Annotated in this window: 105 protein-coding genes, 5 tRNA genes and 1 pseudogene (1 of these 111 only partly in view); 65 read left to right on the forward strand and 46 right to left on the reverse strand. The window is 69.8% G+C overall.

Annotated features, from left to right (window positions below; translation table 11 throughout):
- The 3 genes from ACFQVC_RS13715 to ACFQVC_RS13725 form a co-directional block, all read right to left on the reverse strand.
- Positions 1-470, reverse strand: a 470-nt coding sequence (locus ACFQVC_RS13715) for a DUF7916 family protein (protein WP_381830587.1), incomplete at its 3' end; no start/stop codon positions are given.
- 81 nt (positions 471-551) lie between these two features.
- A complete protein-coding gene (locus ACFQVC_RS13720; RefSeq protein WP_381831036.1) occupies positions 552-1,775 on the reverse strand; it encodes a PTS transporter subunit EIIC in 1,224 nt (407 codons plus the stop codon).
- Positions 1,776-2,143: 368 nt separating this feature from the next.
- Positions 2,144-3,385, reverse strand: a complete 1,242-nt coding sequence (locus ACFQVC_RS13725; RefSeq protein WP_381830589.1) for a PTS transporter subunit EIIC — start codon at positions 3,383-3,385, stop codon at positions 2,144-2,146.
- A gap of 192 nt (positions 3,386-3,577) precedes the next feature.
- Between ACFQVC_RS13725 and ACFQVC_RS13730 the strand changes: the two genes are divergently transcribed.
- From ACFQVC_RS13730 to rdgB, 4 genes are all read left to right on the forward strand, one after another.
- Complete coding sequence (locus ACFQVC_RS13730) at positions 3,578-3,832, forward strand: PTS sugar transporter subunit IIB (RefSeq protein ID WP_381830591.1); 255 nt, start codon at positions 3,578-3,580, stop codon at positions 3,830-3,832.
- 124 nt (positions 3,833-3,956) lie between these two features.
- Positions 3,957-4,709: a ribonuclease PH gene (rph, locus tag ACFQVC_RS13735; protein WP_381830592.1), complete on the forward strand. Its 753-nt coding sequence runs from the start codon at positions 3,957-3,959 to the stop codon at positions 4,707-4,709.
- Between the two features lie 92 nt (positions 4,710-4,801).
- Positions 4,802-5,197, forward strand: coding sequence for a hypothetical protein (locus ACFQVC_RS13740; RefSeq protein ID WP_381830593.1), 396 nt, complete (start codon positions 4,802-4,804; stop codon positions 5,195-5,197).
- Positions 5,198-5,321: 124 nt separating this feature from the next.
- Complete coding sequence (gene rdgB / locus ACFQVC_RS13745; protein ID WP_381830595.1) at positions 5,322-5,930, forward strand: RdgB/HAM1 family non-canonical purine NTP pyrophosphatase; 609 nt, start codon at positions 5,322-5,324, stop codon at positions 5,928-5,930.
- A gap of 129 nt (positions 5,931-6,059) precedes the next feature.
- Here the strand turns inward: rdgB and ACFQVC_RS13750 are convergent.
- A tRNA-Leu gene (locus ACFQVC_RS13750) sits at positions 6,060-6,143 on the reverse strand.
- A gap of 68 nt (positions 6,144-6,211) precedes the next feature.
- Entirely contained in the window at positions 6,212-6,679 is a 468-nt protein-coding gene (gene bcp, locus ACFQVC_RS13755; RefSeq protein ID WP_381830597.1) for a thioredoxin-dependent thiol peroxidase, read from the reverse strand.
- A gap of 134 nt (positions 6,680-6,813) precedes the next feature.
- On the opposite strand from bcp, the gene ACFQVC_RS13760 reads away from it, so the two are divergent.
- Both ACFQVC_RS13760 and ACFQVC_RS13765 read left to right on the forward strand, forming a co-directional pair.
- Entirely contained in the window at positions 6,814-7,140 is a 327-nt protein-coding gene (locus tag ACFQVC_RS13760; RefSeq protein ID WP_381830599.1) for a DUF3618 domain-containing protein, read from the forward strand.
- Between the two features lie 43 nt (positions 7,141-7,183).
- Entirely contained in the window at positions 7,184-7,531 is a 348-nt protein-coding gene (locus ACFQVC_RS13765) for a GroES family chaperonin (RefSeq protein ID WP_381830601.1), read from the forward strand.
- A 193-nt stretch (positions 7,532-7,724) separates the two neighbouring features.
- On the opposite strand, the gene ACFQVC_RS13770 is transcribed toward ACFQVC_RS13765, so the two are convergent.
- The gene (locus tag ACFQVC_RS13770) at positions 7,725-10,145 is read right to left on the reverse strand and encodes a transglycosylase domain-containing protein (protein WP_381830603.1); all 2,421 of its coding nucleotides are present in this window, start codon (positions 10,143-10,145) and stop codon (positions 7,725-7,727) included.
- Between the two features lie 201 nt (positions 10,146-10,346).
- Here ACFQVC_RS13770 and ACFQVC_RS13775 point away from each other — a divergent pair, with 201 nt between their 5' ends.
- The 4 genes from ACFQVC_RS13775 to ACFQVC_RS13790 are packed head-to-tail and all read left to right on the forward strand — an operon-like array spanning position 10,347 to position 13,697.
- Positions 10,347-11,147, forward strand: coding sequence for an ABC transporter permease (locus ACFQVC_RS13775; RefSeq protein ID WP_381830605.1), 801 nt, complete (start codon positions 10,347-10,349; stop codon positions 11,145-11,147).
- Positions 11,148-11,163: 16 nt separating this feature from the next.
- Entirely contained in the window at positions 11,164-12,048 is an 885-nt protein-coding gene (locus ACFQVC_RS13780; RefSeq protein ID WP_381831037.1) for an ABC transporter permease, read from the forward strand.
- A 12-nt stretch (positions 12,049-12,060) separates the two neighbouring features.
- Positions 12,061-13,035, forward strand: a complete 975-nt coding sequence (locus ACFQVC_RS13785; protein WP_381830607.1) for an ABC transporter ATP-binding protein — start codon at positions 12,061-12,063, stop codon at positions 13,033-13,035.
- 5 nt (positions 13,036-13,040) lie between these two features.
- Entirely contained in the window at positions 13,041-13,697 is a 657-nt protein-coding gene (locus tag ACFQVC_RS13790; protein WP_381830609.1) for a DUF1707 SHOCT-like domain-containing protein, read from the forward strand.
- A 109-nt stretch (positions 13,698-13,806) separates the two neighbouring features.
- On the opposite strand, the gene ACFQVC_RS13795 is transcribed toward ACFQVC_RS13790, so the two are convergent.
- Positions 13,807-15,123, reverse strand: a complete 1,317-nt coding sequence (locus ACFQVC_RS13795; protein ID WP_381830611.1) for an SGNH/GDSL hydrolase family protein — start codon at positions 15,121-15,123, stop codon at positions 13,807-13,809.
- Positions 15,124-15,347: 224 nt separating this feature from the next.
- On the opposite strand from ACFQVC_RS13795, the gene ACFQVC_RS13800 reads away from it, so the two are divergent.
- The 4 genes from ACFQVC_RS13800 to ACFQVC_RS13815 all read left to right on the forward strand — a co-directional run bounded on the left by ACFQVC_RS13800 (position 15,348) and on the right by ACFQVC_RS13815 (position 19,066).
- Positions 15,348-16,667, forward strand: coding sequence for a DUF445 domain-containing protein (locus tag ACFQVC_RS13800; RefSeq protein WP_381830613.1), 1,320 nt, complete (start codon positions 15,348-15,350; stop codon positions 16,665-16,667).
- An 88-nt stretch (positions 16,668-16,755) separates the two neighbouring features.
- Positions 16,756-17,733, forward strand: a complete 978-nt coding sequence (locus ACFQVC_RS13805; RefSeq protein WP_381830615.1) for a GlxA family transcriptional regulator — start codon at positions 16,756-16,758, stop codon at positions 17,731-17,733.
- A 119-nt stretch (positions 17,734-17,852) separates the two neighbouring features.
- A complete protein-coding gene (locus ACFQVC_RS13810) occupies positions 17,853-18,308 on the forward strand; it encodes a hypothetical protein (RefSeq protein ID WP_381830617.1) in 456 nt (151 codons plus the stop codon).
- Positions 18,309-18,526: 218 nt separating this feature from the next.
- On the forward strand, positions 18,527-19,066 hold the full coding sequence (locus ACFQVC_RS13815) for a GNAT family N-acetyltransferase (protein WP_381830619.1): 540 nt from the start codon (positions 18,527-18,529) through the stop codon (positions 19,064-19,066).
- 47 nt (positions 19,067-19,113) lie between these two features.
- Here the strand turns inward: ACFQVC_RS13815 and ACFQVC_RS13820 are convergent, their stop codons facing one another.
- Positions 19,114-19,416: a hypothetical protein gene (locus tag ACFQVC_RS13820; RefSeq protein WP_381830621.1), complete on the reverse strand. Its 303-nt coding sequence runs from the start codon at positions 19,414-19,416 to the stop codon at positions 19,114-19,116.
- 110 nt (positions 19,417-19,526) lie between these two features.
- Between ACFQVC_RS13820 and ACFQVC_RS13825 the strand changes: the two genes are divergently transcribed.
- Entirely contained in the window at positions 19,527-20,507 is a 981-nt protein-coding gene (locus ACFQVC_RS13825; protein WP_381830623.1) for a phosphotransferase enzyme family protein, read from the forward strand.
- 10 nt (positions 20,508-20,517) lie between these two features.
- Here the strand turns inward: ACFQVC_RS13825 and ACFQVC_RS13830 are convergent, their stop codons facing one another.
- A complete protein-coding gene (locus ACFQVC_RS13830) occupies positions 20,518-20,946 on the reverse strand; it encodes an ATP-binding protein (RefSeq protein WP_381830625.1) in 429 nt (142 codons plus the stop codon).
- Positions 20,947-21,162: 216 nt separating this feature from the next.
- Between ACFQVC_RS13830 and ACFQVC_RS13835 the strand changes: the two genes are divergently transcribed.
- The 4 genes from ACFQVC_RS13835 to ACFQVC_RS13850 all read left to right on the forward strand — a co-directional run bounded on the left by ACFQVC_RS13835 (position 21,163) and on the right by ACFQVC_RS13850 (position 23,206).
- The gene (locus tag ACFQVC_RS13835) at positions 21,163-22,014 is read left to right on the forward strand and encodes a helix-turn-helix domain-containing protein (RefSeq protein WP_381830627.1); all 852 of its coding nucleotides are present in this window, start codon (positions 21,163-21,165) and stop codon (positions 22,012-22,014) included.
- 4 nt (positions 22,015-22,018) lie between these two features.
- Positions 22,019-22,381 carry a DUF397 domain-containing protein gene (locus ACFQVC_RS13840; RefSeq protein WP_381830629.1) on the forward strand — a complete coding sequence of 121 codons (363 nt, stop codon included), beginning with the start codon at positions 22,019-22,021 and terminating at the stop codon, positions 22,379-22,381.
- 92 nt (positions 22,382-22,473) lie between these two features.
- Positions 22,474-22,701: a hypothetical protein gene (locus tag ACFQVC_RS13845; RefSeq protein ID WP_381830631.1), complete on the forward strand. Its 228-nt coding sequence runs from the start codon at positions 22,474-22,476 to the stop codon at positions 22,699-22,701.
- Positions 22,702-22,744: 43 nt separating this feature from the next.
- Positions 22,745-23,206: a DUF6879 family protein gene (locus ACFQVC_RS13850; protein WP_381831038.1), complete on the forward strand. Its 462-nt coding sequence runs from the start codon at positions 22,745-22,747 to the stop codon at positions 23,204-23,206.
- A gap of 334 nt (positions 23,207-23,540) precedes the next feature.
- Here the strand turns inward: ACFQVC_RS13850 and ACFQVC_RS13855 are convergent, their stop codons facing one another.
- On the reverse strand, positions 23,541-24,005 hold the full coding sequence (locus ACFQVC_RS13855) for a hypothetical protein (protein ID WP_381830632.1): 465 nt from the start codon (positions 24,003-24,005) through the stop codon (positions 23,541-23,543).
- Positions 24,006-24,641: 636 nt separating this feature from the next.
- Here ACFQVC_RS13855 and ACFQVC_RS13860 point away from each other — a divergent pair.
- The 4 genes from ACFQVC_RS13860 to ACFQVC_RS13875 all read left to right on the forward strand — a co-directional run bounded on the left by ACFQVC_RS13860 (position 24,642) and on the right by ACFQVC_RS13875 (position 30,107).
- Entirely contained in the window at positions 24,642-25,325 is a 684-nt protein-coding gene (locus tag ACFQVC_RS13860) for a hypothetical protein (RefSeq protein ID WP_381830634.1), read from the forward strand.
- A gap of 68 nt (positions 25,326-25,393) precedes the next feature.
- Positions 25,394-26,836, forward strand: coding sequence for a transcriptional regulator (locus ACFQVC_RS13865; protein ID WP_465270592.1), 1,443 nt, complete (start codon positions 25,394-25,396; stop codon positions 26,834-26,836).
- A 5-nt stretch (positions 26,837-26,841) separates the two neighbouring features.
- Positions 26,842-28,662 (forward strand): DEAD/DEAH box helicase, encoded by a 1,821-nt coding sequence (locus tag ACFQVC_RS13870; protein ID WP_381830636.1) that lies wholly within the window; start codon positions 26,842-26,844, stop codon positions 28,660-28,662.
- 251 nt (positions 28,663-28,913) lie between these two features.
- On the forward strand, positions 28,914-30,107 hold the full coding sequence (locus tag ACFQVC_RS13875; protein ID WP_381830638.1) for a DNA cytosine methyltransferase: 1,194 nt from the start codon (positions 28,914-28,916) through the stop codon (positions 30,105-30,107).
- Here ACFQVC_RS13875 and ACFQVC_RS13880 read toward each other — a convergent pair.
- The 3 genes from ACFQVC_RS13880 to ACFQVC_RS13890 form a co-directional block, all read right to left on the reverse strand.
- Positions 30,099-30,599: a very short patch repair endonuclease gene (locus ACFQVC_RS13880; RefSeq protein ID WP_381830640.1), complete on the reverse strand. Its 501-nt coding sequence runs from the start codon at positions 30,597-30,599 to the stop codon at positions 30,099-30,101. The genes ACFQVC_RS13875 and ACFQVC_RS13880 overlap by 9 nt on opposite strands.
- An 89-nt stretch (positions 30,600-30,688) precedes the next feature.
- On the reverse strand, positions 30,689-30,910 hold the full coding sequence (locus ACFQVC_RS13885) for a DUF397 domain-containing protein (protein ID WP_381830642.1): 222 nt from the start codon (positions 30,908-30,910) through the stop codon (positions 30,689-30,691).
- Positions 30,903-31,697 carry a helix-turn-helix domain-containing protein gene (locus tag ACFQVC_RS13890; protein ID WP_381830644.1) on the reverse strand — a complete coding sequence of 265 codons (795 nt, stop codon included), beginning with the start codon at positions 31,695-31,697 and terminating at the stop codon, positions 30,903-30,905. The genes ACFQVC_RS13885 and ACFQVC_RS13890 overlap by 8 nt, the downstream gene beginning before the upstream one ends.
- 537 nt (positions 31,698-32,234) lie before the next feature.
- On the opposite strand from ACFQVC_RS13890, the gene ACFQVC_RS13895 reads away from it, so the two are divergent.
- Entirely contained in the window at positions 32,235-32,528 is a 294-nt protein-coding gene (locus ACFQVC_RS13895; RefSeq protein ID WP_381831040.1) for a hypothetical protein, read from the forward strand.
- Between the two features lie 51 nt (positions 32,529-32,579).
- Here ACFQVC_RS13895 and ACFQVC_RS13900 read toward each other — a convergent pair whose 3' ends face one another.
- Positions 32,580-33,572 (reverse strand): SEC-C metal-binding domain-containing protein, encoded by a 993-nt coding sequence (locus ACFQVC_RS13900; protein WP_381830646.1) that lies wholly within the window; start codon positions 33,570-33,572, stop codon positions 32,580-32,582.
- A 199-nt stretch (positions 33,573-33,771) separates the two neighbouring features.
- On the opposite strand from ACFQVC_RS13900, the gene ACFQVC_RS13905 reads away from it, so the two are divergent.
- From ACFQVC_RS13905 to ACFQVC_RS13935, 7 genes are all read left to right on the forward strand, one after another.
- Positions 33,772-34,551: a class E sortase gene (locus tag ACFQVC_RS13905; RefSeq protein ID WP_381830648.1), complete on the forward strand. Its 780-nt coding sequence runs from the start codon at positions 33,772-33,774 to the stop codon at positions 34,549-34,551.
- A gap of 11 nt (positions 34,552-34,562) precedes the next feature.
- Positions 34,563-34,796, forward strand: coding sequence for a DUF3311 domain-containing protein (locus tag ACFQVC_RS13910; RefSeq protein ID WP_381830650.1), 234 nt, complete (start codon positions 34,563-34,565; stop codon positions 34,794-34,796).
- The gene (locus ACFQVC_RS13915; protein WP_381830652.1) at positions 34,793-36,304 is read left to right on the forward strand and encodes a sodium:solute symporter family protein; all 1,512 of its coding nucleotides are present in this window, start codon (positions 34,793-34,795) and stop codon (positions 36,302-36,304) included. Before ACFQVC_RS13910 ends, ACFQVC_RS13915 begins: the two co-directional genes overlap by 4 nt.
- A gap of 167 nt (positions 36,305-36,471) precedes the next feature.
- Positions 36,472-36,780 carry a DUF6412 domain-containing protein gene (locus tag ACFQVC_RS13920; protein WP_381830654.1) on the forward strand — a complete coding sequence of 103 codons (309 nt, stop codon included), beginning with the start codon at positions 36,472-36,474 and terminating at the stop codon, positions 36,778-36,780.
- Positions 36,781-36,990: 210 nt separating this feature from the next.
- Entirely contained in the window at positions 36,991-37,755 is a 765-nt protein-coding gene (locus ACFQVC_RS13925) for a YidC/Oxa1 family membrane protein insertase (protein WP_381830656.1), read from the forward strand.
- Between the two features lie 116 nt (positions 37,756-37,871).
- On the forward strand, positions 37,872-38,729 hold the full coding sequence (locus tag ACFQVC_RS13930) for a fumarylacetoacetate hydrolase family protein (RefSeq protein WP_381830658.1): 858 nt from the start codon (positions 37,872-37,874) through the stop codon (positions 38,727-38,729).
- Positions 38,730-38,752: 23 nt separating this feature from the next.
- Positions 38,753-39,310 (forward strand): Uma2 family endonuclease, encoded by a 558-nt coding sequence (locus tag ACFQVC_RS13935; protein ID WP_381830660.1) that lies wholly within the window; start codon positions 38,753-38,755, stop codon positions 39,308-39,310.
- Positions 39,311-39,313: 3 nt separating this feature from the next.
- On the opposite strand, the gene ACFQVC_RS13940 is transcribed toward ACFQVC_RS13935, so the two are convergent.
- Complete coding sequence (locus ACFQVC_RS13940; protein WP_381830662.1) at positions 39,314-40,456, reverse strand: Gfo/Idh/MocA family oxidoreductase; 1,143 nt, start codon at positions 40,454-40,456, stop codon at positions 39,314-39,316.
- Between the two features lie 65 nt (positions 40,457-40,521).
- Here ACFQVC_RS13940 and ACFQVC_RS13945 point away from each other — a divergent pair, with 65 nt between their 5' ends.
- The 13 genes from ACFQVC_RS13945 (at position 40,522) to ACFQVC_RS14005 (ending at position 54,031) form a co-directional block, all read left to right on the forward strand.
- Entirely contained in the window at positions 40,522-41,688 is a 1,167-nt protein-coding gene (locus ACFQVC_RS13945; protein ID WP_381830664.1) for an ROK family transcriptional regulator, read from the forward strand.
- Positions 41,689-41,900: 212 nt separating this feature from the next.
- Positions 41,901-43,328, forward strand: a complete 1,428-nt coding sequence (locus ACFQVC_RS13950) for a hypothetical protein (protein ID WP_381830666.1) — start codon at positions 41,901-41,903, stop codon at positions 43,326-43,328.
- 167 nt (positions 43,329-43,495) lie between these two features.
- Positions 43,496-44,260, forward strand: a complete 765-nt coding sequence (locus ACFQVC_RS13955) for a GntR family transcriptional regulator (RefSeq protein ID WP_381830668.1) — start codon at positions 43,496-43,498, stop codon at positions 44,258-44,260.
- Between the two features lie 151 nt (positions 44,261-44,411).
- Positions 44,412-45,533, forward strand: coding sequence for a TIGR03364 family FAD-dependent oxidoreductase (locus tag ACFQVC_RS13960; protein WP_381830670.1), 1,122 nt, complete (start codon positions 44,412-44,414; stop codon positions 45,531-45,533).
- Between the two features lie 113 nt (positions 45,534-45,646).
- Entirely contained in the window at positions 45,647-46,303 is a 657-nt protein-coding gene (locus tag ACFQVC_RS13965) for a phosphonatase-like hydrolase (protein WP_381831041.1), read from the forward strand.
- Positions 46,303-47,382 (forward strand): ABC transporter ATP-binding protein, encoded by a 1,080-nt coding sequence (locus ACFQVC_RS13970; protein ID WP_381830672.1) that lies wholly within the window; start codon positions 46,303-46,305, stop codon positions 47,380-47,382. The genes ACFQVC_RS13965 and ACFQVC_RS13970 overlap by 1 nt, the downstream gene beginning before the upstream one ends.
- The gene (locus ACFQVC_RS13975) at positions 47,375-48,247 is read left to right on the forward strand and encodes a 2-aminoethylphosphonate ABC transporter permease subunit (RefSeq protein WP_381830673.1); all 873 of its coding nucleotides are present in this window, start codon (positions 47,375-47,377) and stop codon (positions 48,245-48,247) included. Before ACFQVC_RS13970 ends, ACFQVC_RS13975 begins: the two co-directional genes overlap by 8 nt.
- A complete protein-coding gene (locus ACFQVC_RS13980) occupies positions 48,234-49,031 on the forward strand; it encodes an ABC transporter permease (RefSeq protein WP_381830675.1) in 798 nt (265 codons plus the stop codon). The genes ACFQVC_RS13975 and ACFQVC_RS13980 overlap by 14 nt, the downstream gene beginning before the upstream one ends.
- Positions 49,032-49,184: 153 nt before the next feature.
- A complete protein-coding gene (locus ACFQVC_RS13985; RefSeq protein ID WP_381830677.1) occupies positions 49,185-50,237 on the forward strand; it encodes a 2-aminoethylphosphonate ABC transporter substrate-binding protein in 1,053 nt (350 codons plus the stop codon).
- A 37-nt stretch (positions 50,238-50,274) separates the two neighbouring features.
- Positions 50,275-51,804, forward strand: coding sequence for an alkaline phosphatase family protein (locus tag ACFQVC_RS13990; RefSeq protein ID WP_381830679.1), 1,530 nt, complete (start codon positions 50,275-50,277; stop codon positions 51,802-51,804).
- Between the two features lie 107 nt (positions 51,805-51,911).
- Positions 51,912-52,691, forward strand: coding sequence for an HAD-IIA family hydrolase (locus ACFQVC_RS13995; protein ID WP_381830681.1), 780 nt, complete (start codon positions 51,912-51,914; stop codon positions 52,689-52,691).
- A gap of 155 nt (positions 52,692-52,846) precedes the next feature.
- Positions 52,847-53,362, forward strand: coding sequence for a hypothetical protein (locus ACFQVC_RS14000; RefSeq protein WP_381830683.1), 516 nt, complete (start codon positions 52,847-52,849; stop codon positions 53,360-53,362).
- Between the two features lie 9 nt (positions 53,363-53,371).
- Complete coding sequence (locus ACFQVC_RS14005) at positions 53,372-54,031, forward strand: class F sortase (RefSeq protein WP_381830685.1); 660 nt, start codon at positions 53,372-53,374, stop codon at positions 54,029-54,031.
- Positions 54,032-54,399: 368 nt separating this feature from the next.
- Here the strand turns inward: ACFQVC_RS14005 and ACFQVC_RS14010 are convergent, their stop codons facing one another.
- The gene (locus ACFQVC_RS14010; RefSeq protein ID WP_381830687.1) at positions 54,400-55,215 is read right to left on the reverse strand and encodes an ANTAR domain-containing protein; all 816 of its coding nucleotides are present in this window, start codon (positions 55,213-55,215) and stop codon (positions 54,400-54,402) included.
- A 259-nt stretch (positions 55,216-55,474) separates the two neighbouring features.
- Here ACFQVC_RS14010 and ACFQVC_RS14015 point away from each other — a divergent pair, with 259 nt between their 5' ends.
- Positions 55,475-56,515, forward strand: a complete 1,041-nt coding sequence (locus tag ACFQVC_RS14015) for a glycoside hydrolase family 6 protein (protein ID WP_381830689.1) — start codon at positions 55,475-55,477, stop codon at positions 56,513-56,515.
- 78 nt (positions 56,516-56,593) lie between these two features.
- Here ACFQVC_RS14015 and glxA read toward each other — a convergent pair whose 3' ends face one another.
- The 4 genes from glxA to ACFQVC_RS14035 all read right to left on the reverse strand — a co-directional run bounded on the left by glxA (position 56,594) and on the right by ACFQVC_RS14035 (position 61,971).
- Positions 56,594-58,540 (reverse strand): radical copper oxidase GlxA, encoded by a 1,947-nt coding sequence (gene glxA / locus ACFQVC_RS14020; protein WP_381830691.1) that lies wholly within the window; start codon positions 58,538-58,540, stop codon positions 56,594-56,596.
- Entirely contained in the window at positions 58,537-60,555 is a 2,019-nt protein-coding gene (locus ACFQVC_RS14025) for a glycosyltransferase family 2 protein (RefSeq protein ID WP_381830693.1), read from the reverse strand. The genes glxA and ACFQVC_RS14025 overlap by 4 nt, the downstream gene beginning before the upstream one ends.
- Positions 60,556-60,904: 349 nt before the next feature.
- The gene (locus ACFQVC_RS14030; protein ID WP_381830695.1) at positions 60,905-61,639 is read right to left on the reverse strand and encodes a FadR/GntR family transcriptional regulator; all 735 of its coding nucleotides are present in this window, start codon (positions 61,637-61,639) and stop codon (positions 60,905-60,907) included.
- A gap of 258 nt (positions 61,640-61,897) precedes the next feature.
- Positions 61,898-61,971, reverse strand: a tRNA-Lys gene (locus ACFQVC_RS14035).
- 189 nt (positions 61,972-62,160) lie between these two features.
- On the opposite strand from ACFQVC_RS14035, the gene ACFQVC_RS14040 reads away from it, so the two are divergent.
- The 5 genes from ACFQVC_RS14040 (at position 62,161) to ACFQVC_RS14060 (ending at position 68,163) form a co-directional block, all read left to right on the forward strand.
- Positions 62,161-63,609 carry a peptidoglycan-binding protein gene (locus tag ACFQVC_RS14040; protein ID WP_417851981.1) on the forward strand — a complete coding sequence of 483 codons (1,449 nt, stop codon included), beginning with the start codon at positions 62,161-62,163 and terminating at the stop codon, positions 63,607-63,609.
- A 160-nt stretch (positions 63,610-63,769) separates the two neighbouring features.
- Positions 63,770-64,993, forward strand: coding sequence for an SPFH domain-containing protein (locus tag ACFQVC_RS14045; protein ID WP_381830699.1), 1,224 nt, complete (start codon positions 63,770-63,772; stop codon positions 64,991-64,993).
- Between the two features lie 165 nt (positions 64,994-65,158).
- A complete protein-coding gene (locus ACFQVC_RS14050; RefSeq protein ID WP_381830701.1) occupies positions 65,159-65,758 on the forward strand; it encodes a lytic polysaccharide monooxygenase auxiliary activity family 9 protein in 600 nt (199 codons plus the stop codon).
- A 154-nt stretch (positions 65,759-65,912) separates the two neighbouring features.
- Positions 65,913-66,425: a DUF3592 domain-containing protein gene (locus ACFQVC_RS14055; RefSeq protein WP_381830703.1), complete on the forward strand. Its 513-nt coding sequence runs from the start codon at positions 65,913-65,915 to the stop codon at positions 66,423-66,425.
- A gap of 85 nt (positions 66,426-66,510) precedes the next feature.
- Positions 66,511-68,163 carry an AMP-binding protein gene (locus tag ACFQVC_RS14060; RefSeq protein ID WP_381830705.1) on the forward strand — a complete coding sequence of 551 codons (1,653 nt, stop codon included), beginning with the start codon at positions 66,511-66,513 and terminating at the stop codon, positions 68,161-68,163.
- Positions 68,164-68,466: 303 nt separating this feature from the next.
- Here ACFQVC_RS14060 and ACFQVC_RS14065 read toward each other — a convergent pair.
- From ACFQVC_RS14065 to ehuB, 6 genes are all read right to left on the reverse strand, one after another.
- Positions 68,467-68,540: transfer RNA gene (locus tag ACFQVC_RS14065), tRNA-Lys, on the reverse strand.
- Between the two features lie 71 nt (positions 68,541-68,611).
- Positions 68,612-69,370, reverse strand: a complete 759-nt coding sequence (locus tag ACFQVC_RS14070) for an IclR family transcriptional regulator domain-containing protein (RefSeq protein WP_381830707.1) — start codon at positions 69,368-69,370, stop codon at positions 68,612-68,614.
- 200 nt (positions 69,371-69,570) lie between these two features.
- Positions 69,571-70,395 carry an ectoine/hydroxyectoine ABC transporter ATP-binding protein EhuA gene (gene ehuA, locus ACFQVC_RS14075; protein WP_381830709.1) on the reverse strand — a complete coding sequence of 275 codons (825 nt, stop codon included), beginning with the start codon at positions 70,393-70,395 and terminating at the stop codon, positions 69,571-69,573.
- Positions 70,385-71,035: an ectoine/hydroxyectoine ABC transporter permease subunit EhuD gene (ehuD, locus tag ACFQVC_RS14080; RefSeq protein ID WP_381830711.1), complete on the reverse strand. Its 651-nt coding sequence runs from the start codon at positions 71,033-71,035 to the stop codon at positions 70,385-70,387. The genes ehuA and ehuD overlap by 11 nt, the downstream gene beginning before the upstream one ends.
- Positions 71,035-71,775: an ectoine/hydroxyectoine ABC transporter permease subunit EhuC gene (gene ehuC / locus ACFQVC_RS14085; RefSeq protein ID WP_381830713.1), complete on the reverse strand. Its 741-nt coding sequence runs from the start codon at positions 71,773-71,775 to the stop codon at positions 71,035-71,037. The genes ehuD and ehuC overlap by 1 nt, the downstream gene beginning before the upstream one ends.
- The gene (gene ehuB, locus ACFQVC_RS14090; RefSeq protein ID WP_381830715.1) at positions 71,772-72,698 is read right to left on the reverse strand and encodes an ectoine/hydroxyectoine ABC transporter substrate-binding protein EhuB; all 927 of its coding nucleotides are present in this window, start codon (positions 72,696-72,698) and stop codon (positions 71,772-71,774) included. Before ehuB ends, ehuC begins: the two co-directional genes overlap by 4 nt.
- A 163-nt stretch (positions 72,699-72,861) precedes the next feature.
- Between ehuB and ACFQVC_RS14095 the strand changes: the two genes are divergently transcribed.
- Entirely contained in the window at positions 72,862-73,350 is a 489-nt protein-coding gene (locus ACFQVC_RS14095; RefSeq protein ID WP_381830717.1) for a DUF3830 family protein, read from the forward strand.
- 38 nt (positions 73,351-73,388) lie between these two features.
- Here ACFQVC_RS14095 and ACFQVC_RS14100 read toward each other — a convergent pair whose 3' ends face one another.
- Both ACFQVC_RS14100 and ACFQVC_RS14105 read right to left on the reverse strand, forming a co-directional pair.
- Positions 73,389-74,807 (reverse strand): amidase, encoded by a 1,419-nt coding sequence (locus ACFQVC_RS14100; protein ID WP_381830719.1) that lies wholly within the window; start codon positions 74,805-74,807, stop codon positions 73,389-73,391.
- Between the two features lie 30 nt (positions 74,808-74,837).
- Positions 74,838-75,785 carry a D-2-hydroxyacid dehydrogenase gene (locus tag ACFQVC_RS14105; RefSeq protein WP_381830721.1) on the reverse strand — a complete coding sequence of 316 codons (948 nt, stop codon included), beginning with the start codon at positions 75,783-75,785 and terminating at the stop codon, positions 74,838-74,840.
- Between the two features lie 299 nt (positions 75,786-76,084).
- Between ACFQVC_RS14105 and ACFQVC_RS14110 the strand changes: the two genes are divergently transcribed.
- The 3 genes from ACFQVC_RS14110 (at position 76,085) to ACFQVC_RS14120 (ending at position 79,163) form a co-directional block, all read left to right on the forward strand.
- Entirely contained in the window at positions 76,085-76,972 is an 888-nt protein-coding gene (locus ACFQVC_RS14110) for a maleate cis-trans isomerase family protein (RefSeq protein WP_381830722.1), read from the forward strand.
- 32 nt (positions 76,973-77,004) lie between these two features.
- Positions 77,005-77,742 carry a maleate cis-trans isomerase family protein gene (locus ACFQVC_RS14115; RefSeq protein WP_381830723.1) on the forward strand — a complete coding sequence of 246 codons (738 nt, stop codon included), beginning with the start codon at positions 77,005-77,007 and terminating at the stop codon, positions 77,740-77,742.
- A 365-nt stretch (positions 77,743-78,107) separates the two neighbouring features.
- Positions 78,108-79,163 carry an LLM class flavin-dependent oxidoreductase gene (locus ACFQVC_RS14120; protein WP_381831042.1) on the forward strand — a complete coding sequence of 352 codons (1,056 nt, stop codon included), beginning with the start codon at positions 78,108-78,110 and terminating at the stop codon, positions 79,161-79,163.
- A 95-nt stretch (positions 79,164-79,258) separates the two neighbouring features.
- Here the strand turns inward: ACFQVC_RS14120 and ACFQVC_RS14125 are convergent, their stop codons facing one another.
- Positions 79,259-81,160 carry a putative bifunctional diguanylate cyclase/phosphodiesterase gene (locus tag ACFQVC_RS14125; RefSeq protein WP_381830724.1) on the reverse strand — a complete coding sequence of 634 codons (1,902 nt, stop codon included), beginning with the start codon at positions 81,158-81,160 and terminating at the stop codon, positions 79,259-79,261.
- 379 nt (positions 81,161-81,539) lie between these two features.
- Between ACFQVC_RS14125 and ACFQVC_RS14130 the strand changes: the two genes are divergently transcribed.
- Positions 81,540-82,793, forward strand: a complete 1,254-nt coding sequence (locus ACFQVC_RS14130; RefSeq protein ID WP_381830725.1) for a M6 family metalloprotease domain-containing protein — start codon at positions 81,540-81,542, stop codon at positions 82,791-82,793.
- 167 nt (positions 82,794-82,960) lie between these two features.
- Here ACFQVC_RS14130 and ACFQVC_RS14135 read toward each other — a convergent pair.
- The 7 genes from ACFQVC_RS14135 to ACFQVC_RS14165 all read right to left on the reverse strand — a co-directional run bounded on the left by ACFQVC_RS14135 (position 82,961) and on the right by ACFQVC_RS14165 (position 89,940).
- Positions 82,961-83,034 (reverse strand) — tRNA-Lys (locus tag ACFQVC_RS14135).
- Positions 83,025-83,666, reverse strand: coding sequence for a bifunctional DNA primase/polymerase (locus tag ACFQVC_RS14140; protein WP_381830726.1), 642 nt, complete (start codon positions 83,664-83,666; stop codon positions 83,025-83,027). Before ACFQVC_RS14140 ends, ACFQVC_RS14135 begins: the two co-directional genes overlap by 10 nt.
- A 199-nt stretch (positions 83,667-83,865) precedes the next feature.
- Positions 83,866-84,207 (reverse strand): hypothetical protein, encoded by a 342-nt coding sequence (locus ACFQVC_RS14145; protein ID WP_381830727.1) that lies wholly within the window; start codon positions 84,205-84,207, stop codon positions 83,866-83,868.
- Positions 84,208-84,470: 263 nt separating this feature from the next.
- Complete coding sequence (locus ACFQVC_RS14150) at positions 84,471-85,832, reverse strand: AAA domain-containing protein (RefSeq protein ID WP_381830728.1); 1,362 nt, start codon at positions 85,830-85,832, stop codon at positions 84,471-84,473.
- A gap of 137 nt (positions 85,833-85,969) precedes the next feature.
- Entirely contained in the window at positions 85,970-87,556 is a 1,587-nt protein-coding gene (locus ACFQVC_RS14155) for a hypothetical protein (protein ID WP_381830729.1), read from the reverse strand.
- Between the two features lie 334 nt (positions 87,557-87,890).
- The gene (locus ACFQVC_RS14160; RefSeq protein ID WP_381831043.1) at positions 87,891-89,084 is read right to left on the reverse strand and encodes a hypothetical protein; all 1,194 of its coding nucleotides are present in this window, start codon (positions 89,082-89,084) and stop codon (positions 87,891-87,893) included.
- The gene (locus ACFQVC_RS14165; RefSeq protein ID WP_381830730.1) at positions 88,996-89,940 is read right to left on the reverse strand and encodes a phosphatase PAP2 family protein; all 945 of its coding nucleotides are present in this window, start codon (positions 89,938-89,940) and stop codon (positions 88,996-88,998) included. Before ACFQVC_RS14165 ends, ACFQVC_RS14160 begins: the two co-directional genes overlap by 89 nt.
- A 287-nt stretch (positions 89,941-90,227) precedes the next feature.
- On the opposite strand from ACFQVC_RS14165, the gene ACFQVC_RS14170 reads away from it, so the two are divergent.
- Entirely contained in the window at positions 90,228-90,824 is a 597-nt protein-coding gene (locus tag ACFQVC_RS14170) for a histidine phosphatase family protein (RefSeq protein WP_381830731.1), read from the forward strand.
- 53 nt (positions 90,825-90,877) lie between these two features.
- Here ACFQVC_RS14170 and ACFQVC_RS14175 read toward each other — a convergent pair whose 3' ends face one another.
- A complete protein-coding gene (locus tag ACFQVC_RS14175; RefSeq protein ID WP_381830732.1) occupies positions 90,878-92,326 on the reverse strand; it encodes a hypothetical protein in 1,449 nt (482 codons plus the stop codon).
- Positions 92,327-92,575: 249 nt separating this feature from the next.
- Here ACFQVC_RS14175 and ACFQVC_RS14180 point away from each other — a divergent pair, with 249 nt between their 5' ends.
- Together ACFQVC_RS14180 and ACFQVC_RS14185 are read left to right on the forward strand one after the other, a co-directional pair.
- A complete protein-coding gene (locus ACFQVC_RS14180; protein WP_381830733.1) occupies positions 92,576-93,100 on the forward strand; it encodes a hypothetical protein in 525 nt (174 codons plus the stop codon).
- Positions 93,101-93,178: 78 nt separating this feature from the next.
- Positions 93,179-94,030, forward strand: coding sequence for a spermidine synthase (locus ACFQVC_RS14185; protein WP_381830734.1), 852 nt, complete (start codon positions 93,179-93,181; stop codon positions 94,028-94,030).
- Positions 94,031-94,148: 118 nt separating this feature from the next.
- Here ACFQVC_RS14185 and ACFQVC_RS14190 read toward each other — a convergent pair whose 3' ends face one another.
- A complete protein-coding gene (locus ACFQVC_RS14190; RefSeq protein ID WP_381830735.1) occupies positions 94,149-94,742 on the reverse strand; it encodes a hypothetical protein in 594 nt (197 codons plus the stop codon).
- Positions 94,743-94,875: 133 nt separating this feature from the next.
- Between ACFQVC_RS14190 and ACFQVC_RS14195 the strand changes: the two genes are divergently transcribed.
- The 3 genes and pseudogenes from ACFQVC_RS14195 to ACFQVC_RS14205 all read left to right on the forward strand — a co-directional run.
- Positions 94,876-95,568 carry a response regulator transcription factor gene (locus tag ACFQVC_RS14195; RefSeq protein ID WP_381830736.1) on the forward strand — a complete coding sequence of 231 codons (693 nt, stop codon included), beginning with the start codon at positions 94,876-94,878 and terminating at the stop codon, positions 95,566-95,568.
- Positions 95,565-96,962 carry a HAMP domain-containing sensor histidine kinase gene (locus ACFQVC_RS14200; RefSeq protein ID WP_381830737.1) on the forward strand — a complete coding sequence of 466 codons (1,398 nt, stop codon included), beginning with the start codon at positions 95,565-95,567 and terminating at the stop codon, positions 96,960-96,962. Before ACFQVC_RS14195 ends, ACFQVC_RS14200 begins: the two co-directional genes overlap by 4 nt.
- A gap of 367 nt (positions 96,963-97,329) precedes the next feature.
- Positions 97,330-98,259, forward strand: a pseudogene (locus ACFQVC_RS14205) (chitinase); the annotation flags it as partial.
- A 239-nt stretch (positions 98,260-98,498) separates the two neighbouring features.
- Here the strand turns inward: ACFQVC_RS14205 and ACFQVC_RS14210 are convergent.
- The 4 genes from ACFQVC_RS14210 to ACFQVC_RS14225 all read right to left on the reverse strand — a co-directional run bounded on the left by ACFQVC_RS14210 (position 98,499) and on the right by ACFQVC_RS14225 (position 103,868).
- Positions 98,499-100,013 carry a GH1 family beta-glucosidase gene (locus ACFQVC_RS14210; protein ID WP_381831044.1) on the reverse strand — a complete coding sequence of 505 codons (1,515 nt, stop codon included), beginning with the start codon at positions 100,011-100,013 and terminating at the stop codon, positions 98,499-98,501.
- Between the two features lie 542 nt (positions 100,014-100,555).
- Positions 100,556-101,488, reverse strand: a complete 933-nt coding sequence (locus ACFQVC_RS14215; protein ID WP_381830738.1) for a carbohydrate ABC transporter permease — start codon at positions 101,486-101,488, stop codon at positions 100,556-100,558.
- On the reverse strand, positions 101,485-102,540 hold the full coding sequence (locus ACFQVC_RS14220) for a carbohydrate ABC transporter permease (protein ID WP_381830739.1): 1,056 nt from the start codon (positions 102,538-102,540) through the stop codon (positions 101,485-101,487). The genes ACFQVC_RS14215 and ACFQVC_RS14220 overlap by 4 nt, the downstream gene beginning before the upstream one ends.
- 5 nt (positions 102,541-102,545) lie before the next feature.
- Complete coding sequence (locus ACFQVC_RS14225) at positions 102,546-103,868, reverse strand: ABC transporter substrate-binding protein (RefSeq protein ID WP_381830740.1); 1,323 nt, start codon at positions 103,866-103,868, stop codon at positions 102,546-102,548.
- Between the two features lie 303 nt (positions 103,869-104,171).
- On the opposite strand from ACFQVC_RS14225, the gene ACFQVC_RS14230 reads away from it, so the two are divergent.
- The gene (locus ACFQVC_RS14230; RefSeq protein WP_381830741.1) at positions 104,172-105,236 is read left to right on the forward strand and encodes a LacI family DNA-binding transcriptional regulator; all 1,065 of its coding nucleotides are present in this window, start codon (positions 104,172-104,174) and stop codon (positions 105,234-105,236) included.
- Positions 105,237-105,517: 281 nt separating this feature from the next.
- On the opposite strand, the gene ACFQVC_RS14235 is transcribed toward ACFQVC_RS14230, so the two are convergent.
- The 3 genes from ACFQVC_RS14235 to ACFQVC_RS14245 form a co-directional block, all read right to left on the reverse strand.
- Positions 105,518-105,590: transfer RNA gene (locus ACFQVC_RS14235), tRNA-His, on the reverse strand.
- Positions 105,591-105,753: 163 nt separating this feature from the next.
- Positions 105,754-106,362 carry an oligoribonuclease gene (gene orn, locus ACFQVC_RS14240; RefSeq protein ID WP_381830742.1) on the reverse strand — a complete coding sequence of 203 codons (609 nt, stop codon included), beginning with the start codon at positions 106,360-106,362 and terminating at the stop codon, positions 105,754-105,756.
- Positions 106,363-106,367: 5 nt separating this feature from the next.
- A complete protein-coding gene (locus ACFQVC_RS14245; RefSeq protein WP_381830743.1) occupies positions 106,368-107,576 on the reverse strand; it encodes a helix-turn-helix domain-containing protein in 1,209 nt (402 codons plus the stop codon).
- A gap of 466 nt (positions 107,577-108,042) precedes the next feature.
- Here ACFQVC_RS14245 and ACFQVC_RS42550 point away from each other — a divergent pair, with 466 nt between their 5' ends.
- The 3 genes from ACFQVC_RS42550 (at position 108,043) to ACFQVC_RS14260 (ending at position 110,113) form a co-directional block, all read left to right on the forward strand.
- Positions 108,043-108,177 carry a hypothetical protein gene (locus tag ACFQVC_RS42550; protein WP_417851980.1) on the forward strand — a complete coding sequence of 45 codons (135 nt, stop codon included), beginning with the start codon at positions 108,043-108,045 and terminating at the stop codon, positions 108,175-108,177.
- Between the two features lie 599 nt (positions 108,178-108,776).
- Positions 108,777-109,301, forward strand: a complete 525-nt coding sequence (locus tag ACFQVC_RS14255; protein ID WP_381830744.1) for a universal stress protein — start codon at positions 108,777-108,779, stop codon at positions 109,299-109,301.
- 236 nt (positions 109,302-109,537) lie between these two features.
- A complete protein-coding gene (locus tag ACFQVC_RS14260) occupies positions 109,538-110,113 on the forward strand; it encodes a GPR1/FUN34/YaaH family transporter (protein WP_381830745.1) in 576 nt (191 codons plus the stop codon).
- A 97-nt stretch (positions 110,114-110,210) separates the two neighbouring features.
- On the opposite strand, the gene glmS is transcribed toward ACFQVC_RS14260, so the two are convergent.
- Positions 110,211-111,270, reverse strand: the 3' portion of a protein-coding gene (gene glmS / locus ACFQVC_RS14265; RefSeq protein ID WP_381830746.1) for a glutamine--fructose-6-phosphate transaminase (isomerizing). It continues 758 nt past the right edge of the window; only the last 1,060 of its 1,818 coding nucleotides appear in the window; the start codon falls outside the window, past its right edge; the stop codon is at positions 110,211-110,213.

The following is a 111,270-nucleotide window of genomic DNA, read 5'->3' on the forward strand; positions in this document are numbered from 1 at the left end:
GGGTTGGCGGTGATGCAGAGCATCGCGGCGCCCATGTCGATCAGGCGCTTGGCGTGCTCGGGCTTGGCGCGGCGGATCTCGGGGACGTCGCCGGGCTCCAGGTTGATGCCGATGGGCCGGCCGATGAAGGCGGCCAGATCGGAGATCGAGGTGAAGGTGCCGAGCCCTGGCAGCTCCAGCTTCTCGCCGTCCCAGGCCCGCTCGATGAGATTCAGTACGACGATATCGGCGCCGAAGGCCGAGACGAGCTCCATGTTGTGCACCCCGCGCCCGTTCGGCTCGGGGATCAGCGCGGCACGCTCGGCGAACACCTCGCCGATCATGGTGCGGCCCTCGGCTGCGGCGACGGCGGCGGTCAGCTCACGCCCGCGCAGGGCGGCGAGGGCTTCACGGTCGAGGTCGAGGATGCGGGTGGCCATGGCGGGCTCCAGATCGTGGACGTACATGTCCATCTCGACGCTATCCGCCATCAATACGGCAAGGGCCCGGCCGTAGGTCGACTACGGCCGGGCCCTTGGTCCCGAACAGTCCCCATCAGGGGTGGCTGAGCCTTACTTGGACTCGGCCTTCTGCAGTTCGGCCAGCTCCTCGTCGGACTCGCGGCCCGGCGTCGGCAGGTTGAACTTGGTGATCGCGAAGCGGAAGACCACGTAGTAGACCGCCGCGAAGCAGAGGCCGACCAGGGCCAGGCCCCACGGGTTGGACGCGATGCCCAGGTTGAGGAAGAAGTCCACCGCACCGGCCGAGAAGCCGAAGCCGTCCTTCATGCCCAGGGCCCAGGTCAGCGCCATGGAGACACCGGTGAAGACCGCGTGGATCGCGTACAGGACCGGCGCGATGAACATGAAGGTGAACTCGATCGGCTCCGTGATGCCGGTGACGAACGCGGTGAGCGCGAGCGAGAACATCATGCCGCCGACGACCTTGCGGCGCTCCGGACGAGCGGCGTGGGTGATCGCGAGGCAGGCCGCCGGAAGGGCGAACATCATGATCGGGAAGAAGCCGGTCATGAACTGGCCGGCGTTCGGGTCGCCGGCGAGGAAGCGGGCGATGTCGCCGTGCACGGTGCCGTTCGGGCCGTCGAAGGAGCCGGCCTGGTACCAGGGGAAGGAGTTGAGCAGGTGGTGCATGCCGACCGGGATCAGCGCACGGTTGGCGACACCGAAGATGCCCGCGCCGACGGCGCCGGAGCCGACCAGCCACTCACCGAAGCCGTGGATGCCCGCGCCGAGCACCGGCCAGATGAGACCGACGACGACACCGAGGACCAGACCCGCGAAGGCCGACAGGATCGGGACGAGGCGGCGGCCGCCGAAGAAGCCGGCCCAGTCGGGCAGCTTGGTCCGGTAGAACTTCTGGTACAGCAGGGCGACGACGACACCCATGATCACGCCGCCGAGCACACCGGCGTCGACCGGCTTGTCGACCATGGCTATCTTGCCGTCGACGATCTCCTGCACCTGCGGCAGGTTGGCGTCGCCGAAGGTGCCGAGCACGGCCTTGAAGACCAGGTAACCGGCGACGGCCGCGAGGCCCGTGGAGCCGTCCGACTTCTTCGCGAAGCCGACGGCGATACCGACGGCGAACAGCAGCGGCAGGTTGTCGAAGATCGCGCCACCGCCGGCCGCCATATAACCGGCGATCTTGGTGATGACGGTCGGGAAGGACTCCTTGCCCAGCATGTCGGGCTGGCCGAAGCGCACGAGGAGCGCGGCGGCCGGCATGACGGCGATCGGCAGCATGAGGCTGCGGCCGAGGCGCTGGGCCACGGCCATCGCGCCGGAGCCCTTCTTCTTCTTGTCGGCCGCAGGTGCGGCAGCCGTGGACACAACTTCCTCCAGTGGGCATGGCGCCGCCAGAGGTCAAAGTGGGGGACGGCGGCGTCGCTCAGGGGACGCGGCCACAGGCCGCGTGGTCTACACCAATTAGTGGTGTAGACCTGTTGTAGCACGGTGAGGACGAGATAAGGAACCCTCGCTTCCTGTGGTGCAGGCAACAATCGGACATACATGACGAAGAGCCCGAACCGTGGGTCACGGTTCGGGCTCTTCGGGCTGTCGGCGGAGGGGTGGTTGCCCGCAGTGCCCCCGGGGTCTGCGGTGCCCCCGGGGTCTGCGGTGCCCCCGGGGTCTGCGGGTCCCCGCTACTTGAGGTTCTCCCGCTCCATCTCCGCGATCTCCTCGTCCGACTCCCGGCCCGGTGTCTTCAGGTCGAACTTGGTGATCACGACCCGGAAGAGCACGTAGTAGACCGCCGCGAAGCAGAGCCCGACCGGGATGAGCAGCGCGGGTTTGGTCGCCAGATTCCAGTTGAGTACGTAGTCGAAGAGGCCGGCGGAGAAGGTGAAGCCCTCGCGGATGCCGAGCGCCCAGGTGATCGCCATCGAGACGCCGGTGAGTACCGCGTGGATCGCGTAGAGCGCGGGCGCCAGATAGACGAAGGAGAACTCGATGGGCTCGGTGACGCCGGTGACGAACGACGTGAGCGCGAGTGAGCCCATCATGCCCATCGTGGCCTTGCGGCGCTCGGGCCGTGCGCAGTGCGCGATGGCGATACAGGCGGCGGGCAGCGCGAACATCATGATCGGGTAGAAGCCGGTGGTGAACATGCCCGCGTCCGGGTCGCCCGCGAGGAAGCGGAAGACATCGCCGTGCACCTCTTCGCCGTCCGGCTTGGAGTAGCTGCCGAACTGGTACCAGGCGAAGGTGTTCAGGAGCATATGCATACCGAACGGGATCAGTGCACGGTTGATCACGCCGTAGATGCCCGAGCCCCAGGCGCCCCAGTTGGAGAGCGTCTCCGCGAAGCTGTTGAGGGCGTCACCGATGGGCTGCCAGCAGTAGCCGAAGACCACCGCGAGTACGACACAGATGAACGACATCAGGACCGGGATGAAGCGCCGGCCGCTGAAGAAGCCCAGCCAGTCCGGCAGTCGGGTGCGGTGGTACTTCTCCCAGATCTTCGCGGTGATCAGGCCGACCACGACACCGCCGAGCACTCCCGGGTTCACGGGCTTTCCGGTGACGTCGTCCTGGAAGGCCTTGATCAGGATGGTGTTGAAGACCATGTACGCGACCACCGCCGCGAAAGCGGTCGAGCCGTCGGCCTTCTTGGCGAAGCCGATGGCGACGCCCACGCAGAACAGCAGCGCCATGTTGTCGATGATGCCGCCGCCGGCGCCCGCGAAGATCGCCGCGACCTTGTTCCAGCCGAGGCCGTCCTTGCCGAAGACATCGTCCTGGCCGAGGCGGAGCAGGACGCCCGCGGCGGGCAGCGCGGCGACCGGGAGCTGCAGGCTCCGGCCCAGCTTCTGCATCCCGCCGATGACGGTCTGCTTCCAGCTCTTGGCGGGTTTGGCCCTTGCCGTGGAGGCGTCCGAGCTCATGGTGTCCCTCCGGAACAAGCCGCGTTTGGCGGTCGTTGGAAACTGGTGTAGACCAGTGCGGGGTATCGAAGCGCTGCCGGGACGACGGTGTCGATGATCGTCATCTTTCGGCACGGGGCGGCCCCACGCTCGCGAAGGTGCGCCAAACGTGCGTTACGGTGACAAACCGGACCATGGTGGGCCGAAAAGCTCGTGGAAAACAGGGAGAAGGACATGGCCACTAAGGCTGAGAAGATCGTTGCCGGGCTCGGCGGCATCGACAACATCGAAGAGGTCGAGGGCTGCATCACCCGTCTCCGTACCGAGGTCGTCGACCCGGACAAGGTCGACGAGGCCGCCCTCAAGGCCGCCGGCGCGCACGGCGTCGTCAAGATGGGCACCGCGATCCAGGTCGTCATCGGCACCGACGCCGACCCCGTCGCCGCGGACATCGAAGACATGATGTGAGCTGACCCGGCTCACCTGCGAGGCCCCGGCCGCCGGACTTCCGGCAGCCGGGGCCTTCGTGTGTCACGGGCCGTCACCCGCCACGCGGAACGGCCCCTTCGGGCCGGGCGATAGGGTCGGGGGCATGTCTCGATTCGACGGCCGTACGCCGCAGCAGCTCCGCCCCGTCACCATCGAACGCGGATGGAGCAAGCACGCCGAAGGATCCGTCCTCGTCTCCTTCGGCGACACCAAGGTCTTCTGCACCGCCTCCGTCACCGAGGGCGTACCGCGCTGGCGCAAGGGCAGCGGCGAGGGCTGGGTCACCGCCGAGTACGCGATGCTGCCCCGCTCCACCAACACCCGGGGCGACCGTGAGTCGGTGCGCGGCAAGATCGGTGGCCGTACGCACGAGATCTCCCGGCTCATCGGCCGTTCGCTGCGCGCCGTCATCGACTACAAAGCCCTCGGCGAGAACACCATCGTCCTGGACTGCGACGTCCTGCAGGCCGACGGCGGCACCCGCACGGCCGCCATCACCGGCGCGTATGTCGCCCTCGCCGACGCCGTCGCCTGGGGCCAGGCCAAGAAGCTGATCAAGCCCAAGGCCACCCCGCTGACCGGCACCGTCTCCGCCGTCAGCGTCGGCATCGTCGACGGCGAGCCCCTCCTCGACCTCTGCTACGAGGAGGACGTGAAGGCCGACACCGATATGAACGTCGTCTGCACCGGCGACGGCCGCTTCGTCGAGGTCCAGGGCACCGCGGAGGCCGAGCCGTTCGCCCGCGAGGAGCTGAACGCGCTGCTCGACCTGGCCGTCGCGGGCTGCGACGAGCTGGCCGCGCTGCAGCGCAAGACCCTGGAAGCGGCCGCACAGGCCGGCCAGGCAACCAACTGACCCTCTCCTGGCGTTCCTACAGATACGAACAGAGGCACGGGCGTACGGCACAGCGCCGTACGCCCGTGCATCGCCAGGGGAGGAACCGTTCCATGCCTTCGCGTCGCCGACGTACCGCACGCATCTTCATAGCCACCGCCGCCGTCGCCCTCGTGACGCCGCTCGCCATCGGCTGCAGCGCCGTCGACAAGGCACTCGACTGCGTGCAGACCGCCGACGCCATCGCCCGTAGCGCCGCCGAGCTCCAGCAGGCGGTGGAGAGCGCGGCGGACAACCCGCTAGAAGCGGACAAGGCGCTCGACAAGATCGACAAGAATCTGAACGAGATCGGCGACAAGACCGACGACGCGGACGTCGGCAAGGCGGTCGACGACCTCACCCAGGCCGTGGACAACGTCCGCCAGGCCATCAAGGACGGCGACCCGGCACCGGACATCTCCCCGGTGACCCGGGCGACGGGCGAACTGACCAAGGCCTGCAAGCCGTAGCCGGGCCGCAAGCCGTTGCCGGGCCGCACGCCGTAGCCGGGCTGCCGTAAGCCGTGGCCGGGCCGGCGAGCGGCGGCCGTCGGTGCCGGTGCCCGGGCCGTTCCGGGGCGTCGATAATCGACTCATGACGCGTCTGATCCTCGCCACCCGTAACGCCGGAAAGATCACCGAGCTGAAGGCCATCCTGGCCGACGCCGGGCTGCCCCACGATCTCGTCGGCGCCGATGCCTACCCCGATATCCCCGACGTCAAGGAAACCGGCGTCACCTTCGCCGAGAACGCGCTGCTCAAGGCGCACGCCCTGGCCAAGGCCACCGGTCTGCCCGCTGTCGCCGACGACTCGGGCCTGTGCGTGGACGTGCTCGGCGGCGCACCCGGCATCTTCTCCGCGCGCTGGGCGGGCCGGCACGGCGACGACGCCGCCAACCTGGAGCTGCTGCTCGCCCAGCTGGCCGATATCGACGAGCCGCACCGGGGCGCCCACTTCGCCTGCGCCGCCGCCCTCGCCCTGCCGGACGGCACGGAGCGGGTGGTCGAGGGGCAGCTGCGGGGCACACTGCGGTACGAGCCGGTGGGCTCGGGGGGCTTCGGGTACGACCCGGTCCTGCAGCCCGAGGGGGACACCAGGACCTGCGCCGAGCTGACCGCCGACGAGAAGAACGCCATCAGCCACCGGGGCAAGGCATTTCGAGCGCTCGTCCCGGTCCTGCGGGAGTTGGTCAGTGCCAACTGAGCCCGTCCGGGGGCACCGCTGGGGGTACCCCCAGCGGTAGCTGGGGGAGATTGAGGACGAGCCCGAAGGGCGATGGCGGTGCGCCGGGCGGGGGGTGCGATTACCGCCCGGAACCGCCGGGGGCACAAGTGCGGCCGGAGGGACTCGAACCCTCACGGGTGTTAACCCACTGGGACCTAAACCCAGCGTGACTGCCAATTCCACCACGGCCGCCGGTGCTGCCCGGCCATGCTACTGGCCGGGCAGCGGAGTCAGGAATCGGATTCCTGGACAGGCGCCGCTCAGATGCCCAGGTCCTTGATGATCTTCGCGACATGGCCGGTGGCCTTCACGTTGTAGAGCGCCCGCTCGACCTTGCCGTCCTCGTCCACGACGACCGTGGAGCGGATCACCCCGGTGACGACCTTGCCGTACAGCTTCTTCTCGCCGAAGGCGCCGTAGGCCTCGAGGACCTTCTTGTCCGGGTCGCCGACCAGCGTGACCTTCAGGCTCTCCTTCTCGCGGAACTTGGCGAGCTTCTCCGGCTTGTCGGGGGAGATGCCGATGACGTCGTAACCGGCCTCGGCGAGCACGTCGAGGTTGTCGGTGAAGTCGCAGGCCTGCTTGGTGCAGCCAGGGGTGAGGGCGGCGGGGTAGAAGTACACGATGACCTTGCGGCCCTTGTGGTCCGCGAGCGAGATCTCGTTGCCGTCCGCGTCGGGCAGGGTGAAGGCGGGGGCGGTGTCGCCGGGCTGAAGGCGCTCGCTCATGTGCGGTCTCTCCTCGGGGTCGGTGCATCCGTGCGTACGGGAAGAGCGTAATGGGGGTGCTGTGCGGTGGGCCGGGCCCGGAGCTGACAGACTGTCCATCACGACGACGGATACGACGACACGGAGGCAGCGCGGTGTCGGATGCTGATGCCAGGACTCCCGCTGAGATCGAGGCGGACATCAAGCGGCGGCGCACGCAGCTGGCCGAGACGCTCGACGAAATAGGAGTACGCGTACACCCGAAGACGATCGTCGGGGACGCCAAGGCCAAGTTCGTCGGGACCGTCGATCACACACTCGGCCGCGCCTATGTGTCCGCCAACCGGGCCGTGAGCGATATGAAGTCCCAGTTCGTGGACGGCGACGGCGCTCCGCGCATGGAGCGGCTCGTTCCGGTGGCGCTGCTCGCGGTCGGCGTCGTGGGTCTGCTCGCGATGTCCGCCCGCCGCAGAAGAGGCTGACCCGGCGGCGTACGCGCGGCCCGGGGACCGGTAAGTTCGCACTGTGAGCGCCAACAGTCATGAACACCACGACAAGTTGCCCATCCGGATGCTGCACGACCGGGTGTTGGTGAGGACCGACATCGCGGAAGGCGAGCGACGTTCCACCGGCGGCATCGTCATTCCGGCGACCGCCGCGGTGGGCAGGCGCCTGGCCTGGGCCGAGGTCGTCGCGGTCGGACAGAACGTCCGCACGGTGGAGCCCGGTGACCGGGTGCTCTACGACCCGGAGGACCGCGCGGAGGTCGAGGTGCGGGGCGTGGCCTACGTCCTGATGCGCGAGCGCGATCTGCACGCGGTGGCGGCCGACCGGTTCGAGGGCTCGGAAGACTCCACGGGGCTCTATCTGTAGCTTCGCCGGCTTTGCCGTCATAGCCCGACAGACATGGAGCGAGGGCCCGGCGACCGAACGGTCGCCGGGCCCTCGCATGTCCGGGTGCGGACGGGAGCTTCGGGCGGGTGTCGGTCCGCCCGGGAGATCGGCCCGCCCGGGAGATCGGTGCGGCCAGGAGATCGGTCCGTCCGGGAGACCGGTGCGCGGGGGATCAGTCCGCGCGGGCCCCGGACCTCGTGGGCAGCCCGTCCGTGAGGCCGGAGTCGGCGCCCGCCCCGTCGGTGGTGCCGCCGTCGGTGGTCCCGCCGCCGTCCGCGGTCCCGCCATCAGTGGTCCCGCCATCGGTGGTGCCGCCGTCCGTGGTCCCGCCGTCGGTCGTGGTGCCGCCCTGCGTCTGGCCCTGGTTCTGGCCCTGTGTCTGGCCTTGGTTCTGGCCTTCCGTCCGGCCCTGGTTCTGGCCCTGCGTCTGGCCCTGGTTCTGCCCCTGCGTCTGCCCTTGGTTCTGGCCCTCGGTCTGCCCCTGGTTCTGGCCCTCCGTGGTGCCGCCGTTCTCTTCCTCGCCCGTGGCCGGCGGCTCCTGCGACGGCAGCGACGGGGGTTCGGCCGCGCCCGGCTCCAGGGTGAGGTCGAAGTCCTGCACCGGCTTGCCCTGCAGCGCCGCCTTGGTGAACTGGGCCCAGATGCGCGCCGGGTAGGCCCCGCCGTTGATCCGGGGCTGGCCGAGCGCGCCGTACAGCGGGGTCTGCACCGCCGTGTCCGGGTCCTGGCCCATCACCGCGACCACGGTCGCGAGATCCGGTGTGTACCCGGCGAACCAGGCCGCCTTGTCCTCCTCGGCGGTGCCGGTCTTGCCCGCCGCGGGGCGGCCCGCGGCCTGTGCGGCGGTGCCGGTGCCGCCGTCGACGACGCTCTGCAGGATCGACGTCGTGGTGTCGGCCGCCTCACGGGTCACCGCCTGCTTGGTGTCACGCCCTGGCAGCGAGAGCTTCTCGCCGTCCTTGGAGATCTCCTCGACCAGGCTGTACGTGCCGTGCTCGCCGTGGTTCGCGAGCGTCGCGTACGCCTGCGTCATGTCCAGGACGCTGGCCGTGGACGGGCCGAGCGCGATCGACGGCGAGGCGGTCAGATCGGGTGTGGTCGCGGGGATGCCGAGGCTCACCGCGGTGTCCTTGACCTTGTCCGAGCCGACGTCCACGGCCATCTGCGCGTACACCGCGTTCACGGACTTGTCGGTGGCCTCGCGGACGGTGATGTTGCCGTACGAGCGCTGGTCCTCGTTCTCCGGCGCGTAGGCGCCGCCGTCCCAGCCCCGCACCGGGCGCTTGTTGGTGCCGTCGTAGATGGTGTTCGGGGTGATCGTGCGGCCGTCCTGGGTGGTCGAGCCGTTCTGCACGGCCGAGGTGAAGACGAACGGCTTGAAGGTGGAGCCCACTTGGTAGTCGCGCCGGGTGGCGTTGTTCACGTACTGCTTCGTGTAGTCGATACCGCCGTACATCGCGATCACCTTGCCGGTGGCCGGGTCGATCGCGGCTCCGCCCGCGCGCACGTTGCGGTCGGCCTTGCGGGCGTCCTTGTCGACCTTCGACATCAGCTGGTCCTCGACCGCCTTCACAAAGCCGTCCTGCTTCGGCTTCTGGATCGTCGTGGTGATCCGGTAGCCGCCCTTGGCCAGGGTGTCAGCGTCCACGACCTTGTGCTCGGCGAGATAGTCCTCGACGGCCTTCACCAGATAGCCGCGCTGCCCCGACATCCCCGAGGGCGCCTTGGCGGGCTTGGGGTCGACGAACTTCATCGCGGCCCGGTCGGAAGCGCTCAGCCACTTCTCCTTGACCATGCCGTCGAGTACGTAGTTCCAGCGGCCGAGCGCACGGGACTTGTTCTCCGGGTGGGCCGCCACGTCGTACGCGTTGGGGGAGTTGAGCAGCGTCGCCAGATACGCGCCCTCCGCCGTGGTCAGCTCCTCGGCGTCCTTGTCGTAGTACGAGTGCGCCGCGGCCTGGATGCCGTAGGCGTTGCGCCCGAAGTAGCTGGTGTTGAGATAGCCCGACAGGATGTCGCTCTTGCTGACCTGGCGGTCCAGTTTGATGGCGATGAAGAATTCCTTCACCTTGCGGGTCACCGTCTGTTCCTGGCCCAGGTAGTAGTTCTTCACGAACTGCTGGGTGATCGTCGACCCGGACTGTTTGCCCTTGCCGGTGACGGTGTTCCAGGCGGCGCGGAGCATCGCCTTCGGGTCGATCGCGGACTCCGAGTAGAAGTCCCGGTCCTCGGCGGCGAGCACTGCCTCCTGCACCTGCTTGGGCACCTGGCTGAGCGGGATGTTCTCGCGGTTGACCTCGCCGTCGCGGGCGAGCTGCGAGCCGTCCGCGTACAGATAGACATTGCTCTGCTTGGTGGCCGCGGCGTTGGCGGGCGGGATGTCGACGAGCAGATAACCGGCGACCAGGCCGCCGCCGACGAGCAGACAGAGCAGCAGGAACGCACCGAGCACCATCCGCCAGGTGGGGAAGATCCGGCGCCACCCGGTGCGCTTGCGCTTCTTCTTGCCGCCGGGCTTGCCGCCCTGCGGCTCGGGTGCACCGGCGCCGTCGGGGTCACGGGGCGCCCACCCCTGCTGAGGCTCGTCGCTCATGTCTTCCCGAACTCCCGATTCGCCGTGAACGCCCTTAGTACGACCTATTGGACACTGTTCCACCGTCGTCGCAGGCCGCTGGTGCGTGGCGCGCGCCCGTGACGGCACTGTGATCCGCCGGCCGGGTGAAATTGCCTGGCGGGGCCTTGCGCCCGGCCGCTAGGGTCGTGCGCTTTGGCCGGTGACGCTGAGGAGGGACCCGTGCGGCTGTACGCGGCCGTCGCCGTGGGCGGCTTCCGTCGCTACGCGACCTATCGGACGGCCACCGTGGCGGGAGCGTTCACCAACTCGGTCTTCGGCCTCATCGTGGCGTACACGTATATCGCCCTGTGGGACGAGCGGCCGGGGCTCGGCGGCTACGACCAGTCCGAGGCGCTGACCTACGTCTGGCTCGGGCAGGCGCTGCTCGCGGCCTGTGCGCTGCTCGGCGGCGGCTTCGAGAACGAGTTCATCGAGCGGATCCGCAGCGGTGACATCGCGATCGACCTCTACCGCCCCGCCGACCTCCAACTGTGGTGGCTGGCGCAGGACGTGGGCCGGGCGCTCTTCCATCTCCTGGGACGCGGGATCGTGCCGATGGTGTGCGGCGCGCTGCTCTTCGAACTCGCGCTGCCGACCGCCCCCGGCACCTGGCTGGCCTTCCTCGTGGCGGTGCTGCTCGCCATCGTGGTGAGCTTCGCGCTGCGCTATGTGGTGGGGCTCTGCGCGTTCTGGCTGCTCGACGGGGCCGGGGCGGCGCAGATGGCCTCGCTGGCCGCGATGTTCTTCTCCGGGATGCTGCTTCCGCTCACCGTCTTCCCTGGCGCCCTGGGTGAGTTGGCGCGGGCACTGCCCTGGTCGGCGCTCCTGCAGGTGCCCGCGGATGTACTGCTCGGCAAGCACGCGGGGTGGGGGCTCATGGAGGCGTACGCGTTCCAGGGCGGCTGGGCCGTGGCGCTGCTCGGCGCCGGGCGGCTGCTGCAGTCCGCGGCGACCAGGAGGGTGGTGGTCCAGGGTGGCTGAGACGAGGGCCGGCGAGATGCCTGGCAGGGGCAGGGGCAGGGGCAGGGGCAGGGGCAGCGACAGTGGCAGTGGCAGTGGCAGCGGCCGGAACGGGCGGATCGGCTCCGGTCTGCGGACGTACGGGCTGATCGCGGGGATGTGGATGCGCTCCACCATGGCGTACCGGGCGTCGTTCGCGCTGACCGCGTTCGGCAATCTGGCTGTCACGGCCTTCGACTTCATCGCGATCCTGCTGATGTTCTCGCACGTCGACGCGCTCGGCGGCTTCAGCCTCGGCGAGATCGCCTTCCTGTACGGCACCGCGGCCACCGCGTTCGGCCTCGCCGACCTCCTGATGGGCTCCATGGACCGGCTCGGGGCGCGGGTGCGGGACGGCACGCTCGACACCCTGCTGGTGCGGCCCGCGCCCGTGCTCGTCCAGGTCGCCGCCGACCGCTTCGCCCTTCGCCGGCTCGGCCGGATCGTCCAGGGCCTGCTCGTCCTCGGCTACGGATTCGCGGTCGTCGACATCGACTGGACGGTCGTGAAGGTGCTGCTCCTGCCCGTCATGCTGGTCAGCGGTACGGCGATCTTCGCCGCGGTGTTCATCGCGGGCGCCGCCTTCCAGTTCGTGGCGCAGGACGCGTCCGAAGTGCAGAACGCCTTCACGTACGGCGGCAATACGCTGCTCCAGTACCCGCCGTCGATCTTCGCCAAGGACCTGGTGCGGGGTGTCACCTTCGTCCTGCCGCTCGCCTTCGTGAACTGGTTCCCGGCGCTCTACATCCTCGACCGCGGCAATCCGCTCGGCCTGCCGTCCTGGCTCGCGTTCCTGCCGCCCCTCGTGGCCGCCGGCTGCCTGGGGCTCGCGGGGCTCGCCTGGCGCGCGGGCCTTCGTTCGTACCGCAGTACCGGAAGCTGAGGAGCTGAACTCGTGGACCCCAGCGGGGACTTCATCGTGCTCGACGGCGTCGAGAAGGTCTTCGACGTACGCAAGAAGACGGGCTTCATGCGCCGGGAGCGGCACGAGGTGCGGGCCGTCGACGGCATCTCCTTCACCGTGTCGCGCGGCGAGATGGTCGGGTACATCGGGCCGAACGGCGCGGGCAAGTCCACCACCATCAAGATGCTCACCGGCATCCTCACGCCCAGCGGCGGGCGGCTGCGGGTCGCGGGCATCGAGCCGGCCCGCGAGCGCACCCGCCTCGCCCGGCGCATCGGCGTCGTCTTCGGCCAGCGCACCACCCTGTGGTGGGATCTGCCGCTGATCGACTCGTACCGCCTCATGCACCGTATGTACCGCATCCCCGACGCCCGCTACCGCGAGAACCTGGACCGCTGCGTCGAACTCCTCGACCTGGGCGACCTGTTGGACGTGCCCGTACGGCAGCTCTCCCTCGGCCAGCGGATGCGCGGCGATATCGCCGCCGCGCTCCTGCACGACCCCGACGTCCTCTATCTGGACGAGCCGACCATCGGCCTCGACGTCATCTCCAAGGCCAAGGTCCGCGGGTTCCTGCGCGATCTGAACGCCGACGCGGGCACCACGGTCCTGCTCACCACGCACGATCTGCAGGACATCGAGCAGCTCTGCAAGCGCGTCATGGTCATCGACCACGGGCGCCTGATGTACGACGGCGCGCTCGGCGGACTGCACGAGGTCGGCGAGAGCGAGCGGACCCTGGTGGTCGACCTCGAACGCGAACTGCCGGCCGTGACCGTCGACGGCGCCCGCGTGGTCAGGGTGGAGGGGCCCCGGCAGTGGCTGGCGTTCCCGGCCGCCGCGTCGGCCGCGCCCCTGGTCACGGCGCTGGCCTCGGCGTATCCCGTGGTCGATCTGTCCATCAGGGAACCCGATATCGAAGCCGTGATCGCCAAGATGTACGCGGACCGGGCCGCGCTAGGCTGACTTGTATGACCGACGACCTTCCGGAGCTGCGGGCTTCGGACGCCGACCGTGATCGTGTGGCCGAGCGGCTGCGGGACGCCCTGGCCGAAGGCCGCCTGGACATGGACGAGTTCGAGGAACGCCTCGATACGGCCTACAAGGCGCGTACGTACGGGGAGTTGGAGCCGCTCACCCGCGATCTGCCCGCGGTGTCCGGCAGTTCGGCGCCTGCTGCGGCGGCCCCCGGGAACGGGAACGGAAGCGCGCTCTGGGCCGCCCGCATCGGCGGCCAGGGCACCTCGTCCGGCGGCGTCGCCATCATGTCCGGCTTCACCCGCAAGGGACAGTGGACCGCGCCCCGCCGCTTCAACTGCTTCGCCTTCTGGGGCGGCGGTACGATCGACCTGCGCGAGGCGAACTTCGAGGCGCCCGAGGTCGTCATCAACTGCGTGGCCATCATGGGCGGCATGGACGTGATCGTGCCGCCGGGCGTGGAGGTAGTGGTCCGCGGCATCGGCGTCATGGGCGGCTTCGACGACCGCGAGAGCGGGGTCCCGGGCGAGCCGGGCGCCCCGCGCGTCATCGTCACGGGCTTCGCGTTCTGGGGCGGGGTGGGGATCCAGCGGAAGCTGACCCGCGCGCAGAAGCTGGAGCGGAAGAAGAACAAGAGGCTGGACAAGTAACCGAGCCTGTCTGGGGGCACCTCCCAGCGGTAGCTGGGGGAGATTGAGGACGAGCCCGAAGGGCGACTGCGGTGCGGTGGACGACGGCACCCTCAACAGGTGAGAGAACCTACAGCTCCGCCGGCACCGACCCCTTCAGCTGGGCCAGATTGAAGCTGTAGGCCATCTTCTTGAAGCCCTCGTCGCTCGGGTGCAGATGATCCCCCGAGTCATACGGCGCCCGCAGCTTCTCCGGCGCGTACGGATCCCGCAGCGCACGGTCGAAGTCGACCACCGCGTCGAAGACCTTGCCGCTGCGGATCTCCTGGTTGACCTGCTTGCGCACGGCCTCCAGCTGCGGGGTGTAGCCGCGGTGGCCGCCGAACGGCATCAGGGTCGCGCCGATGACGCGCAGGCCGCGGGCGTGCGCCTGGCGGGTGAGTTCGCGCAGACCGTCCACGATCTTCTCGGACGAGACCTGCTGCGGGGTGCGCAGGATGTCGTTGACGCCGAGGGCGATGACCACGGCCTTGACTCCCGTACGGGACAGCGCGTCGCGCTCGAAGCGGGACAGGCCGCTGGGGTTGTCGGCGGGGCGGCCGAGACCGTCGGACAGTATCCGGTTCCCGCTGATGCCCTGGTTCAGAACGCTGTAGCGGGGCGCACCCGACTCGTCGCGCATCCGGTCGGAAAGGACGTCCGTCCAGCGCGCGTTGGCGCCCATCGTGGCGCTCACGCCGTCGGTGAGGGAGTCACCCATGACAACGACGGCGCCCTCGGCCTCACGGCTGAGCACATCCACCGCCGACAGATAGCGCCAGAACGGGCTCTGCTCGGTGTACGCGTCGCCGCGCAGGTCCTCCACGCGGTCGCCGTTCGCCACGTACGAGATCTGCCGGGCGTGCGGGTGGTAGGTGACCGGGCCCGACGGGGTCGGCGAGAACGTCGTCACGAGCAGGTCGGCGTCGTGCGGCACCCGCAGCCTGACCGGGTCGCTGACCGCCTGGCCGCCCGGCTGGATGATGACCGAGTGGTTGCCGCCGAAGGAAAGCCGGCGCAGCGTCCCGGCCGCCGCCGTCGGGTTGCTGGGCGCGGCCGCGAGGGCGATGGAGGCGTGCGTGATGGACAGCGGCGTACGGCCGTAGAGGTTGGACAGGGTGATCCTGGCGCCCGTACCGCCGACGCTGGTGTGCACGACGTTGCGGATGGAGCGGCCCGCGAAGCCGTCCTCGGTGCGCGGCTCGGCCGCCGCCGGTGAGCTGGACCAGGTGCCGACCCAGGAGCCCGAGGAGGCGGGCGCCGCGGAGCCCTGCGGGGTGCGCGACCCGGCGCGCAGTGTGTCGTCCCCCGAACCGTCGCCGGAGAACCCGACGTATATAGCCGTGGAAATCAGCACCACGACGGCCGCGAGCGCGGCCAAGAGGGCATAACCGTTGCGCCTGGTCATGCGGGCTGTGTCTCCTCGGGCAGGGGAGCCCGAGGCTCCAGTTGGACAATCCCATTTTGCGGCATGGGCCCGAAGCTCGCGCACGGCACCCCCCGCCCGAACAGACGCTGGGAACTCGTGGTTCGTTCCAGGAGTCGGTCACGTTAGGGACACTGCATCGGGGGACGGTCGATCGGGTGGAGTGGATGGAAAGCGCAAAAGGGAAAGAAGCGGGTGAACCTGTCATGGGTCAGCATTCCCCGCTGAACAAGGACTCATCCGGCACCCCTTCGGGGGGCGGCGGCTTCTCGTACAGCGCCGCCGACGAGGAGAAACGCCGCGGTGTGCGTCGGATGAAGGCCACCGCCACCGGACTTCTGCTGTTCGTCGCGGTCGTCTACGTCCTCGCCAAGTGGGCGCAGAACTCCGGCGCCGGCGCCTGGACCGGCTATGTCGCCGCGGCCGCCGAAGCGGGCATGGTGGGCGCGCTCGCCGACTGGTTCGCGGTCACGGCGCTCTTCCGGCGGCCCCTCGGCCTGCCCATCCCGCACACCGCCATCATTCCGACGAAAAAGGACCAGCTGGGCGTCTCCCTGGGCGAGTTCGTCGGTGAGAACTTTCTCTCGGAAGCGGTCGTACGCCAGCGCCTGCGCGCCGTCGGCCTCGGCTCCCGGCTCGGCGCCTGGCTGGCCGAGCCCGCGCACGCCGACCGCGTGACGGCCGAACTCTCCACCGCCCTGCGCGGCGCCCTGACCGTGCTCCGGGACTCCGATGTACAGGCCGTCGTGGGTGAGGCCATCACCCGCCGCGCCGACGCCGCCGAGATCGCCCCCGGCCTCGGCAAGACCCTGGACAAGGTCGTCGCCGACGGCGGCCACCACCGCGTCGTGGACCTGGTCTGTGTCCGCGCCCACGACTGGCTGGTGGAGCACGCCGACTCCGTGATGGACGCGGTGCAGGGCGGCGCGCCCGGCTGGACGCCCCGTTTCGTGGACAAAAGGGTCGGCGAGCGCGTCTACAAGGAACTGCTGCGCTTCGTCACCGAGATGCGGGACATGCCCGAGCATCCGGCCCGTGGCGCCATCGACCGCTTCCTCACCGACTTCGCCGCCGATCTGCAGTCCGACAGCGACACCCGGGCCCGTGTGGAACGCCTCAAGCGCGAGGTGCTCGGCCGCGGCGAGGTGCAGGACGTGATCGCCTCCGCCTGGTCGTCGGTCCGCGCGATGATCGTCTCCGCCGCCGAGGACGAGCGCAGCGAACTGCGCCTGCGCGTACGGTCGGCGCTGCTCTCCCTCGGCCGGCGCCTGGCCACCGATCCGAAGCTGCAGCTCAAGGTGGACGGCTGGGTCGAGGACGCCGCGGTGTACGTGGTCACGACGTACCGCAACGAGATCACCTCCCTCATCACGGACACCGTGGCGGGCTGGGACGCCGAGCACACCTCGAAGAAGATCGAGGCCCATATCGGCCGTGACCTGCAGTTCATCCGTATCAACGGCACGGTGGTGGGCTCGCTGGCGGGCCTTGCGATCTATGCGGTCTCGCATGCGCTCGGGGGGTGAGGGTGCCGAGAGGTCCGTACGGGCTTACAGGGGTGCGCCGACCGGGCCGCACACGGTCGCCGTCCTCGTTCGCCACGGCGTACTCCCCATGGAACTCGGCCTGGTGCACCAGCTGTTCGGCTCGGCGCGGTCGTCCTCGTCCGGCGGTTCGGGGCGGTCGTCCGGCGGTGAGCCGCTGTACTCCGTGGTGACCTGCGCGGTGGAGCCCGGCATGATCCGCACGGACGCCGACTTCCCGATCCACGCGGCCCACGGCCCTGAGGTGCTCGCCCGCGCCGACACGGTCGTGGTGCCGGCCTCGCACGAGGAGGACGAGTCGTACGTGGCGGCGGGCACCCTGCCGCCCGCCCTCGCCGAGGCCCTCGACCGCGTCCCGCGGTCGGCGCGCACCGCCTCGATCTGCACGGGCGCCTTCGTGCTCGCCGCCCACGGTCTGCTCGACGGCCTGCGCGCCACCACGCACTGGCTGTCGGCCGACCTGTTCGCCCGCAGCTTTCCGCGGGTCGCGGTGGAACCCGAGGTGCTGTACGTGGACGAGGGCCGCGTCCTCACCTCGGCGGGCGAGGCCGCGGGCATCGATCTCTGTCTGCATCTGATCCGCCGCGACTTCGGCGCGGCGGTCGCCGCCGACGTGGCCCGGCGCACGGTGGTGCCGCCGCACCGCGAGGGCGGCCAGGCCCAGTACATCCCGCGCCCGGTCGCCGAACCCGCGGTCTCCTCCACGGGCGCCGCCCGCGCCTGGGCCCTCGCGCACCTGGCCGAGCCCCTGACCCTGGCCGGCCTTGCGGCACAGGAGTCGATGAGCGTACGCACCTTCAGCCGCCGCTTCAGGGAGGAGGCGGGCCTCACGCCGATGCAGTGGCTGGCCCAGCAACGCCTGGAACGCGCCCGCCAGTTGCTGGAGGAAACGGACCACACGATCGACCGCGTCGCGGCGGAGTCGGGCTTCGGCACGGGCACGTCGCTGCGCCAGAACTTCCAGGCCGCACTTGGGGTGTCGCCGCGGGCGTACCGGGTGACGTTCAGGGGCTTCGCGGGTCCGGACGGCGCCGATTCGGGGGTCTGAGGGGGCTGACGGGGAACGGGGGAACTGGGGGGAACTGGGGGAGGGCTGACGGGGATCTGAGTACGGGTACTCAGGTCTTGCCCGCGCGGCACGCGCACCCTGGGGGTATGACTGGAACCATGACGGGAGCAACCGGAGGGAACAGGGCGCCGTTCCTCAAGCCGCTGGCGGACGGACCGGCCGTCGAGCGCTGGACCCTGCGCCTGGCCACGGCGGCGGCATCGGCGGCGGCGTACCTCCTCTGCCTTCCCTGGGACCTGCGTAACCGGCCGGAGCACCCGGGAGACCTGCAGGAGACAACTCCGGTGACGGGTTCGGGCGTTGCGGCCCTCGCCATGGTGTTGCTGGCGCTGGGCGGCTATCTCGGCGCCCGCGACGGCGTCGCCCGCACGCTGGCGCTGGTGGCAGCTCCCCCGATCATCCTGATGCTGATCTCCCTCGCGACGCACGAGGGCAAGGACGCGTCGCCGTGGCCCGTGGCGTGGGTCTTCTTCTCCGCGCTCATCGCGGGCGGAGTGCTGGCGGCGGCCGTGGCGGGACGAGTGTTTCTGCGCCGCGACACGCCCGGGAGTTGAGCGAAGTCGGAGCGGGCTCGGCGGCTCGGACGAGAGGGGCGCGCGCCCGGATGTCCAAGCTCATCTCGCCTTTCGCGCACGCCAGTTGAAGATCGCTGAGGGGTTGGTCCGTAATCTCACAACTCTCCCGCAGCGCCGTAGATCTCCGAAACGGCCTAGATTGACACCCGTCGGACCCGCCGTAAGGCAGAGCAGGCAGAGCAGTAGGAGCAGCACAGGTGATCTGTTACGGAGCTACGGTCCTCGACCTCGTGGAAGACCTGGTGGACGCCTACGCAGAGGTGTTCTCCGAGCCGCCCTGGAACGAGGATGAGGAAACCATTCAGCGATTCCACTACCGGCTCTGCAATGACGCCGAACGCCCGGGTTTCCGCACGGTGTTGGCCCAGTCGCGCCTGGGCGTGGACGGCTTCGCCATCGCCTGGCTGACCCCGAAGTCCCTTCCGGACACGCGCACTTACGCGAAGGTGGCGTCGCAACTGGGCCCCGAACGGGTCGAGGAGCTGCTCGCCGGCGCCCTGCAACTGGACGAGCTGGCGGTACGCCGCCACGCCCGCCCCCAGGGCCTCGGCCGCAGCCTGCTCTCCGAACTGGCCGATGACGCTCCCTCGGGCCGCGCCTGGGTGGCGATGTCACGCCGCGCGAAGAACGCGGTGGCGAGCTACCGCCGCCTGGGCTGGCGCGAGGTGCGGCCGCTGCCGGACGCGGAGAACGAGGTTCTGGTGTTTCTGTCACCGGGGCACCCGGCGGCGGCGTAGGCCTGCCGGCGGGGATTTCTGTCGGTGGGCACCCGGCGGCGTAGGCGTTACGCCTTCCTGTCCGCCACGACCCAGGAGGCGAGGGCCACGCCGGTCGCCACTGCGGCGACGGCAGGCCAGGCCCCGGCCTTCTTGGCCAGCGGGTGGGCGGCGCCGAACCCGGCGACGTACGCCCCCGTGAGGGCGACCGCCGTCTTCGTATCGGTCCGCTGCTGCCACTGCCGCGCGGCCACGGCTCCCGCGGCGGCCAGCGCGACCCCACCCAGCGGTCGCTTCTTCGTCCACCGGGCGACGGCGTACCCGCCGATCAGGCCGGTGGCGGCGGTGGCGGCTGAGGGTATCTGGGGCATGGGGGCCTCCGTGGCGGTCGTTGGCTGCTTGTTTCTGTTGGTTCCTGCCTGAGGCTAACGCGGGCGGAATTTCATGGCTTGTCCGGGTCGGGGCCTGGCAGGCTGCGCCCATGAACACTCAGGCATGGGTAGAGGAGGACTTCGGCATCACGCTCACCTCCCTGACGGAGGTACACCACGGCGCCGACGAACTGGCCCGCCTGTGGGAGGCAACGGCGGTGGACGGCTCGCGCTACGCGGTGAAGCTGTCGGCGGGCGGCACGTCGGCGGGTGTGGGGGTAGCGGCGTGGCTGTCCTCGCGGGGCGTACGAGGGGTGCCGCCGCCGGTCCGCACCCGCACGGGCGAGCTGTTCTCCGTACGGGACGGCCGCCGTCTGTCGATGGTCCCGTGGATCGCGGACACCCACGCGATGTCCGTGGGCCTGTCCAGGCCCCAGTGGCAGGCTTTCGGTCACCTCCTGTCCAGGGTCCACGCGACGCCCCCACCCCCCGACCTGCCGCGCGAGTCGTACGATCCGTCCGAACTCCTGGCGTACGTAGGGGAAATGGACGCTTTGGCGCGGAGCACGCAGCCCCAGGACGACGACCTGACGAGGGAGGCGGTGGCCCTGTGGCTGTCGTCCTGGGACCGCCTGTCCTTCCTCGCGGCTCAGGCGGCCGGCCTGGCCGGCACGCTGCGTACAGCCGAGCCCTCTTCCCCGTACGTCCTGTGCCACGCGGACCCACACCTGGGCAACGTCCTCCTCGGCGTGGAGGGTTTGTGGCTCATCGACTGGGACGACGCGGTGGTGGCCCCCCGGGAGCGGGACTTGATGTTCGTGGTGGGCGGCGGGGTACTGCCCTGGGCCCTGGCCACGGGGGAGGAGCAGGGGTGGTTCGCGGAGGGCTACGGCCCGGCGGCGCCGGACCCGTCACGGATGGCGTACTACCTGAGCACACGGGCGCTGGAGGATGTGGCGTATCCGGTACGCGAGGTGCTGGGGACGGGCGAACGGGGCTCGCGGGAGGGTGCGTTGGAGATCGTGCGGGCGGTTCTGTCGCCCACGGGTCTCGTGGGGACCGCGCTCAGCTGGGCCTCCGGGCAGGGCTAGGCGCTAGGTGCTAGGTCGCGCACTCGGCCCAGAGCAGCTTGCCGGGGTATCCGCCCATGCCGTCCCCGAGCTGGTACCCACCCCACCGGTCCGCACAGTGCTGCACGAGAAACAGGCCACGCCCGCTCTCGTCGGTGTCCGGCACGGGGCGCGGCGCGTGCCAGTGTCGGAACGGCGCGGGAATCTCGGGATTCGTATCCCACACGCTCACGCGCAGACGCTCGGGAGCCATGGGACGCAGTCGCAGGGTGTACGTCCCTTGGGAGTGCCGGTGCGCGTTGGTGACCAGCTCACTGGCCAACAGCTCGGCAGCGTCGAGGAGTTCAGACATCTCGTGTGCGTCGAGGACAGCGCGGAGGGTGATGCGGGCGATCCCCGGTGCGCGTGGATCGTGCGGGAGTTGGAGGGTGTAGGCCCAGGGTGGGGTTACGGTTTCCATCGGAAGTCTCCGGATGTGGAGGGAAGTTGGAGGGTGAGGTCTCTTCGGGTTCCCGGTGGCTGTGCCGCCGTCGTCACGGGGTGCGCTTCCGGGGTGGGCGCCTGATGAACAAGATAGAGTCTCGGCAAATAACTTTTGCGAGAATCTAGAAAACTTCAGCAGAATGCCCTCGTGTGGGTGACAGCCTCAACTTGGGGTGACGTAAGAGGAGTTCACGTGACGACCAGGCCTGCCCCAACCGCCCGACGCCTTCGGCTTGCGGCGGAGCTGCGCAAGATGCGGGAGCGGGCGGGTATGACCGCCACGGAGGCGGCTCGTGCGCTTGGAATCAGCCAAGGGCAGCTCAGCAACATGGAGTCGGCTCGGTTCGGCGTAAGTCAGGACCGCCTACGATCCATGGCGTACGCGTACTCCTGCTCGGATCAAACCTTCATCGACGCGTTGGTCGGCATGGCAACGGACAAGACGCGCGGCTGGTGGGAGGCGTCCCGCGAGGTGCTGCCGTCGGGCCTGATCGACCTGGCAGAACTGGAGCACCACGCGACGGCCATTCGTACCGCCTACACCTCCCACATCGGCGGCTTGCTCCAGACCGCCGATCACGCCCGCGAGATCATTCGTCACGTCATCCCCGCGCCCACGCCGCCTGAGGTCGAGCACCGTGTCTCGCACCGCGTGCGGCGGCAGGACGTGATCTACCGATCGAATCCGCTCCCGTACCGGACGGTCATCCATGAAGCCGCTCTGCGTATGCGAGTGGGCGGCAGGAGCGTGGCTCGCGCGCAACACCAGCACCTGCTCGATATGAGCGAACGCGACCACATCACCATCCGCGTACTGCCCTTCGACGTCGGGGCGTTCCCGGGCTCGGGCCAGTCCATCAACTTTCTGTACGGGCCAGTCCCGCAGCTCGACACGGCCCAACTGGACCAGTTCCACGGCCCTGTACTCCTCGATTCCGAAGCTCATCTGGCGAAGTACCGCAGCCTGCTGGACGTCGTGGAGTCCATCGCCCTCGGGCCCGAGAAGTCACGAGACCTGATCCACTCCATCGCTCAGGAACTGTGAAGGGATGTACATGCACACGTACGACTGGCAGAAGTCCTCGTACTGCCAGGAGGGCGACGCCTGCGTCCATGTGGCCGCCACTCACGAAGCAACCATCCTGCTGACCGAAAGCGCCGACCCCGCCAGGGGCACGCTCACCACCACTCCTGAGACTTTCGCCGCCCTCCTGCGCGCCCTCAAGGACGGCCGGAGCCCCGCCCCACGCTCCGGCCTGATACTCGACCACACCGGAGAAACGGTCCGCCTAAGCACCCCCACCGCGCCGGAGGCGATCCTCACGACGACCCGCACGAAGTGGGAGACCTTCGTACGGGGCGTACGGGCGGGGGAGTTCGACCACTTCGGCGAGTTCCCGCAGCAACCTTAAATCCCTGCAAGCGTCCGCAAGTTGCGTGCGTCACGGGAGAGTTGCCTGCAAGCTCAGAGGTAGAGATCGCCGGCCAGAGTATGGAGGACACCGTGGCTCTGCATCTGCTGGGCAAGGACCCTGATTCGCCGGAGGGCAAGTCCCCGACCGTCTACTACGACGATGCGACGGACAACTACCTGGTTCAGGGCTGGAAGGTCTTGGACGGCGAGCGGCTGTCGAAGCTTGACCTGCCGGACCATGAGACCGTCGTCGAAATTCCCAAGCGCATGATGCAGTTCTTCCCGGAGGTGAACGGCGGTGGAGGAGCCCACGTTTGAAGGGTTGTTCCGGCTGGCCAAGCGATCTGCCGTGCATCTGGAGATGCGGGACGGCTATATGCAGTCCGACCCGGAGTACCTCGCGTGGCGGGATGGTACGCGTGACCAGTCCCGCTACCTGGACCAGGAGAAGAGTCCCTGGCTCGCGCTGATGCGGGAGATCACCGGCCGGGGCGTCACGGTACGTCGGGCGCGGATCGTGTCCGAGCCCGTCTCGGACTACATCCGCTTCGAGCACCATGTGACGGCCGGGAACGTCGAGGCCGGAGAGCAGGTGCGTTGGTTGCCTCGGCGCAGAGCTTCGGATCTCGCGCTGCCCGGGAATGATTTCTGGCTGTTCGACGAGAGCCTCGTCGTATTCCTGCACTTCACCGGGGAAGGGGAGCTGTCGCCCGAAGGAGATGAGGAGCGTACGGCAGATCCGGCACTGGTACGTCTGTGCTCAACGGCCTTTGAGTCGGTGTGGGAACGCGCTGTCCCGCACGAGGAATACCGGTTGTCCTGACACGGCTCAGCGGCGGTACACGGGTACACGGGTACACGGGTACACGGGTGCATCAAGTGACTGCTTCACCTTCCTCGGCTGTATAGGAAGCGCGCAAAACCCTGGGCAGAAGCCTTCGGAGATCCGTCAGGCAGCGGGATTCATAACGCCACGGGCGTTCGCCGCCCGTGCCGGCTGGACAGCCCTTTCCGGGGGACGGCCTCGTGGCCGGCAGGCCTGGTGGGGAAATGAGCCCGACGGCGTGCCGTTGAGGGGCTGCCGGCGCGGGTCTCGGGCCCTGCTGGTCGCGATGGACGAGATGCAGGGCGTGCTGAGCATGTCCGCGCAGAGTGGATCAGTAAGCGTTGTGACGATAGCCCTGCTCACCTGCGGTCGCGCGCTCCAGTAACTCCTCGGCGGTGGAAGGGTATTGGGCGCCGATCAGGGATCTTGCGATCGCCATGATCTCCCGTGCGTCACGGTATGAAGCGTTCCTCAGGAGGTGCTCGACTGCTTCGTCCAGCCCTCTCGTCCGGCAAGAGATCATCGCTCGGGCGGTCTCGCCGGGATCGGCCATCGTCGCTGCGTGATCCAGGATGACTGCGACGGCCTCGTAGCGGCCAGCCGCAATATGCGAGGCGAGGTCGTCAACAGCTGGCCAGAACGCAGCTTCAGAGTGGCTTTCCTGATGTTGCCGGTCCCCCTCCCCTAGGGGGACCGGCAACACATTCTGTTCGGGTCTGGAGGAAGCGATGCCTGCGCTCGCAGTCCGATCAGCCGGCCCTGCTTCCGGTGAGGCTTGCGGCTCGAGCCGGACCACTGCGCTACACCTCGCGCATCGCAGCTCTCGCGTCGCGGAGAACCGCCCCGCTCTGGTGCTGCGGACCTCCTCTATCTTCTTTTCTATGTCCTCCCAGGACACAGGTAGCGAGTCGCTCTGCCCCGCAGCCGCTTCCGAAGCAAGGTCGTACAGGGTTCGGTACGGGGGCGCCTGAGGGCGGCGCCGCTTCCCGTTGAACATGTCGGAGAGCACGGACCTCGATATGAAACGCCGCCTGTTGCGAGCGTGCCCATGCTTCTGGAGACGGTCACTGAGCTCGGACAACGACATACTGCCGACTGCTGCGCCGAGCCCTCGCGTGATCTCCGCCAGCTCACGCGCAGGGCCAGGCGGCAAGTCGAGATCCTTGTACTGCCCGCGCTTCGGCACTTCTGTGCTCCCCACATGCCTGCTCGTCTACGTGCGCTGCTGCTCCTTGCCTTGGCAGCGATTGTGGCCTGCTTTCTCCCTGCTGCGGGTGGGACTTCTGTCCCAAGTTTTGTTGGGACAGCGAACTGCTTCCGTCCTAGCCGTTCGATGGAGTTGAGTTTTAGGGGATCGGCGAGGGCTCCCGCCGGGCCAGTGCTGGTGGGCATGCGCGTCGTACGGAGCGGATCTAACGGGAGAAGGTGGACTGTGCACACGGATATGCCGTCCTGGCGGGACACGAACCTCGGCACAATGAAGAGGGCCGCGCTGTGGCTCGTACAGGAAGTGGGGGTTGGAGCGACCTTCACCAAGGGCCAGCTGCGGGACGCGTTCCCGGAGGTGGCGCAGATCGACCGGCGCATGAGGGATCTTCGCGACTTCGACTGGCAGATCCATACCAGGCGTGAGGACGTGACGCTTGAGGCGAATGAGCAGCGGTTCGTAGCGCAGGGCGAGCCGGTCTGGGAGCCGGGCAAGGCGACCCGCAGGGCCGGCGCCACGATCTCTGCCGCGCAGCGGCACGAACTTCTGATGCGCGACGGTCACAAGTGCCGCTCGTGCGGCATCGGCCCCGGTGAGTCCTACGTGGGTACTGACGTGGCCTCGCAGCTTGATGTGGCCCGCCGCACGGTCAACCTGCCGGACGGGCAGAGTGAGGTCCAGCTGGTCATCGAATGCAACCGGTGCCGTGTCGGCAACCGCGGACTGACCGTGGACCTTGAAGGACTGCTTGGCCGGCTCAAGGCTCTGTCGGCCTACGAGAAGAAGATCCTCTCCGCCTGGGTGGCCCAGGACGCACGCGGATTCAGCGAGCTCGAGGACCTCTGGGCCGCTTACCGCACCTTGCCGGCGGATTCCCGCGACCGGTTCATTGAGGGCTTGGGCGACTAGGGCCCAGTGCGCCATCTTTGCGGGGCGGCAGGCCGTCGCCCCGCAGCTCTCGATCCTCGGTCAGCCTGATGAAGACCTTGTTGGAGGAACAGGATATGTCCGTCGACTTCGGCGTCCCGCCGCTCGCTCATGAGAACCGAGCGCTGGTCGAACAGCGGCTGAAGGAAGTGCACGAAGGACAGGGTGTGCCAGAGACCCTTACGGTCGAGTTCAGGGGGCAGCGTCGGCATATCGAGGTAATCGACATGCCTGTGTCCCAGCTCTTCTACAACCCTGGCACGCACCGCATCCGTGCCCAGAGCAGCCACGATCCGGAGCATGAGGCCGCCCTGAAGGCGGACCCGTATAGCGAAGAGAGCCAGGACTATCTCCAGAGCCTGCTCACCTCGATGCCCGCTGACCCGACAAAGCGTGATCCGGACTTCGATGCCCTCAAAGCCAGCCTGCGCGATCATGGTCAGACCGAGCCTGGCTTGATCACAAGGGAGGGCATTCTGGTCAATGCCAACACCCGCCGTGCCGCGCTCAAGGAGCTTGGCGCGCTCAATATCAGGGTGGGAGTGCTGCCGGCGTCGTGCACATGGGCGGATATCCACGCGGTGGAACTCTCGCTCCAGCTTCGCAACGACGAGCGTCGCCCCTACTCCTACATCAACCACTTGCTGGCCGTAGGGGAGCAGCTGGAGTTCGGCCGCGAGCTTTCAGAGATTGCCCGAAGCTTCCATACCACGACGCCGGCGGTGGAACGGGACGTGTGGATCCTGGGCCAGCTCCGTGACTTGGTGAAGCGGAGCGAGGCCGGAGGGCTGTCTCTAAGGCTCATGGACTTCGAGGACGCCAAGGAGAAGCTGTTCGAGCTGTACCGGGCCTACTCCAAAGAGCGTGCCAAGAACAAGGAGAGGGCAGATCTCCTGAAGGAAGCGCGGCTGTCGGCCATCGTCCTCGACTTCGCTAAGACGGACGTCCGCTATATCGGACCTGATTTCCAGGCCCGCTACCTCGACCAGCGTCTGCCGGAAACGGTCAGGCCCAAGGCTGAGGCGGCGCCGATGGCGGTGGCGATCCCCGGCCTCAACAGGACTGTCGAGGCCGCTGGAGCGCCGGTCGCTGCCGCAAGGGCTCTGACTGACTCGCTCCTGCAGGCCAAGGCGGTACAGGTTGCCCAGAGCAAGGCTCCCGCGACTCAGCTGGCAGCAGCGTCCGCGGCTTTGAAGGAGCTGGAGGATGTCTTTAACGAGGCCATTGAGTTTGCTGGCAAGGACTTCCGGCTGCGCAAGAAGCGTTTGGCCGCCCCTGACCGCGTAACCGATGCCGCCAAGGACCTTGAGCAGTGCATCACCGATCTGGTCATGTCGCGGGGGAATGGCAGCCTCGACGAGGACGCGTTCGACGATGCCCTCCTGAAGCTGCGTGAGGTGATGCGCAAGCTCGGTGTGGAAGCAGGCAAGAGCATCGCACTCCCGGGTGAGGGCCTCGCCTGGCTCCGCAGCGCGGCTGCCGAAGGGCAGTGACCGCTGTGTACGAGCAGCAGGAACCGTCCCTTCGTATCGGCTTCGACGCGACGCGGACCCGGGTGGTCTTGCGCGCGCGGAGTGGCCTTGAAAGCGAACTCTCGCAGCTGGCCGCCCGAATCGCTGCGGGCGGCCAGCGCGGTCCGCTCACAGCAGAGATCGACCTCGACGATTTTCTCGCTGGCATCAGCGAGCTTGGCGGCTGGACGGATGCGGGCGTTGAATGGGAAAACGCTGTAGCCAACCTCGTCAACGGCGTACTCGACGACGCCGCCACTGCCGAGCGCAACCTTCGCGACGAGGCAGCCCCCCCGTCCGGTATCTCACCAGACGACATTGATTCTCTGCTCGGACCGGTATGGTCCGGTAACCTCACAGATTTTCAGCGCCGCGACATCGCGCGGCTCCTCTCGCTGAGGCACGGGGCCAACTTCAGCGTCCCCGGGGCCGGAAAGACTCGTGTAGCCCTTGCCGTCTTCGCCGCAATGAAGGAACAGGGGCATGTGCAGCGCCTGCTCGTCGTCGGGCCGAAATCCGCTTACGAGGCCTGGGAGTTCGAGGCATTCGCCTGCTTCAAAGAGCCGCTTCGCACGGTAGTGATGGCTGGGGCCCCCGACCCGGGCGCCGAAGTGCTGATCATGAACTACGAGCGCCTCGGCCGCTCTGTTGTCGCCCTAGCAGCGTGGCTCCGTGCGGCTCCGGCCATGATCATCCTTGATGAGGCCCATCGTATGAAGCTCGGCGCGAGCGGCACATATGGCGCTGCATGCCTTGCCCTGGGCCCTCTGGCTGAGCGGCGTTTGATCCTCACCGGGACGCCGGCCCCGAATGGCGCCCGTGATCTGGAGAACCTTCTCTCCTTCGTGTGGCCAGGGCACGGCAAGAGTGTCGTCTCCAACGCTGTCGGTGGTGGCGATCTGGCCTATGCGAGTACGGTCCTGCGGCCGCTGTTCACACGTACTACCAAGCGTGAGCTCGGTCTGCCGCCGTTCGAGCCGAAGGTTCGCTACGTCGACCTTCCGCGTCTGCACCGGGAGGTCTATGACGCGCTGAAGGGCAACCCGTCCAGGCGCTCGGGAGACCTTGAATCACTGGGCAAGGCGATGCTCCGCATGCTCATGGCGGCCACCAGTCCCGCGTTGCTTGCCGCCGGTACGACGCCCTACGAGCCGCTTTCCTACCAGGTCCCGCCGCTCGAAGCGTCCCCCGATGACTCCTTGCATGCACTTATGCAAAACCTGCCGCAGCACGAGCTGTCGCCGAAGTACGAGGAAGCAGTGCGGATCGTTGCCGGCAATGCCGCGGCTGGCCGCAAGACAATCGTGTGGTCGACGTTCGTCCGAAGCATCGCCACACTGCAGCAGCTCCTCGCCCCGCACGACCCGGCTGTCGTTCACGGCGGGACCCAGGACCGGGAGGAGGAGATTCGACGCTTCCGCGAGGACCCCGACTGCATGGTCCTGATCTCGAACCCCGCGACCCTCGGAGAGGGCATCAGCCTGCACCAGGACTGCCATGACGCTGTCTATGTCGACCGCGACTTCATGGCTGGCCGTTACCTGCAGAGCCTTGACCGCATCCACCGTCTAGGCCTGCCCCCAGACACCGAGACAAGGGTGACCGTGCTGGTGGCGCGAGGCACGTTGGACGAGGTTGTCGAGTTGCGGCTGAAGGAAAAGCTGGAGTTCATGGGAAGTATCCTCGACGACCCATCAGTACGACAGCTTGGCGATCTCCAAGAAGAGGGCCCCGCCGTGGCCGGTATGGATGCTGCGGACATCCGAGCGCTTCTGTCCCACTTGGATTCGCCTCCATCCAACCCCTGAGTGCCGAAGTCTTGCTGTCCTGCCGCCCCGTCTGTCGCGTGGGCGGCATGACAGCAACTATGATTCGGGACTCGTGCTCGGAGACGTGCTCCTGGTTCACTCGTGACGTGCGCTAGCCGTGGTGCCGGTGGCCCTCCCCTGGAAACCCCTGGCATGATCGGCGATGCGCATTGGTCGCTCTCGTGTTCGGATGGCTAGTCCCGCGATGGCCGTCCTCGAGCAGACCACGGGTGTTCCTGAGGAGGGCAGTGATGGCAGTAGCGGACCGTCGCCAGTACACGTCGGTTGAGATCTGCGCCGGCGCAGGCGGTCAGGCCATCGGCCTCCATGAAGCGGGTTTCACGCACCGTGCGCTTGTCGAGATTGATCCGGATGCCTGCGCTACGTTGACGAAGAATGTCCACCGGATTGGTGGAGGAAAGTCGATTGTTCACCAGCGGGATCTTAAGCTCTTCACCGGGAAACCGGATGGCGACAAGCCTTCCGATGCGCATTTCACTATCGGCGACTTGGGGCTGGCAAAGGGCGAGATCGATCTCCTTGCGGGGGGTGTTCCCTGTCCTCCGTTTTCTTTTGCGGGCAGGCAGTTGGGCGCCGATGACGAGCGCGACCTATTCCCCGTCATGCTTGAGATGGTTGAGGCGCTAGACCCCAAAGCCGTGATGATCGAGAACGTGCGCGGTTTGCTTGAGCCGAAGGAGAAGTTCGCCCCGTACCGAGCCCAGATCTTGGAACGGCTTTCGGATCTCGGATACGTCTGCCGTGAAAGCGATTGGTCGGTCCTGGAGGCCCAGTACTTCGGTGTTCCGCAGTTGCGCCCCCGCGCCATTCTCGTGGTTATGAAGGAGCCCTATGCCGACCACTTCGCAGGATTGCCGCACGGCAGTGCTGCAGATATCGTTACTGCGCGCAAGGAGCTATCGCGGTCAATGCTAGCCCGCTTCAACAGCCTCAGAAACACGGAGTACAAGGAAGCGGCTGAGGCGGCATGTGCGCGCTGGAAGGACCCCGAAGGGAAAGTCGACGGTGTCGCCCCCACGCTCGTCGGCGGATCTCGTAAGCACGGCGGGGCGGACCTTGGGCCCACCCGTGCCAAGCGGGCATGGGCTGCGATGGGGGTGAACGCCCTCGGAGTGGCCGACGAGGACCCTCTTTCCAATCCGGAAAGGCATCTCCTGCGTAAAGAGGGGCCGATGCTCACAGTCAAACAGGCTGCCCGCATTCAAGGGTTCCCGTCTGATTGGATTTTCACCGGACGTAAGACCGCTGCATACCGGCAGGTAGGAAATGCCTTCCCGCCCCCGGTGGCGAGGGCCGTCGGCGAGCGGATTATGCAGGCTATCGAAGCTTGTGAATCGGGTGCCGTGCCGCTGCCAGAGCGGGCAGCTGCTGGCGTGCTCCCTGCGCAGCAAGATCAGCAGTTGGAGCTTGTACCTTCAGCCTGAACTAGCAGGGGAACCGGCCGAGTCCTGCAGATCGCGCGCACGCTGTCGACGAAGCTGGACTGCATCGCATACAGCTTTGGAACAGGCTCCCGCCGCTTCGTGCTCCCAGAACCGGAGCACTAGCCACCCGGCTTCGCTGAGTCTTTGGTCAGTGTCACGGTCACGCTCCATGTTGCGTACCACTTTCTCTGACCAGTACCCGGAATTGGTTTTCGGCGGTACGTAGTGCTCGGGGCACCCGTGCCAGTAACAGCCATCAATGAAGACGGCTACCTTGGATGGCCGAAACACCATGTCTGCAGTGCGTCGAAGATTCGGCAGAGGGCGCGCGGCAATGCGGTAGCGCAGCCCCTGAGCATGCACGAGTCGACGGATGAGGAGCTCGGGCTTAGTGTCGCGGCTCCGGATCGCTTGCATGTTGCGTCGGCGGGCTGCGGAGGACGCCCAGGATCCTTCCGGCGCCGTCCACTCCCGTTCAGCTTCGGAAGACACATTCCTAGCGTAGTGGAGGTACTCGAAGCGATCAGACGGACCCTGGTGCGCCGACATTCCCGCTCCTGTGCGAAGACAGCTAGCGAAAATCAGAAAGCAGGATCCCCGGCCTTGATCGCCGTGACGAACGAGGACCAGCTGGCCGCCGGGAAGAGGAGTGCAGGACCGTGCGGGGTCTTGGAGTCGCGGACGGGGACGCCTTTTGGATGGTCGTCCAGTATCTCTACGCAGCTGCCGCCCTCGTTGCCGCTGAACGACGACTTGCGCCAGCCGGCCAGTGCGGAGGAGTCCGGGATGGTGTGTTCAGCCATGGTGTCCGTAGTCCTTTGCGGTCGCCTTCATGAGGGCCAGTGACTCCTTGAGCGGCATCGCGTCGCCCAGCGCAAGATCGTAGGCGCCTTGGAGGCGGTCGACCATGGCAGGGGAGTCGTGCACCTTTCCCACCTGGATGCCTTCGGAATATGCGACCGGAGGCTGGTCCTCGAACCGCAGCAGGGTGAGCATGCCCTGCATCAGTGGATGAACGCCAAGACCGAATGGCAGTACGTGGATTCGCACGCGTCGTGTCTCCACCAGCTGAACCAGGTGCAGGACCTGCTCCACCATGACGTCCGGCCCGCCGGCCGTGCGCCGTAGCACTGCTTCGTCGAGAAGGGCCCAAACTACGGGCGAGATCGGGTCATTGAGGATCTTCGCCCGCTCAAGTCGTGTGACAACGAGCCTGTCACATTCCTCTTCGCTCACCGGAGGGAACGACGTGCCCAGAACCGCACGCGCGTACCTTTCGGTCTGCAGGATGCCTGGGATGAACGACAGCGCGAACTCCCGGATCATGACCGCCTGTTGTTCGAGCAGTCGCGCCGGCTCGAAGTAGTCCGCGACCGCGGCGTCCTTGTCCGGGAGGAAGCTGCTCAGTACGTTTCCGGTGTTCAGGGCGGTGTCGAGGCGCCGCGCGTCCTCCTTGGACGGGGTCCGTCGGCCTGCCTCGATGTGTGCGATGTGCGAACGCGTCATGATCGCCGCGTCGGCCAGTTGCTGCTGCGTCAGGCCACGCGCCTCGCGCTGGGTTCTGATCCACTCGCCGTAGGTGTTGTTCATTCGCCCAACTCCTGTGTGACAGGCGCTTTGTAGCCCTGGAGGCACTGGTCAGGCTACGCCGCTCCACTCCACTCTGTGAGCGGATCGCTACGCAGTGATCGCTCGTAGATGGCGGAGACCCCCGCGGCCGCTCGCGACGGCCCGGGGGCGTGGCCATCAACCCACCCAAGCAACGGAGTTGATGACAGTGCTGGACTCTATCGCCCGGTTCTTTGAGCCGCTCCTGCGGCTGCTCTGGCCTGCGCAAGGAAGGCATCGCTGGCCTGAGCCCGATGTCCCGGCCCGGGCCCGCCCAGACGAGGCCCCGCCCCGCACTCCGCGTCCGCGAGGCCCGCAGACTCCCCATGAATCCGTATTGTGCGGCGCGAGCAGTGCGCTTGTCCGGCCCTACCTCGCCGTTCATGAGCGCGAGGAAGCCCGGCGTCAGCGTGCGCGGCGTCGGGCCCTTTGGTTTGCCGTGCATGGCATCGACGTAGGGTCTCGCACCATCCACGGGGTCGAGGTGCCTGCGTGACGCGCGACAGCGGCCAGTCAGCGATGACGTCAGGGAGCGTGGCGCGGTTGCTGCCCTGGGTCAGCCCGGAAGGCAAACCGTGCTATCTCGTGAGCGACGACGGCACCGGGTATCTCTCCCGTTTCGCCGACGAGGTCGAGGCCACGCAGCTCGATATGGCCGACGAACTTATCGATCACGCCGCCGACATGCTCGCCGATCTCACGGCCACCCCCGAGCAACTGCGCTACCTCGTGGCGCGCATGGTGGAGTCGCTGCGGGACGTGAGCCGTGTCGCCGAGAGTCGCGGTGACCGTCTGCCTGGGGCCGGCTCATAGTTCTGAGGAAAGGTCTGACGAGAGCTCTGGCGAGAGTGCTGTTCAGCGAGCTCAGTCGGCTCCGTGACACTCCCCATAAGCCCGCCCCGACCCACACCAACACCCCTCCCCGCCCCTCGGCGGCCACCCCACAGCTCGCCCCCGCGCGGCCAGCGTCGTCGCGTACTGCGGGAGCAGGGATGCGTCCTCCGGGGACGACGCTTCCGAGGCGGCGAAGGCCTCGTACGACGGGACCGTGGCCGTCACGATGCCCAAGTTCGGGGTGCCGGAGGCGGAGAGTTCCCTCAGGGAGGACTCTATGGTCGACAAGTGGGCCTCGTGGGAGGGGTACTCGGAGGTCAACGCCGGGTACGCCGTGAGGAGTTCCGTGAGTTCCGTGGCCGGCCAGTGCAGGACCGCCACCGGGAACGGGCGGGAGAGGGCCTCGCGGTAGGAGCCCAACTCCGCGCGCAGGCGGGCGATTTCGGCGCGGAGTTCGGTGGGGTCCTCCGAGCCGAGGGACCAGACCCGCTTCGGGTCGTGGAGTTCGTCCAGGGGGACCGGGGAGGTCGAAACCTCGTCGGCCAGGATGTCCCACGTGTCGTGGTCGAGGCCGAGCAGTCGGCGGACCCGGTGGCGGGTCAGGAGGAGCGGGTGGGTCTCGGGGGCCGTCTGTTCCGCGGGCGGCACCAGCGCCGTCACCGCCTCGGTCAACAGGTCCTGTGCCTCCTGGAGTTCGTCGTGCGACTCCAGCGCCTCCGCCGCGATCACCCAGGGGGCCGGGTCCCGGGGGGACGCCGTGCGGATGCCGGCGATGATCGCGTGGGCCTCCGCCTCGTGGCCGTACTCCCACAGGTTCGCCGCCTTCAGGGCGCGGATCAGGGTCGGGTGCTGGGGCGAGCGGGCCAGCAGGTCGTCGTAGAGCCCGGTGGCCCGCGCACGGTCGCCGGAGAGTTCCAGATGGGCGGCCGCGTGCAGCAGCAGCTGCTCCGCGTCCTCGGGGTACTGCGCCGCGGTACGCAGCAGACGTTCGGCTTCGGCGGTGTGATCCGTGTCGGGGCGCATGGGGGACACGGTACTGCGGGCCGCGGACATCGGTGCAGGAGCGTTTCGGTTGCGGTGGCCGTTGCGGTGGCCGTTGCGGTGTCCGTTGCGATGGTCCTTGTCCGGCCCGCCCCCCCCGCCGGCGCCCGGCTTGTTCCGTCTCTCTGGTTACCTGCGCTCCCAGCGCCTATCCTCCGGGCCTGCCCAGGGAGGAGGCACCGTGCGGGAACGGGTTCCGGTTGTCGTGCGCAGGCGCGGGCGCTCGCCCCTCGCGCGCGTGCTCTGGAACGGGGCCGAACTCGCCGTCACCCTCGGCGTCCTGCTGCTTCTGCTCGTCGTCCATCAGCTGTGGTGGACCAACCGGCAGGCACGTGACGGTGCCGAGCGGCAGGTGCGGGAACTGGAGCAGCAGTGGGAGGGGGGAGGCGGGGTCGATGTGCCCGCCGGGTCCCGGCCCGAGCCCTCTGCCAGTGGTGAGGAGGACGATGACAGCGACACCGAGCGCCGCGAGCGGTCCGCCTCCGGCACCGGACCCCAACGGCCCCGCTGGGACCAGGCCTACGCCGTGCTCTCCATCCCGCGGATCGGCGTCCGCGTGCCCGTCGCCGAAGGCGTGAGCAAAGGCGGGGTGCTCGACAAGGGGTACGTGGGGCACTATCCGCGGACCGCGCAGCCGGGGCGCCCCGGGAACTTCGCGGTCGCCGGGCACCGGAATACCCACGGCGAGCCGTTCCGGTACATCAACCGGCTGCGGCCCGGGGACCGGCTCGACGTGGCGACCAAGGGCGCCGTCTACACGTACGCCGTGGACAGTTCGCTCGCTCAGACGCTGCCCGGTGACGGCGGCGTCATCGAACCCGTGCCGCGCAGCCGCGTGAAGCCGGGAGCGGGGTACGAAGAGCGCGGCTACTACCTCACCCTCACCACCTGCACGCCTGAATTCACCTCCAAATACCGACTTGTCGTGTGGGCCAAGCTGAAGTCGGTGCGGCCTCGGTAGGGTCCCTGTCCGTGATCTCACGTCAGCCCCGCCGCCAGTCCAGTCACCGGCGCCGCCCCCATCTGCTCTGGCTGCTCGTGCCGTTCGTGCTCTACATCGGTGCGCTGCCCTTCGTGAACCGGGTGGAGCCCGTCGTGCTCGGCCTGCCGTTCTTCTTCGTCTGGCTGCTCGGGGCGACCGTGCTCACCCCGGTCGCGGCCTGGCTCGCCTGGCGGGGCGACCAGAAGGCGAGGGCCGACCGGTGAACGCGGCCGTCGCCACCTCCGTCTTCGGCGTCTTCATGGTCGTCACCGTCGCCCTCGGTCTGCTCGCGGTGCGCGGGCGCGGGCAGCAGGGCGGGCTCGCCGAGTGGTCGGTGGGTGGGCGCAGCCTCGGTGCGGTGTTCATCTGGGTGCTGATGGCGGGGGAGAGCTATACGAGTTTCAGTTATCTGGGGGCCGCGGGCTGGGGGTACAACTTCGGGGCGCCCGTGCTTTACGTCGTCGCCTATATGTCCTGCGGGTACGCGGTCGGATATGTCGTCGGGCCGATGCTGTGGTCGTACGCGCGCAAGCACGGGCTCGTCGGGATCACCGACATGATTTCCCACCGGTACGGAAAGCCCTGGCTCGGCGCCGTCGTCGCCGTACTCGCGACCGTGTTCCTGCTGCCGTACATCCAACTGCAGATCACCGGCATGGGTGTCGTCGTATCGACCATTTCTTACGGGGCGATCAGCCTCAACTGGGCCTATTTCCTGGCCTTCGCGGTGACCACCGGATTCGTGGTGGTGAGCGGGCTGCGGGGGAGCGCCTGGGTGTCCGTGCTCAAGGATGTCCTTGTCATCGCGACGCTTGCCTTTCTCGCGATCTACGTCCCGATGCATTACTTCGACGGGTACGGGGACTTCCTCGACCGGCTCGTGAGCGAGAAGAGCGACTGGCTGACCCTTCCCGGGCACGGCCAGAGCGGATACGGCACGGCCTGGTTCGCCACCACGTCGTTCCTCAACGCGCTGACCGTGGTGATCTTCCCGACGACCGTGGCCGGATATCTGGGCGCGCGCAACGCCGACGCCCTGCGCCGCAACGCCATCTGGCTGCCCGCGTACAACGTGCTGCTGTTCGTGCCGATGCTGCTCGGCATGGCGGCCCTGTTCGTGGTGCCGGGGCTGACCGGCGCGGACTCCAACCTGGCGCTGTTCAAGCTGGTCACCGACTCGCTGCCGGCCTGGGCCGTGGGCGTCATCGGGGTGGCGGCGGCCCTGTCGTCGATCGTGCCGATGGCGGTGTTCATGCTGGTCATCGGGACCATGTGGGGGCGCAGTGTGCTCTCGCTCGTGCCTCGCCTGCACAGCCAGACACGGCAGAAGGCCGCCTCGCAGGTCGTGGTCGTGGTCGCGGGCACGCTCGCACTGATCATGACGTACGCCGCCCCGAACACCCTCGTACGCCTGTCGCTCATCTCCTACGAGGGGATGGCCCAGCTCCTGCCGATGCTGCTGCTCGGCCTGGTGTGGCGGCGGCTGAGCGTGGCGGCGGCGGTCAGCGGGCTCGTGGTGGGGGTCGGAATCGTCTGCGGTCTCGTCTTCAGCGAGAACGATCCGGTGTTCGGCGTCAACGCCGGCATCGTGGCGCTGGCCGCCAACCTCCTGGTCACCCTCGTGGTCGCCTGCGCCCGCCCCGCCACCGCCGACGGCCGCCCCGACGAGGACGTACTCGCGAAGGACCCCGCGTACGAGCGGCCGGAGCCGAGCGAGGCGCCCGCCGGGTGAGTGCCCGCCGGGTGAGTGCCTGCCGGGTGAGTGCCCGCCGGGTGAGTGCCTGCCGGGTGAGCGCTCGCTGGATGAGCACCCTTACGGGCGCCGCGGCCGCACCAGTAGGATCGGGTGTACGAAAGTCGTCGTATCGGCGCCACAGCGAGCGAGTGAGGAGGGTGGGTATGGGCAACGGTCTGAAGCCGCTGCGGCCCGCCGTCACGCTTCTGCTGCTCGTCGCCCAGGTGCTGCTCACCGACGCGGGCAGCCTCTCCGCCGCCGTGGCGCTCGCCGCCACCGCCGCGGCCGGTTCCGCGTTCGCCGTCTGTGCGGTGCTGTCCGCGCGCGTCGCGCCCGCGGTGGCGCCCGCGCGGATCCGTACGGCCATCCGCGACCGCGAGCAACGCACCGCGTTCCTGCCACAGCGCGATCCCGACGCCTCCGGGCGCACCCGTCCCAGGGCTCCGGGACGCCTCGTCCCGACGGCCGCGTAGGGGCACCCACTCACCCGCGCCATCTGGTCCCCTCGCGGGCCGTCATGCCGCCATGTCCCGTTCCGGTGCCGAGCGCCGAGCGCAGAGCCCTGAGTTCTGAACTTAGAGGCCTGACCTCAGAAGCCTGACCTCAGAGGCCTGACCTTAGAGCCCTGACCTCTGAGCGCTCCCGGAACCTCCCGGCACGACGAGACCCCCGGAGGGCTCCCCATGTCCGATTTCTTCAGCGGCTTCGCCGACCTGGTCGCGCGCCTCGCCGATCTGCTGCAGCCCGTCTTCCAGGGCTCCGCCACCGCGGCGGCGATCGTTCTGTTCACCATGGCCGTACGGCTTGCCGTGCACCCCCTGTCGCGGGCCGCCGCACGCGGGCAGAAGGCCCGCGCCAAGCTCGCGCCGCAACTCGCCGAGCTGCGCAAGAAGCACGCCAAGAACCCGGACCGGCTGCAGAAGGCGGTCATGGAGTTGCACGCCAAGGAGCAGGTCTCGCCGTTCTCCGGCTGCCTGCCGAGCCTGCTGCAGCTGCCCGCGTTCTTCCTGATGTACCACCTGTTCTCCAACGCCGAGATCAGCGGCGAGCCCAACTCCCTGCTCGGGCACACCCTCTTCGCCGCCCCGCTCGGCGGGCGCTGGCACGACGCCCTCGGCGACGGCGGGCCCTTCGGTCCCGCCGGGCTCGTCTACCTGGGCCTTTTCGCGCTCGTCGCCGCCGTCGCCACCTTCAACTACCGGCGTACGAAGCGGCAGATGGCGGCCAGTCCGACGCCGGCCGGCGCGGAGGGGCAGACGGTTCCCGGGATGGGCGCCATGATGAAGTTCATGCCGCTGATGTCCTTTATGACGCTCTTCACCGTGGCGGTCGTGCCGCTCGCCGCCGCGCTCTACGTGGTGACGTCCACGACTTGGAGTGCCGTGGAGCGAGCTGTTCTTTACCGGGACATGCCGGGCATGGCGGGCGCTCCCGCTCACGCCCTGTAGCGGTCCGTTATGTGAACGCGGTATTGCGGACTGGACGAAGAACTTGGAGGATCGACCAATCCTCCGATGGCCGCCACCCATCGGCCCGTCTAGTGGTTGACCAGGGGAGTGTGAAGATGAAGCTGCTGCGAGTCGGAACGGCAGGGGCCGAGCGACCGGCGCTGCTCGACAATGACGGCGCCCTGCGTGATCTGGCCGGACTCGTCACCGACATCGACGGCGACCTGCTCGCCGACGAGGCCGCGCTCACCCGGATCCGGGAGGCCGCCGCCGCGGGCACGCTGCCCGTGCTCGCCGCCGAAGGGTCCCGTATCGGGGCGCCGTTGGGGCGGATCGGCAAGGTCGTGTGCATCGGGTTGAACTACCACGACCACGCGCGGGAGACCGGCGCCGCGATACCGGAGGAGCCGATCGTCTTCTTCAAGGCCGCGGACACCGTGGTCGGCCCGGACGACACCGTGCTCGTGCCGCGCAAGTCGGAGAAGACGGACTGGGAGGTGGAGCTCGCCGTCGTCATCGGCCGCACCGCCCGCTACCTCGACACCGCGGAAGAGGGCCTCGCCCACGTCGCGGGCTACGCGGTGGCGAACGACGTCTCCGAGCGCGAGTTCCAGATCGAGCGCGGCGGCACCTGGGACAAGGGCAAGAACTGCGAGACCTTCAACCCGCTCGGGCCCTGGCTGGTCACCGCCGACGAGGTACCGGACCCGCAGGCCCTGTCCCTGAAGCTCTGGGTCAACGGCGAGCTGAAGCAGAACGGCACCACCGCCGAGCAGATCTTCCCGGTGGGGGAGGTCGTCCGTTACGTCAGCCAGTTCATGACGCTCTACCCGGGCGACGTGATCAACACCGGTACGCCGGCGGGGGTCGCGATGGGGCAGCCGGAGCCGAAGCCGTATCTGCGGGCCGGGGACGTGGTGGAGCTGGAGATCGAGGGCCTGGGAAGGCAGCGCCAGGAGCTCGCGGACGCGTAGCCTGGAGCCCTAAGGAGGGCGCGATGACCGTTGCGCAGTCCGAAGTGACGCTTGATGAGTTCGAGGCATTTGACGCCGCGGCGCCGGATGGCTTCCACGTCGAGCTGATCAACGGCAGAGTTCTGGTGACTCCGGCTCCGGATGGGGATCATGACGAGAACGTCATGTACATCGGTGACCAGGTGCGGGAGCGCCAGGCCGGACTGCGCATGTACCAGGAACGAGGCTTGGTCGTGCCCGCCTACCGGGCCGGTCGTGCCCGTGTCGACGGCGCGGTTGCCCCCGTTGGTTACTTTCGGGGGCAACCGTCGTGGTCGGACCCTTCGGGGGTGCTCCTCGTCGTCGAGGTGACCTCAGGCCGCGAGCAGGACGCCGAAGTCGACCGGGTCGACAAGCGCGACGCCTACGCCCAGGCCGGACTCCCGGTCTACCTGCTCGTCGACCGCCACCGCGGTGAGGTCGTCGTGCACTGGGAGCCCGAGGGCGGCCGTTACCTGCACTCGGCGACGGCGCTCTTCGGTGCGAAGCTCCACTTGCCCGAGCCGTTCGACTTCGGCCTGGACACGGCGGAGCTGGCCTGACGCTCAGGCCGGCGACACCGTCACGCCGTCCCGCGCCGAGCGCCGGGCCGCTTCGAGTACGTCGAGGGCGGCCGCGGCCTCGTGCGCGGTGACCGGGTTCGGGGCGCCTTCGCGCAGGGCCGCGGCGATCGCGGCGTAGTACGCGGGGTAGTCGCCCGGCAGCGTCGGCTCCGGGCGGCCGCCGCCCGTCAGCGGGGACTCGCCCGAGCCGACCCGGCCCCACAGGGACTCCGGCTCCAGGCCCCACTCGCCCTCGTCTGCGGGCCGCTTGCCCTCGCGCAGCGCGGCCTCCTGGGGGTCGAGGCCGTACTTCACATACCCGGCGGCGGAGCCCAGGACCCGGAAGCGGGGGCCGAGTTGGGCGGTGGTGGCCGAGACGTACAGATGTGAGCGGACGCCGCTCTCGTGGGTGATCGCGATGAAGGTGTCGTCGTCCGCCTCCGCGCCGGGACGGCGTACATCGGACTCCGCGTAGACCCGCACGGCGGACCCGAACAGGACCAGGGCCTGGTCGACCACATGGCTGCCCAGGTCGTAGAGCAGCCCGCCGATCTCCTCCGGGTTGCCCGACTCCCGCCAGCCGCCCTTCAGTTGGGGCCGCCAGCGCTCGAAGCGGGACTCGAAGCGCTGGACATCGCCGAGTTCGCCCTCGGCGAGCAGCTTCTGCAGGGTGCGGAAGTCATTGTCCCAGCGGCGGTTCTGGAAGACCGAGAGCAGCAGACCGCGCTCGTCCGCGAGGGCGGCGAGCTCACGCGCCTCGGCCGCCGTGCCCGCGAGCGGCTTGTCCACGACGACCGGAAGACCGGCCTTCAGGGCGGCGGTGGCGATCGTCACATGGGTCTTGTTGGGCGAGGCCACCACGATCAGATCCAGCTCGTCGGCCCGGTCCCACAGCTCGTCGGGCGACGCGGCGAAGCGCAGGCCGTCGCCGAACTCCGCGCGCGCCTGCTCCTGGCGCTCGGGGTTCGAGGTGACGACCGTGTCGAGGGTGAGCCCCTCGGTGGCCGCGATCAGCGGGGCATGGAAGACGGAACCCGCGAGTCCGTAGCCGACGAGGCCGACGCGCAGGGGTCCGGCGGCCGCGGAAGCCGAAGAAGCCGAAGAAGCCGGAGAAACCGAAGAAGCCGGAGAAGCCTGGGAGGTCATGCGATCCACTTAAGCAACGGTGTTGCCAAAGTGCAAGCGCAGGGGAGAATGGCGGGGTGAACGGCATGGACGAGGGGGCAGCGGTGTTCGGTACGGGTCTGGGCAGAGGCGGCGGACCAGGGGTCGGCGTGCCGGGCCTGCGCAGCCACAACGCCGCCCTCGTCCTCGACCTGCTGCGTACCGCCGGAGCGGACGGCATCAGCCGCCTGGAGCTGGCCGAGCGCACCGGCCTGACCCCGCAGGCGGTCAGCAAGATCACGGCCCGGCTCCGCTCCGACGGCCTGGCGGCCGAGGCGGGGCAGCGTGCGTCGACCGGCGGCAAACCGCGCACGGTCCTGCGCCTGGTGCCGGGTGCGCGCGGCGCGGTCGGCCTGCATCTGGACCGGGACGCCCTGACCGCCGTGGCCGTGGACCTGGCCGGTACCCCGCTCGCCGAACGCCGGGCGCCGCTGGCCTTCGCGGCCGGCGCCGACGCGGTGGTGGAGACGGCGGTACGCGAAGTGGCGGCGCTGATCGGCGACTTGGGGCCGACGGGGGCCACCGTGCTCGGCGTCGGTGTCGCCCTGCCGGGACCGCTCGACCACACCGAGGGCGTGCTGCACCGGGTCACCGGCTACCCGGAGTGGGACGGGTTCCCGCTGCGTGATGTGCTGGCCCGGCGGCTCGGTCTGCCCGTCGTCGTCGACAAGGACACCAACGCCGCCGCACTCGGGCTCGCGCTGGCCGGCGCCACCGCCTCGCCGCGCGGTTCCTTCGCGTATCTCCATCTCGGTACGGGACTCGGCGCGGGGCTCGTTCTCGACGGCGCCCTCTATCGCGGTGAGCGCACCGGGGCGGGCGAATTCGGCCACCAGGTCGTGCAGTTGGACGGTCCCGCCTGCGGCTGCGGCAACCGCGGCTGCATCGAGGCGCTGTGCCTCGCCGCCGTCGCCGTGGGTGCGCACGCCCGTGCCGCGCGGGTGCTCGGCGAGGGCGCCGCGAATCTCGTCGGGCTGCTCGACATCGACCTCGTCCTGCTCGGCGGCGGCACCGTCGCCGCCGAACCCGAGGCGTACGTACGGGGCGTCGGCGCCGTCGTGACGGAACGCGCCCGGCGGGCCGGTGGCGGGGATCCGGTGCCGGTGCGGCTCGCGGGCGGCGGGGAGCGCGCGGTCGCGGACGGGGCCGCACAACTGCTCCTCGCGCCGCTGTTCGGCCGGGCGAATGTGGCCTTTCCTGCCAATCGGAATTGACTGAAACTGGGCTGATAGAGCGGCATTTGGCGGCCAATCGGCCGTACGGGGTCGTGGCGGGGGCGAAGAGCCGCGCGCGCGTGGCAGGGTCACGGGCACCACGAACGGCTGATTCGGCCGCTCGCCGTGCATGTCCTGTTTGCCCGGGCTCCGGGGTGGCCGCACAAGGCCCCCGCCCTCCGCCGGGTTCCGCGATCAGCAAAGGCTCCTTCATGCGACTGCGCAGTGCCCTCGCTCTCGGTGTCACCGCCGCCGCCCTGTCGCCCGTCGTGGTGGCGACGCCGGCCGTGGCCGACGACGGCCTGCTCGACGGGGTCGGGGTCAGCAGCAACGTCTGCACCCTGACGGGACTGTTGGGAGCCGAAGCCGACGGAACCTGCGCGGCGCCCGCGACGGACGCGACGGTTGCGGGGGACGCCACTGAAGCGACCGACGCGGGGGACGCCACTGACGCGACCGAGGCGACGGATGCGACCGACGCGGGGGACACGTCGGCCCAGGACACGTCGGTTGCGGACACGGCTGCGGACACCTCCGCCGAGGACACGTCGGTTGCGGACACGGCTGCGGACACCTCCGCCCAGGACACGTCGGTTGCGGACACGGCTGCGGACACCTCCGCCCAGGACACGTCGGCTGCGGACACGGCTGCGGACACCTCCGCGCAAGACACCACCGCCCAGGACACGTCGGCCGCGGACACCACCGCCCAGGACACCACCGCCGTGCCGGACGGGCAGATGGAGCCGGCCGACGCCACGGAGCAGACGCCGGCGAACACGGCGGCGGACACGGCCGCCGACACCGCTGCGGACACGTCGGACACCGCCGACACCTCCGCGGACACGGCCGCCGACACGTCCTCGGACACCGCCGACACCTCCGCGGACACGGCCGCCGACACATCCCCGGACACCGCCGCCGACACCTCCACCGGCACCGACACCATCGCCGTAGCGCCCCCGCGGCCCGTCGCCAAGGAGACGCTGACCGATACCGGGGCCGCGCAGAAGCCGACCTGTGATGTCGCGGACGGCGCCGAGTTCCCCATCGACACCCGGATCCACGGCGGGCCCGACACGTACCACCCCGGCGGCGGCTTCAAGACGTGGAAGGTCGATCTGACCAATACGTCCGACGTCACCTGTGGCAACATCCACCCGCTCGTCGTCTTCCTGGACCGCGACCGGGACCTCAAGTCGTCCCAGGCGCAGCTGGAGTTCCAGGACCCGGACGGGCACTGGCACCCCGTTCCCTTCGAGAAGACCGACATGGATGAGCACGTCGGCGTCTTCGACGACGGCTTCACCGGCTTCTCCATCGCACCGGGCCGCACGGTCACCGTGCCGGTACGGCTCGCCTTCACCTCCGACACCGGTGCCAACGAGGTCACCGCCAACATCGCGGTCGTGCAGCGCCGGCAGAGCGACGGCGAGTGGGTCGGCGAGTCCAACGACTACACGTTCAACATCAGCGGCAACTCCAAGAAGGGCGACGCTCGTTCGCCCGAGGAGCTTGCGAAGACTGGCTCGGGCGGCAGCGATGCGCTGCTCGGGTTCGGGGCCACCGCCGGCGCCTTCCTCCTCGGCGGCGGGGCCCTCGTGGTGGGATCTCGGCGCCGCCGTCAGCGGCAGCGCTGAACCAGCCGCTCCCACCCACAAACGGTGCCCACGTCGCCCCAGCCGATCAGTTCCGGCGACGTGGGCACCGTTGTGTCCCGGTACGGGGACCTCGGGAGGGGACCCCGGTGCGGGTCGCCCGTAAGGCCCTGCCCGGCACCCCGTAAGGCCTGATCTAGGGTTCCTCCGTGGACTACCCGAACGACCAGCACCCCGGCGCCCCCGTCAAGGCGGGTATCCCCGAGCACGGGCGGATTCCCAAGTACTACGTCGTGAAGACGCAAATAGCGGCGCTCCTGGACGAGTTGGGGGCCGGCGGGCTGCTGCCCACCGAGCGGGATCTCGCGCTGCGCTACGAGGTCGCGCGGGAGACGGTGCGGCAGGCGCTGCGCGAGCTGCTCCTTGAGGGGCGGGTGCGGCGGGCCGGGCGCGGCACGGTCGTCGCGGGGCCCAAGCTGGAGCAGCCGCTCGCCCTCGCCAGCTACACCGAGGGCGTACGGCGCCAGGGGCGGCAGCCGGGCCGTACGCTCATCTCGCTCGACCGCTTCCCGTGCCCGCCGGAGCTTGCCGCCGAGATCGGGGTCGAGCGCGGGGAGCATGTGTGGCACCTGGAGCGGGTGCTGCTCGCCGACGACGAGCGGGTGGGCCTGGAGAGCACCTATGTGGCCGTGGAGCGGGTGCCGCGGCTCGACGTCGCGTTCGATCCCGACTCGTCCTTCTACGCGTATCTGCGCGACGAGCTGGGAATCGCGTTCGGCGCCGCGGACGAGCGGATCGAGACCGTGCTCGCCACCCCGCGCGAGGCGCTGCTGATCGGCACCCCGCCCGCGCTGCCGATGCTGCTCATCCACCGGATCTCGCGGGACACGGAGGGACGGCCCCTCGAGCGGGTGCGGACGCTGTTCCGCGGGGACCGCTTCAGCTTCACCACGCATCTCTCCGGGCGCGGCTGAATCACCGTCAGGAGCGGGCCCCGTACGGACGGGGTCCGGCACCGAATGGTCACGAGAAGATAACGGGTCTAGTCCAACCTTGGGTGGTCGTTCACCTTCCCGTTGCCGGGCCGTCCGGTTCGGGTCACCGGTTACCCGGAACGTTTCAGCCATGAGAGTCGTCGTCGTAGGAGCCGGCGTGGTGGGAACCATGCACGCCTGGCAGGCAGTGGAGCGCGGCCACGAAGTCGTGCAGATCGAGCGTGAGACCGAGGCCCGCGGGGCCTCGCTGCGCAACTTCGGCCAGATATGGGTGAGCGGCCGCGCGGGCGGCGAGGAGCTCGACACGGCGCTGCGCGCCCGCGAGATGTGGGAGGAGATCGGGGCCCGGGTGCCGGGGCTCGGCTTCCGCGCCATCGGCTCGCTCACCCCCGTACGCAACGAGCGTGAACTCGCCGTCGCGGAGGCCGCCCTGGCCCGGGACGACGCGGCGGCCCGCGGCTACAAGCTGCTCGGCGCCGCCGAGGCCAGGGAGGTCAACCCGGCCCTGCGGGGCACCTTCGAGGCCGCGCTGTTCTGCGAGCGGGACGCGGCCGTCGAGCCGCGCACCGCCCAGCGCGTCCTGAAGGAGGCGCTGCAGGCCTCCGGCCGGTACACCTTCATCGGCGGCAGGGAGGTGCGCGAGGTCGTCGGCCCCGGCGCCGTCCGCGACGACCACGGCGAGGTGCACACCGGGGACGCCGTCGTGCTCTGCACCGGCGCCTGGCTAGGCGGTCTCGTGCGCGAGCTCGCGCCGCAGCTGCCGGTGCGCCGGGTGCGGCTGCAGATGATGCAGACCGACCCGCTCGGCGAGCCGCTCACCACTTCCGTCGCCGACGCCGACAGCTTCCGCTACTACCCGGCGTACAAGTCGCAGGCCCTCGACGCGCTCAATGCCGAGCAGGCGCAGACGCCCACCGCCGCCGCGCACAAGATGCAGCTCCTCATGGTGCAGCGCAAGGACGGCGGCCTGACCATCGGTGACACCCACGAGTACGAGCACCCCTTCGCCTTCGATGTCGTCGAGGAGCCGTACGAGCACCTGAAGGAAGTCGTCGAGGGCTTCCTCGGGCGGCCGCTGCCGCGGATCCGGCACCGCTGGGCCGGGGTGTACGCCCAGTGCACCGACACCTCCCGGGTGGTGCACCGCGAGCAGGTGCGCGACGGGATCTGGCTGGTCACCGGGCCCGGCGGGCGCGGTATGACCTGCTCCCCGGCGATCGCCGAAACGACCGCGAACGAACTTGGCTGGTGAAGAAGTTGACCGATCAGTTGCCCTCCCCGGAAGCCCCGGAAGCCCCGGAAGCCCCGGAAGCCCCGAAAACCCCGGAAGCCCCGAAAACCCCGGTGCGCCTCGTCGTCCTCGACATGGCGGGAACCACCGTCGCCGACGGCGGCCTTGTCGAGCAGGCCTTCTCGCGCGCCGCCGGACAGCTCGGCGTCGAGCCCGGCTCGGCCGACCACGAGAAGAAGCTGCAGTACGTCCGCGACACCATGGGCGAGTCCAAAATCACCGTGTTCCGGGCGCTGTTCGGGGACGAGCAGCTCGCACAGCAGGCCAACACCGCCTTCGAGGCCGCGTACGGGGAGCTGGTGGACGGCGGGCGGATCGCGCCGGTTCCGGGGGCGCGCGAGGCCATCGAGGAACTGCGCGCCACCGGCCGCACCGTCGTGCTCACCACCGGCTTCGCCCGTGTCACCCAGGACGCCATCCTCGACGCGCTCGGCTGGCGTGACCTGGTGGAGCTGACGCTCTGCCCCGCCGACGCCGGTGGCCGCGGGCGGCCCTACCCCGACATGGTGCTCGCCGCCCTGCTGCGCACCCGGGCCGCCGACGACGTACGCGAGATAGCCGTCGCCGGTGACACGGCGTACGACATGAGGAGCGGTGCCCGCGCCGGGGCCGGAATCGTCGCCGGGGTGCTCACCGGGGCACACGACAGCGCAACGCTGCGGGACGCCGGCGCCACCCATGTGCTCGGCTCGGTCGCCGAACTCCCGGGCCTCATCGGCGGGGTGGGCTGATGCACAGCGGCATCCGCTTCGACGGTGTGTCCGTCGCGTACGGGAGGCACGCGGAGAACACCGTGCTCGACCACCTCGACCTGACCGTCGAGCCCGGCGAGGTGATGGCGCTGCTCGGGCCTTCCGGGTCCGGGAAGACCACCGCGCTGCGGGCCGTCGCCGGATTCGTGCGGCCCGTCTCCGGGCGGGTGTTCATCGGTGACCGCGATGTCACGGACCTGCCGCCCTACCGGCGCGGCATCGGCATGGTCGTCCAGCAGTACGCCCTCTTCCCGCACTTGCGCGTCGAGGACAACGTCGCCTTCGGCCTGAAGGCGCAGAAGGCCGACAGGGCCGGGATCCCGGGGCGGGTCGCCGAGGCCCTGGAGATGACCGGGATGGCCGCCTACGCCAAGCGGTATCCGCGGGAGCTCTCCGGCGGGCAGCAGCAGCGCGTGGCCATCGCGCGGGCGCTCGCCATCCGGCCCGGTGTCCTGCTTCTCGACGAGCCGCTGTCCGCGCTCGACGCACAGCTCAGGTCCGGAATGCTGGCCGAACTGGCCCGGCTGCACCGGGAGTTGCCCGATGTGTCGATCCTGTACGTCACCCACGACCAGGTCGAGGCGCTGACCCTGGCCGACCGGATCGCCGTCATGGACAAGGCGCGCCTGCAGGACTGCGGTACGCCGCAGGAGCTGTACCGGCGCCCGCGCACCGAGTTCACCGCGTCGTTCGTGGGCAACGCCAATCTGCTGCCCGTACGGGTGGGTGAGGGGCAAGTCACCCTCGGCGGCGCCGAGTTGAAGGTCGACACCGGGGGAGTGTCGTCCGGTTCCGCCGCCACCCTGTGTGTGCGGCCGCATCTGGTGGGGCTCGGTGAGGGGGCCAACACCATGCGCGGCACCGTGGCGGAGGTGCAGTGGCGGGGGGCCACGCACCGCCTCTACGTCGAGGTGGCGGGGCAGCGGGTAAAGGCGGACGTCAGGGAGCTGCGGGTACCTCCCGCGCTCGGCGACGAGGTCGATCTGCACTTCGCACCCGAGGACGCGGTGCTGCTCGGCGCCGGAGTGGGCGAAGGCACGGGGGTGCGCGATGGCTAGTGTCACGCTCGCGGCCAAGAACGCCCCGAAGGCCAAGAGGCAGGCCGCCGCGCCGCGCTGGATGTGGACGCTGCCGCCGGTCGCCGGGCTCGCCCTGGTCTTTCTCTACCCGCTCGTGCTCGTCGCCCAGCAGTCCTTCACGCCGCTCGAAGGCGGCACCTCGACGCAGCCGTACGCCGATGTGCTCGCCGACCCCGCCTTCCGCGAGGCCCTGGGCACCACCGTGTGGCTGGCCGTCGGGGCCACCGTGGGATGTCTCGTACTCGGCTTCGCCCTCGCCCTGGTCATCGCCTTCGTGCCGTTCCCCGGCGGGAAGGCCGTGGCCAAGTTCATCGATGTGTTCCTGGCCTTCCCGTCCTTCCTGATCACGCTCGCGCTGCTGTTCATCTACGGCTCCGTCGGCATGGCCAACGGGCTGTGGACGGATGCCACCGGCGCGGCCACCGGACCGTTCCAGTTCCTGGGGACGCCCTGGGGTGTACTGCTCGCCGAGATCACCTACTTCACGCCGTTCGTGATGCGGCCGCTGCTCGCCGCGTTCTCACAGATCGACACCGCGCAGATCGAGGCGGCCTCGTCGCTCGGCGCCAAGGCCCCGCGGATCATCCGGCAGGTGATCCTGCCGGAGGCGCTGCCCGCGCTCGCGGCCGGCGGCAGCCTCGTACTGATCATGTGTCTCAACGAGTTCGGGATCGTCCTGTTCACCGGGGCGAAGGGGGTCACCACCCTGCCGATGCTCGTCTACAGCAAGGCGATCCTGGAGTCGGACTACACCGCCGCCTGTGTCGTCGCCGTCGTCAACGTCCTGATCTCCGTGGGCCTCTACGGCCTGTACCGGGTGGTGAGCCGTCGTGCTGGTGCATAGCAGGAAGGGGAAGTGGAGCGTCTGGGCACTGTTCTTCGTGCTCTTCCTCCCGCTGTTCGCGCTGCCGCTCCTCGTGATCGTCACCGCCTCGTTCGCCACCAACTGGTCCGGGGCCTTCCCCTCCGGGCCCACCACCGGGCACTACGCCGCCGCCACCCGCGGCGAGTCCCTGCAGGCGCTCACCACCAGCCTCATCACCGCCGTCAGCGCCAGCCTGCTCGCGCTGACCGCCGGCACCTGGGCCGCGCTCGCCGCGCACGCCCTGGGCAAGCGGGGCAAGCGGGTCATGGACGCGCTGTTCATGCTGCCGGTGGCCGTGCCCTCGGTGGTCGTGGGCCTCGCCGTCCTGGTCGCCTTCTCGCAGCCGCCGTTCCTGCTCAACGGCACCCGCTGGATCGTGATCATCGCGCACACCATCCTGGTCACCGCCTTCGCCTACCAGTCGGTCTCGGCGGCGATCCAGCGGCTCGACCCGGCGTACGAGCAGGCCGCCGCCTCCCTCGGCGCCCGGCCCGGCTACGTCCTGTGGCGGGTGAAGCTGCCGCTTCTCCTGCCCTCCCTGAACGCCGCGGCCGGGCTCTGTTTCGCCCTGTCCATGGGCGAGTTGAGCGCCACGATGATGCTCTACCCGCCGGACTGGATGCCGCTGCCCGTCCAGATCTTCACCGCCACCGACCGAGGCTCCCTGTTCACCGGCTCGGCCGTCGCCGTGGTCCTGATGGGCACGACGCTCCTCGTCCTGCTCGCCGTGTCGCGTATCCGCACCAAGGCCTCGTACCGCTGAAGTCCTCGGTATTTCCCCCGAGTTCCCCCGAGTTCCTCCGAGTTCCCCCGAGTTCCCCCGAGTTATCCAGATTTCTTCTGAATTCCTGTTCCCTTCGCCGAATTCCTCCTGCTGTACCCCCGGCTGAATCCCCGCAAGGAGAGACGAATCGTCATGCGCTCCCAAGCCATAGCCGCCGTCACCGGCAGCCTCGCACTCGCCGCCACCCTCACCGCCTGCGGCGGCAACTCCGCCGCGTCCGACGAGAAGGTCGTCACCGTCTACAGCGCCGACGGCCTCAAGGGCGAGGGCGGCAAGGGCTGGTACGACCAGGTCTTCAAGGACTTCGAGAAGAAGACCGGCATCAAGGTCAAGTACGTCGAGGGCGGCTCCGGCGAAATGGTGCAGCGCGCCCTGCGCGAGAAGGTCAACACCCAGGCCGATGTCATGGTCACCCTGCCGCCGTTCATCCAGCAGGCCGACGGCAAGGGCCTGCTGCAGAAGTACGAGCCCAAGGGGGCCGAGCACGTCGACGGCGCCGACAAGGCCGAGAACGGCAACTGGACCGCCATCGTCAACAACTACTTCTCCTTCGTCTACAACAAGAAGGAGCTCAAGCAGCCCCCGGCCACCTGGGAGGAGCTGCTCGACGCGAAGTACAAGAACAAGCTCCAGTACTCCACGCCGGGCGTCGCGGGCGACGGCACCGCCGTCCTCATCAAGGCGATGCACGACTTCGGCGGCAAGGACGCCGCGATGGAATACCTGAAGAAGCTCCAGGCCAACAACGTGGGCCCGTCCTCGTCCACGTCGAAGCTCGCGCCCAAGACCGACAAGGGTGAACTCCTCGTCGCCAACGGCGATGTGCAGATGAACTTCGCGCAGGCCAAGTCCATGCCGAATCTCGGTATGTGGTTCCCGAAGAAGGGCGGCGGAAAGCCCACCACCTTCGCCCTGCCGTACGCCGCGGGCCTGGTGAAGGGCGCCCCGCACACCGAGAACGGCAAGAAGCTCCTCGACTTCATGCTGAGCGAGCAGGCGCAGAAGCAGGTCTCCTCGGTCGGCGGCGGCTTCTCCGCCCGGAGCGACATCAAGGCCACCGACGCCAACGCCATCGAACTCACCAAGCTCATGGACGGCGTCGAGGTTTTCCAGCCCGACTGGGCCGATATCGACAAGAACCTTTCGGCGTACGTCGACGCCTGGAAATCTGCCACCGGCAGCTGATCATTCCCTCTTTCCCACCCCACAGATGGAGGAGTACGTGCCCACAGTCCCTGTCAGAGCGATAGCCGTGCCCGCGGCGGCCGTCGCCCTGCTCGCAGGCACGATCCAGCTCACCGCGAGCGGCGGCGCGTCCGCCGCTCCGGCGCCCGCCGCCACCAAGGACAAGGTCCTGGTCATCGGTGTCGACGGCGCCGTACTCGACCGCGTGAAGGCGGCGAACGCCCCGAACCTCAAGCGCCTGATGTCCGAGGGGATGACCGCCCCCTCGAAGCTCTACGCCTCGCCGATGGCGAGCACCTCATCGGGCCCCGGCTGGTCCACGATCGCCACCGGTGTCTGGCCCGACAAGCACGGCGTGAAGGACAACTCCTTCGCGGGCAAGCAGTTCGACACCTACCCCGACTTCCTCACCCGCGCCGAGAACGCCGACCCGTCCCTGAACACCTACGCGGCCGCCGACTGGGAGCCCATCGCGTCCGCCGACGCCGGCGGCCCGATCTACTCGCCCAAGGTCGACGAGCGCCTCGGCCTCAAGGGCGACGCCAACGGCTACGACGTAGAGGACCCGAAGATCGCCGCCGCGGCCGCGGACCGGCTGAAGAACGGCGACCCGGACGCCTCTTTCGTCTACTTCGGCGAGATCGATGTCGCCGGACACAGCCACGGCGCGGCCAGCCAGCAGTACCTGGACGCCATCGCCCGCAGCGACCAGCACATCGGCAAGGTCCTGGACGCGGTCACCGCACGTCCGACGTACGCCGAGGAGAACTGGAAGATCCTCGTCACCACCGATCACGGGCACACCGCGGCGGGCGGCCACGGCGGCTCGACCCCCGAGGAGCGCGAGACCTTCGTGATCGCGAAGGGCGCGGGTATCCCGGCCGGTTCGGTCCGCCACGACGTACGCCTCGTCGATGTCGCCGCCACCGCGCTCAAGCACGTCGGGGTGCCCACCACCGGACTCGACGGGGTGCCCCTCGACAGCCCGTCCGGCGACGCCTTCGACACCCTGCGGCCGAAGCTCCAGGCCCGTACCGACGAGACGGGCATCCCGGAGGGCGTCAAGGGCCATACGCACACGCCGCCCGCCGGCTGGTCCGTGGACAACTCCAAGATGGGCACGGGCGGCATCACCGAGTGGCGCGGCTGGTCCTTCGCCACGGACGACTTCTGGACCCGGACCCAGCGCGACCAGGGGCGCGAGCTGAATGTCCGCTCCCGTGACGTGTTCGCGGTCGCCGACTCCGACGAGTGGGCGGACAAGGCGCACACCGGGACGTTCGACTCCACGCTCGTGAGCCCCAAGTGGGCGGTCACCGGCGGCACCACCCGCACCCTGCGCTTCCAGACGCACTACCAGCACGAGGCGGGCCAGACCGCACAGGTCCTGGTCTCCTACGACGGCGGCGCACCCACCGTGGTGAAGTCCTTCACGGCCGACGCCAAGGCGCAGCCGCAGGCGCTTGACCTGAAAGTGCCCTCGGGAGCCAAGGACGTACAGGTCAGGTTCCGGTACGCGGGCGACAACAACTGGTTCTGGACCGTGGACGACGTCCGGCTGAGCTGAGCGTCCGCAGGTCGGGCGGGGCGGGCCGGTCTCGGCCCGCCCCGTTAGGCTGACGGTGTCCGGCCGTCCTCATACCGGTATTCCGGCCAAGAGCGGAGATCAGTCCCGTGGCAGAGCGCAAGCCGATCGAATCCTGGCTCACCGACATGGACGGAGTCCTCATCCACGAGGGCGTCCCGATCCCCGGTGCCGATGCCTTCCTCAAGCGGCTCCAGGAGTCCGGCAAGCCGTTCCTGGTCCTCACGAACAACTCCATTTACACCGCCCGTGACCTGCACGCCCGCCTCAAGCGGATGGGCCTGGAGGTACCGGTGGGCAATATCTGGACCTCCGCCCTCGCCACCGCGAAGTTCCTCGACGACCAGCGCCCCGGCGGCACGGCCTATGTCATCGGCGAGGCCGGCCTGACGACGGCCCTGCACGACATCGGCTACATCCTCACGGACTCCGACCCCGACTACGTGGTCCTGGGCGAGACCCGCACCTACAGCTTCGAGGCGATGACCAAGGCGGTACGCCTGATCAACAACGGCGCCCGCTTCATCTGCACCAACCCGGACGAGACGGGCCCCAGCCTGGAAGGCCCGCTGCCGGCCACCGGCGCGGTGGCGGCCCTGATCACCAAGGCGACCGGCAAGGACCCGTACTTCGCCGGCAAGCCGAATCCGCTGATGATGCGGACCGGCCTGAACGCGATCGGGGCGCACTCCGAGACGAGCGCGATGATCGGGGACCGGATGGACACGGATGTCCTGGCCGGACTCGAGGCCGGGATGGAGACGTATCTGGTGCTCACGGGCCTGACGAAGCCGGACGAGGTGGACCGGTACCCGTTCCGGCCGTCGAAGGTCGTCGACTCGATCGCGGATCTGGTCGAGCGGGTCTGATTTCTTCCCCCGCCCCGCCCCTTCCCGGAAGTCCTCCGCGGACGGCGCTCCTCAAACGCCGGAGGGGCTGAAGAACTCAGGCGGGACCGGGGGAAGAAGACCCGGTTGGCCCACACCCGATGGCGGCGCCCGTACCCCGGGCGGACGCTCGGACTATGCGTCGACTCGCCCTCACTCTCTGTGCCACCGCCCTGCTGGCCACCGCGCCGACGGCCGCCTTCGCCGGGGACCCCGCGGGCGTCAAGATCACCCCGTCCCAGGCCGCGCCCGGCGCTGAGGTGCAGATCGCCGCGACGGGCTGTGACGGCACCACAGGCGCCGCGAAATCCGAGGCCTTCGTGGCCGACGGCTCGCTCACCGGCCGGGACGGCAAGGGCTTCCCGCTGTCCGGTGAGGCGATGATCCGCTCGACGGTCACCCCGGGCACCTATGACGTCTCCGTGACCTGCGACGGCGAGGACGGCAAGGCCAAGGGCACCGTCACCGTGGCCCGCAGCCAGCCCTCGCCCACCGCACCGATCAGGGCGGGCGGCGGCGGTACCGCACAGCTGGCCGCCCAGGCCGAGGACGGCCCCGGCAAGCGGCACGTCCTCATCGGCGGGCTGCTCGCGACGGCCGCGGGACTCGCCGTGGCCGGCCGTCTGATCCGCCGGCGCCGACGCCCCGAGTAGGCGCGCGCCATGGACGGGGAACGTTCGTCCGGCACCGCGCGGCTGCTCACCGGAGTGGCCTGGGCGGTGCTCCTCGTGGGCCTGTGGCTGTGGGGCCGCGAACTGACCGACGTACCGGGCGGCTCCACGCCGGCCACCGGTGACGTGGCCGCGGTCGGGCGCCCCTACCCCGTGGAACTGCCGCCCGCGCACGACCCGTTGCCGGAGGCACGGCCGCACCGGGTGGACATCCCGGCGATAGGGGTGCAGGCCCCCGTGGTCAAGCGCGGCCTCGACCAGGACAAGGCCATCGACCCGCCCTCCTACGACCAGCCAGGCGTCGTCGGCTGGTACGCGGGCGGCACCAAGCCGGGGGCGAAGGGCACCGCGCTGTTCGTCGGGCATGTCGACACCCAGAGCAAGCCCGCGGTCTTCTACCACCTCAGCGCCCTCAAGCCCGGCGAGAAGGTGCGGGTGACCAGGGCCGACGGATCGCTCGCCGAGTTCACCGTCGAGGACGTGCAGGTCTTCCAGCGCGATGGCTTCGACCCGCTGAAGGCGTACGGGGAGCGGGAGGCGGGCCGGGCGGAGCTGCGCCTGATCACCTGCGGGGGCACCTTCGACCGTGCCACCCGCAGCTACTCGTCCAATGTCGTGGTCTCCGCGTACCTGACGGGCAAGGGGCCCTGAGCGCCGCGTGCCTGACGAACAAGGGGCCCCGAGCGCCGCGTATCTGATGGGCAAGGGGCCCTGAGCGGGGCCACCAAGAGGCGGCTTGGCGTCAAAACCCCTCTAGGCCGAGGCGCTCATCCGTTCTAAAGTGAGGTCAACGGCCCCAGCCCCCGGCCTGGTTGAAGACGGTACAGAGCCGTCTCAGACGCCATGGGACGGCACCATCGAAACCTCCCGTGCCGGCGCCGGGTTCCTCCCGCAGCCCGAGCGCGCGCGGTGGAGGACCGGCCCGGCCGGCGGCTCCGGGGGGAGCGGGCCACCGGCCGGGTCAGGTGCACACGAGCGGCCCCCGGCCCGCCACGTACACGGCGCACCCCGCCGCCGGTTCAGGGCCGCTTCGGCCCGCCGCGCGGCAGCTGCGAGTCGTCGAGGGCGCCGGAGAGCAGGGCCTGGGCGACCTTGCCGAGCGGCAGCCGGGCCCGGCGGGCGTAGCTGCGCAGCGCGTGGAAGGCGGCATCGACACTCACCTGCCAGCGCTCGGCGAGCATGCCCTTGGCCTGTTCGATCAGGACCCTGCTGGAGAGCGCGGACTGCAGCTGCTCGGCGATCGTCTGGTAGCCGTGCAGATCGCGCTGGTGCGTCAGACCGATCGCGGCCGCGTCGGCGAGGGCCTGGGCGAGGCGCACCTCCGTGGTGGGGTGCGGGGTGTCGGTGAAGAGGTTGAGGGCGCCGAGCACGAGGTCGTCCCGGCGCAGCGGTACGGCGTAGGTCGTGGTGACGTCGTGGTTGCGGGCGTAGCTGGTGAAGTGCGGCCAGCGTTCCAGGACTTCGGGCCTGGCCAGCTGCAGCGGCGGCACCACGGCGCGGGTGGTGTAGCTCTCCAGACAGGGGCCGCCGTGGCGCTGCACTTCGAGCAGGCCGAGCACCCAGTCCTCGTGCGAGGAGGAGGCGGCCAGGGACACCTGGGCCTCGCCGGTGCCGCGCGAGCCGCCGATGAGGACGGCGCCGGCCGCCCGCGCGCCGAGCAGTTCCACACAGTGGTCCGACAGGCGCCGCAGATAGGTGGCCAGGTCGAAGTCGTCCGCCAGGGTGTCGGCGGCCTCCAGGAACGCGGCGGCGAGCCGCAGTTCGCGGAGCTCGGCCGCGCCGGGGCCGTACGGGACGTCCTCCGGGCCTGATGTATCAACCATGGGGCCGGACATGAGCGCCCTCCTCGAATGTGCTCACCCCGCTCAGTCATCACGCCTTGTGCTACTGCGCCTTGTCTTATCGCGTCTTGTGCGGAGCCGCCTACCCCGCCATTGCCACGAGTAACAGCTCCTCGCGGAATGGCTGGACGGGCCGGTCGCGGGGCCGTCGGCATACTGCACCGATCCGGTGACAGGCCGCAGGCGGGCCTCGTGGGTCAAGGACCGCGTATGTCAGGATTGGGGCCCCGACAGTGCACCCAAGGGGGAGTGGATGTACCGCAGCGAAATCCGCCGTAGGCGCAGGTCTGCGGGGTTGAGGTGGCAGGCGGGAGCGGCAGCCGTGGGGGCGGCGCTGCTGATCGCCGGCTGTTCCTCGGACGGGGGCGACGGCCCCGGCAAGACCGAAGGATCGATCAAGCAGCAGCCCAAGGGGAATGACCCGTACTGGGTCAACCCGGAGGGGAACGCGGCCCAGCAGGTGGCGACGTACCAGAAGGACGGCGACGACAAGAACGCCGAGCTGATCCGGAAGATCGCCGAGCAGCCGGTGGCCGAGTGGATCGTCGACCCGGCCGATCCGGAGGGCGAGGCGCGTGGTTACGCGGACGCCGCCGAAAAGGCCGACCGGGACGCCCTGTTGGTGCTCTACAACATCCCGCACCGCGACTGCGGCCAGTACTCGAAGGGCGGCGCCGCCGACGGCGACGCCTACCGCACCTGGATCGACGGTGTGGCCAAGGGGATCGGCGACCGTCCGGCCACGGTGATCCTGGAGCCGGACGCGCTGCTTCACGTGGTCGACGGCTGTACGCCGGGCGAGTTCCACGGCGAGCGGTTCGATCTGCTCAAGGGGGCCATCGAGAAGCTCAAGTCGCTGAAGAACACCAAGGTGTATCTGGACGGCGGCAACCCGGGCGGCCCCAAGCCCGACGCCCTGTACACCCCGCTGAAGTCGGCCGGTATCGACCAGGCCGACGGCTTCGCGGTCAATGTCTCGAACTTCTACACCACCGAGGAGTCCACCGCCTTCGGCAAGGAGCTCTCGGCGAAGTTCGGCAACAAGCCGTTCGTCATCGACACCAGCCGCAACGGCAACGGCCCCTACACACAGGGCGAACCGGACGAGCGGTGGTGCAATCCGCCGGGCCGTGCGCTCGGTGAGGCGCCGACCACGAAGACGGCCGACAAGAGCGTGGACGCCTATCTGTGGATCAAGCGTCCGGGTGAGTCGGACGGCGAGTGCAAGGGCGGCCCGCCGGCCGGGCAGTGGTGGCCCGAGTACGCACTGGGGCTCGCGAAGGGCGCCAAGTAGCCAAGTAGGTCCCTTGGAACATGAGTTGAGGGCGCCCCCGCCGGTGAGACGGGGGCGCCCTCATCGCCCGGAAGGGGTCTACTCCGGGACCTCCACCCACACCGCTTCGCTCGGTGTGCCCTTGTCGTCCGTCACGAACAGCATGTACCAGCCGGGCTGCACCAGGTTCTTGTTCTTTGGGACGGTGACCGTCACCGAGCCACCGGACTTCTTCAGGCCGAGCTCGATGGAGCGCTGGTCGATGTCGGTGACATGCGTGGACGCGCTCGGCTTGATCAGGCGGGCGTTCTTGATGGACGCCGCGTCCCGGGTCTTGAACGTGGCCGAGCCGCCGCGCTCGATCGAGTCCGTGCCGCCCGTGAGCGCGGGCTTGGCGCCCTTGTAGAGATACGGCGGGGTGTAGATCTCGATGCGCTGCTCGAACTTGCCCGGCTTGGTGTTGGCGTCGTCCGAGAAGAGCGAGTCGGAGCCGAACACCACCACGCGGCCGTCGGGCAGGAGCATGGAGCCCGAGTGATAGTTGCGGCCCACCAACGGGTCGGCCACACGGCGCAGTTGGTTGCTCTGCGAGTCGTACATCCGCGCTTCGAGGATGTTGGAGCCGCCGCGGCCGCGGTAGTCCTCGGAGCCGCCGGTGATCAGGACGCTGTCGTCGGGCAGGATCGAGGACTGCGGGTAGCGGGTGCCCTTGCCGAGCGACGGGCCGTCCTTGAACTCCGGCTTGTCGGCCTTCAGATCGATGATCCGGGTCTTCTCGCTGGACTTCTGGGACTCGCCGACGCCACCGCCGCCGACCACCATGAACTTCTCGTCCTGCGCGGGCGGCAGCATGACGGTGCCCGCGGTCTCCATCAGCTTCGGATCGCTCAGGCCCTTCACCTTGGTGAACCGGTTGGTGTCGAAGTCCCAGATCCCCGGCTCGCGGCCGACGTCGTCAGGGCCGTACCCGGCGTTCGCACCCGAGTAGAAGAGCTTGCCGTTCGGCAGGATGAACACCGCGGGATACGTCGGGAACTGGCGCTTCTGCTTGACGTACTTCCAGGTCTTGGTGTCCGGGTCGTACACCTCGTTGCGGTCGCCGGGGACGAGCTGGCCGATGTCGTCCAGGCCGGACAGGGCGAGGATCTTGCCGTCCGAGAGCGTGGTGAGTGTCGGGTACCAGCGGGCCTCGTTCATCGGGTCGACCTTGATGTACTTCTCGGCGACCGGGTCGAACTCGTAGGCGTCCTTGATGCCTTGGAAGTCCTTCTTGTCCAGGGCGAGCTTCTGGGCGATGCCGTAGGTGTTGCGGGCCTGAGTGCCCTTGAGGCCCTGGACCCGGTAGTTGTCCTCGGTGCCGGTCTCGTGCTTCTTGCCGCTCTTCTCGGCCTCGACATAAACCCGGCCGAGGCCCGGGTCGTTGCGCAGGAACTGGCCCGTGGCCTTGTCGAAGACCTTCTTGGCGCGCTCGACGACGACCGGGTCCTTCGAGACGAAGGTCTTGCCGTTCTTCTTGCCGGTGAACCGGGTGCCAGCGGGCAGCGTGATCGGCTCGTCCGGGTTCTCGTTGTGGACGATCATCAGGCCGCCGGCCTTGGTGACATCGCCCTGGAGCTTCTCGTACCGCTTGGTGCCGCCCGCCACCAGGAGCTTGCCGTCCGGCAGTTGGGTGTGGCCGGTGCAGAACAGGTCGTTGGGCGTGTCGATCTTCTTGAAGGTCTTCTTGACCGGGTCCCACAGGATCGTGTCGAACTTCTTCGCGTCGAAGTTCTTCTGGTTGTTCCCCGAGCCCGCGACGAGCAGCACCTTGCCGGTGTGCAGGACGGCCGCGTGAATGGTGTTGAGCCGGAACTCCTCGGGGACGTCGACTATGTCCCAGTGGCCGTTCTCCGCCTTGTACTCAGGTCTGTTGATCTTGTACTGGTGGTACTGCTCGGAGCCGAACCGCCAGAGCCACGGACCGTTCATCCCCGCGAGCGCTACGACCACCGCCGCGCCTATCGCGAAGCGGCGGGCGCGGCGGCGGCTGGTGGAGCGGTCGTTCATTTCTTACGTCCCCCAAGGGCGATCTGCATGGTCTGGTCGGCGGCCCAACTGGGCTTCTGCTGCGGCGCGTGGGCTCCCGGCACCCGTGGGTCGGGCGGCGGCTGCGGTGCGCCCTGCGGCTGCTCGGGCGAACCGCCCTGCTGCGGCACCGTGGCCTGCGGTGGTGGCGCGGAGGTGCCGGGACCGCCCGCACCGGAGGCGCCATCGGAGGGTGGGCCCGCCTTGCGCTTCTTCTTCTCCTGCCGCCAGGCGTAGCGCCAGGCGAAGATCGGCGCCGCCGTGATCAGGAGCGCGAACGAGGCCCAGGTCAGCATCGCCGGGTGGGCGTTGTCGTAGTAGAACGCCGCGACCATCGAGCCGGCGAAGACCAGGATGAAGAACAGATGGATACGGAAGGTGCCGAACAGCGTGTCCGGGCTCGCCGATTCGCCCTTGGGCGTCACCACGAACTTGCTCTTGCGGCGCAGCACGGCGTCCATCAGGGAGCGCGCGTAGATGGGCGCGGACAGGGCCGACATCACCATGCCCGCGACACCGCCTGAGCCCTCCGGCTCGTGCGGCGAGACGTTGTGGCGGCGGTTCCAGACGTAGAGGCCGATCTGCAGCGCCGACGCGTTGCCGTAGAGCATCAGCCAGATCGTCGGGTCGATGTTCACACCCGAGGCGCCGAGCCCGAGGAACAGGGCACAACTCAGCGCCGCCAGTATCCAGTTCATGGCGGACATCGGGTAGAAGATGATCATCATCGTGTAGTTGAAGAGCTTCCCCGGCGGCAGGGAGTACCAGCCCTTCCAGTACTGCTTGAGAATCGTCTCGTAGGTCCCGCGCGACCAGCGCAGCTGCTGGGTGAAGAAGTCCGTCCAGGCGTTGGGGCCCTCGCCGACCGCGAGCACGTCCGGGGTGTAGACCGAGCGCCACTTCTTGCCGGTGGCCGGGTTCTTGTGCCGGTGGATCTCGAAGCCGGTCGCCATGTCCTCGGTGATCGAGTCGTACAGACCGCCGATCTGCTTGAGCGCCTTGATGCGTACGGCGTTGGAGGTGCCGACGAACATCGGGGCGCCGTAGGCGTTTCCGGCGCGCTGGATCAGGGCGTGGAAGAGGAACTGCTGGGACTCGGCGGCCTTGGTGATGAAGTTGTCGTAGTTGCCGTAGACCTGCGGGCCGATCACGAAGCCCACGTTCTCGTCGCGGAAGAAGCCGAGCATCCGCTCCAGGTAGTTGGGCAGCGGCACGTGGTCGGTGTCGACGGAGGCGAAGAAGTCGTAGTCGTCGCCGTGCGCGTCCAGCCAGGCGTTGTAGTTGCCGTGCTTGGTCTTGGCGCGGTGCGGGCCCTTCTGCTGGTTCCACTTCGCGACTCCCTTACGGGAGAAGTGGTGCACGCCCAGGCGCTCGCAGACCGCCTTCACCGCGGGGTCGTCGCCCTCGTCGAGCAGCCAGATGTGCAGCAGGCCCCGGTGGCGCAGCTTGACCGCGGCCTCCAGGGTTTTGGTGACCATCTCCAGGGGCTCTTTGCCGGGCACGAACGAGGTGAGGAACGCGACCCGGGTGCCGGTCTCGGGCACCACCGGGACCGGGTCCCGGGCGACGAGCGTGGCATGGGCGTTGGAGAGCACGTTCATACAGCGGAAGAACTCGATCAGGCCGATCGAGACGAGCATGACGACGTCGAGGTGCTCCAGATACGCGTTCGGTACGTAGTCCCGCTTGGTCCAGTGCTCCGGCTGCAGCAGCCAGCCGAGCAGGACGAGCGAGAGCAGCGGCGCGGCGCCCAGCATCAGGGCCGCGCGCAGGCGGTGCGGCTCCTGGGAGAGCAGCGAGCGGTACTGCACCTTGTACGGCTTGGTCGCGTCGGGCTGCGTGAGGGGGCCCGCGAGACGGCTGTAGTGCTCGTAGTCGTAGCGCGGCAGTGTTTTCTTGATGCGCCGGAAGCCGCCCGTGCGGTGGGACGGTACGCGCAGCTGGGTGGTCTGGGACGGGTCGGAGCCGGGTTCGGCGCCCGTCGGCGTCGACGTCATGAGAGTCATCCCCCCGCACGCGGTGTGCCCGCGTGGTCGCGTTGGTCAATGTGCCTCCCCCAGCTACCGCTGGGAGGCGCCCCCATGGGTCCCCCTGAGCCCCGCGGACGCATCACTGGCAGGCCACCCCTGCGTAAGACTGCCGGGAGTGACCTTCCGGTTGCATGATGCCCGGCACGGCTTCGCTTCATGAACGGGGCCCCCACCCCGCACTCCCGCGCAACCGTCCGTGCCCCAACCACCCCGTATCGCCTGCCTCGTGGGGGCTCTCCGGTCGCAGCAAGGGTTCTACGTCCCCACCAAGATCGCAAGGGCGACTGTGTCCTGCTGAGCGGAGAATCCCCGGAATTTACTGGCCATATGCACGATTTGGGGCGGGAGTTGAGGCGCCGGGATTCGTCGGCATGGGAATGGAAGGTGACCCAAGTCGCATTCGGATGTTCCCGAAGTGCTCCCGTATGGCACGCTCTGCCCGGATCGCATCGCCCGAGCGCACCGCGTCGAGGATCTCCCGGTGCTGACGGCAGGTCACCTTCGGGTCCTGCGGCAGCCCCACGAGATCCGTGCGCACCCGGTGGAACGCCTGCCAGAAGGCCTCCAGCACCTCGCCGAGCAGGGGATTGCCCAGGCCGCGGTGGAGCGTGGCATGAAAGGCGCGGTCGGTCTCGGCGGCCACCGCGCCGCTCTGGGCCTCGTGTTCCATCCGGTCGACGAGTGCGTCCAGTTCGGCCAGATCCGTCGCGGGCACCCGGCCCGCGAGCCGCCCGATCAGGCCGGTCTCCACGGCCTCGCGCAGCTCCAGGAGTTGGAGCAGGCTGTCCTCGCCGCGGTAGTGCCCCGCGACGGTGCGGAAGGTGAGGCCCTCGATCATCGGCGCCACCGACATCGGCCCCACATAGGTGCCGAAGCCGTGCCGGATCTCGACGATGCCCATCGCCTGCAGCGCCTTGAGTGCTTCGCGCACCGAGTTCCGGCTCACCCCGAGGAGTTCCATCAGCTCGGGCTCGGTGGGCAGCGAGGCCCCGGAGGGCAGCCGCCGGTCGATGATGAGCTTCTTGATCCGCTCCTGAATGTCGCGCGCCATGCGCCAAAGGTATCGGCCGACCGCCACCCTGACTCCGGCCGGGAACGACGAGAGCGTCCGGAGCGATGGGGCCTCCGGGACGACGAGAGCCTCGACGAGAGCGTCCGGGAACGACGAGAGCGTCCGGGGCGATGGGGCCTCCGGGACGACGAGAGCCTCGACGAGAGCGTCCGGGAACGACGAGAGCGTCCGGGGCCGACGAGAGTCTCCGGGAACGACGAAGGCCCCTCGCTTCCGCGAGGGGCCTTCGACCGTCTGTGCGCCGCCAGGGACTCGAACCCCGGACCCGCTGATTAAGAGTCAGCTGCTCTAACCAACTGAGCTAGCGGCGCGCGCTGACCCGGAGAACTCTACCCGATGCCTCCGGGTGCTCCCGACCGACCGGCCATACGTACGAGTGGCGCACGACGGCGGCGTACAGCATTCGGACCGTCAGCATGCGATTCCGGTGGACAGTTGAGAAACTGACCGTCGTGCAGGAGCGCGAGTATTCATGGCCGGGGTGTGAGGGGAATCGCATGATGGCTTACTCGGATCCTTCGGAGCCGCCGCCTTCGGAGCCTCCGGAATTAGCCGACGCGGCCGCGCCGGTGTTCGAGGAATTCGAGGGGGCACCGGACTGCGGCTGTCCCGGCTGCGTTTGCCTCCGCCGTGAAAGGGCGCTGCTGCCGGCCCGGCTCGGCGGGCGCCCGGGGGTCCGTACGGCCCGCCGCGCCATGGCCGTCGCGGCCGCCGCCGGCACCGTCTTCTCTCTCCCGCACACGGCGTCCGCCACCGGTCAGGCCGAGCAGCATCACAGCAGGCCGGAGGGGCCGTCCAGGCCGGAGGCCGGCACGGCGGAGGACCCCGACGGCAGTCCGCAGGGCGGCAGTGCCGCCTTGTACGGCAGCGCGGGCAAGCCCGCGCCGGGTGCCCGCTCGGTCACCCGGGCGGAGATCATCAACCGGGCCAAGCGCTGGGTGGCCGCGAAGGTCCCCTACGACATGGACAAGTTCTTCAAGGACGGCTACCGGCAGGACTGCTCGGGCTTTGTTTCCATGGCCTGGAATCTCGGCCGCAACGAATGGACGGGCAGCCTCGCCAAATACGCGGTACGCATCGGACGCGAGCAGCTGCAGCCCGGCGACATTCTGCTTTTCCACAATCAGGCCGACCCGGAGAAGGGGTCGCACGTGACAATTTTCGGCGGCTGGACCGACTACACGCACACGTACTACATCGCCTATGAACAGGCCCGCCCGCACGCCCGCAAGCAGGCCACCCCGTATGCGTACTGGAGTCAGTCCAAACGCTATGCGGCCTATCGCTACAAGAACCTCCGGGCTGCCGCACCCGGCCCGGCGGCCGGTGCCGCACAGCGCTATCCGGGAGCCGCGGCTTTCGGGCCCGGCGCGCGGAGCCCGTATGTCACCCAGCTGGGACGGCTGCTCGTCCAGCGCGGCGGCGGCCGCTTCTACCGCTCGGGGCCGTCGCCTGTATGGGGAGAGGCGGACCGCCGTGCGACCCAGGCCTTCCAGCGCGCCCAGGGCTGGAGCGGCCGGGATGCGGACGGGCTGCCGGGGCCGCGGACCTGGACGTACCTGGTCACGGGCAAGGGCCGGGACATCCCGGCAGGAGCGGCAGGAGCGGCAGGAGCGGCAGGCCCGGCGGGCGCGGGGACGGCGGGCGCTGGGACGGCGGGCACGGCGGCGGATGGTGCCGCGCAGCAGGCGAGCGGTGCCGCGCAGGGCGTGCCGGCCTATCCCGGCAAGGGCGCGTTCCGGCCCGGCCGGTCGGGCCCTCATGTGACGCTGCTCGGCAGGCAGCTGGTGAAGAAGGGCTTCGGCAAGTCCTATGCGCGAGGCCCGGGGCCGCGCTGGGGCGAGAGCGACCGGCGGGCCGTCGAGGCCTTCCAGCGCGCCCAGGGCTGGCGGGGCGGTGCGGCGGACGGCTATCCGGGCCCCGAGACCTGGCGGCGGCTCTTCTCCTGACCCTCACTCTCTTCAAGCGGTACGGCGCACAGCGATACGGAATGGCGCGGCGGCACGGGCACGGCACGGCGGCACGGCACTGCGGTACGGAATGGCGCGGCGGCACGGCACTGCGGTACGGAATGGCGCGGCGGCACGGCACGGCACGGCGGAGGTACGGATGAGAACCACGACGGACAAGCCAGGGGACTACGAAGAGGGCGCGGAGCCGCAGCCGGCCGGGGCCGCCGGATCCGCAAAGGCCGCCGGAGCGGGGGCCGCCGGGTCCGCAAGGGCCGCTGAACAGGCGCCCGCGCGTACCCCGCGCCTCATCCAGAACGAGGCGACCACCGAGATCCCCGTCCACCTCCTCTTCCGCGACGAGACCGGGTCCGTGCCGTTGCCGCCGGCTGTCGTGGGCCGCCGGCAGGGCACCGGGGAACAGCCCCGGGCCGTGCGCCGGCCGGTGCTCGGCACCTCGCCCGCCCGCACGGTGCCGCCCGTGGACACCGGAGTCACCGAGCGGCGCGGCCGGTCCTGGCCGGGCGCCGCCGCCGTGGCCGCCGCTGTCACCGGGCTCACCGGGTGCGCGGCGGGCGCCTGGTGGGCGGGTCTCCTGCCGCCGCTCGCGGTGCGGCTCGCCCGGCTTCCCGAGCAGCCGGTGGCCGGGCTCGGCCCGGCGCAGTGGGCGGTGCTCGCCGGGGCGGGGGCACTCGCCCTGTTCGCGTTCGGCGGGCTCGGCCGGGGGCGGGTCGGCCGGGCCTGGGTGCTGTCGCTGTTCGGGAGCTACCGGGGGAGTGTGCGACGTACCGGTCTCGTCTGGATCAATCCGCTCCTGAAGCGGCGCCGGGTCGACGTACGCCTGAAGCACTGGCGCAGCGAGCCGATGCCGGGTGTGGACGCGAACGGGGTGGCGCTGCGGGTCGTGCTGCTCGTGGTGTGGCGGATCAAGGACACGGCGCGGGCCTCGCTCGCGGTGGACGATCACGTGGCCTATCTGCGCGCGTGCGTGGAGGCGGCGCTCGCCCGGGTGCTCTCGCAGCTGCCCGTCGACGCCCCGACGAGCGGCGCGGTGGGCCCCACGCTGCGCAACGCGGAGGCCGTGGGGGACGCCCTGACCCGGCGGCTCGCGGCGGACGCGGAGGCGGCCGGTGTCGAGGTGTTCTCGGTCCAGCCGACCCGGATCGACTACGCCCCGGAAGTGGCCGACGCGATGCGCAGGCGCAGGCTCGCGGCCCTGGACGCCAGGGACCGCGACACCGTCCTGACCCAGGTGGTCGACTCGGTCGAGGACACCGTCACCCGGCTCACGATGCGTGGCCTGGTCGAACTCGACGACTACGAGCGCAAGGCGCTGGTGAAGGATCTGACGGTGGCGTTCTACACGGGGCACGGGGAGCGCTGACCCTCAAGTCCCGCCGGAGAGGCGGCAGTTCCACGGAATCTGCTCTTCTATTGGTATGGACATGTTCAACTACCCGCAATAATCTGAGACTTGGTCTAGACCGCATCCACTGCGCAGTGACTCACAGAACTCCCCCACGTTCTCCAGGAGCACAGGAGCAGCAGCATGCGAAAACGGATGTACGCGGCCGCGGTCGGCGTGGCCACCCTCGGAGCCCTCACCCTGTCCACCGGTGGCGCCACTGGTCACGGCTACACCGACTCACCGATCAGTCGCCAGAAGCTCTGCGCCAACGGAAGCGTCACCGGCTGTGGCGCCATCCAGTGGGAACCCCAGAGCGTCGAGGGCCCCAAGGGCTTCCCGGCGTCGGGCCCCGCCGACGGCAAGATCTGTTCGGCCGGCCTCGGTCAGTTCAACGAGCTCAACTCGCCCACCAAGCCGGGCGGCGGCGCCTGGCCGACCACCAAGCTCACGAGCGGGGCGAGCCAGACCTTCCGCTGGCAGTTCACCGCCAGGCACCGCACGACCGACTTCAAGTACTACGTCACCAAGAACGGCTGGAACGACAGCCAGCCGCTGACGAGGGCGGCGCTCGACTCCGCGCCCTTCTTCACCGTCCCCTACAACAGCCAGCAGCCGCCGGCCACGCTCGAACACACCGGCCGGCTCCCCGGCGGCAAGTCCGGGCACCATGTGATCCTGGCCGTCTGGACCATCGCGGACACCGGGAACGCCTTCTACGCCTGTTCCGACGTGACGTTCTGACCTGCCGTTCTGACATGGCGTCCTGACGCGACGTTCTGACTCAGATCTTGCTCAGATCCGGGTTCTTCCCCCATCGGTCCGGGCAGTCACGGTCTGCGCGCGCCGCGCACCCATGGTGCGGCGCGCGCGGTACCGGACTACGGGGGACACCAGCATGGACGCACTCTTCTACGTCATACCGTCACTCATCGCGGTGGTGGCCGTCTGCTGCGGCGTACGAGTGATCAGCAGGTCGCTGCAGCTGCGCCGGGCCTGGGGCAGCGGGCTCGTGGCCGAGGCGCGGTGTCTGCGGACGTTCACGACGACCCGCAGGCACGACAGCCACGTGACCACCACCCTGCATCACGTCTACGAGTTCACCACGAGCGACGGCCGCACCGTCCGCTTCGAGGAGGAGAACGGGCCCGCCACGATCGTGGAGGGTGACATCGTGCCGGTCCACTACACGGCCGAGCACCCCGACCAGGCCACGGCCCACGGCCCGCGGCGGGCCGCCAACACCGCTGCCACGGTTGGCGTTCTGGTCTTCCTCGGAGTCGTCGTGGCGTTCTGCGTCGCCTTTATGACGTCGTTCACGACCGACTTCGGCTGGGCGGGCGATGACCCGGGCTTCGGCGATGACCCCGGCTTCGGCGATGACCCCGGCTTCGGCGAAGAGCTGCCCTGAGCCGATCACGGGCCGGGCGCCATCCCGGCCCGGGCGCCATTCCGACCCTCCACATCTGACGGTACGTCAATTACCGTGCGGCCTCATGGAGATGACCGTCGCAGAGCTCGTGCACGCCCAGTGGGGCGACCACCGGCCGGGCCTGGCATTCCAGGGCGGCGCGCTCAGCCACCACCAGGTGGCCGCGGGTGCCGCCGCCAGAGCCGCCCTCCTCGCCGAGCTGCAGCCACCAGGAGCGGAGCCGCATGTCGGCGTACTGCTCGACAACACCCCGGAATTCCCGCTGTGGCTGAGCGCGGCGGCCCTCGCCGGCGCGGCCGTCGCCGGGATCAACCCCACGCGCCGCGGCGCCGAGCTGGCCCGCGACATCCAGCACACCGAATGCCGCCTCCTGGTCACCGAGCGAACGCACCTTCCGCTGCTCGAAGGCCTCCAACTCCCTGGCGTACGTGTCCTGGTGACCGACACCGAGGAATACGCCGCCCTCCTCGCCGGATTCGAGGGCGCCAAGCCGGGTGAGGCGGTCATCGCCCCGCCGGGGCCCAAGAGCCGGATGCTGCTCTACTTCACATCCGGCTCGACCGGTGCGCCCAAGGCCGCGATCTGTACGCAGGGGCGGCTCGCGGCGGCCGGGCGGTCCCTTGTCGGCCAGTTCGGAGTGGTCCGGGAGGACGTGCACTACATCTGCATGCCGATGTTCCACGGCAACGCGGTGATCGCCGACTGGGCCCCGGCACTCGCCGCCGGCGCGTCCGTGGCGCTGCGCCGTACGTTCTCCGCCTCCGGCTTCCTCGACGACGTACGGGCGTACGGCGCCACGTACTTCACGTATGTCGGCCGCGCCGTGCAGTACATCCTGGCCACGCCCGAACGCCCCGACGACCGGGACAATCCGCTGCGCATGGGCTTCGGCACGGAGGCGGGTGCGGTGGACGCGGCCCGCTTCACCGAGCGGTTCGGGGTGCGGCTCGTGGAGGGGTACGGCTCCTCCGAGGGCGGCGCCGCGATCCAGCGCACCCCGGGTACGCCCAAGGGCGCCATCGGCCGTGCGGCACCCGGGGACGACCTCGCGGTGGTCGACCCGCAGACTGCGGCCGAATGCCCGCCGGCCCGCTTCGACGACGCCGGGAAGCTGCTCAACGGCGACGAGGCGATAGGGGAGTTGGTCAACCGTGGCCGCAACCCCTTCGAGGGCTACTGGCGCAACCCCGAGGCCGACGCGGCACGGGTGCGCGGGGGCTGGTACTGGACGGGCGATCTGTTCTTCCGGGACGCCGACGGCTATCTCCACTTCGCCGGGCGCACCGACGACCGGCTGCGCGTCGACAGTGAGAACCTGGCGGCGGCCATGATCGAGAGCATTCTCGCCCGGTACGCCGACGCCGCGGCGGTCGCCGTCTACGCGGTGCCCGACCCGGTGGCGGGGGACCAGGTGATGGCCACGCTCGCGCTCCACGGCGCTTTCGACCCGGACGCCTTCGCCGCGTTCCTCGCGGGGCAGGGTGACTTGGGGCCGAAAATGGTCCCTCGTTTCGTGCGGGTGGTGGAGCGGATGCCGGTCACGGCCACCAACAAGGTGCACCGTGTCGCCCTGCGCCGTGAGGGCTTCCGCTGCCCCGACCCGGTGTGGTGGCGTCCGGGCGACGAGCCGGCGTACGAGCCGCTCGGCCCCGCCGCCGTCCAGGCGCTGCTCGCGCGCTACCGGGAACAGGGCCGCGAGGACCTTCTCGGACGCTGAGGCGGGCGGGCGGGGCCTGCGCGGGGCACACCCACGGGCAGTTACGCGGTCCACTCCCACCGGCGGTGATCCAGGGTCCACTCCCACCGGCGGTGATCCGGGGTCCACGCCCGCCCGAGCGCCGGTCGAGCGCGTGGCCCTTCACTGGAAGCAGCCGGAACACACGGCCTCCCCGACGGGCCACCGCCCCGCCACGTTTCCCCCCGCTGGCGGGGCGGTCGCTCAGGGAGGCACCTTGACCCCCCCCTGTGGAACGCACTGAGGCCCTCCTCGCAGCTGCGAGGAGGGCCTCAGTGTTGTCTGTGCGCCGCCAGGGACTCGAACCCCGGACCCGCTGATTAAGAGTCAGCTGCTCTAACCAACTGAGCTAGCGGCGCCTGCTGACTCGTAAATACTACCTGGTCCCAAGGGGTGCTCTGGACCACGCACGGTGGGCCGGAGCGGGCGCCTAGATCGCCAGGGAGAGCAGCACGGGAGCCGCGCCGCGGTTCAGGGTGTCCGCGGCGGCGCGCAGCCGGTGGGCGTGCTCGATCGGCATCGAGAGGGCGAGGCAGCCGACCGAGGATCCCGCGGTGATCGGGACGGCGGCGCAGACCGTGCCCACGGCGTACTCCTGCAGGTCGAGGACCGGGACCGTGGGCGGCTGGGCGTCCAGCTTGCTGAAGAGCAGCCGCTCGTTCGTGATCGTCCGGGAGGTGAGCCGGGCCGGCTTGTGGCGGGAGAGATGGTCCCGGCGGCCGTTCAGATCCAGCTGGGTGAGCAGGCTCTTGCCGACCGCGCTCGCATGGGCGGCGGAGCGGAAGTCGACCCACTCATTGACCGCGGGGGCACCGGGCCCGGCCGCGAACTGGGTGATCTTGACCTCGCCGTCGATATAACGGCTGATATAGACCGCGGCGCCGACCGAGTCGCGCAGGCGGTCCAGGGTGATCTGCAGCTGGTCGCTTATCGCCTGCTTGTGCCCCGCGGTGGAGCCGAGGCGGGCGAGCGAGTCGCCGGTGACATACGCGCCGTCGGCCACCTGCTGTACGTACCCCTCGCGGCGGAGCATCAGAAGCAGCGACGACAGCGCCCTGATGGGCAGCCCGGTCTCGCGCGCGATCTGCACATCGGTCACGCCGGTGCGGTGTCGCGACACGGTTTCGAGCACACGCAGGGCGTGCTGCACCGAGTGGTACGGCGCGGTCGAGTCTGGCTTCAGCGCCACGGTATCCCCCTGCATGGACCGGTTCCGGACAGCTGGGCTCGGTACCACGATAGCCGTCAAGCGCCATATCCGTAGGGGCTGTTGACGAGATTGGTGGCGCGATCCTGACCTCATGCATGCCGCATAAGCAGGAACGCGCCACCCTGGCATATGCCAGGGTCAGACCCTGGCGCCACGACCTCGACGGTTACCCCGCGCGCTCAGAGAACCGCGCTCAGGAACTCCCGGGTCCGCTCATGATCGGGCTCGCCGAAGATCTTCTCCGGGGACCCCGACTCGATGACACGGCCGGAATCGAACATGAGCACCTGGTCCGAAATATCACGCGCGAAATTCATCTCGTGCGTGACGCAGAGCATGGTGATGTCCGTGGAGTGCGCGATGTCCCGCAGGACGTCGAGCACGCCCGCCACCAGCTCCGGGTCGAGGGCCGACGTGACCTCGTCGAGGAGCAGAACCTGGGGGCGCATGGCGAGCGCCCGCGCGATGGCCACGCGCTGCTGCTGGCCACCGGAGAGCTGGGTGGGGTAGGCGTCGCAGCGGTCGCCGAGGCCCACCAGGTCGAGCAGCTCGCGGGCCCGCTCCTCGGCCTCGTCCTTGGAGAGCCCGAGCACATGCACCGGGGCCTCCATGATGTTCCGCAGCACCTTCATGTTGGGGAACAGATTGAACTGCTGGAACACCATGCCGATGTTCTTGCGCACCTCACGGGTGTGCTTCTCGCCGGCCGGGACCAGCTTGCCGTTCTTCTGCTCGTGCGTGAGGTAGTCCCCGTTGACCTTGATGGTGCCCTCGTCGGGCTTCATCAGGGTCATCAGGAGCCGCAGGATCGTGGTCTTGCCGGAGCCCGAGGGACCGATCAGGGTCACGTGCTTGCCGGACGCCACGGAGAAGTCGAGACCGTCGAGCACGGTGTTGCTGCCGAAGCGCTTGGTGACCTTGTCGAAGCGGATCAGCTCGCTGCCGTCGACGGCGGGGTTGGAGGTTTCCTTGGCGGGATTCGTGGGGGTGCTGTCAGCGGACAAGACGACGCTCCAGGGCTCGGAGGAGGAGAGAGGCCGGGTAGGCGATGACGATGAAGGCGATACCGACGACGAAGAGCGGCTCGACCATCTGGAAGGTGATGGAGCCGAACTGCTTCGCCTCGCCGAGCATTTCGAGGACACCGATCGTGGAGATCAGCGGCGAGTCCTTGAGCATCGCGATGACGTAGTTGCCGAGCGCCGGTACGACGCGTCGGATGGCCTGCGGCAGGATCACCGAGAACCAGGTGCGGGCGCGCGGCAGGCTGAGGGCGGTGGCCGCCTCCCACTGGCCGGCGGGCACACCGTCGATTCCGGCGCGGTAGACCTCCGCGGTGTACGTCGAGTAATGCAGCCCGAGACCGATGACGCCGGTGGTCAGCGCCGAGAGGGTGAGGCCCCACTCGGGCAGGACGAAGTACAGGAAGAACAGCTGCACCAGCAGCGGGGTGTTGCGGATGAACTCGGTGATCACGGTCACCGGCCAGCGCACCACCTTCAGGGGCGAACGCTGGGCGAGGGCCCAGACCAGACCCAGGACGAAGGCGACGATGACGCTGAGCGCCAGGGCCTGGAGCGTGACGAACACGCCGTCCCAGAACTTCGGCATGAAGTCGCCGACTGCGGACCAATCCCACTTCATCAGGACCCCCCGGTTCCGGAGCCGACCCACGTGCGGGCGAGGTCGTTCTCCTGCCGCAGCGAGAGCTTGCGGCGCTTAGGCTTGGCCTGGCCGATGCCGGCCTTGGCGTGCCGCTCGAGCGCCCGCATGCCGCGGGTCAGGACGAAGGCGAGCACGAAGTACATGAGCAGGATGATCGTGTAGATCGGGCCGCTCTGGCCGGTGGCGTTACGGATCAGCTGGGCCGCGAAGCTGATGTCGCCGACGCCCAGGATCGAGACCAGGGCCGTGCCCTTGAGCAGCTCGATCAGCAGGTTGTTCAGGGGCGGGATCATCTCGGGCCAGGCCTGCGGAAGGATCACCTTCCGCATCTGCTGCGCGGGCGTGAAGCTCAGTGCGATCCCCGCCTCGCGCTGAGCCGGTGCCACGGCGCCGATGGCTCCCCGGACGATCTCGGAGCCGTAGGCCCCGTAGGTGAGACCCATGGCGAGCACCGCGGCCCACATGGGAACGAGCTGCCAGCCGAAGCCCATCGGCAGCGCGAAGAACACCAGGAACATAAAGACGAGCGCGGACGTGCCGCGGAATATCTCGAAGTAGGCGCCGGACAGGAACCGCACGATCCACAGGCGGTGGGTGCGGGCCAGGCCGATGACGAGGGCCACCACGGCGCCGAGCGCGGCGCTGTAGACGGTCAGCTGGACCGTGATCCACAACCCCTTGAAGAGGAGCTCCCAGAGCCCTGGGGTGATATCGCTCATGGCTTGCACTTCTCCTCGGCGCGGATGTCGGTCATCTGGTCCTTGGTGAAGCCGAACGGCCGCATGATCTCCAGGAGTTCACCGCTGCGCTTGAGTTTGTGCAGCTCGCGGTTGAACGCGTCGCGCAGGGTGGTCTCCGGCGTGCGGAACGCGAAGCCGCCGACATCGATGACCGGCTTGCCGTCCACATAGGGAGTGACCTCGGAGGTCGCCTCGACCTCGTCGGTCTTCGCCTGCTCGACGGCGTTGCGCACCGTGACCGCGGTGCCGACGAATACGTCGATACGGCCCTGCTGTACGGCGAGCAGCCCGGCGAGCTGGTCGGGCAGGGTGCCGATGTCCTTGACGCCGGCCTCCTCCGCGTAGCCGATCTCCGCATAGCCGACGCCGGTCGCCATCTTGGCGCCGGTCCTGGCGATGTCCTTGTAGGAGCGCAGCTTCTTCGGGTTGCCCTTGCGCACGATGAACGCGTCGAGCATCTGGTACTCGGGGTCGGCGAAGATCACCTGCTTGCAGCGGTCGGGGTTGATGTACATACCGGCCGCGACCACATCGAACTGCAGTGAGTTGAGGCCCGAGATGAGCGAGCCGAACTCGATGGGAAATGGCTCAACATTGTCGACGCCGAGCTCCTTGAAGATCCGCCTCGCGATCGCCGGAGAGGAGCCGGTCATCTTCCCGTCCGTACCGATGTAGCTGTACGGCTGCTCTCCGGCGAGCCCGAGGCGCACCGTTCCCTTGGCCTTCAACTGCTCCAGTAGGTGCCCTCCGTCACCGGTGTCCGCGGTGGCCACGCGGCTGCATCCGCTGGTCGCGCCGACCGCGCCGACGGCACCGAGAGCGGCCGCTCCCGCGAGCAGTGAGCGCCGGCGCAGACCGCCGTTCCTTGTGCTTCCTGAGTTGTTCCCCATTGGTGGAGCCATGGGCGCGCGGCTACCCGACTCGGCAGAAGATATGCCGATCGTTTTCAGTCCTTGATCTGGACGCACTCCTTCCGCACTCAGCGCAACCGAAGAGTTCCGCCCCGTGCGCAAGTCCTGAGGGGATGCTTCACTGTTGATCCGCAAAGCATCGATAGGAGGTCAAATGCCCGACCGCCACATCGAAGTCTCGCTCGACAAGCGCGGGGTGAGCTGCACCGCCAAGCTGCTCGACGACCGTGCGCCCCGCACCTGCCAGGCGGTGTGGGACGCGCTCCCGCTCGGCTCGGACGTCTACCACGCGAAATACGCGCGCAATGAGATCTACGCCCTCTTTCCGGCTTTCGCGCCCGAGGAACCGCCCCTGGAAAACCCAACGATCACGCCTATCCCGGGCGACCTCTGCTATTTCACCTTCACCGGAACGGAATTGGGCACAAAGTCCTACGGATACGGCTCCGAGCAACGCGGCACGGTCGTCGATCTGGCCCTCTTCTATGAACGCAACAACCTGCTGATCAACGCAGATGTCGGTTATGTCCCCGGCATTGTGTGGGGGCAGGTGGTCGACGGCCTCGACCGGATGGCCGAGGCCTGTCAGGACCTGTGGCGGGCCGGAGCCCTGGGGGAGTCCCTCAACTTCCGCCGCGCGTAGGGAAGTTCAGCCGGGCTGGAGTTCAGTGGGGCTGGAGTTCAGCCGCCGGCCGGGGTGACGAGTTCGGGGGCCGGGATGTCCGCCGCCCCCGACTCGTACAGCGCGTGCGCCGCCCGCAGCACCAGCGCGTCCGCGTGCCGGGCGGCCACCAGCTGCACCCCGATCGGAAGCCCCGCCTCGTCCACACCGCAGGGCACGGTGGCCGCGGGCTGCTGGGTGAGGTTGAAGGGGTAGGTGAACGGGGTCCAGCCGGTCCAGCGCCGGTGCCCCGAGCCCTTGGGCACCTCGGCCCCCGCCTCGAACGCGGTGATCGGCATCGTCGGCGTGACGAGCAGGTCGTACGTGGAGTGGAACTGCCCCATTTTCCGGCCCAGTTCCATGCGGACGTCCACGGCGGCCAGATAGTCGAGCGCGCTGTACCGCGCCCCGCGCGCACAGATCTCCCGCAACCCCGGGTCGAGTTCGGCCCGCTGCTCCTTGCTGAAGTGCTCGGTGACGCGGGCCGCGCCGCTGAACCACAGGGTGTGGAAGGCCTCCACCGGGTCGGTGAAGTCGGGGTCGGCCTCCTCGACGTACGCCCCCAGGGAGGCGAGCTTCTCCACCGCACGGCGGACCGCCGCCGCCACCGTGGGCCGCACCGCGACCTGCCCGCCGAGCGAGGGCGAATAGGCGATCCGCAGCCCTCGTACGCCCTCGGCCAGACCGCTCTGGAACGTGACGTCGACCGGCCCGAGGCCCGACCAGTCACGGGTGTCGGGACCGCTGATCACATCCATCACCAGGGCCGCGTCCGCCGCGTCCCGGGTCATCGGGCCCACATGCGCGAGCGTCCCGAAGGCGCTGGCCGGATAGAGCGGTACGCGGCCGTAGGTGGGCTTCAGGGCGAAGACGCCGCAGAACGAACCGGGGATGCGCACGCTGCCGCCGCCGTCCGTGCCCAGCGCCACCGGGCCCGCGCCGAGCGCCACCGCCGCCGCGCCGCCGCCGCTGGAGCCGCCCGCGGTGCGCGCCGGGTCGTACGGGTTGCCGGTGACACCGCTGACCGGGGAGTCCGTCACACCCTTCCAGCCGAACTCGGGTGTCGTGGTCTTGCCGAGGAAGACCGCGCCGTGCTCACGGAGCCGGGCCACGGACGGGGCGTCCTCGTTCCAATCCCCTTCCGCGGAGATCGCCTTGGAGCCGCGGAAGGTCGGACCGCCGCGCTGCAGGAGGATGTCCTTGACCGACACCGGCACTCCGTCGAGCAGCCCGAGCGGCTCACCGCGCCGCCAGCGCACGGCCGACTCCTCGGCCTGCGCGAGGGCCGCTTCGGCGTCGACACGGACGAAGGCGTTGACCGCGGGCTCGGTCGTCGCGATCCGGTCAAGGGCCGCGCGAGTCGCCTCCACCGGGCTCGACTCGCCCTTGCGGTATCGGTCGATGAGCTGCACCGCGGTGAGGTTGCCGAGCTCGGTCATCCGCCCTCCAGAGATCACTTACGGCATGGATCAGTGCCCGGGGACATACCCACGTTTCTTGTCGATCACGTTGCTCAGCGGCTTTCCGGCCGCCCAACGCTCGTACAAGTCGAGGAACTGCACCGCGAGTTCATCCCGCCAGCCGACGATGTCGCCGCTCATGTGCGGTGAGACGAAAAGGCCCGGCACCTCCCACAGCGGGCTGTCGGCGGGCAGCGGCTCCTCCTCGAAGACATCGAGGGCGGCCCCCGCGATCCAGCGCTTCTCCAGGGCGGCCACCAGATCGGCCTCGACCACGAGCTGCCCGCGCCCGACGTTGATGAACCGCGCGGAGGGCGACATCACGTCGAAGCGCCGCGCGTCGAACATGCCGCGGGTCTCCTCGGTCAGCGGCGCCACCGACACCACCCAGTCGGCGCGGGCCAGAAGCCGGTCCAGGTCGTCCGGGCCGTGGATGCCGGTGCGCGGGGTGCGCCCGACGATCGCCACCTGGATGCCGAGGGCCTTCAGGGTCCTGGCGATGGCCTGCCCGATCGGGCCCGAGCCGACCACACAGGCACGAGTACCCCCGACCCGCTGTGTCTCACGGTGCTGCCAGCGGTGCGCGCGCTGCAGTTCCCAGGTGCGCGGCAGCTCCTTGGCGAAGGACAGCACGAGCCCGGCGACGTACTCCGCGATGGGCTGGTCGAAGATGCCCCGCGCGTTGGTCACCACCGTGTCGGACTCGACCAGTTCGGGGCAGAGCAGATGGTCGGCACCGGCGCTCGCGGTGTGCACCCAGCGCGGCCGCGGGCCCTCGCCGGGCCAGGCGTGGCGCACCGCGTGCGAACTGAAGTCCCAGACCAGGAGCACATCGGCGAGCGGCAGCTGCTCGGCGAGCGTGGACTCGTCGGCATGCAGCACGCGGGCGCGCCCGGTGAGCTGGCCGAGCCGTGGCAGAGGTTCCGCGTCCAGGACCAGAAGGGTTGGTTCGGACATCGGGGGGAAACCGTTTTGCAATGCGATTCCGCTTCCCTTGAGAAGTCGGCCGACGAGCGGCCGGGGCCGTCTGAGATGCGCGGATTGACCACGCTGGCACCGGAACCTACCTTCGTCAACAAGGGCACTCCACGAGAGCCTCCCAACCCCTACAGTTTTCACAGGGCGCCTCGTTTCTCACGAAGGCCACCGGTTTCTCTGTCCCGACGTCCCGGCGAGTGCCGGCTCCCCAGAACTCCATCCGGCCTCTGGCCGGCCCTCCTCTCCCACCTGCCTCATCTCGCAGAACAGGGCCTGTCATGGACGTCTCCTTCCTGGGTGGTCCACACCCACAACGCGGCATCGGCATCGTCGCCCCTTTTGATTTCGCCCTCGACCGGGAGCTGTGGCGCTGGGTCCCCGACGAGGTATCGCTGTATCTCACGCGTACTCCGTACGTCCCCGTCGAGGTCAGCCTTGACCTGGCGCGTCTGGTCAGTGAGCACCAGACCCTGCGTGAGGCGGTGCTCGCCCTGAGTGCCGCCGAGCCGGAAGTCATCGCGTACGCCTGCACATCGGGCAGCTTCGTGGACGGCATGGTCGGCGAGCGCACCATGAGCGCGGCCATGGAGGCCTCGGGCGAGACCCCGTCGCTGACCACGTCGGGCGCTCTGCTCGAAGCGCTCGCGGAACTGGGCGCCCGGCGTATCGCCCTGGTGACGCCGTACACCCAGTCGGTCACCCAGGCCCTTGAGGACTATCTCGCGGAGGCCGGAATCACGGTCGTGGGCCGGTCGAGTCTGGGCCTCACCCGGCACATCTGGAAGGTGCCGTACCGCGAAGTCGTCGACATGGCGAGGGCGGCGGTGCAGGGCGAGGCCGACGCCCTCTTCATCAGCTGCACCAACCTGCCGACGTACGACGCCATTCCGCAGCTCGAGGCGGAGCTGAGGATGCCGGTGATCTCGGCCAACCAGGTCACGATGTGGTCCGCCCTGCGCCGCCTGGGGGCCTGTGCCGTGGGGCCCTACCAGGCGCTGCTCGACGACTCGGCGCGGCGCATGCTGGTGCCGGAGGCCCAGGGAGCCGACGCTCCGGCGCCGGCCGGAGCGACAGCGGAGCCGCCGCTGTCGGAACCACCGGGCTACCCGGAGCCCCCGGCGTTTCCGGAGCCTCCGGTACTCCCGGATTTTCCGGGTACCGAGTAACGCAGCACCGCCGAGCAGCACGGAGGACGCAGATGACCGCACTCGGATTCCTCTACCCAGGCCATTCCGCCGAGGACGACTACCCGCGCATCGAGCAGTTGCTCGGCAGCGACATCCGCCTCGCCCTGATCCACACGGACATCGGCGAGGACGCCCACCGGGTCGACGCGCTCCTGAAGATGGGCGCCCCCGAACGGCTCGCGGGCGGCATCGAGGAGCTGCGCCTCTCCGGGGCGGAAGCGGTCGTATGGGCCTGCACGTCGGGCAGCTTCGTCTTCGGCTGGGAGGGCGCGCACGAACAGGTCCGAGGCCTGGCCAAGGCGGCGGGCCTGCCCGCCTCCAGCACGTCCTTCGCGTTCGCCCACGCGGCCCGCGAGCTGCGGGCCGACCGTGTGGCCATCGCGGCCACCTACCCCGAGGACGTGGCCGAGCACTTCGTCGAGTTCCTGCGCGCCGACGGCGTGGAGGTCGTCGGCATGCGCGGCAGCGGCATCATCACCGCCGCCGAGGTGGGCACCTGGGGATGGGACGAGGTGCTCGCCCTGGCCCGCGCCGGCGACCACCCCGACGCCCAGGCCCTGCTCATGCCGGACACGGCCCTGCACACGGCGGCCTATGTCCGTGACCTGGAGGACGACCTCGGCAAGCCGGTCCTGACGGCCAACCAGGTCACGGTGTGGGAGGCGCTGCGCCTCGTCGGCCGCCGCGTGAACGCCCCGGCGCTTGGAGCCCTGTTCACCAAGGAGCCGATCGTGCAGGTACACGGGTGAGCGACCGCCGGCGTACGGCGGGGTGAGGGCGCCCCGGTGGAGGCGCCCCGGTGGCGGGAGGCGGATGCCCGGTGAACACGCGCCGGGAACGTCCGGTGCCGGTGGGCACGCGCCGGGAACGTCCGGTGCCGGTGGGCACGCGCCGGGAACGTCCGGTGCCGGTGGGCACGCGCCGGGAACGTCCGGTGCCGGTGGGCACGCGCCGGGAACGTCCGGTACCGGTGGGCACGCGCCGGGAACATCCGGTACCGGAGGGCACGCGCCGGGAATAAACGGAGACAGCCTCCTGTTGGCCCCTGCTGCACCCCGAGTACGTACGCAGCGCAGGAGGCACCCCGGTGAGCAACGGAATCCACGGCACCCCGATGGGCGAGGCACCCGTCCCTCTCTCCGTGCTCGACCTGGCCACGGTGGGCGCGGGCCGTACCGCGGCCGACGCCCTGCACACCGGAGTGCGGATCGCCCGGCTCGCCGAGAGCCGCGGATTCCACCGCTACTGGGTGGCCGAGCACCACTCGATGCCCGGTGTCGCCTCCTCGTCGCCGGCCGTGATCCTCGCCCATCTCGCCGCCCACACCGAGCGCATCCGCCTCGGCTCGGGCGGTGTGATGCTGCCCAACCACGCCCCGCTCGTGATCGCCGAGCAGTTCGGCACCCTGGAGGCGCTCGCCCCCGGCCGGATCGACCTGGGCCTCGGCCGCGCTCCCGGCACGGACGGCGCGACGGCCGCGGCCCTGCGCCGCACCGACCGGCTCAACGAAGGCGCGGACGACTTCCCGCAGCAGCTGGCCGAGTTGACCCACTTCCTGGACGACGACTTCCCGGACGGCCACGCGTACTCCCGTATCCACGCGGTTCCCGGACCCGTGCAGGCGACCTCGCCCGGCGGCGTGCAGTCCAAGGACCGGCCGTCGGTCTGGCTGCTCGGCTCCTCCGGCTTCAGCGCACGCCTCGCCGGCATGCTCGGTCTGCCCTTCGCCTTCGCGCACCACTTCTCGGCGCAGAACACGGTGCCCGCGCTCGACCTCTACCGTGACTCCTTCCGCCCCTCCGCCGTACTCGACAAGCCGTACGCGCTGATCGGCGCCGCCGCGCTCGCCGCGGACGACGACCGGGAGGCCCGCCGCCAGGTCCTCACCGGCGCCCTCTCCATGGTCCGGCTGCGCACCGGGCGGCCCGGCCTCGTCCCCTCGCCCGAGGAGGCGGAGGCCTATGAATTCAGCTCCCTGGAGAGGGAGTTCGTGGACAGCTGGCTGAAGAACGTCATCCACGGCACCCCGGACGAGGTCCGCACGGGCCTCGACGATCTGCAGAAGCGCACCGGGGCCGACGAGTTGATGCTCACGGCCAACGCCCACAGCGGCGACGCGCGCGTCCGCTCGTACGAACTCATCGCGGACGCCTACGGGTTGCCCCGCTAAGCGCCCCGCGGGGTTTCCCGTACGGCATCCGCGGCCGCGTCGTGGCCGGCCGCGCGGTTCCCCGTGCTCTGATTGGGCACGGGGAACCGGACCGCTCAGCTCCCGCTCGCCGGAACCGCCGCCCCGAGGAGCGCGGAGATACGATCCGCCGCCACCGCACGGGAGTAGAGCCAGCCCTGTCCCGTGTCGCAGCCGATCCGGCGCAGCCGCTCGGCCTGCTCCGAGGTCTCCACGCACTCCGCGGTGACCGACAGGCCCAGTTTGTGGGCTAGTTGGACCAGGGCCTCGACGATCGTCTCGTCGGCCGGGTTGGGATGCCCCTGCCCGTCGGCCGCCTCGTACTGGAAACCGCGGACGAAGGAACCGTCCAGTTTCAGTACGGAGACGGGAAGGCGGCTCAGATAGGCGAGGTTGGAGTAGCCGGTGCCGAAGTCGTCGATGGCGATGTGCACCCCCATGTCGCTGAGCGCCTGCAGGGCCTGCAACGGACGCCCGGCCGAGCCCATCACCGCCGACTCGGTGAGCTCCAGCTGCAGCAGCCCGGGGGCGAGCCCGGTCTCGGCGAGGATCTCCGCGACATCCGCGACCAGGTCGGAGTCCCACACCTGACGCACCGCCACATTCACGCTGACGAACACCGGCGGCACATCCGGGTGCTCCAGCTGCCAGCGCCTGGCCTGGCGGCAGGCGGTGCGCAGCACCCACCGGCCCAGCTGCACGATCGAGCCGTCCTCCTCGGCCAGTGCGATGAACCGATTCGGCGGCAGGGTGCCGAACTGCGGGTGGTGCCAGCGCACCAGCGCCTCGACGCCACGCACCTCGCCCTCCGCCAGACCCACCAACGGCTGGTACTCCAGGGCGAATTCACCCCGCTCGACGGCCGGGCGCAGCGTCGACGACAGGGCCTGACGGGTCATCCGGTGGGCGTTGCGCTCCGGGTCGAAGAGGGTCCAGCGGGCCTTGCCGTCCTCCTTCGCCCAGTAGAGCGTGGTGTCGGCGGCCTGCATCAGACCGGTCGCCCCGGTGCCCGCCGCGCGCCGCTCCACGACACCGATGGAGGCCGAAAGCGAGAGCCGCTGCCCCGACAGGTCGAAGGGCTCCTGAAGGGTCTTCAGAACCGATTCGGCGAGATCGGCCAGCTGCTCGGTCCCGGTGGAGTCCTCGACGAGCAGCGCGAACTCGTCACCGCCGAGCCGCGCCACGAGAGGCGCGCCGGTCCGCCCGTACCCGGCCTGGTCCGCGCAGTGCGTCAGCCGCCCGGCGACGGCCGCGAGGAGACGGTCGCCGGTGCGGTGCCCGAGCGTGTCGTTGACCGCCTTGAAGCCGTCGAGGTCGAGATAGCACAGGCCGATCCGGCCGGTGCCGCCCTCCTCGTACGACGCCGACTCGAGCGCTGCCGCGAGCCGCTCGAAGAACAGCGTGCGATTGGGCAGCCGGGTCACCGGGTCGTGCATCTGCAGATGGCGCAGCTGGGCCTGGAGCTCACGGCGCGCGCTGATGTCGGCGACCGCGAGCAGCACGACGGCGCTGCCGGGCACCGGTGACACGGTCACCTGGGCCCACAGCGAATGCCCGTCGGGGTGCTTCAGACGCCGGGTGCAGCGCAGTCTGGCCTGTCTGCCGCGCAGTACTTCGCGGTACGCGTGCCAGGTGCGCGCATCGGATGCCAGGTCCACCAGGTCGGCGGCGACCTGCCCGGTGAGGTCGGCCGCCGGGGTGCCGACAAGGGTGCCGAGCGCGTCGTTGGCCGAGCTGACACAGCCCTCGCGGTCGACGACGGCCATGGCGAACTGGGCTGCGTGAAAGGCGGCCCGGTAGTCGCGCAGCTCGGCGGCGCTGCGGCCGACGAGCTCGGGACTCGTGACGCCGCGCGCCCCGGGCTCGGCCGCCGGGGATGTGTGACGCTCTGTGACGGCCTGCCGTTCCGTGATGGTCGGCCGGACGGCATGGGGTGCCGCCGCTGCCGTGGGCGCCGGCCCTTCGGACGTTCCGCTCACCGCTCGCTCCCGCAGGGCAGTTGGTTCTCGTACAGATCTGGTCGGGGTTGGTCGGCCGGAAAGTGTGCCGATCATAGAGGCTGGCCGGAGGGGCGATCCAGCTCCGCCACAGTAGTCAGCACTCCGGAGGGACACGCTCCGGATTCCGTTGCCACGACTGACTGTTGCTGCCCGATCGTTTCTGCTCGACGGGGTCCGGATCGAGGCGCCAACTGATGCGTCGTGATCGCTTGCGACGATGCCCTCCCGGTCGTCATGACGGTCCGTGATTGCTTGGGTCATTGCCCGCTCACTCGACCGGGTCACCGAAACAGGGCGAAGTTCAACAAATCAACACAGGCTGGGTGAGGTGTTCCGCCGTCCGCACCCGGAGGTCGACGTGCCGCGTCAGCACCCCCCTCGGGGACTCCCTCGTGAAGGGGAGTCCTCACCCCGCGCGCGCAGCGTCGCGGCCACCCTCACCTCGCTCGCGGCGCTCGCCGCCACCTCCCTGGTGGCCGGCCCCGCGAGCGCCGAACCGTTCGCGGGGCCCTGTGCCCTCGAGCGCACTTCGGCCCATCACTCGGAGGGACTCGACAGCTGGAACGCCGCCTACCCCAAGCCCGAGCGCAGCCTCGACGCGCTGATGGTGTTCCTCTCCTTCCCCGACTCGGTCCCGCTGGTCACGCCGGAGGAGCTCACCGCGGACTACTTCCCGACCACCAGCCGCTTCTTCGAGCGCGCCTCGTACGGCCGCTTCGTCCTGAAGCCGCACCCGCAGCGCGACTGGATCGAGATGCCCGAGGACTCGCTCTCGTACGAAATAGAGCGTGACTGGGACGCCGCGCACCGCAGCGCGTATCTGCGCGACGCCCTCAAGGCGTCCGATCCCTCGGTGGACTTCAGCAAGTACGACATCGTCTATTTCGTCGCCGACCCGGACGCCCCCGGCGTCGACTCGGACGCCACCAAGGTGGTCAACTTCGACCGCCCGCTGCGGGCCGACGGCACCGAGGTCAAGCGGATCGTCACGGTCTTCGAGCAGCACCCGCCGGACCGCAACGTCCTGGCCCACGAGACCGGCCATGTCTTCGACCTGCCCGACCTCTACCACCGCCCCCAGGACGGCAAGGGCGACTGGGACACCTACGTCGGCGACTGGGACGTCATGGGCAGCCAGTTCGGGCTCGCCCCCGATCTCTTCGGCTGGCACAAGTGGAAGCTCGGCTGGCTCGATCCGCAGCAGGTGCACTGTGTGCAGGGCGAGGGTGACGGCCTGGTCACCCTGGAGCCGCTGTCGGGCACCGCGGTCGCGGGCCAGTCGGGCGGCACCCGGCTCGCGGTGGTACGCACCGGCCGTGACTCCGCCATCGCCATCGAGGCCCGCGGCGCCGGCGGCAATGACCGGGCGACCTGCACCGAGGGCGTCCTGATCTACCGGGTGCGCAACGAGACGGCCTCCGGCGGCGGCCCCGTCGAGGTCGTCGACGCCCACCCCGGCTCGGAGGCCTGCTGGGACGAATCGGTCTACCCGCCCCTCGCGGACGCGCCGGTGCGGGTGGGCGAGAGCTTCACGGTGCCGGGCGAGAGCGTCAAGGTGCAGGTACTCGACCGCTCACGGTCGGGGTCCTGGACGGTGAAGGTGACGGCGTGAGGCGGCGTGCGGCGGTGTAATTCCAGGGTTCCGGGCTCCGGATTCGTGGCTCCGGGCGGTGGAATTCCGCTTCGGGGGGGGTGACTTACCCGGCTCGGCGTGGGGATTTCCCGGTGGGGAACGCAATGCAAAAGGCCCTCGCTTTCGCGAGGGCCTTTCACCGTCTGTGCGCCGCCAGGGACTCGAACCCCGGACCCGCTGATTAAGAGTCAGCTGCTCTAACCAACTGAGCTAGCGGCGCCTGCTGACGTCGTAGACCTTAGCATCCTGATCGGCGGGAGGAAAAATCGATATGCGCACCGCGGCGCCCGCGATCGCGCGGGCCGCCCGCACGCCCGCCCAGAGCAGCACCTCGGGCCCGGGCAGCCAGGGCTGACGGGTGTCGGGGGCCACCAGCCAGCGGGAACCGAGCCGGGCGGCGGGTGCGGCGTCCGCGGGGGCGGTCGGCGCCGGGACCGTGACCGCGTCGCCGGTGCCGTGGCACAGAGGGGCCGGTACGGCGGGGCTCCACTCCTCCCAGGCGAGCAGCGAGGGCAGGCGCTGGGCCGTGCCGGGCGAGGCGAAGAGCAGCATGCGGCCGCGGTGCGCGGCGACCGGACCCGAGCCGGGGCCCTCGTCCCATAAACGGTCGAGCATTCGCCGCCCGAAGACCGCGGGCACGCTCACCACGTCGAAGGCGGAGCCGCAGGGGAGTACGACGGGGGCGCCGGGGCGCGTCTCCCAGAGGGCGAGGGTGCTGCGCGGGTACGGGGTCGCGGAGGCGAGCCAGGCGGCGCCGTCCGAGGTGACCTGAGTGGCGCGGTCGAGCAGGGGGCCGGGGGCCGCGGGGTTCGGGGCGGGGGGTTCGCTGAGGTGGGTCTGCCGTGCGCTCATGGCAATTAGATTTACCGGCCGTGAGCGTTCCGTTTCTGTGGGTTGGCGGAAACCGGGACAGCGTGGGCCGCGGTGGAGTACCTTGCCCCTCCGGCATATGCCAAGAGATCTTGTGGGGGCCGGTGGGAGCGGCTTGCCGAGGCGTCCTGCCGGGCTCCTGGCTCGCCGTCCGCCCGGTTCCGGCCAGGCTTCTGCCGGCCTACTGCTGTGTGCCCGTACGCAGCAGCTCCCGGCCGAATTCGACCATCTTCTTGGCGTAGTCCTCGGTCCAGTCCGCCCGCTCCGCGATCGCCGCGGTCGTCAGGCGGTCGAACCGCCGGGGATCGGCCAGCTGTGCCGCCGCGATGGCCTGGAACTCCACGGACCGGTCGGTCGCGGCCCTGAAGGCGAGCGTCAGCTCGGTCGCCCGGGCCAGCAGTTCCCTGGGGTCCTCGATCGACTCCAGGTCGAAGAAGTGCTCCGGGTCGGCGGTTGCCTCCGTCGGTTCGAAGAGCAGCGGTGCCGGTCGCAGCCGCGGCTCGGTCCGCTCGGGCTCCGCCATGCCTGCCTCCTGGTACGTGGTGCGTGTTCCGTGTGGGCGCTCGCGTGCGGGTTCACGCGTGCGCTCGTGCGCGCGACCCGGGACGCTTCGCCGGGCCGCCTTCTATTGTCCAGCCACGCGCAAGAGTGCCTCCGGCGGCTGTGCCGGGCCGGGCTCGGGGGTGTGGCGGTCGGTGTTCGTTCCGGCGAGCCCGGGGTGTGGCGGTCGGTGTTCGTTCCGGCGAGCCCGGGGTGTGGCAGTCGGTGTTCGTTCCGGCGGGGTGGTCATGGGCGCCAGGGGATGCGGTGTTCCGCGAGATGGGAGAGGACCGCGTGGTTGGCCTCCCAGCCGTCGGGGAACTTCACCGTGACGCCCAGCTGGACCGGCTCGGTCGACGGGTGGTCGTCGAGGAGCTCGGCGACGCCCGCGCGGCAGACCACGATGCAGGCCTGCCGGTGCCGGGACGCGAGCACGCACAGGCGGCCCGTCTCCAGGTGGAACGCGGTGGCGTCGGGGCGTCCGGAGAGCGGATGCAGGACGACCGTCACGTCGTACTCACGGCCCTGGAGGCGGTTGGCCGTGTCCACGGTGACGTCGCCGACGCCCAGTTCGGCCAGGGCGGCGCGCACCGCGGCCGCCTGATCGCGGTGCGCGGTGCCGACGGCGATACGGGCGGCTGTCAGCGGCGCCGGATCCGGTGAGCGCTCGCTGACCGTGGCACCGCCTCGGTCCAGGAGCCGGCGGACCACCTGGGCCACCGCGCGCACCGCCTCGGGGTCCGTGCGCGGCGTATGGCGCGCGGGCAGTTCGAGCAGACCCCAGCCGGACTCGGCCGCCTCGTCGATCACCCGGTCCGGCCCGCCGCCGTCCGACGGCACCCCGAACGAGAGCCTCCGCTCACCGTGACCGGTGCCGCTGCGGAACGGCGTATACGGATAGAACGCGTCACTGACCAGCGGCGCCGCGGACGCGGGCAGGCGCCACGACACCGGCAGGCGGTGCTGCGGCAGCTCAGGGTTGTGGGCGAGCAGCGTCGTCACGGCACTCGCCGACGGGTCGTAGGTGAGCCCCGCCCACTGCTCGCTGCCGACGATCGCGAACGGGTCGAGCTGCCCCGGGTCACCGACGAACAGGGCCCGCTCGAACAGCCCCGCCACGGCGAGCAGCGCGTCCGAGCGCATCTGGTACGCCTCGTCCACGATCGCGTGCCGCCACGGCTCGACGCCCTTGACGTGTGCCCACTTGGCGGCCGTGGAGATCACCACGTCGAGCCCGGCGAGGTCGGCCGCCTTCGCCGACTTCCGTACGTTGTCCAAAGAGTCGAGTGCCTTGTCGTACGGGTCGGCCTCGCTGCTGTGCAGGCGGCCGACCGGCAGCTCGGGCTCCTTCTCGGCGAGGCGCAGGACCAGATCGTCGACCTGTGCGTTCGTCTGCGCCACCACCATCAACGGGCGTCCCGCCGCGGCCAGTTCCCGCGCGGCGTTCACCACGAGGGTCGACTTGCCCGCGCCGGGAGGTGAGTCCACGACGACGCCGCGGGCCCCGCCGTGCAGGGTGTCGCGCAGGATCGCGTCGGTGGCGCGGGCCGCCTCGGCGGAGGGGTCGAAGGAGGAGGCGAAGGAGGGCGCGCCCGGGGATTCGCTCATACGTCGCTCCGCTGGCGTGGACCGGTCGGGGGAGATCTCGCGATCCGTGAGGGAGGGAGAGGTCTCAGGGGCCGCGGGGGAGAGGGAGGTCTCAGGGGCCTGGGCGGCCTCGTGGCTCGTGGGTGGCGGGGCGGCGGTCACAGCACATCCTCCGCGGTCACCGGATCGGGTCGCTCCGCCGCGTCACCGGGCGGGCCCCCGTGCGTCCACGGGGTCTCCTCCGGCTCCGGGAGCGAGGGGCCGCCGCGCGGTGCGTGCTCGAAGACCGTCCAGGTGATCCGGGCGCCCTTGTCCGGGACGGAACCCGGCTCGGGCTCCTTGCCGCGGCCCATCTTGTCGAGAAGGCGCAGGACGACACCGCCCTCCTCGTCGTACCCGGTGAACTCCGCGCTCTGCGGCTTCCCTTCGAGGGAGCGGAAGACCTTCACGCGCTCGCCGAGGTGGGGCCGGTCGTCGGTGCGCAGCGTGACGAGCGGGCGCGGGCTCGGCCGCTTGCTCTCGCTGTACGCCATGACAACTTCGGTCACCTCCCCCGCGAAGGCCTCGCCTGCGAGCCGCCGCCCGGCCATCACCAGCGGGTCGTCCAGGGCTTCCTGGGCTTCGAGGCGGGCCTGGGCGGTCTCTCGCGCGGACAGCTTGTTCGCCGCGGTCACCGCGTCGTCGATACGGGGCTGCGGGGGCTCGCCGGCGAGAACGCGGTCGAGATGCCCGGTGTACGACCAGCGGTCACGGGTCCAGCGCTCCGCCGCCCGCTCCCCTTCGGGGAGGGTGTGCAGCAGGTCGAGGGCGCGCCACACGGCATCCCATGCGGGGCGGGTGCGGCTCTCCACGAGCGCTCTGATCTCCCGCTCCGCAGTGGTCAGTTCGGCGAGATGGCGGTCGGCGGCGAGACCGTCCTCGGCGGCTGAGAGGGCGCCGCGCGCGCGGTCGTAGCGCTCGATCGCGGGGCCGAGGAGTTGGTTGTCGAAGGCCGGGTCGGTGGCCGGGCCGGCGGGCGGGCACAACAGCTGGCCCTCGGCGTCGCGGGCGAGCTCCGCGCGGAGTGCGGCTTCGGCGCCGGAGTCGCCCTCAGGGGGGTCGATCCAGGCGAGCAGCGCCCCCAAGTGCTGGTCCTCCAGGCTCGACTGGCCGGTGGCCCAGTGCCGGGACAGGAGCTCCGTCGCCGCCATGAGCAGGGCGGAGCCGGGCACCCTGGCGCGCTCACCGAAGTGCGTCAGCCACCGGCCGAGCAGCGGCACGCGCGGGGGTGCGGGATAGGCCGTGTCCGGGTCCTGCTCGGCGGTGCGCCGAAAGCGCATGGAACGCCCCAGGAGGCGGACGAACTCCAGGCCCGCGCGGCTCGGCACGATCAACTGCGGGGCATCCGCGCTCAGTTCGACCTCCACCTTGACCCGCTTGCCGGTCTCCGGATCGGTCTCGCTGCGCTCGGCGGCCTCGGTCTCGTCGGCGAAGGAGTCGACGTACGGCAGGACTTCCTCGGCGAGTTCGGCCAGGAAGGCGGAGCGCAGGTCGCGGTCGCGCGGCTGCGGCACGACGAGCAGCCGGGGCCGCTCGCGCTCGGTGCCGACCAGGGCGCCCAGGGGCGCACCCGCCTCGCCCGCGGTGGTCAGCGGCACGAACACCAGGGGGCGCGCGGCGAGATGACGGTGCCGCACCGTGGCCAGCGCCTGGGCGCGGCCCGTCTGGACGGCTTCGAGACGGGCGAGGGTATGGATCAGTGACATGCCGCTCGCCTGCTCGGGGTGGGCCGCGGGGACCGAGCCGGACCGGCCGCGGGGGAGGGGAGCTGGGGCCGGGTGGCCGTCAGGAGTGGGAACTGGGGCCGGGTGGCCGTGTGGCGCGGGGCGGGTGTCTGCCGGGCGGTGTGGCGCGGCGTGCGTGCCGGCCGGGCGGTGTGGCGCGGGGATTGTGTCGGCCCGGCGGTGTGGTGCCGGGACGGTGTCTGCCGGGCGGTGTGGTGCCGGGACCGTGCGGGCTCGGCCGCAGGGTGCGGGGTGTGTGACGGACCGGCTGCGCGGTGCGGGGGTCGTGACGGGGCTGACGTGTGGCGCGGGGTGGTCATCGCGTGCTGCCTCCCGCCGTGGCCAGTGCCTCCGCGCGCAGTGCCGCCGCCCGGCGCAGGGCCGCGACCGCCGGGTCGCCGGGGTCGCCGGACTCGCCCCGGGCGGCGGCGAGGACGCCGTCGACCGTCGTGAGAGCGCCGAGCTCGCCGCGCACCGAGCGGCCGAGCGCGGTCACCTCGCCCTCCGCGCGCGAATGCTCACGGCAGTGGAAGGCCAGCTCGCAGGCGGCGAGGCACTCGGGCGCATAGGTGGCGGGCACCGACTCGACGGCCCGGGTCAGCTCATCCATGGGGCGCTCGACGTCGAAGGTCGTGCCCTCGGGCAGAGCGTCGGCGATGTCCTCGATCCGGGTCAGCCGCGCCAACTGGCGCCGGGTCACGGACAGTTGCTTGCGTACGTCCACGACGGATGCGGTCGGCAGGTTCGAGAAGTCCTTGGGGCAGACGAGCACGACGCGGTGGCCCACCTCGGGCACCGGGTCGAGCCGGGCGGCGACCTGCTCGAGCGCCAGGGCATAGACCGCGGACTGGCGGGCGGCGGCGCCCACCTTCGCGGCGTCCGCCGAGCCGTCGATCATCGGGAAGGACTTGATCTCGACGACCGTCCACCGGCCGTCGGGGTGCACCACCACGGCGTCCGGCTCCAGGAAGGCGGGAGAGCCGGCCACGTCCAGGGCGAGCATCGGATGGTCGAGCAGGGTCCACGCGCGTGTGGCGGCGGCTTCACGCAGGGCGAGCGCGGTGCGGGCGGTACGCCCCTCGGGGCCGGCCGCCGCGAGGTCGGGGGTGTGCACCTCGGCGATGTCCTCGGTGCGGGCCTGGGACGTGGTCGGCTCCGCGCCGCCGCCGAGGCGCTCATGCACCAGCCGGAGCAGCTCCGCGCCGCCGTCGGCCTTGACCCTCGCCTCGAAGGCATTGCCGCGGACGAAGGCGAACTGGGACTGGCCGAAGCCGGACGGTGAGCCGAGGGCGTGCGCGAGCGCCGACTTGTCCACACCCGCGCCGTCGAGGAGGGCGCGGCGTCTGCAGCCGGGGTTGGCGGCGAGTGCCGCCAGGGCGCGCGCATCGAGTGCCTTGGCCGGGACCGCGGGGCCCCGCAGGTCAGCGAGCCGCTGCCGCAGCGCCGTCGTCCGCGGTGCTGTCGGCTCCTTCCGCGTGGGCGGGACCGCTGCCGTCGGCTCCGCGCTGATGGGGAATTCGCTCACCTGCAGAAGTCTCGCATCCGGTACTGACAACCGGGGAACGTGCTGCGGATGTGGCCACGGAGAAACGGGACTTCACGCGGTCCGCCAGGCGCATCGCCGGGCCCGTGAGCAGCAGCCCGGCCCCCATCGTGGCGGCGCCGGCGACGGCGTCGAGGAAGTAGTGGTTCGCGGTGCCCATCACCACGACCGTGGTCAGCAGCGGATACGCGACGGCGACCGTGCGCGTCAGGCGCGAGCGCCCGTACCGCCACAGCATCACGCCGCACCACAGCGCCCAGCCGACGTGCAGGCTCGGCATCGCCGCGAACTGGTTGGTCATGCCGCCCAGGCCCCGCGGAGCGCTCGCCTCCGCGCCCCACCAGCCGTACGAGCTGTACTGGGCCATGGTGTCGACGAAACCGTGGCTCGCCGCGAGCAGCCGCGGCGGGCAGGTCGGCAGGAGCGTGAAGCCGATCAGGCCGATGAGCGTGGACAGCATCAGCCAGGTGCGCGCGGCCCAGTAGCGCACGGGCCGGCGCCGGAACAGCCAGACGAGGACGGCGGGCGTGACCAGGTAGTGCAGTGAGGCGTACGCGAAGTCGGCCGGGATGCCGAGCCAGGAGTGTTCGGTGAAGAGCCGGTTCAGGGGGTGCTCGGCGTTGAGGCGGAGCCGCTTCTCCAGGGCCAGGATCGCCAGGCCGTGGTCGACGGCGGAGGACTCGTCGCCACGGGCGAGCAGCCGCCCGGCCGAGTAGGCGGCGTACACCAGGGCGATCAAAGGCAGTTCGGTCCACCAGCGGGGCCGCGCGCCCCGCACGCGCGCGTGTGGCGCGTTGGTCTGTGGCACCTGAGTGCGCGCCATCCGATGGCTCCCCCTCCGGCTTGGACGGTCTCGGACCGCCGAGTCACTTTACGCTGTACGCGACCGCATAGACGCGGAGACCGCCCGTCGGGTTGCCGTACTCGAGGTGCTCTTGAGGCGCTTTTGAGGGGTGTGCGAGCGCGACGGTCCGGGTGCGCGATGATGTACGGGGCGCATGTGCGTTCTGTCGTGAAACGTCCCTGTACGTCGCGGCACGTACACGCCCCGGAACATCGTGAGCACCTGGCGGCTCGCACCCCGACTCATGCACCAAAGGGAGAAGCCCCATGGCACCGCGCATCCTGCTGGCCCGCCACGGACAGACGGAGTGGTCCCTGTCCGGCAAGCACACCGGCAGGACGGACATCCCGCTCCTGGAAGAGGGCAGGCGCGGCGCGAAACTGCTCGGCGAGCGACTGCACCGGGCTCCCTGGAACGGACTCCCCGACGTCGAAGTGCGCACAAGTCCGCTCGCACGCGCGCGTGAGACCTGCGACATCGCCGGGTTCGGCGAGCGGGCCCAGGACTGGGACACCCTCATGGAGTGGGACTACGGCGCGTACGAGGGCATGACGCCGGCCGAGATCCAGGCGGTACGGCCCGGCTGGTTCATCTGGCGCGACGGCGTTCCCGAAGGGGAGACGCTCGCGCAGATGACGGCGCGCGCCGACGAGGTCGTGGAGTGGGCGCGCTCGGCCGACCGTGACGTCCTGGTGTTCGCGCACGGCCACATGCTGCGCTCCATCGGCGCCCGCTGGCTCGGCCTGCCCCTGGACTTCGCGGCCCGGATCCGCCTCAGCCCGACCTCGCTCTCGGTCCTCGGCTGGGCCTACGGCGAGCCCGCCATCGAGTCCTGGAACGAGACCGGTCACCTGGAGGGCTGAGCCCCCTCAAGAGCTCAAGAGGCCGCCCGGGACCAGCACTTGGAAGGCCCCGCTCAGGCCGAACGTGCCACTGCCGTATGCCGCTCCAAGAAGGACGCGACAGTGGGCGTGCGGCGGTGCGGCAGCAGCACGCGCGCGGTGGCGGCGAGTATCGACTGGATACGGGACGACTGCACCTCGTCGAGCAGGTCGAGGACGCGCTCGCCGGCCGCCGCCGCCTCGTCGGGGCGCCCGGCGTGCGCCAGATCGTCGGCGAGTTCGGCGGTGTAGAGCGCGATGTTCCGGGTGAATTGAGGATTCTTCGTCGTGGCGACATGCGCGGCTCGCTGCGCGTGCCGCGCGGCCCGCGCCCAGTGGCCGAGCGCCGACCAGCACTGCGCTTCGAGGCCCTCCAGCTCCGCCTCGTTGTAGAAGCTCATCCACTCCGGGTCCGCGTCGCACGCGCCCCGTCCGAACAGCGCCTGCGCCCGGCCGAGTGCCCGCTCGCAGCCGGCGCGGTCACCGAGCCCGGCGAAAGCCCCGGCCTCGCGCAGCGCGAGCAGCGAGAGCAGCCGGGCCGAGCCCTCGCCCGACGCCGAGCGCTGCGCGGCCTGTGCAGCCCGCACCGCCTCACGTGGCCGGCCCGCGTCCCTGGCGAGGAACGACATGTTGCAGAAAGCATGCGTCTCAAGGGCCGGGTCGCCCGCCATGCGCGCCGTCGCGAGCGCCTCGGCGTAGTGGGAGCGGGCGTCGTTGAAGCGGCCCGAGTCATGCGCCAACCAGCCGACAGTGATGGCCAGTTCACCGGCGCCCGTGTGCAGCCGGTCCGATGTGGACTGCCGCGCGGTGCCCGCGTCGAGCAGTGCGTAGGCGGTACGCAAGGGGCCCGCGGCCCGTTTGTAGAGGCCGTCGGCGCCGTGCCGGTCGTCGAGCAGCCTGATCTTGCGTACGGCTTCTTCGACCGCCTTCGCCTCGGCGCCGCCGACCCGTCGGGGTGCGGCCACGGCCTCGGCGCCCAAGGGGCCGGTAAGTCCGAGGGAGGCGGCCACGGCGGCCGTGCCTCCGGTCATGAATGCGCGACGCAGCACGTCGCTCTCCTCATTGCTCTGGATATGCCATGGGTTCTGCGAGCCCGGTGGGCCCTGGGGGCGCGGGTCCTGCTGCGCGTCGTGTTCGTACTGGTTCGCTCTTGAGAGCGTGGTGCACGCGAGGGGCGTGCCCGAGTCGGCGCGCGCCCCGCGGCCCCGCACTGTCTCGCGCGGTGCGAACCCCAGGTCGGTCAGCGTCCGGCCGGGGAACAGATGCAGAAACACCCGCTCGTAGGCGTAGTTGGGGCAGCGGATCTCGCCCGCCTCCACGCGCCCGATGTAGCGAGCGTCGCATGCGACGCGCTCGCCGATCTCGCGAGCCGCCCGCCGCACCGCTGCGGCGAACTCGCCCGGCGACAGCTGCCCGCGCAGCCGACGGAAGACGAGATTCGGCCGGGGAGACCCCGCTGACGATGTCATCGGTGACGACGTCATTGGCCAAACCCTCTCGTGCGGTTCGTGCCGTTGCCCGCCCGTGGGGGCGTGGTTCCGACGGGCCACGAAAGTACCCGTTGCGAAGGGTGCGCTACGCCGGGTTTGGCTACAAACCGGAAATCTCACGCGTGATCTGCCATGAACTGCCATCCAATGCGGCGGTTCGCTGCCGTAGCTGTTGACGCGGCCAGACGTTGAACCATGCGGAGAAGGAGCTACAGCGCGCCTTTTCGAACAAGGAGGATTCCCTTGTTGGAGGTCGGCATGGAGAACAGCGACTCCCTGAGGACGCATCCGATGCGGCCGTCTCTGTCCACTGCGCGGCATCGGCCGACCGCGGACGAGTCCACGGCGCTCGGCGGCCAGACCACCCCGTACTACACACCACCGGGCAGCGTGGCCTGCGACCTGGTGACCGTTCCGGCCCGGCAGGGCCTCGAAGCCGTGGACATCCTGCGCCGAGGCGCGGTGTCCGCGTCGTCCGTCGGCCCCGTCCTGCACGACAACAGCTGCGACACCCTCGGCTTCCTGGTGCCACCGGGCACGGCCGACGCCTGGGACCTGCCGGGCAGTGCCTGTACGCAGACCTTCGGCCGCGGTCTGCGCGCCGTGCCGGCGCCCGCCGGTGCCCACGCCGACCCCGAGCCTCCGGTCGACGGCACGGGCTGGCTGCTGCCACCCGCCGACACCGACCCGGTGACGGACCCCACGGTTCTGCGGGCCGCGCTCGGAGAGGCGGCCCGGATCATCGAAGCCGCCGACAGCTGCCGCTGAGCGCGCTCTTTCGCCCAGGTCACAGGGGGGACGCACCCGCGCCGAGCCGGGCTCGGCGCGGGCACCGATAATGGCCAGATGGCCAGGAGAAAGCGCGACGCGGAAGCCGTCGTCGAGACGGTGGACGGCGGATTGGCCGAGCTCATACCCGACCCGGACCGCACGCGCGCGTGGACGCTGCTCGTGGACGGCGCCCCGCAGTCCCATGTGGACTTGGACGACCCGGCGCACCTCACCTTCGCGTACCAGCGCAGGCTCGGCCATATCGCCGATCTGATCGAGCCGCCGGGCAAGCCCGTGCAGGCCGTGCACCTAGGGGGCGGCGGTTTCACCCTGGCCCGCTACATCGCGGCCACCCGGCCGCGCTCCACCCAGCAGGTCGTCGAGCGCGACGCGGCACTGGTCCAACTGGTCCGCCGCGAACTGCCGTTGGCCCCCCACGCGCGCGTGCGGGTGCGTTCCATCGACGCCCGCGAGGGTCTCGCCAAGATCCCCGAAGCCTGGGCCGACCTCGTCATCGCGGATGTCTTCAGCGCCGCCCGTACCCCCGCGCACCTCACCAGCACCGAGTTCCTCGCCGACGTACGCAGAGTCCTCAAACCCGGCGGGCACTACGCAGCCAACCTCGCCGACGGGCCGCCGCTCACACATCTGCGCGGCCAGATCGCCACCGCCGCCGCGGTCTTTCCCGAACTCGCCCTCGCCGCCGACCCCGCAGTGCTGCGCGGCAAGCGCTTCGGCAACGCGGTGCTGCTCGCCTCCGAACGGCCGCTGCCCGTCGCCGAGCTGACCCGGCGGATCGCCGGCGACCCGCATCCGGGACGCGTGGAGCACGGAAAGGCGCTCGCGGACTTCACCGGGGGAGCGGCCCCGGTCATGGACGCCGGGGCCGTCGCCTCGCCGGCGCCGCCTCCCGGCGTATTCCGCTAGGCGGAAAGCGGTGCCCCTTTAGACGGAAGGCGGCGCCCCCTGGGAGCTTCCGCAGACAGCGAGAGTGCGTTTTCCACTGGGCGGAAAAGTTAAGGGGTGTGAGGCGTCGGGCGGAGGCTCAGGGGTCCTGGATCTCCACCATCGGCTCGTGATCGTGCCAGGTGCAGAAGACGGACACTTCGCGGCCGCCCTGGGTGAAGGTGACCCGGATCCACTCCGGCTGCTTCCACACCTGCATCTGCCAGCCCGAGTTCGGGGTGGCGGAGACCAGCTCGGCCGACGAGGCGCCCATCTCGAAGGCGACCCGGCCGCCCGAGACGGTGTAGCTCTTCACGTTGCCCGTGGCGGGCGCGCTGGAGCCGCCCTCACCGCCACCGCCTCCGTCACCGCCGCCGGGCCTGCCGCTCGACGGGGAGCCCTTGCCGGGCGCGCTGCTCGACGGCTTCGCCGTACTGCCCTTGCCGCCCTTCCCTGCCCCGTCCTCGGAGTCGGACTTTCCGGGCTTCGGGGACTCCTTGGGGCGGTGCGTGGAGGAGGACTGCGGGCGCGCACCCTGGGTGGTGCCGTCCGCCGTGTTCGTGATGGGCAGGGCGCGCGGGCGGTCGTATGCCGTGCCCGACATCACGGTGTGCACACCCCACCAGGACAGCGTGACGGCCGCCCCTGTGGCGAGCGTCCACGCTATGCCGTGTACGAGTCCTCGTTGCTGCATCGCGGGCCATACTGCCCCATGCGCCCCGGTGGTGTCCCAGGGGGACGAGCATCACGGAAAGGGCCCTGCGGGCCGCCGGGAGATCTGCCGCCTGGTGGGACCCTGGTCCCTCGTATGGCGTACGGTGCCGCCCATGGCAAGTGTGCTCGTCGTCGAGGACGACCAGTTCGTACGCTCCGCCCTCATCCGGCACCTGACCGAGGCCTCCCACACCGTACGGAGCGTCGGCACTGCCCTGGAGGCGCTGCGCGAGGTCGCCCATTTCCGTTTTGACGTGGTGATCCTCGACCTCGGTCTGCCGGACCTGGACGGCGCCGAGGCGCTGAAGATGCTGCGCGGAATCACCGATGTCCCGGTGATCATCGCCACCGCGCGGGACGACGAGACAGAGATCGTCCGGCTGCTCAACGACGGCGCCGACGACTACCTGACCAAGCCGTTCTCCGTGGAGCACCTCTCCGCGCGGATGGCGGCCGTCCTGCGCCGCTCCGGAGCGGGCGGTGCCGCCGAGGCGCCACTGTCTCGTGTCATCCAGGTCGGCGGGCTCTCCATCGACCCGCTGCGCCGCCAGGCCGATCTCGACGGCGCACCGCTCGACCTCACCCGGCGCGAGTTCGATCTGCTCGCCTTCCTCGCCGGGCGCCCCGGTGTCGTCGTACCGCGCAAGGAGCTGCTCGCCGAGGTGTGGCAGCAGTCGTACGGGGACGATCAGACCATCGACGTACACCTGTCATGGCTGCGGCGGAAGTTGGGCGAAACCGCGGCCAGGCCCCGCTATCTGCACACTCTGCGCGGCGTGGGCGTCAAGCTGGAGCCACCGCGATGAGATGGGCACTCGTCAAGGTGTGCCTGGCCGTCACCACGATGGTCGTGGTCGCCTTCGCGGTGCCGTTGGCCCTGGTCATCAAGGAGATGGCCGCCGACCGCGCCTACTCCAACGCGGAACGCCAGGCCGCCGCCATCGGCCCCACCCTCTCCATCACCACCGACCGCGACCAGCTGTCCCGCGCGGTGGCCTCCACGCAGGCCGGCGCGGACGGGCGCATGGCCGTGCACATCCCGGCGGCGGGCGACGACCCGGCCCTCGAAGTGGGGCGGCGCCGCGCAGCGCAGAAGGACCTCGACCGCACCCGTGAGATCGCCAGCCCTTCCATCGCGGACGCCCCCGGCGGCAAGGCCCTGCTGCAGCCCACCGCGCTCGGCTCCGGTGAGATCGCGATTGTCGAGGTGTTCGTCCCCGAGGGGGAGCTCAGTAACGGCATCGCCACGGCCTGGCTGGTGCTGGCGGGCGTCGGCATAGCGCTGATCATCGGCTCGGTCGCCGTGGCCGACCGCCTCGGCGTACGGCTCATCCAGCCAGCCAAACGGCTCGCCGCCGCCGCCCGCGCTCTGGGTGACGGCAAGCTCAACGCGCGCGTGCCGGAGGACGGGCCGACCGAACTCAAGCAGGCCGCGGTCGCCTTCAACTCGATGGCCGACCAGGTGGTCCAGCTCCTCGCCAACGAGAGGGAGCTGGCCGCCGATCTCTCCCACCGGCTGCGCACCCCGCTGACCGTGCTCCGGCTCAACGCCGCCTCGCTCGGTGACGGCCCCGCGGCGGACCAGACGCGGGCCGCGGTCGAGCAGCTGGAGTCCGAGGTCGACACCATCATCCGTACGGCACGCGAGGCCAAGCCGACGACCGTGGCCGGCGGCCCCGGCGCGGGCTGTGACGCCGCCGCCGTGATCCGGGAGCGGATGGCCTTCTGGTCGGCGCTCGCCGAGGACGAGGCGCGCAAGGTGCGCGTCGCGGGCGTCGACGCCCCCGTGCACGTGCCGGTCGCGCGGCCCGACCTGACGGCCGCGCTCGACGCGCTGCTCGGCAATGTCTTCCGGCACACGCCTGAGGGCACCGCTTTCGCCGTGGACGTGCACAGCGGCGAGGACGCGGTGATCGTGCTCATCTCCGACGCGGGACCCGGCATCCTCGACCCCGAGGCCGCGCTCGCCCGCGGCAGCGGCAGGGACGGCGCCGTGGGATCGACCGGGCTAGGCCTGGACATCGTGCGGCAGATGGCGGAGGCGACGGGCGGCGACGTCCGTATCGGCCACTCTGTGCTCGGCGGCACGGAGATCCGTATCTGGATCCAGCTCGACGACCGCAAGCCCACCTCGGGGCGCCGTGGACACCGGGGTTCGGTACGCCGCCGGAAGCGGTCCGCGGCCACGACCTCGGCTTGAAGTCTGCCGCTGAGCCGCAGAGCCCCTGAGGCACGGACGCCGGGGCGTACGACCGTCGCCTCGCCCTCGTGCACCACGCGCGCGTGCCCGTCCCCTCTCATGCCCGCTATTGGTCTCTACCTTTAATCGCCTCCGATGGCGCCCTTAAGCGCGCCCTAAGATCCTCAACTGCAGTCCGGATCCTGCCGATTGTCCGATTCTGGATCGCTAGCGTGCTGACGCACCCCCACCCCCGTACAGCAGAGGTAGGCACGCGATGAGCACGCACCGGCGCAGGATCAGCGGCAAGACCAAGGCGATGGGAGCGGTCTGCGCGGCCGCGATCGCCGGCGGGGCCGCGTTCGCGTTCTCCGGTTCCGCGATGGCCACCAAGACCGAGACCGGTGACTCCACGACGGCCAAGGCCGAAGCCTCCCGCTTCGCGCCGTTCGTCGACACCTCGCTCGCCCCCGCATACGACCTGGTCGACACCGCCGCCAAGACCGGCGTGAAGGAGTTCAACCTCGCCTTCGTCACCTCCGGCGGCAGCTGCGCCCCCCTGTGGGGCGGCAAGACCGGCCTGAACGACGACAAGGTGGCTTCGCAGATCGGCGACCTGCGGGCCAAGGGCGGCGACGTCCGGGTCTCCTTCGGCGGCGCTTCCGGCTCCGAGCTGGCCCTCAACTGCTCGTCGGCCGACGAGCTCGCCAAGGCGTACGGCAAGGTCGTCGACGCGTACAAGCTCAAGAAGGTCGACTTCGACATCGAGGGCGCCGCCCTGCCCGACACCGAGGCCAACACCCGCCGCGCCGAGGCCATCGCCAAGCTGCAGAAGGAACACCCGGGCCTGGACGTCTCGTTCACCCTCCCGGTGCTGCCCGAGGGCCTGACCAAGCCGGGCGTCGACCTGGTCGCGGACGCCAAGAAGAACGGCGTGAAGGTCGGCGCCGTCAACATCATGGCGATGGACTACGGCCCGTCCTACAGCGGAGACATGGGCAAGTACGCCATCGAGGCGGCCACCGCCACCCACGCCCAGGTCAAGAAGGCCCTCGGCCTCTCGGACGCGGAGGCGTGGAAGGCGGTCGCGGTGACGCCGATGATCGGTGTCAATGACGTCACGACCGAGATATTCAAGGCCGAGGACGCCAAGGAGCTCGTGAAGTTCGCCCAGGAGAAGAAGCTGGGCTGGCTGTCGATGTGGTCCTCGACCCGCGACAAGGCCTGCGAGGGCGGCTCGACGCAGGTGTCCCCGACCTGCTCCTCCATCGACCAGGAGCCCCTCGCCTTCACGAAGGCGCTCGGCGCGTACAAGTAGGTCCCGCGGATCTGCGGAGCCACCAACTCCGTTGAGTCATCCACTTCGTTGACTCATCCACTCCGCTGAGCCACCCACTTTGCTCAACCCTCGAAGTCCGCTGAACCCCCGAAGTCCGCTGAACCCCCCACGCAGCGCGCCCCGACCGGTCTCCCCCCACCCGGTCGGGGCGCGCGTCTGTGCGCGGACCGTTGCTCCTCCGGCTCTTTCCCCGCCTGCTTCTTCTCCTGCTTGTCCGCCTACCTTTCCGCCTGCTCCTCCGGCGGCCCATCCGAGGGCCCATCCGCTTCCGGCAGTTCGAGTGCACCGCTCGCCGCGACCCGGGCGTACCAGCGTGCGCTGGATTTGGGGGTCCTGGCCTGCGAGGCGTAGTCCACGTACACGGCGCCGAACCGCTTGCTGTAGCCGTACGCCCACTCGAAGTTGTCGAGCAGCGACCATAGGAAATAGCCGCGCACATCCGCACCGGCGCGGATCGCCTCGTGCACGGCGGCGAGGTGGGCGTGGAGGTAGCGGATCCGGTCCGGGTCGTGGATCCGGCCGTCGGCGCCCGGGGTGTCTTCGTAGGCCGCGCCATTTTCCGTGATGAAGAGTGGAACCCCGGGGGCTTCAGCGGTGTATTGAGAGAGAAGGTCGACGAGGCCGGTCGGATCCACCGGCCAGTCCATGGCGGTGAGTTCACCGTGCGCGCGATGGAAGGCGACCCCGTCGGCGCCCGGCCAGGGGGAGTGGAGGCTCGAGTTGTGGCCGTCCTGTCGTGGGGCGGAGGGATCGGTGGTGGCCGACACCACGGTGGGCGTGTAGTAGTTGATGCCGAGGAAGTCCAGGGGGTGCTTGATGACGGCGAGGTCTTCGGGGCGTACGAAGGACCAGTCGGTGATATCCGCGGTGTCCGCGAACAGATCGTCGGGGTATGCGCCCTTCAGCAGCGGCCCGGTGAAGATCCGGTTCGCGAGCGCGTCGATACGCCGCTGAGCGTCCAGGTCCTCCGGTGCGTCGGTCAGGGGCCTGACCGCGCTCGGATTGAGGCTGATCCCGACCTGGGCCCGGGCGGGCAGTGTGGCGCGCAGTGCTTGGGCGCCCAGGCCATGGGCGAGGTTCAGATGGTGGGCGGCGCGTAGGGCGGCCCTGTGATCGGTGCGGCCGGGAGCGTGCACGCCCGAGCCGTATCCGAGAAACGCGCTGCACCACGGCTCGTTGAGGGTGGTCCACATCTCGACGCGGTCGCCGAGCGCCTCGGCGACGATCCGGGCGTAATCGGCGAAGCGATGAGCCGTGTCGCGCTCGGGCCAGCCACCCCCGGCCGAGGACCCACTGGGGAACGCGGTCTCCAGATCCTGGGGCAGGTCCCAGTGGTAGAGCGTGACCACCGGCTGGATGCCGTGGGCGAGCAGTTCGTCGACGAGTGCCCGATAGAAGTCGAGGCCGCGCTGGACCGCAGGGCCACGACCGGTGGGCTGTACCCGCGGCCAGGACACCGAGAAGCGGTACGACCCCAGGCCGAGCTCGGCCATGAGGCGCACATCGTCCCGCCACCGGTGGTAGTGGTCGCAGGCGATATCCCCGGTGTCACCGCCGAGGACCTTTCCGGGCGTACGGCTGAAGGTGTCCCAGATGGACGGAGTGCGGCCGTCCTCCTGGGCGGCGCCCTCGATCTGGTACGCGGCGGTGGCGGCGCCCCAGAGGAAGCCGGGCGGAAAGCGCAGCGTCGCGGGCGATGACGCGGTGGCGGCCGCGGCTGCGTCCGAGGGCACCGCGGTGGGGACGGTGAAGGGCACGGCTGAAGACACGAGAGCGCTCCCAAGGCGTCGTACGGAGAGGGGAGTTGGCTGGCACAGAAGGAGAGAGCGAGGTGGGCTGGCTCAGAAGGTCGAGAGCGAGGTGGGCTGGTTCGGAGGGAGTGGGGGAAGTCGGCTGGCTGGTCATACAAGGGACGAGCGGGTAGCGCCGTCCGCCGGGAGGCGGGACAAGCAGGCCGCCCCCGCCCGCCGGGCAAGCGGTCCGCCGCCCGACGGACGGGCAGGCCGCCACCCGCCGGGCAAGCGGTCCGCCGCCCGACGGACGGGCAGGCCGCCACCCGCTGGACAAGCGGTCCGCCGTCCGACGGACGGGCAGGCCGCCACCCGCTGGACAAGCGGTCCGCCGTCCGCCGACAAGCGGTCCGCCGTCCGCCGACAAGCGATCCGTCGCCCGCCGGACAAGCAGTCGCCGTACACAAGCAGTCGCCGTACAGAGGGCGAGCAGTCGCTCGTCCGCAGGACGACACGTGCGGGAGCCGGCGGCCGGCGGGGGCGGTTCAGCCCTTGACCGCGCCCTGCATGATGCCGCCGACGATCTGCTTGCCGAAGACGACGAAGGCGATCAGCAGCGGCAGGGTGCCGAGCAGGGCGCCCGCCATGATCACCGACTGGTCCGGGATATAGCCGCGGCCCAGGCCGGTCAGGGCGACCTGCACGGTCGGACTGCCTGTCTGGGTCAGGGCGATGATCGGCCAGAAGAAGTCGTTCCAGGCCTGGACGAAGGTGAGCATGCCGAGCACGGCCATCGCGGGCCGGGCCGCCGGGAAGACCACATGCCAGATGACCCGCAGGCTGCTGGCACCGTCCACCCGGGCCGCCTCGATGAGTTCGGTGGGCAGCGCCTGCAGCAGGTACTGCCGCATGAAGAACACACCGAACGCGCCCACCAGCGTGGGCAGGATGACCGCCTGCAGATGGTCGGTCCACTGCAGCTCGGCGATCAGCATGTACAGCGGCACGACGCTGAGTTGGGGCGGCACCATCATCGTGCCGATGACCAGGAGGAGCAGGAGGTTCTTGAAGCGGAAGCGGAGTTTGGCGAAGGCGAAGCCCGCGAGGGTGGAGAAGAGGACCGTGCCGAGCGCGATGGTCGAGGCGACGACGATGGTGTTGAGCAGGGCCGTGCCCATATTGGCGTCGGTCCAGGCGATCTCGAGGTTCTTGAAGAGATTGCCGCCGAACCAGAAGGGCGGGGGTGTCTCGGCGAGCCGGGTGTTGTTGCGTGAGGCGGCGATCGCCGTCCACAGCAGGGGGAAGAGGGAGACGGCGGTGAACACGATCAGCACGGCATACGTCCAGCGGCCACCGTGCAGATGGCGGCCCGCGCCGCGTTTGCGGCCGGTCTTCGCGGCCCTGCCGGCCTTCCCGTTCCGCGTCGAGCGGGGTTCCGGCCGAGCCGATGTGCCGGGATCGGTCTTCAAGACGCTCATGAGGCCGCCCCCTCGTTCTTGCGCATCCGACGGGCGATCAGCCAGTTGACGGCGCCGATCAGAAGCAGGATCAGGAACATCGTCCAGGCGATGGCCGAAGCCCTGCCGAGGTGCAGATTCACCCAGCCCTGCTCGTAGAGATACAGACCGAGGGTCTGGAACTGATGGTCCGAGCCGCCGCTGGCACCGGCACTGCCGTTGAAAAGCAGGGGTTCACCGAAGAGTTGGACGGCGCCGATCGTCGACACCACACAGGTGAACAGGATCGTGGGCCGCAGCGAAGGCAGCGTGACATGCAGGAACTGCTGCCAGCGCGAGGCGCCGTCGAGCTCGGCCGACTCGTACAGATCATGGGAGATGGACTGCATGGCCGCGAGATAGATCAGGGCGTTGTAGCCGGTCCAGCGCCAGATGACGATGGTGGAGACCGCGAGCTGGGAGGTCCAACTGCCGTTTTGCCAGTCGATGTTGTCGATACCGATGGCGCCGAGCGCCCAGTTGATCATGCCGTAGTCGCGCCCGAAGAGCAGCACGAAGACCAGGGTGGCCGCGGCCACCGAGGTCGCGTACGGCGTGAGGACGGCGACCCGGAAGAACATCGAGCCGCGCAGCCTGTAGTTGAGCAGATGCGCGATCCCCAGAGCCATGAGCAGCTGCGGGACGGTGGAGAGCAGGCCGATGGTGACGGTGTTCTGCAGGGCGTTCCAGAAGAAGTCGTCGTCCATGAGGCGGGAGAAGTTGCGCAGCCCCACCCATTCCATGTCGGTGGGCGCCGTCAGCTCCACCCGGTGCAGTGACGACCAACCGGTGTAAAGGAGGGGGAAGAGGCCGAATGCTGCGAAGAACACGAAGAACGGTGCCACGAACGCATAGGGACTCCACCGCACATCACGGCGATAGCGGCGGCTGCGCCGCTCGCGCCTGCGTTCCTCGGCCGCGGCGGCTGCGGGCACGGCGTCGGCCACGGCGGTTCCGGGGGCGGCCCCGGTCGGGAGGGGCCCCGCGCCCTCCTCCCCCCGGGAGGGCGCGGTTGCCTGATATTCACTCGCCATAGGGGTCACTGGTCCAGTGCGTTGTCGATCGCCTTCACGGCCGCCTTCCAGCCCGCCTCGGGGGACTTGCCCTTCTGGTCGACCTGGAGCATGCCGACGTCTGCCAGATTCTGGGCGATGATCAGGTCCTTGGGCCCGAGGATCTGTACCGGCGCGCCTTCCGCCGCCTTGGCGAAGATCTTGCCGATGGGGGCGTCCCCGAAGTAGTCGTTCTTCGAGTCCGCCACGGTCGGCAGGTCGTACGCGGCCGAGGCGCTCGGGAAGCTGCCCTGCTTGGTGAAGAGCTTGGCCTGCTGCTCGGGTGCGGTCAGCCACGCGGCGAGCTTGGTCGCCTCCTCCACCTGCTTGCCGGCCTTGGGCACGACCAGGAAGGAGCCGCCCCAGTTGCTCGGCTTGGGCGCCTGGGCGATGTCCCACTGGTCCGCGCCCTTCTCGCCCGCCTTGCCCTTGATGTAGCCGAGCATCCAGGCGGGGCAGGAGACGGTGGCGAAGGTGCCGTTGGCGTAGGCCTGGTCCCAAGTCGGCTGGAACTGCTGGAGTTTGGCGGTCAGGCCTTCGGTCGCGAACTTGCCCGCGAGGGTCCAGGCGTCCTTCACCTTGGGGTTGGTCTTGTAGATGACCTCGCCGCTCTTGTCGTAGAAGCGCTCCTCGTTGCTGCCGAGGGCCGCGTTCAGGACGCCGGAGGCCGAGTCGACGAAGGCCTTGCCCTTGGGGGCCTTGGCCTTGAACTGCTTGCCGACGTCCAGGTACTTGTCCCAGTCGCCCGCCCACAGCTTGCCGACGGCCTCACGGTCGGTGGGCAGCCCGGCCTTCTTGAACAGATCCTTGCGGTAGCAGATGCCCTGTGGTCCGACATCCGTGCCGAGCCCGACCGTGGTGCCGCCCTCGGAGGTGCCCTGCTGCCACTTCCAGTCCAGATACGCGTCCTTGGAGACGCCCGGCGCTTTGCCCAGGTCGACGAGCTTGTCGGACTGGGTGGCGACGATTTCCGCGATGTTGTTGACCTCGACGGCCTGGATGTCGGCGAGGCCACTGCCGGAGCCGAGGTGGGTGAGCAGCTGGGGGTAGTAGTTCTCGTTGCGCTCGATGGAGGTCTGCTTGATGACGACGTCCGGGTTCTTCTTCATGTATTCGTCGTAGAGACCGGCCTCTTTGAGGCCGAACACCCCGAAGACCCCTACGGTCAGCGTGGTCTTGCCCTTGCCGCCACCACCGCCGCCGGTGGATCCGGGCTCCGCCGAGTCCTCGGCGCAGCCGGCCAGGAGTGAGCCGCCGAGGGCGGTGACGGCCACGAGGGTCAATGCCCGCGTACGGGTTCTGGTGCGCATTGCGTCCTCCAATGTGCCCTGACGGTCCGATCCCATCCAACTCTTGTAACTTGCACAAGAGTTGGAGCGGTGGCGCGGGCGGGGAACGTGCGGGTTATGTATGACTCAGGTACGGTGGGAGCGCTCCCATATGTGATGTGTTGAAGGTTCGCGGCTCACTTCAGGGGTGTCAAGGCACCGGACGGCGGGAGTTCGTTCGGTTATCGGGCTGTTAGGTTCCGGTCGGCTCGCATTCAGCTCGGTGGAAGTCGATTGCGCGGACGGGCGCAGACGGAGCGCAGGCGGACGCGCAGGGAGGCAGGTATGGCAGCGCATCAGACGCAGGGCAGGGGCGGGGGACGGCCGACTCTTGAGCAGGTGGCCGCGCGTGCGGGCGTCGGCCGCGGCACGGTGTCCCGCGTGATCAACGGCTCCCCGCGGGTGAGCGAGCGCACCAGGGCGGCCGTCGAGGCGGCGGTGGCCGAGCTCGGTTATGTACCCAATACGGCGGCGCGTGCCCTGGCCGCCAACCGGACGGACGCCATCGCGCTCGTCGTGCCCGAGCCGGAGCGGCGCTTCTTCGCCGAGCCGTACTTCTCCGACATCATCCACGGCGTCGGCGTCGCCCTCGCCGAGACCGAGGTCCAGCTGCTGCTGACCTTCGCGGGCGGCGACCGGGAGCGGCAGCGGCTCGCCCAGTATCTGGCCGCGCAGCGGGTGGACGGGGTGCTCCTGGTGTCCGTGCACGCCGACGACCCGCTGCCAGAGCTGATCGACCAGCTGGCCATCCCGGCGGTGATCAGCGGCCGCCGCTCCGCCGAGGAGACGCTGACCTCGGTGGACTCCGACAACTACGGGGGCGCCCTGGCGGCCGTCGGGCACCTGGTCGAGCGCGGCAGAAGCACCATCGCGACGATCACGGGCCCGGCCGATGTCTACGGCGCGCGCCGCCGCCTGGACGGCTACCGCGACGCTCTCGAAGCCGCGGGCCACCCCGCCGACCCCGCCCTCGTGGCCCTCGGGGACTTCACGGAGGAGGGCGGCCGCCGGGCGATGGCGGAGCTGCTCGAACGGCGCCCTGACCTGGACGCGGTCTTCGCCGGCTCCGATGTGATGGCCGCGGGCGCCCGATTCGTACTGCGTGCGGCGGGCCGTCGAATACCGCAGGACGTGGCCCTCGTCGGGTACGACGACTCGGTGATCGCCCGGCATATGGAGCCGGCCCTGACGAGTGTCCGTCAGCCGATCGAGGAGATGGGCCGGCAGATGACGCGGCTGCTGTTCGCGGAGATCGAGTCCGCCGCGGAGGGCCACCCGGCGGGAGCCCGCAGGGAGTACCGCCCGCAGCTGGTGCTCCCGACGGAACTGGTGGTCCGCGATTCGTCGTGAGGGTGCGGTGTGCCCCGGCGGAGCCTGGGGGAGGGCGGGGCGGCGGGCAGAGGCGTCTGCCCGCCGCCCCGCCCGGTATGGCACCTGGGCCTGCCCGGTATGGCAACGGCGGGTGCGTCGTGGCTGGTCGCGCCGTTCCCCGCGCCCCTTTGGGGCGCTTCCTCAAGCCGCTCAGGCGATCCTGCGGCCAGATGGCCAGACCCTCCGGGAATAACGGAGATTCCTGTCCGGGTACGACCAAGGCCCGGCCTGTTGTTCCAGGCCGGGCCTTGATCCTCAAGGGTGAGTGACGGGACTTGAACCCGCGACTTCCTGGACCACAACCAGGTGCTCTACCAGCTGAGCTACACCCACCATGACCGGTCGTTTTTCCGACCGGCCGAGAAAAAGTGTACAGGGTCCGAGAGGGTGCTCGCGCCCGCCTTTTCCACGGCGCCCGGCCGACCCCTCGTCGGCGGCCGGACAGACCCTCGCCGGTGGCCGGTCAGCCCCTGGTCGGGGGCTGACCGGCCCCGGATCAGGACTGCTCGGCGGGCAGTACGTACTTCGCCGCGATCGACTTCGCGGTGTCCGAGTCCGGGCCGGGCTGCGGGACGAAGATCGCCTCGCGGTAGTAGCGGAGCTCGGCGATGGACTCGCGGATGTCCGCGAGCGCACGGTGGTTGCCGTTCTTCTCCGGGCTGTTGAAGTACGCCCGCGGGTACCAGCGCCGGGACAGCTCCTTGATGGAGGAGACATCCACGATGCGGTAGTGCATGTAGTCCTCAAGGGTCGGCATGTCCCGCAGGAGGAAGCCGCGGTCGGTGCCGACCGAGTTTCCGCACAGCGGGGCCTTGCCGGGCTCCTTGACGTGCTCACGCACATAGGCGAGAACCTGCTCCTCGGCGTCGGCGAGCGTCGTGCCGCTCGCCAGCTCGTCGAGGAGGCCCGAGGAGGTGTGCATCGTGCGCACCACCTCGGGCATGGTCTCCAGGGCCGCGTCCGGGGGGCGGATCACGATGTCCACCCCTTCTCCGAGCACGTTCAGCTCCGAGTCGGTGACCAGTGCGGCCACCTCGATAAGTGCGTCGTCCGTCAGCGAGAGCCCGGTCATCTCGCAGTCGATCCACACCATGCGATCGTTCATGCGTCTCAGCCTACGGGGCGTTCCCGCTGGCCGGGGAGCGTCGCGCGGGCGGAGGCGTACAGATCGGAGCTGTGCCTGACGGGTTCCGTCGAGGCCGAGGCGCCCGGCAGGCCGAGCGAGGTGGCCGCGGCGGTACGCCGGGTCTGTGCGGGCAGCGGTCCCGGGCCCTCCACCACTTCGACGGGCTTCTCGCTCTGCGGCCTGCGGGCGCGGTAGGCGGCCCGGTAGGCAGCGGGTGAGGAACCCAGCTGGCGGCGGAAGTGGCCGCGCAGGGCGACCGGTGAGCGGAAGCCGCAGCGCCCCGCGACCTCGTCGACGGAGTAGTCGGAGGTCTCCAGGAGGCGTTGCGCCTGCAGGACTCGTTGGGTGATGAGCCACTGCAGGGGTGCGCTGCCGGTGAGCGAGCGGAACCTGCGGTCGAAGGTCCGTCGGCTCATATAGGCGCGCGCGGCCAGGGTTTCCACGTCGAACTGCTCGTGGAGATGCTCCAGGGCCCAGGCGACGACCTCGGCGAGCGGGTCGGCGCCGATCTCTTCAGGTAAAGACCTGTCGAGGTAGCGCTCCTGGCCGCCGCTGCGCCGGGGCGGTACGACGAGCCTGCGGGCCAACGCCCCGGCCGCCTCTGCCCCGTGGTCGGTGCGCACGATGTGCAGGCACAGATCGATCCCCGCGGCGGTCCCCGCGGAGGTGAGCACATCGCCGTCGTCCACGAAGAGTTCACGCGGATCGACGTGAACGGACGGATAGCGCTTGGCGAGTGTGGGCGCGTACATCCAATGGGTCGTGGCGGGGCGTCCGTCGAGCAGCCCGGCGGCCGCGAGTACGAATGCTCCGGTGCACAACCCGACGATGCGGGCGCCCTCTTCATGTGCTCGGCGCAGTGCGTCGAGCGCGTCTTCCGGTGGCGGCGAGGTGATCGACCGCCAGGCCGGTACGACAACCGTTCCTGCCCGCGCTATGGCCTCCAGGCCGTAGGGCGCGGTGAGTTCGAGTCCCCCGGTGGTGCGCAGCGGGCCTTCCTCGCCCGCGCACACGAGAAGTCGGTAGCGCGGTACCCCGGCGTCCTGTCGGTCGACGCCGAAAACGGAGAGTGGAATGGAACTCTCGAAGATGGGCCCGCCGCTGAACAACAGCACGGCGACGATTTCCCTGCGGCGGCGTCCGGAGAGCTTGCGTACTACGCCCTCCGGTGCGGCTGCGGAGTCGTGGCTCACGGTGCTAAGCCCCCCTCGGTGGTCGCGGCGCCCCTCACTTGTCGGGCCTGTCGCTCCTGCACACTGCTTCTAGACGTCACAGTCCCTCGGTCCTGCACGATCCCCCGCCCAGACGGTCATGATCGAATCTACTGTGTCCCGTAGTGCTCTCGTGACCAGTTCAGCACCGGGCACAATGTCGACATGGCAACGTGGCGTGAAGCATTCGATCACGAAGCGTTGCACTCGGGGGCGTTCCTTGGAAGTGCGCCTCCGACCGGTGGCCGGTCCCCGTAGGGTGCAAGCGCCTTCTGCGACCCTTTCAGTGCTGGTGAAACGGGGGTTGAGAACCGCCTTGAGCGGCGACCGGCCACCCGGCCGACTTTGGCTGAAAAGAGTTGGGTGCGCGAGGCTTATTCAAGTCAGCCCCGAGGGGGAGTCAGGCGGAGTGGCGGCCGCCGCGGTGGGTGCCCGTTCCGGTCCGGCCGTGTCTTCCACGGTGCGCGCAGTCCTGTTCCGCGAGCAAACGCGCCGCGCCGCGCTCGGACTGACGGAGCAGCACCCGGCAGACCCCGGTGACGGCGGCGAGACCGAGGGCCGCGCCGGCGGCGCCGCCCAGTGAAGTGCCGTACACGACAAGGACCACAGGCACCAGAACGCAACTGAACGCGGCCCAGCCGACCACATCGCCGACCGCGTGCCCCGGGGAGTGCGAGACCGGCGCCGACGGCGCGGCCGGCGGCCGCGGGCGCTGTGGGGGGCGGGAGCGTTGGGCGGGTGCCCGCCGGCGCCCGTGCGTGCCTTCCGGCGGGCGCCGCGAGGCGTGGTCGGACGTGGGCGCGGTCACGGTCGGATGCCTTGGCACGGATGCTCCCTGTGGCTGTGGCGTCACCGTCTCAACGCATGGTGAAGCGGCCAGGTCACTGGCGTAGCGGAGGCAGTCACCCGGGCCTGGCATACCTCGCTGAAGTGCGGGTAACGGCAGCAGGGCAGAAGCCTGTACGGGGCAGCGACCGTTGCCATACGGGGCGCGCTCGTGCATGCTCCCGGGGAACGCTGCGGGAACCCGCTGCGGGACCTGGGCAGGAGAGGAGTGTCGCCGTACCCTTGGGGGTATGGGATTGGGAAGATGATTCCCGGACACAGCTCCATGCCGTGCGCCACTCCTGCCCGAGAAAAGTCGCCCCTCGTCACCCGAGGACTTCCTTCAGCCGAGACACGATGGCCGGTCACGAATTCCCCGAACCCGCGGACCGCAAGCGGCAGGTCGCCGATCCGACGGCGACGCCCCGTGCGGAGGCAGAGCCGCGTCACTCCTGTGATCCAGCGTTCAAGCACGGAGTGGTCGTCGGCTTCGACGGCTCGACCTCCAGCGAGCGTGCTCTCGCGTATGCGATCGGCATGGCGAGTCGCTCCGGCTCGGGCCTGATCATCGTCCATGTCGCCAACCGGCTTCCCACCACGGTGTGGGCGGGCTGTGAGCCGCCGGTCTTCGTCGACGTACCCGATCACCGCACGGAAGTGCTCGGACTCGAACTCGCCTGTGCGGAGTATCTGGCCGAGGTGCCCTGGATCCTGGTCGAGCGAGGCGGCGACATCTGCCATGAGCTCGAAGAGGTCGGCCGGGAGTACGAGGCGGACGCGATCGTCGTCGGCTCCACGCACGGCCTTGTCGGCCGGATCTTCGGGTCGGTGGCGGGCCGTCTTGCGCGACGGGCTCAGCGACCGGTGATCGTCATTCCGTAGGCAGAGCCGCGTGCCTCTCCTGTGCGTGCCGCCGTTCCGCGCACCGCAGATCGCCCTTCGGGCTCGCCCTCCCTTGCCGTATGGGCTTTAAGCGCAGGTGAGTTGGGGTGACCGCGATGTCAACTCCGGTTTGACGGTCGACAAATCTACTCGCGCGTAGAGGTGGGTTGTGCCCTTGTGAAGGGTACATAAGCCACGCAGCACAACTGCACAACTGCACATGAAGGGAGCCCGCCGTGGACAACGACGTCTCTGCGGGGAGTACCACCTCATCTCCTGGTCAGCTCGGTCATCTCGCGCTCGGACTCACCCTGTTGGCCTTCGGTATCGGCCACACCGAAGTGGTCGACGGCGTGACGGCCGCGGACGCCGTCTCGATCGCCACCTTCGTCGGCGGGGTCACCCTCTTCGTCGCCGGACTCCTCGCCTTCCGCGACCGTGACACGTTCACCGGTACGGCCTGTGCGGGTCTCGGCGCCTTCTGGTTCACCTGGGGTACGGCCGAAGCGGAAGTCTCCGCGCAGGCCGCGGGCCTCTTCATGCTGCTCTTCGCCGTGCTCGCGCTGAGTCTGACCCTCGGGGCGGCCGGCGGCGGACTGCTCGCGCAGGGCACGTACGCGCTGCTGTTCGTCTCTCTGCTGCTGCTCGCCGTCGCGCGCTTCGGTGACGCCGAGGGCCTGGCCAAGGTGGGCGGCTGGTTCGCCGTCGCCGCCGGCGCCGCGGCCTGGTACGGCGCCACGGCCGCGCTCGCCAAGTGGCCCACGGCGATGCCCCGTCGAGCTGCCGGCCGGGGGGTGACGGCCACCGGCTGAGGCAGCCGCGAAGGCCGGGGTAATGGGCGACCCCGGCCAACCGAAGAACGACCCCCTGTGTGCTTGGTGGCACGCACAGGGGGTCGTTCTGTTCCTGTCATTCCACAGTGACCGACTTGGCCAGGTTGCGCGGCTTGTCGATGTCCCGGCCGAGCGCCAACGCCGTGTGGTAGGCGAGGAGTTGGAGCGGGATGCCCATGAGGATCGGGTCCAGCTCGGTCTCGTTCTTCGGTACGAGGATGGTGTGGTCGGCCTTCTCCTGCTCCTGGTGCGCGACCGCGAGGATGCGGCCGCTGCGGGCCTTGATCTCCTCGAGGGCGGCGCGGTTCTTCTCCAGGAGGTCGTCGTCGGGGACGATCGCGACCGTGGGCAGCGCGGGCTCGATCAGGGCGAGCGGGCCGTGCTTCAACTCCGATGCGGGGTACGCCTCGGCGTGGATGTACGAGATCTCCTTGAGCTTGAGCGAGGCCTCGAGGGCGACCGGGTAGCCGCGTACCCGGCCGATGAACATCATCGACTTGGCCTCGGCGTACTGGTCGGCGAGCTTCTTGATCTCGGCCTCGGACTCGAGGATCTCGGAGATCTGCTCGGGCAGCTTGCGCAGGCCCTCGATGATCCGCTTGCCGTCGGAGACCGACAGGTCGCGGATGCGGCCCAGGTGCAGGGCGAGCAGCGCGAAGGCGACCACCGTGTTGGTGAAGCACTTGGTGGAGACGACGCAGACCTCGGGCCCGGCGTGGACGTACACACCGCCGTCGGCCTCGCGGGCGATGGCCGAGCCGACCACGTTCACGACGCCGAGGACGCGGGCGCCCTTGCGCTTGAGCTCCTGCACGGCGGCGAGCACGTCGTAGGTCTCACCGGACTGCGAGACCGCGATGTAGAGGGTGTCGGGGTCGACGACCGGGTTGCGGTAGCGGAACTCGGAGGCGGGCTCGGCGTCCGCGGGAATCCGGGCGAGCGACTCGATCAGGCCCGCGCCGATCAGACCCGCGTGGTAGCTCGTACCGCAGCCCAGGATCTTGATACGGCGGATGGTGCGGGCCTCGCGGGCGTCCAGGTTCAGGCCGCCGAGGTGCACGGTGGAGAAGCGGTCGTCGATGCGGCCGCGCAGGACGCGGTCCACGGCGTCCGGCTGCTCGCTGATCTCCTTGTGC

Origin of the sequence: Streptomyces monticola (assembly GCF_042665355.1) — a bacterium.
Lineage (GTDB): Bacteria > Actinomycetota > Actinomycetes > Streptomycetales > Streptomycetaceae > Streptomyces > Streptomyces monticola.

Bases quoted from the DNA above. Each gene is read 5' to 3' on its own strand.
- ACFQVC_RS13900 (WP_381830646.1), bottom strand. From the start codon at position 33,572: ATGCGCCCCGACACGGATCACACCGCCGAAGCCGAACGTCTGCTGCGT.
- ACFQVC_RS13800 (WP_381830613.1), top strand. From the start codon at position 15,348: ATGGGTCAGCATTCCCCGCTGAACAAGGACTCATCCGGCACCCCTTCG.
- ACFQVC_RS14165 (WP_381830730.1), bottom strand. From the start codon at position 89,940: ATGGCGCGCACTCAGGTGCCACAGACCAACGCGCCACACGCGCGCGTG.
- ACFQVC_RS14010 (WP_381830687.1), bottom strand. From the start codon at position 55,215: ATGTCCGGCCCCATGGTTGATACATCAGGCCCGGAGGACGTCCCGTAC.
- ACFQVC_RS14225 (WP_381830740.1), bottom strand. From the start codon at position 103,868: ATGCGCACCAGAACCCGTACGCGGGCATTGACCCTCGTGGCCGTCACC.
- ACFQVC_RS14140 (WP_381830726.1), bottom strand. From the start codon at position 83,666: ATGAGCGCACGGCAGACCCACCTCAGCGAACCCCCCGCCCCGAACCCC.
- bcp (WP_381830597.1), bottom strand. From the start codon at position 6,679: ATGAGCGAGCGCCTTCAGCCCGGCGACACCGCCCCCGCCTTCACCCTG.
- ACFQVC_RS14025 (WP_381830693.1), bottom strand. From the start codon at position 60,555: ATGACGTCGACGCCGACGGGCGCCGAACCCGGCTCCGACCCGTCCCAG.
- ACFQVC_RS13935 (WP_381830660.1), top strand. From the start codon at position 38,753: ATGACCGTTGCGCAGTCCGAAGTGACGCTTGATGAGTTCGAGGCATTT.
- ACFQVC_RS13925 (WP_381830656.1), top strand. From the start codon at position 36,991: ATGTCCGATTTCTTCAGCGGCTTCGCCGACCTGGTCGCGCGCCTCGCC.
- ACFQVC_RS14255 (WP_381830744.1), top strand. From the start codon at position 108,777: ATGGCCGGTCACGAATTCCCCGAACCCGCGGACCGCAAGCGGCAGGTC.
- ACFQVC_RS14050 (WP_381830701.1), top strand. From the start codon at position 65,159: ATGCGAAAACGGATGTACGCGGCCGCGGTCGGCGTGGCCACCCTCGGA.
- ACFQVC_RS14170 (WP_381830731.1), top strand. From the start codon at position 90,228: ATGGCACCGCGCATCCTGCTGGCCCGCCACGGACAGACGGAGTGGTCC.
- ACFQVC_RS14100 (WP_381830719.1), bottom strand. From the start codon at position 74,807: ATGACCGAGCTCGGCAACCTCACCGCGGTGCAGCTCATCGACCGATAC.
- ACFQVC_RS13795 (WP_381830611.1), bottom strand. From the start codon at position 15,123: ATGACCAGGCGCAACGGTTATGCCCTCTTGGCCGCGCTCGCGGCCGTC.
- ACFQVC_RS13725 (WP_381830589.1), bottom strand. From the start codon at position 3,385: ATGAGCTCGGACGCCTCCACGGCAAGGGCCAAACCCGCCAAGAGCTGG.
- ACFQVC_RS14120 (WP_381831042.1), top strand. From the start codon at position 78,108: ATGGGCGAGGCACCCGTCCCTCTCTCCGTGCTCGACCTGGCCACGGTG.
- ACFQVC_RS14095 (WP_381830717.1), top strand. From the start codon at position 72,862: ATGCCCGACCGCCACATCGAAGTCTCGCTCGACAAGCGCGGGGTGAGC.
- ACFQVC_RS13780 (WP_381831037.1), top strand. From the start codon at position 11,164: ATGCCTGGCAGGGGCAGGGGCAGGGGCAGGGGCAGGGGCAGCGACAGT.
- ACFQVC_RS13895 (WP_381831040.1), top strand. From the start codon at position 32,235: ATGACGTCAGGGAGCGTGGCGCGGTTGCTGCCCTGGGTCAGCCCGGAA.
- ACFQVC_RS14185 (WP_381830734.1), top strand. From the start codon at position 93,179: ATGGCCAGGAGAAAGCGCGACGCGGAAGCCGTCGTCGAGACGGTGGAC.
- ACFQVC_RS14115 (WP_381830723.1), top strand. From the start codon at position 77,005: ATGACCGCACTCGGATTCCTCTACCCAGGCCATTCCGCCGAGGACGAC.
- ACFQVC_RS14155 (WP_381830729.1), bottom strand. From the start codon at position 87,556: ATGTCACTGATCCATACCCTCGCCCGTCTCGAAGCCGTCCAGACGGGC.
- ehuC (WP_381830713.1), bottom strand. From the start codon at position 71,775: ATGAGCGATATCACCCCAGGGCTCTGGGAGCTCCTCTTCAAGGGGTTG.
- ACFQVC_RS14105 (WP_381830721.1), bottom strand. From the start codon at position 75,785: ATGTCCGAACCAACCCTTCTGGTCCTGGACGCGGAACCTCTGCCACGG.
- ACFQVC_RS13875 (WP_381830638.1), top strand. From the start codon at position 28,914: ATGGCAGTAGCGGACCGTCGCCAGTACACGTCGGTTGAGATCTGCGCC.
- ACFQVC_RS14145 (WP_381830727.1), bottom strand. From the start codon at position 84,207: ATGGCGGAGCCCGAGCGGACCGAGCCGCGGCTGCGACCGGCACCGCTG.
- ACFQVC_RS13850 (WP_381831038.1), top strand. From the start codon at position 22,745: ATGCGGGACGGCTATATGCAGTCCGACCCGGAGTACCTCGCGTGGCGG.
- ACFQVC_RS14110 (WP_381830722.1), top strand. From the start codon at position 76,085: ATGGACGTCTCCTTCCTGGGTGGTCCACACCCACAACGCGGCATCGGC.
- ACFQVC_RS14200 (WP_381830737.1), top strand. From the start codon at position 95,565: ATGAGATGGGCACTCGTCAAGGTGTGCCTGGCCGTCACCACGATGGTC.
- glxA (WP_381830691.1), bottom strand. From the start codon at position 58,540: ATGAACGACCGCTCCACCAGCCGCCGCCGCGCCCGCCGCTTCGCGATA.
- ACFQVC_RS13740 (WP_381830593.1), top strand. From the start codon at position 4,802: ATGCCTTCGCGTCGCCGACGTACCGCACGCATCTTCATAGCCACCGCC.
- ACFQVC_RS14015 (WP_381830689.1), top strand. From the start codon at position 55,475: ATGTACCGCAGCGAAATCCGCCGTAGGCGCAGGTCTGCGGGGTTGAGG.
- ACFQVC_RS14220 (WP_381830739.1), bottom strand. From the start codon at position 102,540: ATGGCGAGTGAATATCAGGCAACCGCGCCCTCCCGGGGGGAGGAGGGC.
- ACFQVC_RS14175 (WP_381830732.1), bottom strand. From the start codon at position 92,326: ATGACGTCGTCACCGATGACATCGTCAGCGGGGTCTCCCCGGCCGAAT.
- ACFQVC_RS13960 (WP_381830670.1), top strand. From the start codon at position 44,412: ATGAGAGTCGTCGTCGTAGGAGCCGGCGTGGTGGGAACCATGCACGCC.
- ACFQVC_RS13790 (WP_381830609.1), top strand. From the start codon at position 13,041: ATGACCGACGACCTTCCGGAGCTGCGGGCTTCGGACGCCGACCGTGAT.
- ehuD (WP_381830711.1), bottom strand. From the start codon at position 71,035: ATGAAGTGGGATTGGTCCGCAGTCGGCGACTTCATGCCGAAGTTCTGG.
- ACFQVC_RS13805 (WP_381830615.1), top strand. From the start codon at position 16,756: ATGGAACTCGGCCTGGTGCACCAGCTGTTCGGCTCGGCGCGGTCGTCC.
- ACFQVC_RS14005 (WP_381830685.1), top strand. From the start codon at position 53,372: ATGGACGGGGAACGTTCGTCCGGCACCGCGCGGCTGCTCACCGGAGTG.
- ACFQVC_RS13830 (WP_381830625.1), bottom strand. From the start codon at position 20,946: ATGGAAACCGTAACCCCACCCTGGGCCTACACCCTCCAACTCCCGCAC.
- ACFQVC_RS14055 (WP_381830703.1), top strand. From the start codon at position 65,913: ATGGACGCACTCTTCTACGTCATACCGTCACTCATCGCGGTGGTGGCC.
- ACFQVC_RS13890 (WP_381830644.1), bottom strand. From the start codon at position 31,697: ATGAACAACACCTACGGCGAGTGGATCAGAACCCAGCGCGAGGCGCGT.
- ACFQVC_RS13940 (WP_381830662.1), bottom strand. From the start codon at position 40,456: ATGACCTCCCAGGCTTCTCCGGCTTCTTCGGTTTCTCCGGCTTCTTCG.
- ACFQVC_RS14150 (WP_381830728.1), bottom strand. From the start codon at position 85,832: ATGAGCGAATCCCCGGGCGCGCCCTCCTTCGCCTCCTCCTTCGACCCC.
- ACFQVC_RS13945 (WP_381830664.1), top strand. From the start codon at position 40,522: ATGGACGAGGGGGCAGCGGTGTTCGGTACGGGTCTGGGCAGAGGCGGC.
- ACFQVC_RS14195 (WP_381830736.1), top strand. From the start codon at position 94,876: ATGGCAAGTGTGCTCGTCGTCGAGGACGACCAGTTCGTACGCTCCGCC.
- ACFQVC_RS13975 (WP_381830673.1), top strand. From the start codon at position 47,375: ATGGCTAGTGTCACGCTCGCGGCCAAGAACGCCCCGAAGGCCAAGAGG.
- ACFQVC_RS14215 (WP_381830738.1), bottom strand. From the start codon at position 101,488: ATGAGCGTCTTGAAGACCGATCCCGGCACATCGGCTCGGCCGGAACCC.
- ACFQVC_RS13810 (WP_381830617.1), top strand. From the start codon at position 17,853: ATGACGGGAGCAACCGGAGGGAACAGGGCGCCGTTCCTCAAGCCGCTG.
- ACFQVC_RS14230 (WP_381830741.1), top strand. From the start codon at position 104,172: ATGGCAGCGCATCAGACGCAGGGCAGGGGCGGGGGACGGCCGACTCTT.
- ACFQVC_RS13965 (WP_381831041.1), top strand. From the start codon at position 45,647: ATGGCGGGAACCACCGTCGCCGACGGCGGCCTTGTCGAGCAGGCCTTC.
- ACFQVC_RS13970 (WP_381830672.1), top strand. From the start codon at position 46,303: ATGCACAGCGGCATCCGCTTCGACGGTGTGTCCGTCGCGTACGGGAGG.
- ehuB (WP_381830715.1), bottom strand. From the start codon at position 72,698: ATGGCTCCACCAATGGGGAACAACTCAGGAAGCACAAGGAACGGCGGT.
- ACFQVC_RS13820 (WP_381830621.1), bottom strand. From the start codon at position 19,416: ATGCCCCAGATACCCTCAGCCGCCACCGCCGCCACCGGCCTGATCGGC.
- ACFQVC_RS14045 (WP_381830699.1), top strand. From the start codon at position 63,770: ATGAGAACCACGACGGACAAGCCAGGGGACTACGAAGAGGGCGCGGAG.
- ACFQVC_RS13865 (WP_465270592.1), top strand. From the start codon at position 25,394: ATGAAGACCTTGTTGGAGGAACAGGATATGTCCGTCGACTTCGGCGTC.
- ACFQVC_RS13885 (WP_381830642.1), bottom strand. From the start codon at position 30,910: ATGGCTGAACACACCATCCCGGACTCCTCCGCACTGGCCGGCTGGCGC.
- ACFQVC_RS13930 (WP_381830658.1), top strand. From the start codon at position 37,872: ATGAAGCTGCTGCGAGTCGGAACGGCAGGGGCCGAGCGACCGGCGCTG.
- ACFQVC_RS13920 (WP_381830654.1), top strand. From the start codon at position 36,472: ATGGGCAACGGTCTGAAGCCGCTGCGGCCCGCCGTCACGCTTCTGCTG.
- rdgB (WP_381830595.1), top strand. From the start codon at position 5,322: ATGACGCGTCTGATCCTCGCCACCCGTAACGCCGGAAAGATCACCGAG.
- ACFQVC_RS13770 (WP_381830603.1), bottom strand. From the start codon at position 10,145: ATGAGCGACGAGCCTCAGCAGGGGTGGGCGCCCCGTGACCCCGACGGC.
- ACFQVC_RS14190 (WP_381830735.1), bottom strand. From the start codon at position 94,742: ATGCAGCAACGAGGACTCGTACACGGCATAGCGTGGACGCTCGCCACA.
- ACFQVC_RS13825 (WP_381830623.1), top strand. From the start codon at position 19,527: ATGAACACTCAGGCATGGGTAGAGGAGGACTTCGGCATCACGCTCACC.
- orn (WP_381830742.1), bottom strand. From the start codon at position 106,362: ATGAACGATCGCATGGTGTGGATCGACTGCGAGATGACCGGGCTCTCG.
- ACFQVC_RS13840 (WP_381830629.1), top strand. From the start codon at position 22,019: ATGTACATGCACACGTACGACTGGCAGAAGTCCTCGTACTGCCAGGAG.
- ACFQVC_RS14060 (WP_381830705.1), top strand. From the start codon at position 66,511: ATGGAGATGACCGTCGCAGAGCTCGTGCACGCCCAGTGGGGCGACCAC.
- rph (WP_381830592.1), top strand. From the start codon at position 3,957: ATGTCTCGATTCGACGGCCGTACGCCGCAGCAGCTCCGCCCCGTCACC.
- ACFQVC_RS13950 (WP_381830666.1), top strand. From the start codon at position 41,901: ATGCGACTGCGCAGTGCCCTCGCTCTCGGTGTCACCGCCGCCGCCCTG.
- ACFQVC_RS14040 (WP_417851981.1), top strand. From the start codon at position 62,161: ATGGCTTACTCGGATCCTTCGGAGCCGCCGCCTTCGGAGCCTCCGGAA.
- ACFQVC_RS14030 (WP_381830695.1), bottom strand. From the start codon at position 61,639: ATGGCGCGCGACATTCAGGAGCGGATCAAGAAGCTCATCATCGACCGG.
- ACFQVC_RS13720 (WP_381831036.1), bottom strand. From the start codon at position 1,775: ATGGCCGTGGCCCAGCGCCTCGGCCGCAGCCTCATGCTGCCGATCGCC.
- ACFQVC_RS13985 (WP_381830677.1), top strand. From the start codon at position 49,185: ATGCGCTCCCAAGCCATAGCCGCCGTCACCGGCAGCCTCGCACTCGCC.
- ACFQVC_RS14000 (WP_381830683.1), top strand. From the start codon at position 52,847: ATGCGTCGACTCGCCCTCACTCTCTGTGCCACCGCCCTGCTGGCCACC.